This is a genomic window from Micromonospora sp. II (genome assembly GCF_001709195.1).
Classification (GTDB): domain Bacteria; phylum Actinomycetota; class Actinomycetes; order Mycobacteriales; family Micromonosporaceae; genus Micromonospora; species Micromonospora chalcea.
Window position 1 is genome coordinate 402,268 of sequence record NZ_LYXF01000024.1, and the last position, 115,343, is coordinate 517,610.

The window sequence follows — 115,343 nt, forward strand, 5'->3', positions numbered from 1 at the left end:
ACCGCCGCGTACGCCGGGATCGACGAGTCGTCGAAGCTGCCGAGGCTGATGCTGCGGCCCGCGCTCGTGGGGTGCACGCGGATCGCCTCGGTGATGATCAGGCCGACGCCGCCCCGGGCGCGCTCCGCGTGATAGGCCACGTGGCGCCCGGTGGGCACGTTGTTCAGTCCGAAGTTGGTGGTGTGACCGGGGACGAAGACCCGGTTCCGCAGTGTGAGACGACCGAGCCGGGTGGGGGAGAGAAGAGCGAGAAGCTTGTCGTCAGGCATGCCTCGGACTTCCTGTTTCGGGCCGCACTCGGCATGGCCGAGAGCGTTCGGTTGAACCGTACGCCGTTCGATTGAGTGGAACGGTAGGGGTGACGCCGGTCTCCGTCAACAGGCTACTGATCGGTAACTTACCGAACCGTACTGCCTCTGACCTGCTGTTCCACTAGGCGGAACGCAAGCGGGCAAGGTTCGTCGATTCGTGGCTCGATCGTTCGGGCGGCCACGGGAGATGACAGTGCCGCCGCCCGGCGACCGCCCGGCGGTCCGTTTCGATCGTTCGGTCGGCCGGGTCGGCACTGTCCGGTTCGGAGGGACGCTCGCCGCGAGGCGGCCGGGTGGGACGTGCCGGCGGTGGCGGGGGTCAGGCAGCGGCGGGGCGCACGTACGGCGTGAGCAGCTCGCGGGCGAGGCCGGTGGCCGAGGGAAGGTCGAGGCCGTTCTCGATCATGCGGCTGAGGGCGTAGACGATCGACTGGATGACCTCGGCCATCCGGTTCGGGTCGCTCGCCCCGTGGTCGGCGAGAGCGGCGCGCAGCGGCGCCTCGAGGCTGTCGTGCAGGAGGCGGCTGGAGGTCGCGAGCACCTCGCTGTTGCCGACTGTCGCCATCGCCCGGGCCAGCGCGTGGTCGCCCCGGGCAACCAGTTGCAGGTTGGCCTCGACGTACGCCAGGATCCGCGACCCGGGCGTGCGGGCCTCGGCCATCCGGTTCTCGACGAAGGCCGACCACCGCGGAAAGGTGTCGGCGACGAGCACGTCGAACATGTCGGTGCGCGACTTGAAGTAGGAGTACGCGCTGGACCGGGCCAGGCCGGCGTGCCGCGCCACGTCGGCGAGGCTGGGGATCTGGTCCGGGTGTTGCGAGAGCAGGGCGCGGGCGGCGTCGAGCAGCGCCGCCCGCTGGGCGGCCCGGTGCTCGGCGACGGTTGAGGCCTGGATCTTCGGCACGCCAACCTCCAAGTCTCCGGTGCGCGCACCGGGTCCGCGTCGCGCCCTGCCGTCGCGGTCAGCTGCTCGTGGCGAGCTTGCCGTCGATCATCTCGTAGACGGTGTCACAGTACTGCAGCACGTCGTGATCGTGAGTGACCATGACCACCGCCACCGACCGCTCCCGTGCCTCCTGGGCGAGCAGCTGGACGATGTCGTGGCTGCGGGCCCGGTCCAGCGCCGCTGTCGGTTCGTCCACCAGCAGCACGGACGGCTGTGTCATCAGCGCCCGGGCGATGCCGACGCGCTGGCGCTCGCCGCCGGAGAGCTGGTGCGGCCGGCGGTCGGCCTTACCGGCCAGGCCGACGTGCGCGAGCATCTCCAGCGGGTCGCGTCCGGCGCGGTCCCGCCGCCCGCCCAGTCGCAGCGGCAGGCGCAGCTGGTCGGCGGCGGTCAGCGCGGGCAGCAGGTTGCCCGACTGGAACACGAACCCGACGTGCCGGCGGCGAAGCTCGGTGCGCGCCCGGCGGCTGGACACGGTCATGTCGTGGCCGGCCACTGTGACGGCGCCCTGATCGGGGCGGGCCAGCCCGCCGGCGACGGCGAGCAGGCTGGACTTGCCCGCGCCGGACGGCCCGACGATCGCGGCCAGCTCGCCCGGCGCGACGGTCAGGTCCACGTTGTCGAGCGCGTGCACGGTCTCCGCGCCGTCGCCGTGCCGCAGGTGGACGCCGCGCATGACCAGGCCGAGGTCGGCCGGCGCGGTGCCCGTCGTCGAGGGGGATGCTGTGGTCCGGCTGCTCATCGGTTGCCTCCCAGGGCGGTCGCCGGGTCGATGGAGGTGAGGCGGACGACGGCGGCTGCCGCGCCGACCAGGCCGAGCACGAGCAGTCCGGCCGCGGCGGCGGCGATGCTCTGCGGGTGCAGCGCGAACGGCACGTTGCCGCCGGAGATCAGCGCGCCGAGGCCGAGTCCGATCCCCATGCCGACGGCGATGGCGAGGGCCAGCAGGATCAGCGCCTGGGTGAGGGCGTCGCGCAGCACCCAGCCGGTCGAGGCGCCCAGCGCCCGCAGCACGGCGACCTCCTGCTTGCGCTGGATCGCCCAGACCGCGAAGAACGCGCCGGCCACGAGCGCCGAGATCGCGTAGAGGAAGCCCTGGATCAGCTGGAGCGTCGTCGTCTCGGCGGTGTAGCCCGGCGAGGCGCCGTAGGACTCCTCCAGCGTCAGGCTCTCCGTGCCGGCGGCCTTGTCGCCCGCGGCCAGGTCCACCGAGTCGCCGTCGGCCGCGCGGACCGCGACGGCGGTGATCTCCTGGGTGGCCTGCGCCGGCACCTGCGTGCCGGCCGGCGTGCCGGACTTGACCGCCTGCCAGGTGGCCAGCGGTACGTACGCCACGTCGACGTGGCCGAAGGTGTCCTGCTGCTCGGTGACGCCGACGACCCGCAGCTTCGTGCCGAGCCGGTCCACCGTCACGGTGTCGCCGACGCGCAGGCCCGCGTCGATCGCGGTGGGGCTCACCACGATCCCGTCCGCCGGGCCGAGCCGGTCGCCCTCGCTGACCGCGGGCGACAGGAACGAGTCGGTCTCGACGCCGAACAGCGCCAGGTCGACCTCGGTGCCCCGGTCGGTACGCCCGTTGATGAGCGTGTTGCCGAACGGGGTCGCCTCCGCCACCCCGGGCTGCTCGCGCCAGGTGTCCACCGTCGAGGCGTCCACCACGCTGCGCGAGAACGCCGAGTCGTGCTGCACGCCGTGGGCGAACGCGAACGAGGTGACCGGAAGGTTCTGCAGCCCGGAGACGCCGTCGCGGACCAGTCCGACGGACAGGCCGGAGAGCATCACCATCAGCACCGAGATCAGCACGATCACGGCTCCCATCAGGGCGAATCGCAGCCGCGCGAACCCCAGCTCACGAATGGCCAGGAACATCAGCCGCCACCTCTCATGTTTGTCGACACCATGTCGCGATCTTACCAACGCGGTGTCGGCAAAAAGCGGGATCCGGCGCTGTCTACCCGACCACAATCCGTGACGGCTCGGCCGGTCAGCCGGGCGAGGGCAGCGTCCCGCGCTCCCGCGTCAGGTACGCCTCGATGCGGGCGAACGCCCCGGTCCACACCTCGGTGGCGAAGAAGTCGCGCAGCTCCGGGGCCGGGAAGCCGCTCTGCGTCACGGTCATCAGCGTGCCGCCGTCCTTCTCCTCGAAGGTGACCTCGACGCGGGTGGTCATCGTCTCGCCGTCCGGGCTGCTGCCGGAGGATTCGGTGACCAGGCGGTGCGGGCGGTCGATCTCCAGGAACGTCTGGGTCTCGCGGAACAGCATGTCGGGGGAGGGCCCCCAGACGGCTGTCTGCTTCCCGCCGACCCGCAGGTCGACGTCGATCTCCACGATGCCCGGCTCCTCGTCCAGGATGCCGAACCAGATCTTCTGTTTGCCGGCGTCGGTGTAGGCGTCGAACGCCTCCTCAGGCGTGCCCGGAAGCTGTCGGGTCAGGTGGATCTGGAGCGTCATGGTCACGGTCCTCCGTGGTGAGAGTGAGATAGGCGTCGAGGCCGTCCAGGCGGCGTGCCCAGAGGCGCCGGTAGAAGCTGATCCAGGCCATCGCCGTGTCCAGCGGGGCCTCGCTGAGCCGGCACTGCCGGGACCGGCCGACCTTCTGCGTCACCACGAGACCGGCGTCCTCCAGCGCGCGGACGTGCTTGCGCATGCCGGTGAGGCTCATCCCGGTGGGCCCGGTGAGCTCGCTGATGGTGGCCGGACCCGTGCCGAGCCGGATCAGGATGTCGCGTCGGGTGGGGTCGGCCAGGCTGGCGAAGACCCGGTCGAGCGTCTCTTGCTGAACCACATGGTTCACCGTACAACACTGAACCCCTTGGTTCACCATTGCCGCGCATTCGGCGTGCATTTCGCGGTCGAGTGGTCTGACCACTGGGGGTGATCGAGGCGCGGTCCGCCGTTCGGCCCGATCGCCTCGTGCATTCGGCCGGGGCCGGCTCAGTTGCTCGGCCCGCTTGCCGGAGACCGGTCCCGACCTGCGGGAATGTTCCCCGATTCCGGTAACGGAAAGGTCACGAGGTATTCCTGTGCCGTGCTTGCGCTCGGTACGTTCCACGAGGCATGAGGTCAGACCTCACTCCTCATGCCTCTAGCTGACGAGGTGAGTAGACCAGTGCAGGAACCCGCCCCCCGCTACGCCGGATACCGGTCCTTCGACTACCTGGTGCCGCATGTGGACTACAAGGTCTTCGAGCTCGCGCCACAGATCGGCCGGGTGCCGGAACACGACCTTGGCCTGACCGACGACCAGCGTGCCCGCGTCTCCCGGCTGCTGCGCGAGCACATGGCCATCTCGCTGCACGAGCACCCGAAGATCCTGCCGGCCGACGTGACGCAGTTGCGCGACTACAACCGCACCGGCCGCAACTCCTTCGGGTTCGAGGGCCTGGCCCGGTCCGGCATGACCGCGGTCTTCGACAACTTCATGAACGGCACCGGCTGCGTGACCAGCGAGCACGCCTGGAAGTGGGACGACGTCATCTACGACATCGGCCTGCGCTTCGCCGACGTCGCCAAGCAGGACCACGTGGTGGTGGCGACCACGCTCGAACAGATCTTCGAGGCCAAGCGCAACGGGCAGATCGCCCTGGTGGCCGGCCTGGAAGCAGCCACGATGATCGAGAACGAGCTGGACCGGATCGACATCCTCTACGGCTTCGGCGTACGCCAGATGGGCATCGCGTACAGCCAGGCGAACATGCTCGGTTCCGGCCTCTCCGAGGACCGCGACGGCGGGTTGACCCACTTCGGGCGGCGCGCGGTGGACCGGATGAACAAGCTCGGGATCGCCATCGACATCTCGCACTCCGGCGACCAGACGTCGCTGGACGTGATCGAGGCCAGCCGGGTGCCGGTGTTCATCACCCACGCCGGCGCCCGCTCGGTCTGGAACACCCCCCGGATGAAGCCGGACGAGGTGATCCGGGCCTGCGCCGAGCGGGGTGGCGTGATCGGCATCGAGGCCGCTCCGCACACCACCCTCTCCGGCGACCACCCGCACCACTCGATCGAGTCGGTGATGGACCACTTCACCTACTGCGTGGAACTGGTCGGCATCGACCACGTCGCGTTCGGCCCGGACACCAATTTCGGTGACCACGTCGGACTGCACGACAGCTTTACCCAGCACCTGGCGATCGGAAAGGCCCACGGAGTGGTGGACCACCCTCGGGTTCCGTACGTGAGTGGCATGGAGAACCCGGCGGAGTGCTTCAGCAACATCGTCGGGTGGTTGGTCACGCACGGTTACTCCGACGACGAGATCGCCAAGGTCATCGGCGGCAACATCATCCGGGTTCTTCAGGAGGTTTGGTGAACAAGACAGTCAAGGGTCGGTGGCGGCTCGCTGTCGCGCTCGGCGTGGCGGCCACGCTCGGTGTCTCCGGCTGCGGTCTGAACGAGGAGACCTCCTCCTCCAGCGGCTCGTCGTCGGACTCGGTGCTGCGGATCGGCACCACCACCGACGTGAGCAATTTCAACCCGCTCCAGTCGTTGAGCAAGACCGACTCGTGGATCCTCAACGCGATGTACCCGCACCTGCTGCGGATCGACGAGAACGCGAAGAAGTCGCCCGAGCTGGCCAAGGAGTACCGCTACGAGGACGACGGCAAGACCGCCGTCTTCGTGCTGCGCGACGACTTCAAGTGGACCGACGGCAAGCCGGTGGTCGCCGAGGACGTGAAGTTCTCCGCCGAGTCGATCATGAAGTACAAGCTCGGCAACGTCGCGGCGAAGCTGACCTGGGTCGAGTCGGTCGAGGCGCCGGACGCGACCACTGTGAAGTTCAAGCTCTCGCAGCCGTACGCGCCGTTCGCCGAGGGCGTCGGCTTCTGGATGTCGGTCGTGCCGAAGCACGTCTTCGAGCCGGCCGGTGACCTGTCCAAGTTCGCCAACGACTCCAACTGGGTCGGCGCCGGGCCGTTCGTCCTGGACAGCATCACCAAGGGCCAGCGCTACGTCATGAAGCGCAACGAGCACTACCCGCTCGCGCCGGGTGGCAAGGCCGCGGTGAGCCAGGTCGAGTACCGGGTCTACCCGGACGTGAACACCATGATGCTGGCGCTGCGCAACGGCGACATCGACATGATGGGCACCCCGGTGCCGGTCTCGGCGGCGAAGACCTTCGAGAACGACGACAAGATCAAGCTGAAGAAGGTCGGCGCACTCGGCTTCGCGCACCTGACCTACAACATGAAGAACAAGTACCTCGCCGACCAGGACGTCCGGCAGGCGCTGTCGATGGCGGTCGACACCAAGGCGATCATCTCGGCCGTGCTGCAGGGCGACGGCCAGCAGATGGCCGGCCCGATCTCGCCGATCTTCTCCGAGTACGACAACACCGAGCTGCAGCCGTACCCGTTCGACCCGGAGGGCGCGAAGGCCAAGCTGAGCGCGGCCGGCTACAAGGACGCCAACAACGACGGCTTCTTCGACGAGCTGAAGTTCGGCGTGGCGTGCGACCAGTCCAACGCCAACATCACCCGGGTCGTGCAGCTGTTCCGGGAGAGCGCGGCCAAGGCCGGCGTGAAGCTGGAGAACGAGTGCGTGGAGCGGAACACCTTCCTCACCCGCACCAAGAACGGCGAGTACGACATCGACGCCTCGCAGTGGGGTGTCTTCGACAACCCGATGGACCAGCTGCGCAGCACCTACCTGTCCAGCAACCCGGGTGGCATCAACTACAACCTGCTCGAGTCGGCGGAGATGGACGCGCTGATCAACGACGCGGCCGGCACCACCGACGTGGAGGCGTTCAAGACCAAGATCAAGAACATTGACAAGGTCGTGCACGAGCAGGCGTACCTGACCCCGCTGTACGTGGAGAACTTCCAGTTCGCCTACAACGCCAGCAAGTTCACCGGCTTCGTCCCGTCGCCGTCGGACCTGCTCGGCATGGTCACCGCGTACTCGCTGGCCCAGGTCACCCCGGTCAAGTAACCCACCCAACCAGAGGAGAGGAGGGGTCCCCCGTGGCGCGTTTCGTGCTCAGCCGGGCACTGAAGGCCGTCCTGACCGTGTGGATCGCGATCACTTCGACGTTCTTTCTGCTCCGGCTCCTGCCGGGGGACCCCACGACCCTCATGGTCGAGGGCGACATGACACCGGAGATGCAGGCGGCGCTGCTCAAGACGTACGGCCTGGACCGTCCGCTGTGGGAGCAGTACGTGTCGTACCTGCGCGAGCTGGTCCAGGGCAACCTGGGCATCTCGTTCCGTCAGATCCAGCCGGTCACCGACATCATCCTCGACCGGCTTCCCTGGACGTTGCTGCTGGCCGGCAGCGCGTTCGTCCTGACCGTCGCCGTCGGCATCCCGATCGGCGTGGCCGCCGCGGTCAACCGCGGCAAGTGGCTCGACCGCGCGTTGCAGGGCTTCGGGATCAGCGCCAACGCGCTGTTCGTGCCGAGCGTCGCGATCCTGCTGCTGGTCTTCTTCGGCGCCCAGCTCGGCTGGTTTCCGATTGGCGGGGCGATCGACCCGGACACCCGGGGCGCGGCGGCCTACCTGAGCCTGGCACACCACCTGGTGCTGCCGGTGCTCTCCCTGGTCCTGGTGCAGCTCGGCCCGTACGCGCTGACCCTCCGTACCAACATGATCGAGGTCCTCGGTGAGGACTACATCCGCGCCGCGCAGGCGCGTGGTCTCTCGGCCCGGCGTCGGGTGTGGAAGCACGGCCTGCGCAACGCGATCCTGCCGGCACTGACCCTGATGGGCCTGCAACTGGRCACCCTGGTCGGCGGCGCGGTGCTGACCGAGACGGTCTTCGCCTACCCCGGGGTCGGCCGGCTGATCTACGAGGCGGTCGGGCAGCAGGACTACCCGGTGATCCAGGGGGCGTTCATCATGCTCGCCGTCACCGTGGTGATCGCCAACGCCCTGACCGACATGCTCTACGCGGTCCTCAACCCCCGGATCCGGCTGTGAGCGCGCGCCGCGTCCCGGCGCGTCGCCCGGATCCGTTCGCCGCCACCACCGAAGGGAGGGTGCCGTGAGTGCCCCCGTGCTGACCGAGCAGGCGCTCCCGCCGGCCCCGGCCGCGCCCAGGCGGTCCTTCCTCTCCGGCTACCTGCGTCAGCCCGTCGTGGCGCTGTCGGTGCTGGTGCTGCTCGTGATGGCGGTGCTGGCGGTCTTCGCGCCGCTGATCGCCGACGAGCCCGCCGGCGCCGGCGCGGACGTGCTGCAACCGCCCTCCGGGGCGCACTGGTTCGGCACCGACGACCTCGGGCAGGACATCTTCGCCCAGGTGGTCTGGGGCACCCGGACCAGCATGGTGATCGGCCTGGCCGCCTCGCTGCTCGCCATCGTGCTGGGCACCGCGATCGGGCTGGCCGCGGCGTACTTCCGGCCGTTCGACGCGGTCGCCACGGTGATCACCGACGTGATGCTGGCGCTGCCCACCCTGCCGCTGATGATCATGCTGGCGGCGGTGGTGAGCCCGAGCGTCACGACGCTGACCCTGATCATCGGGTTCTTCGCCTGGCCCGAGGTGGCCCGGCTGATCCGGTCACAGGGCCTGGTGATCAGCGCGATGCCCTACATCGACGGCGCGCGGGTGCTCGGCGCCACCGGCTGGCGGATCGTCACCCGGGAGATCCTGCCCGCCGTCGTCTCGCTGATGGTGGTCAGCGTGCTGCTCACCGCCTCCCGGGCGGTGATCTCCGAGGCCGGCCTGAGCTTCCTCGGGCTCGGCGACCCGGACGCCTGGTCCTGGGGACGCATCCTGCTCAACGCCCAGCGCAGCGGCACGATCGCGATCGCCTGGTGGCAGACGCTCTTCCCGTCCCTGGCGATCCTGTTCCTGGTGCTGGCGGCGACCCTCGCCGGAACCCGGTTCAACGACACCCGCGACCCCCGTCGCAACGGAGGCTGACCATGCGACTGCCCGAGAGCTTCTACCACAGCGTCCGTGGCCGGCTCGCCGAGGCGCTCGAACAACGAGGGCTGGACGGGTTCCTGGCCACCTCGCCGGCGGAGGTCGCCTTCCTCAGTGGCTTCTTCTACATCGCCACCGAACGTCCGGTGTACCTCTGGCTGCCGCGGACGGGGGATCCGCTGCTGGTGATCCCGCGCCTCGACGAGGAGTACGCGGCCCAGCAGGGCGTGACGGTCCAGATCGTCACGTACTTCGAGTACCCGGGCGTGGTCACCGCCGAGGAGACGCTCGCCTCGGCGCTGTCCCGTCCGGGCGGTCCGGTCCGCCGTATCGGCGTTGGCGCGGGCCTTTCGGTCGGCGCGTTCCGGGCGCTGTCCCGGGCCATCGGCGGGGCCACGCTGGAGACCACCGACGCGGTCGCCGAGCTGCGGCTGCGCAAGTTCCCCGAGGAGATCCCGTTCCACGAGGCGGCCGCGCGGATCTGCGACGAGATGCTGGCCGCCGGACGGGCCCTGATCGAGGAGGCGCTCGCCGCCGGGCGGCCGCTGCCGCGTGAGGACGAGATCGCCCGGCACGTGATCGGCTTCGGCACCGACCGGATGTACGCCGTGTACGACCTGGTCGTCTACACCACCAAGCTGGCCGGCGGGCTGGTCTACGCCGGCCCGAACTCCGCGCTGCCGCACGGCCTGCCGACCCGTCGGCGGCTCCAGCCGGGCGACACCCTGATCCTCTCCCTCGGCGCGGCGGTGGCCAGCCGGTTCGTGGAGAGCGAGCGGACGTTCGTCATCGGCGAGCCCACCGCCGAGCAGGTGCGCTACTACGAGGCCGACCGGGAGGCGCAGGAGGTGGGCACCCAGGCGATGATCGCCGGGCGTACCTGCGCCGAGGTCAACCGGATCTGCCTGGACGTCCTGCGGGACCGGGGCCTGGGCGACTACATCCGGCACCGGCAGGGCCACGGCATCGGGCTGCAGAACCACGAGGCGCCCTGGGTCGAGGACGGCGACCACACCGTGCTGGCCCCCGGGATGCTGCTGTCCAGCGAGCCCGGCGTCTACGTGCCCGGCCACGCCGGCTACCGCATCTCCGACACGGTCCTGGTACAGGACGACGGCCCGCGCCGGCTCACCCGGTACCCGCGTGACCTGGCGTCCAACATCATCGAGGGGATCCGATGAGAATCAACGGAGCGGAACTGGTCGTCGAGGCGTTCGGCCCGGTCGACGGCCCGGCGATGATCGTGCACCACGGTGCGCCGGGCCTCGGCTCCCGCCAGGAGCCGAAGCGCTCGTTCGGCCCGTTCGCCGACCGCATGCGGGTCATCGTCTTCGACGCCCGCGGCTCCGGCGAGTCCAGCGACGACGAACCGTTCACCCACGAGCAGTGGGTGGCCGACGTGGACGCCATCCGCGCGCACTTCGGCTACGAGACGATCGTCATGGCCGGCGGCTCGTACGGCGGGTTCATCGCCATGGAGTACGCCATCGCCCACCCGGAGCGGGTCTCCGCGCTGGTGCTGCGGGACACCGCCGCGGACACCGCGCACGACCACCTCGCGGTGGAGCGGGCCCGTAACACCGACCGTTCGGTGATCCCGGAGTGGGTCATCGACCGGATCGGCACCGGCCGGTTCGAGAGCAACGAGCAGTTGCGCGAGTACTGGAAAGCGATCCTGCCGCTCTACGACCACCAGCACGACCCGGCAAAGGACGAGGCGCGGCTGGCCGCCACCCGGTTCCACTACCGCACCCACAACGCCGCCTTCGGGCAGAACATGCCCCGCTACGACCTGAAGCCGAAGCTGCCGTCGATCACGTGCCCGACCCTGGTGACGGTGGGCCGGCACGACTGGCGTACCCCGGTGGCCGCCTCGCAGGTCATCGCGGACCTGGTGCCCCGCGGCGAGCTGGTGGTCTTCGAGTCCTCCGGCCACTCGCCGCAACTGGAGGAGCCGGAGCTGTTCCAGCAGGTGGTGCGGGACTTCCTCAGCCGCGCCGGAGTGCTCCGATGAGCCTGCTGGAGATCGCCGACCTGAAGGTCGCGTTCCCCGGCCCGACCGGGCCGGTCAACGCGGTGAACGGGGTGTCGCTGCGGATCGAGTCGGGGCAGACCCTGGCCATCCTCGGTGAGTCCGGCTCCGGCAAGAGCGTCACCGCGCAGGCGGTGACGGGCATCCTCGACGTGCCGCCGGCGACGGTCAGCGGCTCGGTCCAGCTGCGGGGCAGGGAACTGCTGACCCTGTCACGCAAGCAGCGGGAGCGGGTCAGCGGCGAGGAGATCGGGATGGTCTTCCAGGACGCGATGGCCGCGCTCAACCCGGTCTTCACCGTCGGACACCAGATCGTGGAGGTGCTGCGGGTCCGGCGCGGCATGTCCCGGGCCGACGCCCGCCGCCGCGCCGTCGAACTGGTCGACCGGGTGCGGATCCCGGCGGCCAAGGACCGGATGCGGGACTATCCGCACCAGTTCTCCGGGGGCATGCGCCAGCGCATCATGATCGCGCTGGCCATCGCCCTGGAACCGGACCTGCTGATCGCGGACGAGCCCACCACCGCGCTGGACGTGACGGTGCAGGCCCAGGTGATGGAGTTGCTCGCGGAGATCCAGCGGGACAGCGGAATGGGGCTGCTGCTGATCACCCACGACCTGGGGGTGGTCGCCGAGGTCGCCGACGACGTGGCGGTGATGTACGCCGGCCGGATCGTCGAACGGGGCACCGTCGAGCAGATCTTCGCCGGTCCGGCGCACCCCTACACCGAGGGGCTGCTCAACTCGATGCCCCGGGTGGACCGGCGCGACGAGCAGCTCTACGCGATTCCCGGCGCTCCGCCCAACCCGGCTCGGCTCCCTGCCGGCTGCCCGTTCCACCTGCGTTGCCCGCGGGCCACCGACGAGTGCCGGGTCGTCCTGCCGCCGCTGCTGGCGCTGCCGGCCGATCGTGCCAGCGCCTGTCACCACCACGAGGAGGTGCTCGATGCCACCCGGCGATGAGGTCGTGCTGCGGGTCGAGAACCTGGTCAAGCACTTCCCGGTCAAGGGACGGGTCCCGTTCACCTCCGGCGGCGTGGTCAAGGCCGTCGACGGTGTCTCCTTCGACCTGCGCCGGGGCGAGACGCTCGGCGTGGTGGGCGAGTCCGGCTGCGGCAAGAGCACGCTGGCCCGCATGCTCGTCGGGCTGGAGCAGCCCACCTCCGGCGCGGTGCGCTTCGGCACGTCAGTGGTGCACCAGGCCAGGGGACGGGAGCTGCGGGCCCTGCGCCGGCGGATCCAGATCGTGCTCCAGGACCCGTACACGTCGCTGAACCCCCGCCGCACGATCCGGGAGATCCTGCTCCAGCCGTTCGAGATCCATCCGGACGTGCTGGACCGCCGGCGCCGGATCGAGCGGATCAAGGAGCTGCTCGACCTGGTCGGTCTCGACCCCGGCCTGCACCTGGACCGCTACCCGCACCAGTTCTCCGGCGGGCAGCGCCAGCGCATCGGCATCGCCCGGGCGCTCGCGCTCAGCCCCGACGTCATCGTCTGCGACGAGCCCGTCTCCGCGCTGGACGTGTCGGTCCAGGCGCAGGTGGTCAACCTCCTGGAGCGGCTCCAGGAGGAACTCGGCGTGGCGTACGTCTTCATCGCCCACGACCTGTCCGTGGTGCGCCACATCTCCGACCGGGTGGCAGTGATGTACCTGGGCAAGCTCGTGGAGACCGGCCCCGAGGTCAGCCTCTACGAGTCGCCCCGGCACCCGTACACCCGGGCGCTGCTGTCGGCGGTGCCGGTGCCGGACCCGGCCGGCCGGCAGGGGCGGCAGCGGATCCTGCTGGCCGGCGACCCGCCCAGTCCGGTGGATCCGCCCTCGGGCTGCCGGTTCCGGACCCGTTGCTGGCAGGCGGCCGACACCTGTGCCACCACCGAACCACCGCTGGCCGCCGGCGCGCATCCGGTCGCCTGCCACTTCCCGCTGGCCGCGTGACGGCCGGCGATCGCCAAAGGAGAAGCGTCTTGCTGCAAGAACCCGCCCCCCGGTACAAGGGTCACAGGTCGTACTCGTACCTGGAGCCGCACTCGGACTACCGGGTGTTCACGCTGGCCGAGGAGATCGGCCGGGTGCCGGAGCACGACCTCGGCCTGACCGACGCTCAGCGTGCGCGGGTGACGCGGCTGCTCACCGAGCACGCCGCCATCTCGCTGCACGAGCATCCGGTGGTCCTGCCGGCCGACGTCAGCGAGCTGCGGGCCTACAACCGCACCGCCCGCCAGCGCACCGGATACGAGGGGCTGGCGCGCTCCGGCCTGACCGCCGTCTTCGACAACTTCATGGCCGGCGCCTCCTGTGTGACGAGCGAGAACGGCTGGAAGTGGAACGACCTCGTCTACGCCCTCGGGATGCGGATGAGTGACCTCTACAAGCAGGACCACGTCTTCCTGGCCACGTCCCTGGACGACATCCACGCCGCGAAGCGGGACGGCCGGCTGGCCCTGGTCGCGGGCCTGGAGTGCAGCAGCCCGATCGAGAACGAGCTGGACCGGATCGACATCCTCTACGGCTTCGGCGTACGCCAGCTCGGCATCGCGTACAGCCAGGCGAACATGCTCGGCGGGGGCCTGTCGGAGAAGCACGACGGCGGGCTGACGCACTTCGGCCGCCGGGCGGTGGACCGGATGAACAAGCTCGGGATCGCCATCGACATCTCGCACTCCGGCGACCAGACCTGCCTGGATGTCATCGAGGCCAGCCGGGTGCCGGTGTTCATCACCCACGCCGGCGCCCGCTCGGTCTGGGACACCTCCCGGATGAAGCCGGACGAGGTGATCCGGGCCTGCGCCGAGCGGGGTGGCGTGATCGGCATCGAGGCCGCCCCGCACACCACGCTCTCGCAGGCGCACCAGCACCACTCGATCGAGTCGGTGATGGACCACTTCACCTACTGCGTGGACCTGGTCGGCATCGACCACGTCACGTTCGGTCCGGACACCATGTTCGGCGACCACGTGGGGGTGCACGACACCTACGCCGGCAACTACGCCCACGACGCCGGGAACCGTCCGCAGCACCCGCGGGTGGAGTACGTGTCCGGGCTGGAGAATCCGGGCGAGGCGTTCGGGAACATCGTGGGCTGGCTGGTGGCGCACGACTACTCCGACGACGAGATCGCCAAGGTGATCGGCGGCAACACCATCCGGGTACTGGAGCAGGTGTGGTGAGGCCGTGCCGGTGATCGTCCGAGCGGACGTGGACGAACTACACTCCGTACGCCGACGCGGCGGCGGGCAGTGATGAGGTGAGGGCGGATGGCTCGGCGGGAAACCGCGCTACAGGCGGCGCACGGGCGGCTGCGGCAGCTGATCGGCAGCGAGTTCCGGTCGGGTGAGAAGCTGCCCAACGAGCGGGACCTGGCCGATCGTCTGGAGGTCAGCCGCGCGACGGTGCGCGAGGTGCTGGGGCAGCTCGCCGCCGAGGGGGTGGTGACCCGGACCTGGGGGATCGGCACCTTCGTGCACGACGACGCCGAGCGGGTGCCGGTGTCCATCGGTGACGTCACCGCGCTGCGGGACCGGATCACCGCCACGGGTCACCGTCCGACGCTTCAGGACGCGTCGGTCAGCCGGGCGAAGTGCCCGGCCGACTGCGCGCGCGTCCTCGGACTGGAGCCGGGCTCGCCGGTGTGGCGGGTCGACCGGCTCTTCGCCGTGGACGGGGTCCCGGCGGCCTGGATCCGTGATCACCTGCCGCTGCGGTTCGACGGCCGCGACCTCGACCCGTCCGGGCTGCTCAGCATCGACCTGGACATGTTCGAGTTCCTGGCCAGCGCGACCGGCATGCCGGTGCGGCGGGCGGAGATCGAACTCACCGCGGTGCTCGCCGACGACGAGGCCACCGAGCGGCTCGGCGTGGCGGTCGGACATCCGCTGGTCACCGCGACCCAGGTCGGTTACGGGACGGGCGGAGCGGCGCTGTTCCACGGCCACATCACGGTTCGCACCGACGTGTTGACGCTGCGGATCAGCCGCGGCGGGGCTCCGGAACCCGCCCCGCCGGCCGGGTAGCCGGCGGCCCCGCGACGCGGGGTCGCGGGGCCGCCGTCCGGACGTCACCGGGGTCGGGGTACGCCGGTCAGGTGAGCGTGCAGGACTGGCCGTTGAGGGTGAACGAGCTGGGCCGCCCGGCGTTGCCGGTGTGCGTGGCCTGGAAGCCGATGGTGGTCGAGCCGCCGGCCGGGATGGCCGCGTTGTAGGAGACGTTGCGCGCCGTCACCTGGCCCGAGGAGGGGGAGTACGAGGCGTTCCAGCCGGAGGTGATGGTCTGGCCGCCGGGCAGCGTGAACGCCAGCGACCAGCCGTTCACCGCGGTCGAGCCGGTGTTGCTGATGGTGATGTTCTCGGTCAGGCCGTTGTTCCAGGCGTTCAGCTCGATGCGCACCGAGCAGGCGCCGGTGCCGGGCGGCGGCGTGGTCGGTCCCGGCGGCGGGGTGGTGGGGCCGGGCGGGGGCGTGGTCGGCCCCGGCGGCGGAGTGGTCGGTCCCGGCGGGGGCGTGGTCGGCCCGGGCGTGCTGGTCAGGCCGAAGAAGGCGATCGCCGCCGCGGCCATGCCGGACGACGGCAGGCTGTGCCCGGCGCCCTGGATGCTGTACGCCTCGACCTGCACGGTGCCGGTGGAGTCGGCGTAGCGCCGCCGGTTCCAGCCGGACTGCGGCGTGTCGGTGGAGGTGGGGTTCTGGCTGAGCCCGAACACGTTCGTCCACTGCTCGATCGTCTCCTGCAGCAGCGAGTACGGCACGAGCGTGTCGTTGGTGCCGTGCCACAGCTGCACGCGGGGACGCGGCCCGGTGTAGCCGGGGTACGCCTGGCGGACCGCGTCACCCCACTGCTGCGGGGTGCGGTTCATGTTCCCGCCGGTGCACTGGCTGGACCCGGGCGGGTAGTCGGAGGCGCCGGCGAAGCAGTTGAACGGCACCCCCATGAACGCCGCGCCCGCCTTGAAGACGTCCGGGTAGAGCGCCAGCATGTGGTTGGTCATCATGCCGCCGGACGAGCTGCCGGTGGCGTAGACCCGGTCCGGGTCGGCGCCGTACTGCTGCTGCACGTAGCGGACCATCGAGATGAGCGACACCGGGTCACTGCCGCCGCCGCGGCGCTTGGCCGCGTCGGACCAGGTGTCGAAGCAGTTGCCGAACCCGGCCTGCTGGGTCGCGCTGGGATAGATCACGATGAAGCCGTACCGGTCGGCCAGCCCGGCGAACTCGCTGCCGGAGTAGAAGCCGGGGCCGGAACCGCCGCAGCCGTGCATGGCCACCACCGTGGCCGGCCGGGCCGGGCGGTTGTCCGGCACGTAGACGTGCATGCGCATGCGCCCGGGGTTGTCGCCGAAGCTGGTCACCTCGGCCAGTGACGCCGCGTACGCGGGTTGCACGGTGGGGATCACCAGGCCGGCCGCCACCAGCGACGCGGCCAGGGCCACCACCATCTTGGCTCTGATTCTCACGGAGACTCCTTCGATCGCCTGTGTGCAGGCGGGAATGAGCGGTCACGCGCCGCGCCGGCCGCCCGGACGGCAGCGGTGTCGCGCCTCGCTCACGGAATGTGGCTTGCCCGGCCCGGCTCCGCGCTCATATGGCACATAGTGTTCCCGTCGGGCGGTGAACTGTCAATCGAAGCACGCCGATACGCTGCGGCGGCGTTCGTCTAGAGTCGATGCTCCGTCCCTGAGCCGAGCCCGGAGCGCGTGTGCCAAGCCCGTTCGACATCGAGGAGATCTACCCGGACGAGGCGCCCACGCCACGGCTGCCCCGGCGGCAGGCCGGCACCTCGCCGCAGAGCGTGGCGGTGACCCTCCTGGCCGACTACACGCTGCGTACCCGGGCCCCGCTGCCGTCCGCCGCGATCGTCGAGCTGCTCGCCGAGACCGGGGTGACGAGCGCCGGCGCGCGTACCGCGATCAGCCGGCTGGCCCGGCGCGGCGTGCTGGAGGGCAGCCGGCAGGGCCGCAACAGCTTCTACCGGCTCAGTCGTGGCGCCGCCGCCGACCTCTCCGCCGGCGGGAGCTGGATCGTCGCCTCCACCGCCGACACGCAGGCGTGGGACGGGTGCTGGACGGTGGTCGCGTTCTCGCTGCCGCAGGACCGCGGCACGCAGCGCCGCGCCCTGCGCGGGCAACTGCGCTGGCTCGGCTTCGCGCCGCTGTACGACGGGCTGTGGATCTCCCCGTACGAGCTGGCGGAGCCGGCCCGGTCGCGACTGGCGCAGCTCGCGCCCGGCGCGGTCACCGTGTTCCGGGGCCGGCAGGACGCGCTCGACGTGACCGGCCAGCGCGCCCCCGTCGACGCCTGGGACATCGCCGCGATCAGCGCCCAGTACGAGGATTTCCTGCGCCGGTGGACCCCGCTGGCGTCCCGGCTGGAGTCGGTCGACGGTCCGGCGGCGGTGCGGGCCCGCACCGAGGTGATGGACACCTACCGGCGGTTCCCCACGCTCGACCCGCGGCTGCCGCTGGAGCTGCTTCCGGCCGGATGGCTGCGCCGGCCGGCCCGGGACCTGTTCACCGCCGTCTACGACGGACTGGCCGAACCCGCGCAACGGCACGTGCGGGCGGTCGTCGCGCGGTTCGCCGATCCGGTGCCGTCCGGCATCCAGGCGCACACGACCGCCGACATGCTCGCCGGCGTACGCGAGGACGCCTGCGGGGCGGGCCCGGACTGACCGCCGGACGTCCCGTGGACACATCGGCGCCGGTGAGTCTATGGTCACGGGACTGCGGTGACCGCGAGGAGTGGCCATGAGCGTCCGCGTCTCCCTCGACGAGCTGCTCGGCGACGAGGTGCGGCGCGACCCGTACCCCTTCTACGCCCGGCTGCACGAGGCGGGGGAGGCGGCCCGGCTGCGGCCGGGCGACCCGCACGCGCTCGTCGTGCACGGCTACGAAGCGGTCAACCGGGTGCTGCGCGACCCGGTGTTCCGGGTGCTCGGCGCCGACTACCTGGACCGGGCCGGCGTCCGCTGGCGCCAGCACCAGGTGACCCGGATCCTCCAGTCGTCCATGCTCAACGCCGCCGAACGCGACCACCTCCGGGTCCGGCACCTGTTCTCCCAGGCGCTCACCCCGCGCCGGGTCGCCGCGCTGGAACCGGCCATCGGGCGCATCGCCGACGACCTGCTCGACCGGCTCGCCGAGGCGGGCGCGGACGGCCGGCCCGTCGACTTCATGGCGCGCTTCGCGCTGCGGCTGCCCAGCGACGTCATCGGCGAGCTGCTGGGCGTGCCGGAGGAGGACCGGGAGTGGTTCCCGCCCCGGGTCCGCGCGTTCGACGCGGTGCTGGAGATCGGCCGCCGGTCCATGCGCGAGGTCCGGGCCGCCAACGTCGCGGCGGCGGAGCTGACCGCGTACTTCACCGACCTGGTCGCCGCGCGCCGGGCGACCCCGCGTGACGACTTCGTCTCCGCGCTGCTGCGCGGCCTGGACGACGAACCCGGCCGGCTGACCGCCGACGAGCTGCTCGCCAACCTGATCATCATGTACAACGCCGGGTTCCGGACCACCGCGAACCTGCTCGGCAACGGGCTGGTGCTGCTCACCGAACGGCCGGACGCGCGGGCCGCGCTGCGCGCCGACCCGTCGCTGGCGGCGTCCTACGTGGAGGAGATCCTGCGGTACGAGCCGCCGGTGCACTTCGCGGTCCGGTACGCCGCGGTGGACACCGAGGTCGCCGGCCTGCCGGTGCCGGCCGGGCGGACGGTGGTCGTGCTGACCGGCGCGGCGAACCGGGATCCGCGCCGCTTCCCCGACCCGGACCGGTTCGACCCGTCCCGCGCCGACAACCGGCACCTGGCGTTCAGCGCCGGGCCGCACTACTGCTTCGGGGCGACGCTGGCCCGGGCCGAGGGGCGGCTGGTGCTGCCCCGCCTGCTGGACCGCTTCCCGGCGCTGACCGCCGAACCGGGGCCGCGCCGCGCGCTGATGCTGCGCGGGTACGACCGGCTGCCGGTACGGCTGACCGATCGGGTGCCTTGTCAAACCAACCTGATCGAGTAAGGTCGATGCTACGCGGAGTGTCCGCTCCGCGCCTCACAGGTTCCGTCGAGCAGGTCGAGCGCGCCGCCAGGCACCGTGGAAGGGAAACACCGGACATGACCGATGAGATCCGCGCGTTCCTCCTCGCCGCACTGACCGAGATGAAGTACGACGTCGGCGACGTCGACGACGACACCGTCTTCGGCCCGGCCGGGCTCGACGTGGACTCCCTCGGCCTGGCCGAGCTCGCGGTGCGGGTGGAGGACCGGTTCGGGGTCGCGTTCGACGACGACGAGGCGGAGGAGCTGGCGATGATGACAGTCGGCGAGTTCAGCCGCGCGGTCGCGGCGCGGATCGCCCCGGCCTCGGCGCACTGACCGATGCCAGGGCACGGCACCCGGCCGCGTCACGCCCCGGCGCGCCGGTTCCGGTGAGCGTGCGCGAACGGGTCACGGTCACCGGCATCGGGCTCGTCAGCCCGGTCGGCGCGACCGCCGCCGAGGTGTTCGACGCGGTCTGCGACGGTCGCTCCGGGCTCACCCGGCCGCCGCACGACCATCCGCTGCACGGCGTCGTCGACGTCGCCGCGTTCGCCCCGGCGATCGATCCGGCCACCGTGCTGCCCGGCCCGGAGTCCCGCGTCGTGGACCGGTCGATAGTCATGGTGCTGCGCGCGGCCGAGGACGCGCTCGCCGACGCCGGACTGCGGATCGGCCACGACGTCGACAGCTACCGGGTGGCGGTCGTCGTCTCCGGCGTCGGCGGACTGTCCACGCTGGAGGAACAGGTGCTCGCCCGCGCCGGGCGCGGACGGTTCGGGGTCAGCCCGTACATGCTGCCCGGCACGCTGCCCAACATGGGCGCGGCCCGGATCGCGATCAAGTTCGGCATCCACGGCTACACCTCGTCGATCGGCACGGCGTGCGCGGCCGGCGCGCAGTCGATCGGCGAGGCGCTGCGCATCCTGCGCGCCGGCGACGCGGACGTGGTGCTCGCCGGATGCGCCGAGGCGCCGCTGTTCCCGACGTTCGCCGACGCGTTCGGCAACGCCCGGGCGCTCGCCCGCGGCTGGGCCGACCCGGCCGCCGCGAGCCGCCCGTTCGACCGCCGCCGCAACGGGCTCGTCCTCGGCGAGGGCGCCGGGGTGTTCGTGCTGGAACGCGCCGCGCACGCCGCCGCGCGCGGCGCCCGCCGGCACGCCGACGTGCTCGGCTGGGGCGCCACCAACGACGCCCACCATCCGACCACGCCGCGTCCGGACGGCGCCGGCGCGGCCCGGTGCATGCGCCTGGCCGTCCGCGACGCCGGTCTGGAGCCCGCCGACATCGGGTACGTCAACGCGCACGGCACCAGCACCCGGGCCGGGGACGCCGCCGAGCTGGCCGCGCTCGCCGACGTCTACGGCGCGGAAGCGCCGCCGCTGAGTTCGACGAAGGGCGTCACCGGGCACATGCTCGGCGTCTCCGGCGTGATCGAGGCGGCGATCGCGGTCGAGGCGCTGCGCCGCGGCCTGCTGCCGCCCACCCGCAACCTGGACGAGCCGGAGCGCGACGGCGAGGTCGACCACATCCGTGGGCGGGCACGCGCGACGACGGTGGACGCGGTGCTGTCGAACTCGTTCGGCTTCGGCGGCCACAACGTCAGCCTCGTCCTGGCGCGGCCCGCCTGAGCGGCGGGTCAGCGGAGCGTGATCACCGTGGCCGCGTCGTACGCGGCGACGGCGACGCTGAAGTGCGGGCGCAGCATGTCGGCCACGTAGTCCAGGTCGGCGACGAGCGGCACCGGCAGCAGAGCGCGCTGGTCCAGGCCGGTACGGGAGGCGACCAGCTCGATCCGGTCGGCCTTGAGCAGCCCCCGGGTGAGGAACGCCGGCAGGTCCTCGGGGAGCAGGCAGCGCCACATGTCGACGTTGACGATCAGGTCCAGCGCGCCGGCCTTGAACTGCTGGAGCACGGTGCCGAGCAGGTGGGAGTTCGTCCCGCCGACCGGCGCGTCGTGGTCGAACGTGTGCGACCCGGGGCCCAGGTCGAGCGCGGACACGCCGTTGCCGACGACCAGCGCGGCGCTCGTGGCCAGCTCGTCGCGCAGCGACCCGGGCAGCACGTCCGGCCGGCCCAGCCCACCGGAGCGGTACGCCTCGATGGCCGCGCCGTAGAGCCGGATCCGGCCCAGGTGCCGGCCGAACGTGTTGATCCCGTACAGCACCTCGACGTCGTAGCGCAGGTGCTTGCGCAGCAGGTACTTCATGTTGTCCATCGAGGCGATCCCGTTGGACGTCTTGCGGAAGTGCGGGAGGTGGTAGGAGAGCGCGTCGACGTCCAGCCGGAACAGCTCCGGCGGGGCGCCGTGCAGGTGGAACACCCGGTAGAAGAACTCCAGGTCCTCGAAGCCCCACTTGACCATCGCCTCGTCGAAGCCACCGACCCGCCGGAACGACTCGTGGTCCACCGACGCGTTGTGGGTCAGGCCCAGCACCCAGGGCGCGCTCGGGAAGTCGCCCATCCGCTGCGGGAGGGCGATGTCCTCCAGCCGCGGGTCGCCGCGCTCGGCGTCCAGCATCGCCGGCACGACCGGCTCGCCGCGGCGCAGCGCGTCCGCGCCGGCCCAGTCCAGGTCGTACCGCTGGCCGAGCAGCACCCCGGGCCGGCCGGCGCGCCCGGCGTGGAAGTCGCGGTGCCGCTTGAGCAGCGTGGGATGCGCCACCGTGTCGGCGTCCAGGAACATCAGCGTGGCCGCGCGGGCCCGGGCCGCCGCCGCGTTGCGGTTGGCGCTGCGCCCCCGGTTCCGGTCGCTGCGCACGTACTCGATCCGCAGCCGGCCCCGGTACGCGTCCACCACCGGGCCCAGCGCGACGGCCGACCCGTCGTCGCCGACGACGACCTCGAAGTCGGCGGCCGGCAGCGTCTGCCGGGTCAGCGAGCGCAGCGTGGTGTCGAGCGCGGACGGGTTCTCGTGCGCGGGCACCACCACGCTCAGGCTGGGCCGGTCCGCTGTGGGCATGCTCAGCGCGCGGTGGAGTTGGCGGTGATGTAGTCGGCCAGGTCCCCGAGCGTCGCCATCCGGTCCTCGTCCAGCTCCTCGACGTCGATCTGGATCTCCAGCTCGTCCTCCAGCGCCAGCAGCAACTCCAGGCCGAGCGAGGAGCTGAGGCCGAGCTCGTCCATCAGCTGGGTCTGCTCGGTGACCGGCGCGTCCGGCCGCAGCATGCGGGTCAGCAGCACGGTCAGGCGGTCCACGACCTGGTCCCGGGGCGGCGCGTCGTGTTCTAGCACCGGGGCTCCCACGGGTCGATCACGCGCTCCAGCATGGAGTCATCAGAGCAGGGGAGATCGGTGAGTGTCAACGGGTGCGATGGTGGTCACGGGCAGTCACCGAGGTCGGTGCGACACTCGACGGCGTACGGCTCGTCGCCGGCCAGCGCCACCGCCACCGCGTACCCCCGTGGCGCGACCAGGTCGGCGAGCCGGTGCCGGCCGGCCGGGTCGGCGCACTCGACCACGTCGGCCCGGTCCACCGGCATTCCGAGGTTGGGCCACAGCCGGCCCCCGGCCGCCTTGACGGCCGCCTCCTTGCGGGCCCACAGCCGCACGAACCGCCGCGCCCGGGCGGCCTGGTCGGGGCCGGCGGCGACGTGCCGCGCCTCCCGGGGGTGGAAGAAGCGCGCGGACGCCGGCACCGGGTCCCCGCCCGGCACGACGTGCTGGATGTCCACCCCGACCGGGCGGCCGTCGCTGAGCGCCACCGCGACCAGATCGCCGGAGTAGGACAGGCTGGTGTGCAGGCCGCGCCACGGCCCGGTCAGCGCCGGTTTGCCGTACCGGCCGCGACGCCAGGTCAGCGCCGCCGGTGACGCGCCCGTGGCCCGCCCGGCCAGCACGCGCAGCGCGCCGTGCGCCACCGTGAACCGGTCCCGCAGCCCGTCGGCGGCGAGCCGCGCGGCCCGGGCCCGCTCGGCCGGGTCGAGCACCGCCCGGTACCGGGCCAGCACGTCCGGCGGCGCCCCGGCCGCAAGCACCCAGACCCGTACGGTGTCCCGCATGGACGGCAGCGTAACGGTGCGCCGTCGCGTTGACACACACCGATGCCCGTTGCTCTCATTGACCGGTGTTCGCGCAGACGGCCCAGGCCCACGTTCCCGTCGCGTTCGCCGGGCCGGGCGCCGGCGTCGCGCCCCTGACCTGGGGGCAGAAGGCCATCATGCAGGACATGCGGGAGACCGGCTGGACGCACAACGTCAGCGGCGCCCACCCGGTGCCGCCGGGCGTCACGGTCGAGCAGGTGGCGGCCGAGTTCGCCGCGCTGATGGCCCGGCACCCGGCGCTGCGGATGCGGCTGGGCGAGGGCGACGGCGGTCCGTGCCAGGTCGTGTCGGCCACCGGCGAGACGGTCCTGGACGTGGTGGACGTGCCCGACGACGCCGACCCGGCCGACGTGGCCACGTTCGCCTACGACCTGGGCCACGCCCGCCTGCTGAGCCACTACGACCTCTACCGCGACTGGTCGGTGAAGATGGCGGTGATCCGGCACCGGGGCGTCCTGGTGCACCGGGTGCTCACGATCGACCACCTCGTGGTCGACGGCACCGCCACGTCGCTGCTCCTGGCCGATCTGGGCCTCGCCGGCCGCCCGGTCCGCCGGGTCGCCGACCCGCGTACCGTGCAGATCCTCGACCTGGGCCGGCGGGAGGAGACGCCGCCGCTGCGCCGGGTCAGCGACCGGGCCGTGCGGCACTGGGCGGAGCACCTGCGGGACATCCCGCCGCTGACGTTCGGCGAGCCGGCCGCCGGTGGGCGCCGGGGGCACCGGTACTGGCACGGCCGGTTCAGCTCACCGGCGGCGTACCTGGCGGTGCGGGCCATCGCGGCGCGGACCCGCACCGACACCTCGCGCGTGCTGCTGGCGGTCATCGCGGTCGCGATCGGCCGGGCCACCGGCGTCAGTCCGCTCACCGCGAAGCTCATCGTCGGCAACCGGTTCCGGCCGGGTTTCGCCGAGGCCATCGCCCCGCTGAGCCAGAACGGCGTGCTGCGCGTCGACACCGCCGACACCACTGTGGACGAGGTGGTGGCGCGTGCCCGCCGGGCCGCGGTGTCGGCCGGGAAGTACGCCTACTACGACCCGGCGCAGCTCGCGGAGGTGTCCGACCGGCTGGACACCGAACGCGGATACCCGGCCCGGATCAGCTGCCGGATCAACGACCGGCGGGTGACCACGCGGCAGGCGGCCGACGTCGGGCTGCACGACGACCCGGTGACCGCCGAGCGGATCCGCCGCCGCGCCGACGAGACGTTCCTGGTCTGGGACGGCCCGCTGGACCACCTGCCCGAGCAGGTGTTCATCACCGTCGAGGACCAGCCGGAGACGGTCTACCTCCAGGTCATCTTCGACTTCGGCTGCTTCACCGAGGAACAGGCGGAACGGTTGCTGCGCGGCGTGGAGGAGGTGGCGGTGGAGGCGGCCCTCGACCCCGCCGCCCCGACCCGGGTGATCCCGGGATCGGCGGGCGGCTGACCGGTCACAGCGCCGGTCACGCGTCCCAGGTCACCGGCAGCGACTCCAGGCTGCGCACCACCAGACCAGGCCGGAACCGCAGCTGCGACTCGTCGACCGCGAGCCGCAGCCCGGGCAGCCGGCGCAGCAGGCCGCCGAGCGCCTCCTGCAGCTCCATCCGGGCCAGCGCCGCGCCGAGGCAGTGGTGCGGGCCGGCGCCGAAAGCCAGGTGCGGGTTGTGCGCGCGGGTCAGGTCGAGCGTGTCCGCGCCCGGGAACACGGTGGCGTCCCGGTTCGCCGACGCGATCGCCGGCAGCACCGCGGCGCCGGCCGGCAGGCGTACGCCACCCAGCTCCACCTCCTCGGTCGTGACGCGGGGCAGCAGCACCCCGTTGTCGCCGAGCTGGACGAAGCGGGACAGCTCCTCGACCGCCCGGGCCACCGCGACCGGGTCGTCGCCGCGCAGCGCGGCCAGTTGCTCGGGGTGGCGGGCCAGTACGAGCAGGAACAGGTTGAGCTGGTTGGTGGTGGTCTCGTGCCCGCCGACGAAGATGCCGGCGGTGACCGAGACCAGCTCCCGCTCGGTGAGGTCGTCGTGCTCGTCCCAGACCGCGATGAGCGCGCTCATCAGGTCGTCGCCGGGCTCGCGGCGCCGCTGCTCGATCAGCTCGCGGAACGCCTCCAGCGCGGCCCGGGGCGCCTCCGGGTCGGCGTCCCAGTCGCCGACGAGCGCGTCCGACCACTGACGTACCCGCTCCCGGTCCCGCTCGGGGATGCCGAACAGCGTGCTGATCACGGAGATCGGCAGCGGGCCGGAGACGTGCGTGATCAGGTCGGCGGGCGGACCCGCGGCCACCAGGTCGTCGATCATGGCGTCGACGAGCGCCGCGACCCTCGGGCGCAGCTCCTCCACCCGGCGGACGGTGAACGCGTGCGACACGGCCCGGCGCATCGTGGTGTGCCGGGGCGGGTCCATCCCGATCAGCGAGTCCTCGGCGAGCGAGCCCAGCTCCCGGGTCGGGCGGTTCGGGCCGGCCGCGGCGGCCCGGCTGAACCGCTGGTCGGTGAAGACGCGGCGCACGTCGGCGTGCCGGGTGGCCAGGTACGCGCACGCCCCGTCGGGCAGCTCGACCCGGGCCACCGGGCACGTCTCGCGCATCCGGGTGTAGTCCGGCGACGGGTGGTAGATCGTCGGAGCCGGCGCGAGCGGGTAGGGGATGGCCGGCGGGTCCTGCGTCATCTGCGACTCCTCAGATCGGGCCGCCCCGGGCCAGGGCGGCGAGCGTCGGCACCAGGTCGGCGGGGGCGGGCATGGCGTGGACCCGGTCGCGCATCAGCGCCGCCGCGCGCCGCCACGGGCCGTCGGCGATCAGCTCGCGGACGAGGTCCCGCACCGCGGCGGCGGTGGCCTGCTCGCGGGTCAGCCAGGCGCCCGCGCCGGTGGCCGCCAGCCGTTCACCGTTGAAGTGCTGGTCGCTGACCTGCGGCAGGACGAGCTGCGGCACGCCGTACGCGAGCGCGGTCATGGTGGTGCCGGCCCCGCCCTGCTGCACCAGCGCGGCGCAGGTCGGCAGCACCAGCCGCATCGCCAGCGGCCCGTCGGCCAGGCGGACCCCGGCCGGCACCGGCCCCAGCGCCTCGCGCTGGCGCGGCTCGACCACGACGACGACCTCCACGTCCGGCCCGGCCACCGCGTGGATCACCCCGGCCAGGTCGAGCCGGTCGTCCAGGCCCGCGCCGGCCATCATGGTGCCCGCCGTGACGCACACCCGGGGCCGGTCCGCCGGGCGGCGCAGCCAGGGCGGCAGCACGGCCGGGCCGTTGTACGGCACGAACCGCACCGGGCGGCCGGGACGCCGCGTCGGCACCTGCATCGGCGGCGGCACCGGGTCGAGCGTGAGCACTCCGTCCAACGCCACCTCGGCGGCGGCGAGCCCGAACCGGGCGGCGAGCGGCCCGACCACCGACTCCGGGTCGAGGCGCAGCGTGGTCGAGGAGTCCGGCCCCCACAGGTTCAGCACGCCGGGTACGCCGAGCGCGGCGGCGGCCACCGGCGCGGCCAGGTTGAACGGCTCCCAGAGGATCAGGTCCGGCCGCCAGGACCGGCCGAAGGAGACCAGCTCGTCGAGCACGGCGTCGGCGAAGCGGACCACCCCGCCGTCGGCGGTGATCGCCGGCTCCAGGGCGTCCGCCGTGGCGGGCCCGTCGAGCGGCGCCACCGCGCCGATCCGGCCGGCGAACGCGGCGGCGAAGTCGACGTCGGCGCCCAGCGGCACGGCGGCGAGCCCGGCCGAGCTGATCGCGGCGACCATCGAGGGGTGGCTGGCCACCCGCACCTCGTGGCCGGCGGCCTGGAGCGCCCAGCCGAGCGGGACCAGGCTGTAGAAATGCGACCGCCAGCCCCACGTCGACATCAGAATTCGCAGAGCCGCAGTCAAATCCCACCAATCCGCGCGTGAAACGGCAGTCCTGGCCAACCGATGCTAGGTGATGGAAGCGGTACGCGGAAGGTCGCGGACGACCGCAATGGATATTGACGCCGGGCTAACCGATGCTGGAGTCTTAGCCGGTGCCCGAGGTGGACCGCGATCGGCAGGCGGTGGTGCGTTGAGCGTCAATTCCGGGTTGCGTTCCTATCCGTTCGAGCCATTCACCGGCGATCTTCCCGCCGAGCTGCTGGAGATGGTCGTGACCGAGCCGGTCAGCCGGGTGCGGCTGCCCGACGGGCGGGCCGCCTGGCTGGTGCTCGGCTACGAGCAGTGCTGCACCGTGCTGGCCGACCCCCGTTTCTCCCGGCTTCCGCTCGGCGCCACCGCGACGCCGGACGGCGGCGGTCCCCGCGAGTTGAACATGGACGGTCCGCCGCACGCGGCGGTGCGCCGGGTGGCCGCGCGCGCGTTCACCGCCCGCCGCATCGAGACGTTCCGTCCCCGGGTGCAGCGGCTGGTGGACGAGCTGGTCGAGGCGATGCTCGCCGGCCCGCGCCCGGCCGACGTGGTGGCCGGGCTGGTCGCGCCGCTGCCGGTGTTCGTGGTGTGCGACGTGCTCGGCGTGCCGGCCGCCGACCGTCCCCGCTTCTACGCCTGGATCGAGGGGCTGAACTCGGTCACCGCGTACGGCTCGGCCGACGCCGCGACCGCGCAGGCCCAGCTACGGGACTACCTGGCCGGTCAGCTCGCGCGCAAGCGGGCCGAGCCCGGCGACGACCTGCTCTCGGCCTGGGTCCGCGGCACGCACGAGCTGGCCGACGCCGAGCTGGTCGAGCTGGCCATGGGGGTGCTGCTCGGCGGGCTGGAGATCAACTCGACGAGCGCCGGCCTGCTCGCGCTGTTCCGGCACCCGGAGCAGCTGGCCAAGCTGCGCGCGGCGCCGGAGAAGCTCTCCGCGGCCACCGACGAGATCCTGCGCTACACGTCGGTGAGCGCCATGTTCCGGGTGCAGGTGGTCCGGGAGGACCTGGTCCTCGGCGGCGTCGGCATGCGCGCCGGGGACTGCGTGATGGCGGTCCCGTGGGCCGGCAACCGCGACCCCCGGTTCTTCCCCGAGCCGAACGTCTTCGACATCGACCGCAGGCCCGACGCCCCGCATTTGACCTTCGGCTTCGGGCCGCACTTCTGCCTCGGTACGGCGCTGGGCCGGATGCAGGTGGAGCTGTCGCTGGGCGCGCTGCTGACCCGGATGCCGGCGCTCGCGCCGGCGGTGCCGCCGGCCGAGATCCCGTGGCGGCACGACCGGATGAACGGCGGCATCGCCTCGTTCCCGGTGACCTGGTGAGCGGCGGTCAGTAGCTCTCCACCGCGTTGACCCGGCCCGGCCAGTAGCGCTCGCCGGGCGCCGGCGCGTAGTGCTCCCAGCGCGGCGGGTTCCCGGCCGGGTGGTCGCCGAGCACGGTGATCCGCTGCCCGCGGCGCAGCCCCTCGTAGTCGTTGACCGCGTAGTGCTGGGTGACCCGGTTGTCCCAGACCGCGACGTCCCCGGTCCGCCAGCGGTAGCGGCAGGTGAACTGGGGACTCTCGGAGAAGGCGAACAGGTGCTCCAGCAGCGCGTCGCTCTCGTTGCGGGTCAGCTGCGGGATGTGCGAGGTGAACAGCCGGTTGACGTACAGCGAGCGGCGTCCGGTCTCCGGGTGCACCCGGACCACCGGGTGTTCGGCCCGGCTGGTGAACTCGGTGCCGATCCGGATGACGTGGATGGCGGTCAGCCCGTCGAGCAGGTCACGCATCGGCGCGGAGAGCGCCTCGTAGACCCGGCACTGGTTGGTCCACATGGTGTCGCCGCCGACCTCGGGCAGCTGGACCAGGTGCAGGATCGAGGCGATCGGCGGGCTCTGGTGGAACGTCATGTCGGTGTGCCAGACGTCGACCTTGCCGCCGTCGGCGGAGTCGATGACGACGATCTCCGGGTGCCCGTCCAGCCGTGGCAGATAGGGGTGCAGCTCGACCTCGCCGAAGCGGCGGCCGAACGCCACGTGCGCGGCCGGCGTCAGCCCGGTCTGGCCGGCGAGGAAGACCACCTGGTGCTTGAGCAGCAGGTCGTGGATCAGCGCGAAGCCCTCGTCGGTGAGCGTGTTGAGGTCGATGCCGTGAACCTCGGCGCCCAGCGCGCCGGAGACGAGCCGGACCTCGGCCGCGATGGATGTGGTCATCGATGATCCCTCCGGTCTGCGCGCCACGGCTGGTCCGCGAATTGTTCCACGTCCGTGAATGTCCTCACCAGCCGTCGTCGTTGACTCACCCGGCGTACGCCTGGAACCATTCGGTGCCGGCGGGGGCGGCGAGGCCGGCCCGCGACGTGGAGGAGGCGCGGGTGGCGATCGATGCCCCGATCGAGGGTGACGCGGCGGAGCGGCTCGACCGGCTCACCGACCTGGCCACCCCGTTCGCGGTCCGTACGGCGGTGACCCTGCGCGTGCCGGACCTGATCGCCGACGGCGTCACCGGCCTGGCCGAGCTGGCCGGCGCCGCCGGGGCCGACGCCGCCGCGCTGGGCCGCCTGCTGCGCTACCTCGCGCACCGGGGCGTATTCGTCGAGGTGTCGCCGGACGTCTTCGGCCTGACCGACGTCGGCGAGCTGCTCTGCGACCGCGAGGGCGGTGGCCTCGGCGCCTATCTGGACCTCGGCGGCCTCGGCGCGCGGATGGACCTGGCCTGGGCCGGTCTGCCGCACGCGATCCGCACCGGCGGGCCCGGCTACCGCGAGGTGCACGGGCGGGACTTCTGGGCCGACCTGGACGCGCACCCGGACCACCGGGCCTACTTCGACGCGCTGATGCTCAGCCAGCAGCGGTTCACCGCGCCGGAGGTCGCGGCGCTCTACCCCTGGCGCGAGGCGGGCCACGTGGTGGACGTGGCCGGGGGCGCGGGCGGGCTGCTGCGGGAGGTGCTGGGCGCCCATCCGCACCTGCGGGGCACGCTCGTCGACCGCCCCGAGCCGGTGGCCACCGCCGCCGCGACGTTCGCCGAGTGCGGCCTCGCCGACCGGGTCGAGACCGTGGTCGGGGACTTCTTCGCCCCGCTGCCGCCCGGCGCCGACGTGTACGTGGTCTCGCGCGCGCTCACCGACTGGAGCGACGCCCACGCCACGGCGATCCTGCGGCGCTGCGCCGAGGCGGCCGGAGCGGCCGGCCGGGTGCTCGTCATCGAGGTGCTGCCGACGGTGCCGCACGTGCCGCACCTGTCCGCGTACGACCTGCGGATGCTGGTGCTCGTCGGCGGCCGGGAACGCGGGTTGCCCGAGTTCGCCGCGCTGGCCGCCGCCGCGGGCCTGTCGCCCCGGCGCACGTACCACGGCGCCGACGGGCTCACGCTCATGGAGTTCGCCGCCGGCGCCTGAGGGCGCGTCGCACCTGTCCGGTGCCGTCCCGTGCGCCCGATCATTGACGTATATGCATCGACATGGCGGCCCTGGGTGGAAGGGCGGTTTTCTCTGGGCATCGGTCAATGTGCTGAGAAATGCGGTCACGACATTTGCCGCCACCCATATCTGCTCGCATTTATCAATGGTTGTTCGCGGGGAGGGCGGCCGGTAACGTCTCGCGTGGCGACTAGCCGATCCCTCGCGAAAGGGTCGACGCGTCATGACGGTTGCTGGCTCCACGCGATATCCGCCCTTCATCGACGACCTCGCCCGCAGCGAATCGGGACGGCTGCTGCGCGCCGAACTCGGACGGCGGTGGCCCGAGACACCCGACCAGCTCGACGCGATAGTGCGCTACGCGCTGCTGCCGGCGGGCAAGATGCTGCGCCCGATGATGACGCTGCACGCGGCCGAGGCGGTCGGCGGATCTCCCCGCGACGCGCTCGCCGCCGCGCTCGCCACCGAGTACCTGCACGTCGCGACGCTCGTGCACGACGACATCATCGACGCCGACACGCTGCGCCGCGGCCGCCCCGCGGTCCCGGTGGCGTACGGCATCCCCGGCGCCATCGTGGCCGGCGACCACCTGATCTTCCACGCCTTCCGGGCCGTCGTGGAGGGCGGTCCGGACACCCCCGCCGGCCCGGTCGTCGCCGCGGTGGCCGCGCTGGCCGAGGCGGGACAGGACCTGTGCCGCGGGCAGGCGCTGGAGGCGCGGCTCGTCGGCGACCTGGACGCGGGCGCCCGCTGGTATCCGGAGATGATCCGGCTCAAGACCGGCGCGCTGTTCCGCGCCGTGTGCGAGATCGGCGCGCTGCTCGGCGGCGCGGACCAGCCGGTTGCCGCCGCGCTGGCCCGGTACGGCGAGCACCTCGGGATGGCCTTCCAGATCCGCGACGACCTGCTGTCCTATCTGGCCACCCCGGAACAGACCGGCAAACCGGCGTCCAGCGACCTCAACAACGGCCGCCCCACCCTGCCGCTGCTGCTGGCGTACGACGCGGTCACCGACGCGACCCGGGTGGAGCTGCTGGCGGTGCTGCACCGGCGCGGCGCCGGTCCCGGCGACGTCGAGTGGGTCGCCGCGCTGCTGCGCGACGTCGGCGCGGTCGACGGCGCCCGCCAGCGGATGGTGGGGCACGCCGAGCGGGCCCGCGCCGAGCTGGCCGTGCTCACCCCGTCCGCGGGCGCGGACGTGCTCACCGGCATCGCGGCCTGGATGACGAGCGGGACGGCGTGAGCACGGCCGCCGCCGTGCGGGCACTGCGGGCCCACGTCGAGACCTGGCGGCCCTACACCCTCTGGTACGTGGGGCTGGTCGGCCTGGCCGGCGCCGCCGTGGCCGGCGGCCCGCACCATCCGTGGGTGCTGCTGTCGGCCTGGGCCGCGCCGACCGCCGGCTGGCTCGGCGGCCACTATCTCGGCGACTACTTCGACAGGCACCTGGACGCCGGCAGCAAACCGCACCGGCCGATCCCCTCCCGGCGCCTCGGCGCGGGCACCGCGCTCTGGTGCGGCTGGGCCTGTTTCACGCTGCTCGGCGTCCTGGCCGTGCTGGGCGGGTGGGGCACCACCGCGGCGGCGCTGCTGGCCGGGTGCGGCATCGTCGCGTACAGCAGGTGGTTCAAGGCCCGCGGCATCGCCGGAAACCTGGTCCGGGGCGCGCTCGGCGCGGTCGCGCTCGTCTACGGCGCGCTCGCCGCCGGCCTCGCCCCGGACCGCGCCTCGGCGACGCCGGTGCTGCTCGCGCTCGTCGTCGCGTTCTGGTCGCACGACGCGATGTCCAACCTGGTCGGCGCGTTGCGCGACATCGACGGCGACCGCGCGGGCGGTTACCGGACGCTGCCGGTGGGGCGGGGCGTGCCGTTCGCGGTGCGGACCGTGCTGGCGCTCTACGCCGTCGCGATCGCCGCCGCCGTGGCCGCCGGGCTGCTCGCCGGCCGGGACGCGCGGACCGCGTACCTGATCACCGTGCTCGTGGTCCTGCTGACCGGCGTGGTGGCACTGGCCCCACTGGTGCGCCGGCGCGGCGGCATGCCGGTCGTGGTGGCGCTGCGCGCGCACTCGGTCCTGGTGGTGGAGCGGGTCGCGCTGGCCTCCGCGGCGGTCGGGCTGGGCCTCGGCGTCGCCGTGCAGCTCGCGCTCGCGCTGCCGATGGTCGCGCTGACCTGGGTCGCGCAGCGCGCCATGCGTGCCCGGCACGAACTCGGTCCGCCGGTCGCGGGCCTGACCCTCGCCACCCGCAGTCGAGTACCGGTGGAGGACGCGCCATGACCACTGTGACCACGGAGGCCGTCGGGAAGGCCGTCACCGCCGGCGCGGAGGCGCTCCTGCGCCGGCGCCGCCCCGACGGCGCGTTCGGCGACGACCCGCCCGCCTCGGTGCTGGGTACCGCGGGCGCGGTGGCCGCGCTGCACGCCGCCGACCCGTCCGGCTGCGCGGACCTGGTCGGCGCCGGAACCGCGTGGCTGCGCCGGCAGCAGCACGACGACGGCGGCTGGGGCGGCGTGGTGGGCGCCGGCACCGAGGTCGTGCCCACCGCCGTCGCGATCGCGGCGCTGGCCCTGACCGCGCCGGCCGACAGCGCCGGGGCGATCGCGGCGGGCCGGACCCGGCTGGCCGCGCTGGGCGGCGTCGACACCGTCACCGACCCGGCCATCTCCTTGCTCTGCCGCCAGTTGCTCACCATGGCCGGGATGACCGCCGAGGCGGGCCCGCTGCGCCGGCTGCCACTGGAGATCGTCCTGTTCGACCGGGTACGCCGGCAGCGCCTGTCGTTCCGTACCGCGCCGTTCATCGGGCTCGCCCTGATGCAGGCCGACCTGCTGCCCAGCGGCCGCCTGCGCCGGGCCACGCTGGGCCGGGCCCGGCCGGTGGCGCTGCGGCTGCTGCGGTCCATCCACGACCACGAGGGCGGCACCGGCGCGCTCAGCGAGGACCCGTGGCCGGCCGCGCTGGTGCTGCTCGGCCTGGCCCGCAGCGGCGAGGCGCCGGACATCGCCCGCGCCGTCGTCGGCTGGCTGCGCCGGGCGGTACGCCCCGACGGCGCCTGGGACGCGGTCACCAACCTGGACCTGACCCGGACCGGGTACGCGGCGACCGGGCTGATCGCGGCCGGCTACGCCGACGACCCCCGGCTGCGCGCCACCCGGGAGTTCCTCCACGCCGGCCGCAAACCGGAGGCGTTCGAGGTGCTGGACGTGCCGCCGGGCGGATGGAGCTACTCGAACGCGCGCGGCTGGCCGGTGACGCTGGAGTCCGCCGAGATCCTCTCCGCGCTGGCCGGCTTTCCCGGGGCCGACGCCGACCCGGTCCTGCGCGACGGACTGGCGTGGCTGGTCGGCCGCCAGGACAGCCGCGGCTCGTGGAGCCTGTGGGTACGTGACACCCGGCTCGCCAACGACGGTCCGTGCCCGGCCATCACCAGCCAGGCGATCCTCGCGCTGCACGACGCCGGCCACCCGGACGACCATCCGGCGATCGCCCGGGCGGCGGCCTGGCTGCTGACCCGGGCCGCGCCCGACGGCACGTTCGAGAACCTCTGGTACCGCGACCACACCTCCGGCACCGCCGTCGTGGTCGCCGCGCTGTCCCGGGTCGGGCACGCCCGGCACGAGGTGGTGCGCCGGGCGGCCCGGTGGCTGCGCGACACCCAGTTGCCCGACGGCTCGTGGGGGCCGGGCGACGGCACGGCGGGCTCGGTCGAGGAGACGTCCTGGGCCGTCGAGGGCCTGCTCGCCACCGGCGACCCGGACGCCACCGGGGCGGTGGACCGGGGCGTGGCCCGGCTGGTCGCCGCCGCCGGACCGGACGGGAGCTGGCCGGCGGCCCGGGTGTGCAACTACATCCGCCACCACATGCGCTATCCCAACGCCGTGATCACCCAGGCGCTCGCGCTGCGGGCGCTCGGCGAGTACCGCCGGGCCGCCGCCGCGCGGCCGGACGTGGCGCCGCCGGCGGTGACCCGATGACCCCCGACGTGGTGGTGGCCGGCGCGGGCGCCGGCGGCCTGGCCTGCGCCCGCGCGCTCGGCGCGCTCGGCCTGCGGGTGCTGGTGCTGGACCGGCAGCGCACCCCGGCGTCGATCGCCAAGGGCGAGATCCTGCAGCCCGAGACGGTACGCATCCTCGACTCCTGGGGTCTGCTGGACGCGCTGCGGGCCACCGGCGCGCGCCCGGTCGGGCGGCTGGCCATCCGTGACCCGGCCGGCGAGCCGTTGCTCTGCCTGGACTACGCCGGGCTGCCCGGCGCGTACCGGCAGATCCTCTGCGCCGACTACGGCGACCTGCGCCGCGTGCTCACCGACCGGCTGCCCTCCGGAGCGCGCATCCGGTGGGGAGCGCGGGTCACGGGCGTCCTGCGCGACAGCGACGGGCGCATCGGCGGCGTCCGGTTCGTCGCCGACGGCGCCGAGCAGGAGATCCACGCGCCGCTGATGGTCGCCGCCGACGGCATGTCGTCGCCGCTGCGCCGCGGCGCCGGGATCGCGGTGCGGCGCCAGGAGTACCCGCACGGCCTGGTCGCCTTCGACGTGGCCGGCGCCGACGTGGCCGAGGAGGTGTCCGCCTACCGCACCGGCCGGGGACTCTGCCTGGTCTACCCGCTGCCGGGCGGGCGGTGCCGCCTGTACGCGCAGGTGACGCCGGACGAGTTCCGGGGGCGCGTCGACCTGGGCGCGTGGTGCGACCGGCTGCTCGCCGACGTGCCGGCGATCCGGCCGCTGGGCGCGGCGCTGCGCGCGAGCCTGGACCGGCGCCAACTGCTCGCGGTCTACCGGCTGCGCAGCGCGCGCCTGGCCGTGCCGGGGCTCGCGCTCGCCGGCGAGGCCGCCCACGCGGTGCACCCGATGGCGGCGCAGGGCGTCAACAGCTCCCTCGGTGACGCCGAGACGCTCGCCGCCTGCCTGGCGGCCGAGGGCGGCGCGCCGGAACCGGCGGCGGTGGACCGGGCGCTGCTCGCCTTCGAGGCGGCGCGGCGGCCCCGCCTGGACCACGTCGCGACGGTCAGCCACAACGCCTCCCGCATGATCACCGCGGTGTCCGGGCTGCCGAAGCTGCTCGGCGCGCGGATGATGCGCCGCACCGCCGCCAACCCCCGCCTGCTCGGGCTGACCGCCGGCAACCTCTCCGGCACCGACGTCCGGCCGCTGTCCGCGGTCGACCGGCTGTACCAGCTCGGGCTCCTGGCCGACCGGCGAGCGCACACCCCGCCGGTCCCGTCGGAAAGTGAGCGACCATGACGCCTGGCACCGCCGTCGGGACGCACCCGCCGGCCGACCTGTCCATGAACGAGACCCCCTACCCGCCGCTGCCGGGGGTGCGGCGGGTGGTCGCCGACGCCGCCGCGGCGCTGCAGCGCTACCCGGACCGCACGTCGGCGGCGCTCGTGGCCGCGCTGTCGCGGCGGCTCGGCGTGGGACCGGAGGCGATCCTCGTCGGCCCCGGCTCGGCCGGACTGTGCCAGCACCTCGTGCAGTCCCTCGGGCCCCGGCCGGACGTCGTCCACCCGGCCCTGTCGTTCGAGGGCTACCCGCTGATCATCGGCAACGCCGGGGCCCGCGCCGTGCCGGTGCCGATGGACGGGTACGGCCACGACCTGCCGGCGATGGCGGACGCGGTGACCGAGCGGACCCGCTGCGTGCTGCTGTGCAACCCGAACAACCCGACCGGGGCGGCGCTGCGCCGCGACGACGTCGAGGCGTTCCTGGACCGGATCCCGGCCGACGTGCCGGTCATCGTGGACGAGGCGTACCGCGAGTTCGTCACCGACCCGCGCTCGCCGGACGGGATGGACCTGTACCGGGCGTACGGCAACGTCTGCGTGCTGCGCACGTTCTCCAAGGCGTACGGGCTGGCCGCGCTGCGCGTCGGGTACGCCGTCGTGCCGCCCCGGCTCACCCGGGCCGCCGCGCTCACCGGGGCGGTGTTCTTCCCCTCCGCGCTCGCCCAGGCGGCGGCGGTGGCGAGCCTGACGCCGGAGGTGGATGCGGAGCTGACCCGGCGGTGCACGGAGCTGGTGGCGGAGCGTACCCGCCTGGTCGGCGCGCTGCGCGGCCTCGGGCTCACCGTGGCGCCCAGCGAGGCCAACTTCGTGTGGCTACCGCTGGGAGAGCGGGCCGTGCCGTTCGCCGACCGGGCCCGGGAGGCCGGCATCCTGGTCATGGCGCTACCCGGTGCCGGGGTCCGGATCACCGTCGGTTCCCCGGAGGCGAACGAGCGGCTGCTCGCGTTCGTCCGCGCGGCGCTCGCCGACGGGCTCTGACCGGCCGGCCGGCGCCAGCGCGACCACGCTCAGGTAGTTCAGGCCGGGCTCGTAGTCGGCCACCACCACCGGCCGGGGCCGCGCCGCGTCCCCGGCGAGACGGTCCAGCAGCGCCCACCAGACCCCGGTGGACGGCTGCCTGCGCGGCCCGGTCGTCACCGCGGCGCCGCCGTGGCCGGGCCACACGGCGGCCAGGTCCGCGCCGAGCACGACCGCGACATCGGTACGTCCGGCCGTCAGCTCGCCCACCTCGGCCGCCGCGAGCGCGGCCACGTCGCCGGCGTCGACGTCCACGTGCTGGCGCAGCGCGGTCACCCGCGCGCCGCCGCCGAGCCCGATCAGCTCGGGACCGCCGGCCGCACCATCGCTGTCGCCGTCGCGGTGCGCGCCGTCGTCGGCGAGCGCGTCGTAGAGCATGGCCACGGCCCGGTGGCGCGCCGGTACGGGCACCGCCGCGTCGTACGGCAGCACCGCCTGCTCGACGGTGAGCAGCAGGGCGCGGCGGCACCCGTACGCGCGGGCGATCCGCAGCCCGGTGAACGCCGCCGCCGAACCCTGGTCGCAGAGCGCGAACGACATCGGCGTGCCCGGGCAGACGTGACTGAGGTACGCCGCGGTGGCCCGCCCGGGCAGCATGTCGTGCACGGCGAACGCCAGCACGAGCAGGTCCACCGGCTCCTCCGGCGGCACGACGGCGGGGATCAGCTCGGCGGCCATCTCCCCGTACGACTGGCCCAGCGCCGCCGCGGGCGCGTCGAACAGGCCGGCGGGCACACGCAGCCCGTACGGCCGGGTCAGGTCGGCCAGGTAGCCGGCGGCGCGCTCGCGCAGCACGGGGTCGCCGAGCAGCGCGGCCGGACCGGTGAACGTGCGCCGCGCGGCCCGCAGCAGGCGGAGTCCGGTCTCCATGGTGGCCTCCGCCGCTCAGTGCTCGAAGACCATGGCGGCGAACGTCGCGCCGTCCCCGGCGCCCACCGCCGCGACCAGATAGCGGTCACCGGGCCGGAGCAGGTCGCGCTGCCGGGCGGTGCGGTAGTTGACGAACGCGTCGGCGCAGAACACGTGCCCGGTCTCGGTGACGTTGTCCAGCAGCACCCGGTCCAGCGGCAGCCCGATCAGCCGGCACAGCCGCTTCCAGGTCATCAGGTTCACGTTGTGCGGCAGCACCAGCCGCAGCTCGGACAGCGTCGTGCCGGACTGCTCCAGCGCCCGGCCGATCACCTCGGCCAGCGCCGGCCGGTACGCCCGCTGGAACCGCGCCGGGGACTCGCCGCCGGCCACGTCGAACTCGCCCCGCTGGTGGCAGGCGTACGCGAGCAGCCGGTCCCGGCCGCCACCGGCGCTGAGCAGGCAGGCCGAGGCGCCCTCGCTGAACACCGACGTCTCCGGGATGAACTGGGCGTCACGGGTGAACGCCTTCTCGCCGGTCAGCACCAGCGCCAGCGGCGGGCCGTCCGGCGTGTCCGGTTCGGACGTGAGCAGCCACCCGGCCACGTCGATCGCGGCGAGCGCGCTGGCGCAGGACTGCTGGGTGAGCGTGAACGCGAGCGCGTGGCCCAGCCCGAGCGTGCGGCACACCTCGTGCAGCGGGTTGACCGGGTAGGGGGTGACCACCGGGAAGGCCCGCCCGTACACCACGAACCGCACCCGCCGCCGCAGCGTGTGCAGCGCGGTGAGGCCGTGCGCGGCGCGCAGCAGCAGGTCGGTCAGGGACAGCCCGGGGTCGCGGCGGACCTCGGTCAGGCCGTGGAAGCGGCGGAACAGGCGCACCTGCATGTCGCTCAGGCCCAGTGGCGCGGCCAGGCTCTCGACCGGCACCCGGCGCTGCGGCAGGAACACCGAGACGGCCTCGATGGCCGTCATGCGCGAACCGTCACGACACGGATCAGATCAGTGACGCCGATGGATGTCAACGCGCGTGCGATCATATCGACGTGGCTCGCTTCCTGTTCGTCGTCCTGCCGGTGGAGTCCCATCTGAACGCGCCGGTCGCCATCGCCCAGGAACTGGAGGCGGCCGGGCACGAGGTGGCCTGGGTCGGGCCGCGCAGCGATCTGCGCCCGCTGGTCGGCCCGGACGCCACGCTGTTCCCCACCGGCAAGCGCTACTACCGCCCCGACGACGCGGCCGGGATGGCCTCGGTGCGCAGCCTCTGGGAGGGGCACGTGCTGCCCGCGAACCGGTTCATCCGCGACGCCGCCGACGCCGCCGTCGAGCGGTACCGGCCGGACGTGGTGGTGGCCGACCAGTACGCGCTGGCCGGCGCGCTCGCCGCGCACCGCCGCGGGCTGCCGTGGGCGACGTTCTGCGTCGGCATGCTGGAGCTGACACCGCCGACCGAGGAGATGCCCGAGTTCACCGGCTGGGTGGACGCCCAGGTCCGCCGCGTGTGGGCGATGACCGACCTGCCCGTGGACGAGACGATCGACCTGCGCTTCTCGCCGTACCTCGTGATCGGCCTGACCACGACGGCGCTCACCGGCCCGGCGCCGCTGCCGCCGGGCTGCGTGCTCACCGGGCCGGCGCTGGGACGGCGGCCGAACGCGCCCGCGTTCGCCTGGGAGGCATGGGATCCCGGCCGCCGGCACGTGCTGGTCACGGTCGGCACGATGGCCGAGCACCTCGCCGCCGACTTCTACCGGCGGATGACGGCGGCGACCGCGCCGCTCGCCGACCGGGTCCAGGTGATCCTCACCGCCGGCGCCGGACTGGTGCCCGACCCGCCGCCGCACGTGCTCGTCGCGCCCCGGGTGCCGGTGCTCGAGCTGATGCCCCGGCTCGACGCCCTCGTGTCGCACGGCGGGCTGGGCACCGTGTCCGAGGCGCTGGCCCACGGTGTGCCGGTGGTGGTCGCGCCGATCCGGCACGACCATCCGGCGGTGGCGCGGCAGGTGCGCCGGGCCGGCGCCGGACTGGAGGTCTCCTTCGGCTCCGCGACCCCGGCGGAGCTGACCGCCGCGCTGAGCGCGGTGCTCGACGAACCCGCGTACCGGGCGGGAGCGCGCCGGGTGGGGGAGTCGTTCGCGGCGGCCGGCGGCGCCCGCGCGGCGGCGGCACGTCTCGCCGTGTTGGCACGCACGGCTCCCGACACTGACGCATCGACCGTTGTCCAACCGTCGGGGCCGAACTAGCCTGACCTGACGCACCCGCGCCGGCGTCGCGCCGCACGAGGAGGCTCGATGATCGAGGCCACCGGCCTACGCAAGTCCTTCCGGGTCGGACGTGGCCGCGGCGCCACCACTGTCGAGGCGGTACGCGGCGTCGACTTCGCGGTCCGGCGCGGCGAGATCGTCGGATTCCTCGGCCCGAACGGCGCGGGCAAGTCCACCACGCTGCGGATGCTCGCCACGCTGATCCGGCCCAGCGGGGGAGCGGCCACCATCGCCGGGGTCGACCTGCTGCGCGCGCCCGCGCAGGTGCGGCGGCGGATCGGCTTCGTGGCGCAGGCCAGCGGCACCTACGACGACTCGACCGCCCGGCGGGACCTGGTCCTCCAGGCCCGGATGCACGGGCTGTCCAAGTCGGTGGCGCAGGAGCTGGCCGCCGGGGCGATCCGCGCGTTCCAGCTCGACGACTTCGCCGACCGCAAGATCAAGACGTACTCGGGCGGGCAGCGCCGCCGCCTCGACGTCGCGCTCGGCGTCATCCACTCGCCGCAGGTGATGTTCCTGGACGAGCCGACGGCGGGGCTCGACCCGCCCAGCCGGGTCCGGATGTGGCAGGAGGTACGGCGGCTGCGCGAGGAGGGCATGACCATCTTCCTCACCACGCACTACCTGGACGAGGCCGACAGCCTCTGCGACCGCGTCTCGATCATCGACGCCGGGCGGATCGTGGCCGAGGGCACCCCGTCGGCGCTCAAGCGCGAGATCTCCGGCGACGTGGTCGCCGTCGACTTCGCCGCCGCCGACGTCGCGGACGAGACCGGCGGCGACCTGCCGGCCGCGACGAAGCTGCTGGCCGAGGCGCCGTACGTGCACGCGGCCGAGCCGGTCGACGGCACGCTGCGGCTCTACGTCGACAGCGCCGCCACGGCCATCCCGCAGGTCATGCGGGCGCTCTACGACCGGGGCATCGAGCCCGGCGCGATCGAGGCCCGCCGGCCCAGCCTCGACGACGTGTTCCTGGCCAAGACCGGCCGGTCGCTCGCCGAGTGACCGGGCGCCGAGAGGAGTACGGCGTGAAGCTCGTCCGCGACACCTGGCTGATCTTCCAGCAGGAGGCCGGCCTGATGGTGCGCAACCCGGTGATGGTGGCGTTCAGCCTGGCCCAGCCGATCACCTACCTGATCCTCTTCGCGCCGTTCCTCAAGGTGGTGATGGTCGACCGGGGCGCCTCGACCTACGCCGACGCGTACCGCATCTACGTACCCGGCCTGTTCGTGGCGATGGGCCTGTTCGGCGGCCTGTTCGCCGGTTACGGGCTGCTCAGCGCGCTGCGCGCGGGCATCATCGACAGGTGCCGGGTGACGCCGGTGAGCCGGACCGGCCTGCTGCTGGGCCGGGCGCTGATGCACGTGTGCCTCAACGTGGTGCAGGCCATGGTGGTCACGCTCGTGGCGCTGCCGTTCGGCCTGCGGGTGCACCTGGCGAACCTGCTGGTGTCGTACGCGCTGCTGTCGGTGATGGTGCTGCTGAGCACCTCGATCTCGTACGACATCGCGTTGCTGGTCCGCAACGAGAACAGCCTCGGCGTGCTGGTGAACACCGTCGGGCAGCCGGTGTCGCTGCTGGCCGGCGTGCTCATCCCGCTCGTGCTGGCGCCGATGTGGATCCAGCGGGTCGCGGTGTGGAATCCGTTCGCCTGGGCCACCGACGGCATGCGGGCGCTGTTCGCCGGCCAGATCACCCAGAGCGTGGTCTGGCAGGGCGCGCTCATCATGTCCGGGCTGGCCGCGGCGAGCCTGTTCTGGTCGTCGCGGCTGTTCAACCGCGACGTCTCCTGACCGAGCGTACATCGAGCATTGTCTCAGCGTGGCGGGCGCTCTAGCCTGATCGTGTCCCCGCCCGGCGGCCGGTACGCCGCCGGCGCGGCCGTGACGTGTGTCAGCTGAGGAGGCGACTCGTTTGGGTGCCGACAACTTCCGCGCGACGCTGGCGGCCGACATGGAGCTGGGCGCGGGCAACGTGCTGCTCCGGCTGGCCGAGCACGGCGCCGACATGGACATGCCCCGGGTGACGTTCGACGTCGACGTCGACGGCATCCCCGCCTGGACGCCGCTGTCGCTCGCCACCCTGACCGAGCGGGTCGCGGCGCGGGCGGCGTGGTTCCGGGCGCGCGGCGTCCGCCGGGCCGACCCGATCGCGGTGTACGTGACCTCGGCGCCGGACGTGTTCCTCAACTTCCTGGCGCTGACCTGGCTCGGCGCGATCCCGGCGCTGATGAACGGCAACATGCCGATCGAGCTGGCGGCCGAGTTCGTGCGGCGGCTGCGCGCCGCCGGGGTGGTGGTCGACGCCGACCACGCCGCCCTGGCCGGGCACGACCTCGGCGCGCCGGTCCTCGGCGACGCGGCGCAGACCGGCGCGGGCGACCCGGCGCAGGCCCCGCCGCACCACCGGCACCACCCGCAGGACCCGGTGGTCATCACCCACTCCTCGGGCACCACCCGGGTGCCGGCGGCGATCGTCCACTCGCACCACGGCCTGTTCGCCGCGATCCGCGCGGTCCGGCTCACCGAGTCCCGGCCGTACGGCGAGGTGCGGGAGATGTCCGCGCTGCCGGCCGCGCACGCCGCCGGCATCATCACGCTCAACCAGGCGCTCTGCAACGGCTACCAGCTGCTGTGCCTGTCCGCGCAGGGCGGCCCGTTCGCGCGCAGCGCCGAGACGATCCTCTCCGCGATCGAACGGTGGCGCCCCACCGGCGTCTTCGGCTTCGCGGTGACCTGGTCCGAGCTGGCCCGGGTCGACCTCACCACCCGCGACCTCAGCTCGGTGCGCAACTGGTTCAACACCGGAGACTGCGCGCACGAGTCGCACGTACGCCGGCTGGTCGCGGTCGGCAGCCATCCCACGTACACCCGCGACGGCATGGTGGACGCCCCCGGCTCGAAGTTCGTCGACATGCTCGGCTCCACCGAGATGGGGCACGGCGCGTTCCGGATCACCCACCGGCTGGGCAGCGACCGGTACGACCGCTGTGTCGGCAAGCCGTACCCGTTCGCCGAGATCGTGCTGCTCGACGTGGAGACCGGTGAGGAGGTAGCGCCGGGGCAGGTGGGGCACGTCGGCCTGAAGTCGCCGACGCTGGCGCTCGGGTACTGGAACGACTCGGTCACCACGTACCGCACCCGGCTGGGCGGTTACTACCTCACCGGCGACCTGATGTACCGCGACGAGGCCGGCGACTACCACCACGTCGACCGGGCCAGCGACGCGGTCGACCTGGGCGGCGGGACCTGGCTGTACACCGCGCTGTCCGAGGAGCGCGTCCTGCGGCACTGCCCGGACGTCCGTGACTGCACTGTGGTCGCGGCGGCGGCCGAGGACGGCACGACCGTCACCGACGTGCTGCTCCTGCTCGCCGAGGACGCGGATCCGGCGCGTGACCGCACCGACCGGGTCCGGGCCGCGCTGGGCCCCGCGGTGGCCGCGACGCTGCGCCGGGTGGTGACCATCCCGGACGACGACGTGGTCATGGGACCCACCGGCAAGGTCCGCAAGTTCCTGATGCGACAGCGCCTGCTCGCCGGCGCCGCGGCGCCCGGCGCCGGCTGAGCGGGGGAGATCGACACCTGGCGCGGCCGTGCCAGAATCTGGCCGTGTCCTACCTCCCCTCGCAGCCGTACCCGCCGATGCACGGCGTCGTCCCGCTGATCGCCTACCCGCACCCGATCGCCCCGCCGCCGGGCTGCGGAGTGCTCGTGGTCTCGGTGAACCGGGGGCCGTACATGATTCCCGCGCCGGTCACCAGCCGCTTCAAGATCGACCGCCAGGTGGTCGCGATCCCGGGCGAGGGCACGTGGCACGTCGCCGTCCCGGCCGGCGGGCACGACGTCCGCTACACCGACTTCATGGGCGTCCCGCTGATGACCACGTCGCTCATGGTCCAGCCGGGAGCCGCCCACCACCTGGTGTTCCGCTTCGGCGGTTGGCGCAACCGGGTGCACGACGGGTACGGCACCGACGTGACGCGGTTCGGCCTGTGGTCGAACTACTCGGTCGCCCTCGTCACGCTCGTCGTCGGCGGGCTGGCCTGCTGCGGCGTGTTCGGGGTGATGCTGGGCTCGACCGGGTAGCGGTGCCCGGCGCGGGCCCGGCCTTGATCCGGAAAGCCGCCGAAACTTCCGGTCACCATCGCTTACTCGGCTCGTTCAAGAGACCTCCGGCAGGGCTGCGACAGCCTCACCCGGCAGCGCTAAGCCCTATTTGTGCTACTTCGGGTTTCCACAACATTTCCGGAACTTGTTGACACGGAGAAATGAGCCTCCAATACTGTGGCCATCGGCGTATCTCGATTGACGTCGATGTCCGTCCACCGCCGTGGCGCGCAGTCGCCCGTCCCGCCGTCCACCAGCGGACGGCCACATGCGGCTCGTGCCACCCGGCTGGCCGCGCCAGCCGGTCACAGGGAGGAAACCCGTCCATGAACGACGCCCCCGTCCGCACGGGCAACCGCAGGCGCGGACGCCTCCGGATGCTCTTCGGCGGCGCCTGTGCCGTGGCGCTGATCGCCGCCGGGACGACGGCGGTCACGTCCGGCCCGGCCTACGCCGACACCACCGTCACGTCGAACTCGACCGGCACCAACAACGGCTACTTCTATTCCTTCTGGAAAGACAGTGGCAACGTCTCCATGACCATGGGCAACGGTGGTCAGTACAGCACCCAGTGGAGCAACATCAACAACTTCGTCGCCGGCAAGGGCTGGAACCCGGGCGGCCGCCGCACGGTCAGCTACTCCGGCAGCTTCAACCCGTCCGGCAACGCGTACCTGACGCTCTACGGGTGGACCCGCAACCCGCTCGTCGAGTACTACATCGTCGACAGCTGGGGCAGCTGGCGCCCGCCGGGCAGCGGCTACATGGGCTCGGTGTCCTCCGACGGCGGCACGTACGACATCTACCGCACCCAGCGGGTCAACGCCCCCTCGATCGAGGGCACGCGGACGTTCTACCAGTACTGGAGCGTCCGGCAGTCGAAGCGCGTGGGCGGCACCATCACCGCCGGCAACCACTTCGACGCCTGGTCCCGCTACGGCATGAACCTCGGTTCGCACGACTACCAGATCCTCGCCACCGAGGGCTACCAGAGCAGCGGCAACTCCAACATCACGATCGGCGGGACCAGCGGTAACCCGACCACCCCGCCGCCGAACAACGGCGGCTGCACGGTCAGCGTCAGCCGGGCCGAGGAGTGGGGCGACCGGTTCAACGTGACCTTCTCGGTCAGCGGCACCAGCAACTGGGTCGTCAGCATCCAGACCCAGGGCGGCCAGAGCCTGCAGAACAGCTGGAACGCCTCGGTCAGCGGCACCAGCGGCACGCTCACCGCGCGTCCCAACGGCAACGGCAACAACTTCGGCATCACGCTCTACAAGAACGGCAACAGCAACACGCCCACCGCGAGTTGCTCAGCCGCCTGAGCCCTCTTCCGGGGAGGGGGTGCCGCGCCTGGCGCGGCACCCCCGTTTTCGTGTGCGCGGACGGCCGCGGTGGCGGCCGACACACCTGGGCAGAAACTTGATTCATTCCAAAAGACCGGGCTAAGGTCGTCGCATGACGGCCGACTTCGAGACGCAGCTCCGGGCGGTCTCGTTGCGGGTGACCCGGCCCCGGCTGGCGGTGCTCGCGGCGTTGCGCGACCACCCGCACGTCGACACCGACACCGTGATCGCGCTGGTCCGCGCGGAGCAGCCCACCGTGTCCCACCAGGCGGTCTACGATGTGCTGCGGGCCCTCACCGACGCCGGGCTGATCCGGCGCATCCAGCCGGCCGGCGCCACGGCCCGCTACGAGTCTCGGGTGGGAGACAACCACCATCACGTCGTGTGCCGTTCCTGCGGCGCCATCGCCGACGTCGAGTGTGCCGTCGGCAGCGCCCCCTGTCTCACCGCCTCCGACGACCACGGTTTCGTGGTGGACGAGGCGGAGGTCGTCTACTGGGGCGCCTGCCCCGGCTGCGCGGCCGACCGCACCGCCCAGTGATCCGCCAGTTCGGAAGGAAACAGATGAGCGACACCCAGGACAACCGGCCCGTCAGCCCGCAGGGCGTGGACGCGAAGGAGGCGGCCGGCTGCCCGGTCGCGCACGACTCCGTTACCGCGCACGGCAGCGAGAGCGAGAACCCTGCGATCGACTCGCCGACCCCGAAGACCGGCGGTCGTCCGCGCAGCAACCGTGACTGGTGGCCCAACCAGCTCGACCTGTCGGTGCTGCACGCCCACTCGGACAAGGGCAACCCGCTCGGCCCGGAGTTCAGCTACGCCCGGGAGTTCGCCAAGCTCGACGTCGAGGCGCTCAAGCGGGACATCACCGAGGTCCTCACCACCTCGCAGGACTGGTGGCCGGCCGACTTCGGCCACTACGGCGGCCTGATGATCCGGATGAGCTGGCACGCCGCGGGCACCTACCGCATCGAGGACGGCCGCGGTGGCGCCGGCGACGGCGGCCAGCGGTTCGCCCCGCTGAACAGCTGGCCGGACAACGCCAACCTGGACAAGGCCCGCCGGCTGCTCTGGCCGGTCAAGCAGAAGTACGGCCAGAAGATCTCCTGGGCCGACCTGCTGGTGCTCGCCGGCAACGTCGCGCTGGAGTCGATGGGCTTCAAGACCTTCGGCTTCGGCTTCGGCCGTGAGGACGTCTGGGAGCCGGAGGAGATCTTCTGGGGCCCCGAGGACGCCTGGCTCGGCGACGAGCGCTACGCCTCCGAGAAGGAGATGGTGGCCGGCGTCGGCGCGACCGAGATGGGTCTGATCTACGTCAACCCGGAGGGCCCGCGCGGCAACGCCGACCCGCTCGCGGCGGCGCACTTCATCCGCGAGACGTTCCGCCGAATGGCGATGAACGACGAGGAGACCGTCGCGCTGATCGCCGGCGGCCACACCTTCGGCAAGACCCACGGCGCGGGCCCCGCCGACCAGCACGTCGGCCCCGAGCCGGAGGCCGCGCCGCTGGAGGCGCAGGGTCTGGGCTGGCTCAGCACGTACGGCGAGGGCAAGGGCGGCGACACGATCACCAGCGGTCTCGAGGTGACGTGGACCGACAAGCCGACGCAGTGGTCCAACCGGTTCTTCGAGATCCTCTTCGGCTACGAGTGGGAGCTGACCACCAGCCCGGGTGGCGCCAAGCAGTGGGTCGCCAAGGACGCCGAGGCGATCATCCCGGACGCACACGACCCGTCGAAGAAGCACAAGCCGACGATGCTGACGACCGACCTGTCGCTGCGCGTCGACCCGGCGTACGAGAAGATCTCCCGCCGGTTCCTGGAGAACCCGGACGAGTTCGCGCTGGCGTTCGCCAAGGCCTGGTACAAGCTGCTGCACCGTGACATGGGCCCGGTCAGCCGCTTCCTCGGCCCGTGGGTGCCGGAGGCCCAGCTCTGGCAGGACCCGGTGCCGGCCGTCGCGCACGAGCTGGTGAACGACGCCGACGTCGCCGCGCTCAAGGCGAAGGTGCTGGAGTCCGGTCTCACCACCGCCCAGCTGGTCTCCACCGCCTGGGCCTCGGCCGCGAGCTACCGCTCCACCGACAAGCGCGGTGGCGCCAACGGCGCGCGGATCCGCCTGGAGCCGCAGCGCAACTGGGAGGTCAACCAGCCCGAGCAGCTCGCCACCGTGCTGGCGACGCTGGAGGGCATCCAGCAGGAGTTCAACGCCGCCGGCGGCGCCCAGATCTCCCTCGCCGACCTGATCGTGCTGGCCGGCTCGGCCGCTGTCGAGCAGGCGGCGCGCGACGCGGGCGTCGAGCTGACCGTGCCGTTCCACCCGGGGCGTACCGACGCCACCCAGGAGCAGACCGACGTCGAGTCGTTCCGGGTGATGGAGCCGCGCGCCGACGGGTTCCGCAACTACCTGCGGCCGGGCGAGAAGACCCAGCCGGAGGTGCTGCTCGTCGACCGGGCGTACATGCTGAACCTGACCGCGCCGGAGATGACCGTGCTGGTCGGCGGTCTGCGCGCGCTCGGCAACAACGTCGGCGGCGCGTCGCACGGCGTGCTCACCGAACGGCCCGGCGTGCTCACCAACGACTTCTTCGTCAACCTGCTCTCCCCGGGCACCCGGTGGAAGGCGTCGGAGTCCGAGGAGCACGTGTACGAGATCCGGGACCTGGCCACCGACCAGGTCAAGTGGACCGCCACCGCGGTCGACCTGATCTTCGGCTCCAACTCGCAGCTGCGGGCCCTCGCCGAGGTCTACGCCAGCGACGACGCGCGGGAGAAGTTCGTGCGTGACTTCGTCGCCGCCTGGACGAAGGTCATGGAGCTGGACCGCTTCGACCTGGCCTGATCCGCCGTCTCCGAGCGAGCCCCGGTCCGTCGCGCCGCGACGGACCGGGGCTCGTCCCGTGTCCGGCGGGTGTCGGGGATCAGCGGCGCACACCCGGCCCGCAAACGTTGGAAAATCTGCTCAGAAGTTGCGGTCGTCCCGCGAAGCGGTTTGTTTCGTCCCGAGCGTCGGGATCTCGGTCGAGCGCCGGATTGCTCGGTCCAGCGTGGATCGCCGCTGGTGGTCGGGGATCTGATCCCACTCGTGTTGCCTGCGGGTTTCGAAAACTTTGCCGCAAGCTCTTGCAAAGACTTTCATGGATGGCGCATCGTGTTCGCTACCCGGGACGGCCGCCCCACCCCCCGCTCACCCTTTCGAACCCACGGAAGAGGTCCCCCAACCATGCTTTCCGTCAGGCCACACCCCCGTGGCCGTGCCGGTCGCCTGCTGCTCGCCGCCGCGCTCGTCGCGGCGGCCGGCACGGTTGCCGTCGCGGCTGCCACCACCACCGCCGCACCCGCCCGCGCCGCCGTCGTACTCAACGACAGCGAGGTGACCGCCAACCTCTGGGAATGGAACTGGACCTCGGTCGCCGCCGCCTGCACCGACCACCTCGGACCGGCCGGCTACGGCGCGGTGCAGGTGGCACCGCCGCAGGAGTCGGTGAAGCTGCCCGCCAGCGCCGACGGCGCCTACCCGTGGTACGAGGTGTACCAGCCGGTGTCGTACAAGCTGGACAGCCGGTTCGGCAACCGCCAGCAGTTCGCCGCGATGGTCACCGCCTGCCACAACGCCGGTGTGCGCGTCTACGTCGACGCGGTGGTCAACCACATGGCCGGCACCAACAACCCGGCCGGTACGCGCGGCTACGCCGGCACCGAGTTCTCCGGCTACAGCTACCCGGCCGTGCCGTACGGCGACGGCGACTTCCACCGTCCCGGCGACAACTGCCCGACCGGCGGCGCCATCAACGACTGGAACAACGAGGCCCAGGTGACCAGCTGCGAGCTGCTGTCGCTGTCGGACCTGTACACCGAGAAGGAAGCGGTCCGGAACAAGATCGCCGCGTACCTCAACGACCTGATCGGGCTCGGCGTCGACGGCTTCCGGGTCGACGCGGTCAAGCACATCCGCAAGGACGACTTCGCGGCCATCCTCGGCAAGCTGAACAACACGGTCGTCGAGGGCCGGCGTCCGTACGTCGCGCAGGAGATCTTCGACGGGGCGAGCAACTCCGCGCTGCAGGCCCGCGCGTACATCGCCAACGGCGACGTGCTCGACTTCGCGTACGCCAAGGGCATCCGCTCGGCCTTCCAGGGCTCCATCTCGGCGCTGGCCAACGTGCCGAACTGGAACCTCGACGCGCCCGGCGCCAACGTCTTCGCCATGGTCACCAACCACGACCTGGAGCGCGACGGCGTGGTGCTGTCGTACAAGAACGGCACCGACTACGTGCTGGCCAACTACTTCGCGCTGGCCTACCCGCACGGCAAGCCGTCGGTCTACGACAGCTTCACCTGGTCCAACCGCAACCAGTCCCCGCCGCACGACGGCACCGGACGGGTCACCGACACGGTCTGCGGCGCCGCCTGGACCTGCCTGAGCCGCACCACCGGCGTCAAGGGCATGGTCGGCTGGGCCAACGCCGCCCGCCCGGTGAAGACCGTCTCGGACTTCACCACGGTGAACAGCAACGTGATCGGCTTCCACCGGGGCGACCGGGCGTGGATCGGCATCAACGACTCCGGCTCCGCCACCACCGCCACCTTCACCACCGGGCTCGCCGATGGCCGGTACTGCGACGTCATCTCCGGCGTCGCCACCGGCAGCGGCTGCACCGGCTCCACGGTGACCGTGTCCGGCGGCCGGGCCACCGTGACCCTCCCGGCCAACGACGCGGTCGCGATCCACGTGAACGCCCGGCCGGGCGCGAGCCCGTCCCCGTCGGCCTCCCCGACCGTGTCGCCCACCGTGTCGCCCTCGCCGACCGTGTCCCCCACGGTGAGCCCGGGTGACCGGATCGCCACCACGTTCACCGTCACCGCGAACCTGGCCGCCGGGCAGGACGTCCGCGTCGTCGGCAGCATCTCCGCGCTCGGGTCGTGGACGCCCGCGAGCGGCGTCAAGCTCACCGCGCAGGGCGGCGGCGTCTACCGTGCCACCGTCGACCTGCCCCGGTCCACCGCGGTGGAGTACAAGTTCGTCAAGCTGACCGCCGCCGGCGCGGTCACCTGGGAGTCCGGCGCCAACCGGACGCTCACCACGCCGGCCACCGGCACGTACGCGGTGACCGAGACGTTCCGCGGTGACACGGTCTCCACGGCTGTGGCCACCACGTTCTCCGTCACCGTGACCACCGCCTACGGGCAGAACGTGTTCGTCGTCGGCAACATACCGGCGCTCGGCGGCTGGAACCCGGCCGCCGCCGTCGCGCTCTCCTCGGCCGCGTACCCGGTCTGGCGGGCCACCGTCGACCTGCCCGCGAACACCGCTGTCGAGTACAAGTACGTCAAGAAGAACCCGGACGGGACGGTGACCTGGGAGTCCGGCGCGAACCGGACGCTCACCACGCCGGCCGGCGGCACCCGGGCCGTCACCGACACCTGGCGCTGACGATCGTGCGGCCCGTCCCCCTCACCCCTGGGGACGGGCCGCATCCGCGCCGGTCAGACCGCCGCGAACGACCAGACCTGGGCCGGGTTGCCGAACCCGGTGCAGCGGTAGATCTGGACCGTCGCGCCGTCGGCGTCCGATCCACTCCGCACGTCCATGCACCGGCCACCGACCTGCGACTTGATCTGGTGCACCCCCGCGAACGAGTTCGGGTCGACCGTCCACTTCATGCTCGACGTGCCGGTGCAGGCCCACTGCTGCAACGGCGTGCCGTCGGCGTTCACCCCGTTGCGGACGTCCACGCACATGCCGCTGAACTGGTTGACGAACGTGTAGGTGTCCCTGCCCACCGGCGACCAGCGCTGCACGGCCTGGCCGTCGCAGGTGCGCTGCACGACCCGGCCGCCGAGCGACGACGGGGCGCCGGACCGGTCCACCTCCAGGCACTTGCCGCTGCCGTAGTTGACGATGGCGTAGTGGCCGCTGGCGGCCTGTGCCGGCGGGCCGTACGCCACCCCGAACCCGGCGGCGAGCAGTCCCGCCGCCAGCACCCCGGCCGCTCTCTTCCCGATCATGGTGTCTCCCCTCGGAGTCGTGTCGTCGTCCCGGATCCGCCGGTGGTCACCGGCCGGACGACTGGGGAAGACGCTAGGGAGCCACGACGGCACCCGGATCCGGGTTCCTCCTAGTCGACGAGGCCGCGCGGGCACCCTGTCGGGTTCGCGTCGCGCCCGCCCGGACGGACCACACCGGCGGCTAGCGTGCGGTCATGGGCAGCGGTCCGGCGCCGGCCGGTGCCGTCGGCACGGCCACGGACACCGGTGATGACGCCCTGCTCGGGCGCGCCGACGAGTGCCGGCGGCTCGGCGCGCTGCTGGCCGACGCGGTCGACGGTCACGGCGGCGCCCTGGTGCTGCGCGGTGCGGCAGGCGTGGGCAAGACGGCGCTGCTGCAGCACTGTGCCGCCCGGTCCACCGGGATGCGGGTGCTGCACGCCACCGGCGCGCCGTTCGAGGCGGACCTGCCGTTCTCCGCGCTGCACCAACTGGCGCGGCCACTGCTGCACCGGCTCGGCGATCTGCCCGCGCAGCAGGCCGACGCGCTGCGTACCGTATTCGCCATCGACGGCAGTTCCCGTCCGGTCAACCGGCTCGCCGCGTACGTGGCGACGCTGAGCCTGCTCACGACGGCGGCCGAGGACACGCCGGTGCTCTGCCTGGTCGACGACGCGCACTGGATCGACCCGGCCTCCGCCGAGGCGTTGCTGTTCACCGCCCGGCGGCTGCTCGCGGACCGGGTCGCCGTCGTCTTCGCGGCCCGCGACGCCCCCGCGTTCCCCGCGCCCGGCCTGCCGGAGCTGCCGCTGACCGGTCTGGCACGCGACGACGCGATCCGGCTCGCCATGCGCGCCGGCCTGGACCGCCGGGTCGCCGCCGACCTGGCGGCGGCCACCGCCGGCAACCCGCTCGCGCTGACCGAGCTGCCGGCGACGCTGTCCGAGGAGCACCGCAACGGGTGGCTGCCGCTGCGGGAGCCTCTCGTGCTCGTCGAACGCATCGAGACGACCGTCCTGGCGCACGCCCGCGGGCTGCCCGACGACACCTGGCGTGCGCTCGTCGCCTGCGCGGTCACCGAGGTCACCACCCCGGCGCTGCTGGAGCGGATCCTGATGGCGGACGGGCTGCGCCTGGGCGTGCTGGACCCGGCGGTCGACGCCGGGCTGATCCGGGTGACCGACCGTGAGGTGACGTTCCGCCACCCGCTGACCCGCGCCGCGGTGCACTCGGTCGCCGGCCCCGGCCGGCGGCGGGCCGCCCACCTGGCGGTGGCCGCCGCGCTCACCGGCGACGACACCGCCGACCGCCGGGCCTGGCATCTCGCGGCCGCCACCACCGTGCCCGACGAGGGCGTCGCCGCGTTGCTGGCCGACTCCGCCGAGCGGGCGCAACGCCGGGGCGGCGTGGTGGCCGAGGCCCGCGCCTACGAACGGTCCGCCCGTCTCACCCCGGACCCGGACGTACGCGCGTCCCGGCTCGCCGCCGCGTCGCGCGCCTGGGCCAACGCCGGCGCGAGCCGGCACGCGATCACGCTGGGGGAGGAGGCGATCGGACTGACCCGGCGCGTCGACCTGCGCTGCCGGGTCAAGCCGTTGCTCGCCCACCTGGCGCAGCAGCACGGTGACACGGCGGGCGCCGAGGCGTACCTGGCCGACGCGCAGGCGTACGCGCAAGCGGATCCGCTCGGCGCGGCCCGGCTGATGAGCGCCCGCGTCAACCAGTTCTGGGCGCGGCTGGACGTCACCGGCATGGTGCCGCTGTGCGCGCGGGTGGCCGAGCTGGCCGCCGCGGACGCGGGCGCGACCTGGCCGAAGGGCCCGATCCGGCTGGCCGCGGCACAGGTGCTGGCCGGGCTGCCCGAAGGGGTCGCGTCGGCCCGTGCCCTGGTCGCCGCCTGCGCCGGCCACGCCGACGGCTCGGCGGCGGAGCTGGCCGAGGTGTTCTGCTGGCTCGGGGACCACGACACCGCGCGGGCGCTGCTGGAACCGGAGATCGACCGGGCCCGCGCCGCCGACGACGTGTTCCTGCTGGCGTACGCCCTGCCCCGGCTCGCCGGGCTGGAGTGGCGCACCGGCCGGCTGCACGCGGCGTACCAGGCCGCCGCCGAGGCGGTCCGGATCGCCGAGCAGGTGGCGCTTCCGGTGCTGCGGGCGGAGGCGCTGGCCGCGCTGGCCCTGGTGGAGGCGCTGCTCGGCGAGGAGCCGGAGGCGCTCGCGCACGTCGAGGACGCCCGCCGGCTCCTGCCGGGCGAGTTCCGGGAGATCGAGGTCCGGCTCCGCTACGCCACCGGAATCGCGGCGGCGGTGGGGGCGCGCTGGCAGGACGCCGTGACCGAGCTGGAACGGGTCCGCCGGGCCCAGCGCGACGGCGGCATCGCCGAACCGGGGTGGCTGCCCGTCGCGGCCGAGCTGGCCGAGGCGTACGCGCACCTGTCCGACCCGCAGCGGTCGGCGCGGCGGCTGCGCGACCTGGCCGGGGCCGGCGGTGCCGCCGCCCGCGCCGCCGCCGCGCGCGTCGAGGGCCTGCTCGCCGGCGAACCGGACCTGGACGAGGTCTTCGCGGCGGCGCTGGCCCGGTGCGATCCCGCCGTCGTCCCGCTGGAACGGGCCCGGACGCTGCTCAGCTACGGGCAGCGGCTGCGCCGGGCCCGGCGCCGCCGGGACGCGCGGGTCCAGTTGCACGCCGCGCTGCGGTTGTTCGAGGCGCTCGGCGCGCAGGGCTGGGCGCGGCGGTGCCGCACCGAGATCGACGCCACCGGCCGGCGGCCGCCCGAGCCCGGCGACCGGACCGTCGACCGGCTGACCGGCCAGGAACGCCTGATCGCCCTGCACGTGGCGGAGGGCCTGACGAACCGGGAGATCGCGGCCCGGGTCTTCCTGTCGCCGAAGACCGTCGAGTACCACCTCGGCAACGTCTACCGGAAGCTTCGGCTGCGCTCCCGGCCGGAGCTGATCCGCCACCTGTCCGGCCCGCCGGCCGCGGGCTGACGACCCGGCCGGGCGGCCGCCATTGCCGCGGCCAGGCACGCCACGGCGGCGAGTACCAGCGGCGGCCGGCCGCCGACCGCGACCGCCGCCGACCCGAGCGGGATGGCCAGCGTGATCGGGCCGAACATCACCGTGTTCGCAGTCCCGGCGACCCGCCCGAGCATCTCCCGCGGCGTGTACGTCTGCACGGCGGTGACCGCCGCGACGAGCGTCCACGGCAGACCGACGCCGATCACCACCGAGGCGGCGACCGTGCCCGGCCACCACGGCAGGCAGCGTCCCAGACAGCCGGCCGCGAACAGGACCGCGCCGGCGACCCCCACCGTGATCTCGCCGTGTCGGCGGACGAGCCGGCCGACGACCAGCCCGGCGAGCAGCGATCCGCCACCCTGCGCGCCGGCCAGCACGCCGAGGAAGGTGGACGGCAGCCCGAGGCCGGTCACCACCACGTCGTACAGCGCCGCGGTGGTGAAGCCGGACATCGCGATGGACGCCGCCGCGAGCGCCACCGGCACGCGTACCGCCCGCCGGGCCAGGAGCGCGGTCAGCCCGGCCCGCAGCCCCACCGCGGGTGCGGTCGGGGGAGCGGACGCCGCCCGGGCCAGGCGTAACGCGCCGTACAGGGCGGCCACGAGCACCGGTACGACGGCGGCGAGCACCGCGACGACGTGCCCGCCCCGCCACGCGTACAGGCCCGCCCCGGCCAGCGGCGCCACCAGCTTCACGCCCTCCTGCGCGCTCGACCGCCAACCGTTGACGTCGGCCAGCCGGGCCGGGGGGAGCGCGGCGGGCAGCAGCGCGGTCTCGCCGGCGTCGACGAGCACGTATCCGATCCCGTAGGCGAGCGAGACGGCGTAGATCAGCCACGCCTGGCCGGGCCCGCGCACCGCCAGCAGGCTCAGCAGCGTGCCGGCGAGAGCGAGGTTGACGCCGACCACCAGGGGACGCCGGGGGACCCGGTCGAGCAGGCCGCCGAGCCAAGGGCCGGCCAGCGTCGGGGCGTAGACGCAGAGCCCGGCGAGCGCGGCGAGCCCCGTCGAGCCGGTCAGGTCCAGGAGCCAGATGCCGCACACCAGGGCCATGGCGCTGCCGCCGAGGCCGGACAGCAGCGAGACGGCCACGAACAGGACGGCGTTGCGGCGCATGGGTCCCCCGAGAGTTGAGCCTGGAGGACTCATCCTCGGGACCTGAGCCGGGGCGTGGCAACACTTCGGGGCTACGTCAATGTGTTGTTGACAGTGTCGCCGTGATGCGCCCGGCGGCGTCGCGTACCGGAGGCGGCAGCCGGAGTCCGGCCCCGGCGAGATCGTCGGCGAGGTGCGCGGCCAGCGCGTACAGCGGCCCGGCGGGGGCGTCGAGCGCGAGCGCGCAGGTGCGGCGCGTCAACGCCGCGCGGGGGAAGCGCCCGTCCCACGCGCGGTCCGTCTCGATCCAGCGGCGCAGGTCGGCGACCGCCGCCCGCAGCACGGGCAGGTCGGGGGAGCCGGCCGGGTCGAGCCGGGTCACGCGGGCCCGCCGGGCCGCCGCGAGACGCTGCCGGCGCTGCTCGGCGGCCTGCCGGCTGCCCAGGCCCAGCGCCCGCGCGATGTCGGCCCAGGTGGCGCCGTCGTGCCGGGCCCGGTCGATCAGGTCCAGCTCGCGGTCGTCCAGCCGGACCCGGGTCGCGGCGATCTCGGACAGGCCGGCCAGGCTCACTCGTCAACGCTACATTGACACGGGCCCGAGAAGGTCAGCCCTCCGGCCGTCGCGCGGCAAACCGGGCCGGTGTCTCAGCGCGGCGGCGAGACGTACAGGCCCGTCCGGCAGCCGGTCTCGCCCGGCTCCAGCCAGATCCGGTCGTACCCGGGGGATTCGATCTTCCCGGCCGGGGTGCGGACGAGCAGGAGGCAGTCCCGTTCGGCCGGTACGCCGACGGCGGCGACGAGCGCGCCCTCGTGCACCGTCGTGTCGACGGTGATCCAGTCCTGCGGGAACGCCGCCCGCACCGCGCCGGCAAGGGTGTCCGGGGTGGCGGTACGCAGCACGGCGGTGAGCCGCTGCCGCCCGTCCTCGGGCACCTTCGGCACCGGCGCGGCGGTGGGTGGCGAGGGCGCGGCCCCGCTCGGACAGTCGATCTCGTGGTACGTCGTGTAGCGGTAGAGCTGGAACTCGTACCGGTAGCAGCGGGTGGCGTCGCCGGCGCTGTTGCTCGCGCCGCCGACCGACACCGGCGGTCGTTCCGGCACCGTCACCACGAACCGCACGTCGACGGTGGCCCGCTCGTCTCTGGCGGTGCGGCCGGACCAGGCCAGGGCCTCCCGCCGGACGGTCTCGTCATCGCTCAACGCGGTGCCCTGCGGCTGCTGGACGATCTCGGCCGCCGCGATCGACCCGGCGTCGCGGACCCGGTTGCGGTGCCCGAGCTCCATGTTGAGCTGCTTCGCCTCCGCCGCCGCGACGTCGCGCGCCAGTTCGTCGCCGCTCTCCTCGCCGAATCCCCTTCCGCATCCGACCGACGCGAGCAGGAGCACCGCGAGCGCCCAGCGGACCGGCCGGTGACGGGACGGGGGTGTCGGGCCGGCGGCGCTGCGTGTCCGGTTCACCGCACGGACGTTACCGACGAGTCGGACGCCGCGCTGCCCCGTACCGCGGGGGCCGTTGGTCCCGGGTCCGACAGGCCCTCGGCCCTGCGAGCCGCGCCCGCGCACCCGGCATGCTGGGAGTGCCCGGCGCGGGCGGTGACGACATGGAGGGCAATGTGGTGATCAACGGCGGGCAGGGCACGGTGACGCCCACCGAGATCTCTCCGGCCCCCGCGACCGGGCTCGGCTCGGCCGAGGCGGCCGCCCGGCTGCGCGCCGACGGGCCGAACACGGTGGCCGCGCCACGCAAGCGCGGGCTGGCCGGCCGGATCTTCCGTCAGCTCACCGATCCGCTGGTGGCGCTGCTGCTGGCCGCCGCCGTGGTGACCACGCTGCTGCGCGACTACCCCGACACCGCGGTGATCGTGCTGGTCGTCCTGATCAACACGGCGATCGGCGTGGTGCAGGAGGTACGCGCCGACCGGGCGGTGGCGGCGCTGGACCGGCTCGCGGCGCCGACCGCGCGGGTGGTCCGCGACGGCCGTGACCTCGTGCTCCCCGCCGCCGACCTGGTCCGGGGCGATCTGGTCCGGCTGGAGGCCGGCGACGTGGTGCCCGCCGACCTGGACCTCACCGACGCGGTACGGCTCAGCCTGGACGAGTCGGCGCTCACCGGTGAGTCGGTGGCGGTGACCCGGGTCGCGGGGGAGGAGGCGAGCGCCGGCACGGTGGTCACCACCGGCCGCGCCACCGGGACCGTGGTACGCACCGGCGCGGCGAGCGCGCTGGGCCGCATCAGCGCCCTGGTCGCGGCGACCCGCCCGGCGCCCACCCCGCTGCAACGCCGCCTGTCCTCGCTCGGCCGGGTGCTCGGGCTGACCGCCGTGGTGCTCTCCGGGCTGGTCTTCGCACTCGGCGTGTTCGACGGACGCCCGGTCACGCAGATGGCGGTCACCGCGGTGAGCCTCGTGGTGGCGGCCGTACCGGAGTCGCTGCCCGCCGTCGTCACGCTCGCGCTCGCCCTGGGCGCACGCCGGATGGCCGGCAGCCGGGCCATTCCCCGGCGGCTGCACGCGGTGGAGACCCTCGGGTCGGTCACCGTGATCGCCTCCGACAAGACCGGCACGCTCACCGAGGGCCGGATGGCGGTGCAGCACGCGGTCGTGCCCGGCCGCGACCGCTACGCCGTGACCGGCACCGGCTACGCGCCCGACGGCGAGGTGCGCCACCGGGGCGAGCCGGTGAGCGCCCCGGACGAGCTGCGCGCCCTCGCCCGCGCCGGGCTGCTCTGCAACGACGCCACGCTGACCCCGCCGACCGGCGAACGGCCGGAGTGGACAGCGATCGGCGACCCGCTGGAGGCCGCGCTCGTCACGTTCGCGGCCCGCTGCGGTCTGGACCCGGAGACCACCCGCGAGGCCTGGCCCCGGGTCGCGGAGGCCCCGTTCGACCAGGACCTGCGCCGGATGACCACCGTGCACCGCCGCTGCGACGGGCGCTACCTCGTGGTCTGCAAGGGCGCGCCGGAGAACCTGCTGGCCCCGCCGCTGATGGACGCCGGCGCCGAGGAGCTGGCCGAGCTGACCGATGCCGCGCACCGGCTCGCCGCCGAAGGGCTGCGGGTGCTGGCGGTGGCCTCGGCCGTGGTCGACACGCTGCCGGACCCGGCCCGGCCGACCGGCCTGCGCCCGCTGGGCCTGGTCGCGGTCGGCGACCCGCTGCGCACGGCGGCACCCGGCATCGCGGCGGGCTTCGAGCAGGCCGGCATCCGGCTGGTCCTGATCACCGGCGACCACCCGGCGACGGCCGCCGCCATCGGCGGCCGGCTCGGGCTCTGGCGCGACGGCGACCCGCTCGCCAACGGCGACGACGGCGACCCGGGCGGCGCCCACCCCGACACCCGGGTGTACGCGCGGACCCAGCCGGAGCAGAAGCTCGACATCATCGCCGGCCTTCAGGACCGGGGACACGTCGTGGCGATGACCGGCGACGGCGTCAACGACGCCCCGGCGCTGCGCCGGGCGGACATCGGCGTGGCGATGGGCGGCGGCACCGAGGTAGCCCGGCAGGCCGCCGACCTGGTGCTCGTCGACGACGACCTGACCACCGTGGCGACCGCCATCGGCGAGGGCCGCCGGATCTACGACAACATCCGCCGGTTCCTGCGCTACGCGCTCGCCGGCGGGGTCGCCGAGATCGCGGTGATGCTGCTCGGACCGCTGGTCGGCCTGCCGGTGCCGCTGCTGCCGGCGCAGATCCTCTGGATCAACCTGCTTACCCACGGCGTACCCGGGGTGGCGCTGGGCGCGGAGCCGGCCGAGCCGGGCACGCTGCGCCGCCGTCCCCGCTCGCCGCAGGAGTCCGTGCTCGGCGGCGGCCTCGGCCGGGACGTGCTGGTCACCGGCGCGCTCATCGCCGCGGCGACGCTCGGTGCCGGCGTGTGGGCCGCCGCGGCGGACCGGCCGTGGCAGTCGGTGGTCTTCGTGGTGCTCGGCCTCGCCCAGCTCGGCGTGGCGCTGGCCGTCCGCGCGACCCGGGCGCCCGGCTCGCGGGAGCACAACCGCGCCCTGCCGGTGGCGGTCGCGATCTCCGCGGTCCTCCAGGTCGCCGGCGTGCTGCTGCCGCCGCTGCGCGAGCTGCTCGGCACGTCCCCGCTGAGCGCGCTCGACCTGCTCGCCTGCGCCGCGATCGGCGTCCTGCCCGGGCTGGTGCTGCGGCTGACCCGCCGCTCCGGCACGGCCGACGGGACCGACGGCCCTCGCGCCGGGACCCAGGACCCTGCCCGGCCGGCCGCCGGACGGGCAGGCTGAGGACAGTGAAGGAGGCGTCATGACAATCCACTCGCAGGCCCCCGTCGTGGTGGGCGTGGACGGATCGGCCACCGCCCTGGACGCGGTCCGGGTCGCCGCCCGCGAGGCCGCCGACCGGAACCGGCCGCTGCAGGTGGTGCACGCGTTCATCTGGCCGCTGACCCGCGCGCCGCTCACCCCGGCCCCGGGCGCGCCCGCCGGCGCCGGCCTGCGCAACCAGGCCGAACGGTGCGTCGCCGAGGCGGTCGCCGAGGCCGGCAAGGTCGCGCCGGACGTACCGGTCACCGGCGTGGTGGTCGACGGCGCGCCGGCCGCGGTGCTGGTCGCCGAGTCCCGCGACGCCGCGCTGATCGTGCTCGGACACCGCGGCCTGGGCGGATTCGCCGGCCTGCTCATCGGCTCGGTCACGCTCCAGGTGTCCGCCCGCGCCCACTGCCCGGTGCTGGTGACGCGCGGCGAGGCACGCGCCGACGGCCCGGTCGTGGTCGGCGTGGACGGCTCCGAGCTGTCCACCGCGGCGGTCGGGTTCGCGTACGAGGAAGCCGCCCGCCGGGGCGCCTCGCTGATCGTGGTGCACGCCTGGCTGTACCCCACCCCGATGGGTCCCGGCGACATCCTGCCCCTGGTGTACGACCCGGAGGCGCTCGCCGAGGAGTCCCGGCGCGTCGTCGCCGAGTCTGTCGCCGGCTGGTCGCAGCGTTACCCCGACGTGCCGGTGCGGCAGCGGTCGATCCGCGGTGCCCCGGCCCGGGTGCTGGTCGAGGAGTCGAAGGACGCCCAGCTGGTGGTGGTCGGGGCGCACGGCCGTGGCGCGTTGGGCGGGCTGCTGCTCGGCTCGGTCAGCCACGCGGTGCTGCACCACGCCCACTCGCCGCTGGTGATCGTCCGCGACGCCGCCTGACTCCGCGACAGCGCCTGACGCCGCGACGGCGTCAGGCGCGGCGGACCGTGGTGAGGTCGGCCAGCCCGGAGATGGTCAGCAGCGGCTCCAGCAGCGGACCGGCGACCAGCGCGATCCGGTCGGCGTGCGGGAACAGCGCGGCCAGCCCGGCGCTGTCCAGGTACTCGACCTTCGTGAGGTCCACGACCAGGGGTTCGCCCTCGGGCCGTACCCCCTCGGCCAGCGCGTCGGCGAACGAGGACGCGTTGCTCATGTCGATCTCGCCGACGGCGGTCAGCACGCGGACGCCGTCGGGACGGTCGCTCGTGGTGAGAGTCAGGGACGCGCTCATGCGGTGATCCTCGCCTGCATGTCGACGGTGGTGCCGGTCGCTCCCGGGGTGACGCTGATGCTGTCCATCAGCGCGCGCATGAGCACGAGCCCCCGGCCGCGGTGCGGATCGGGGGGTTGCTCGCGCTCCCGCCAGTGACCGCTGTCGGTCACGCTCAGGCGCAGGTTGTTCGCGGTGGCGGCGGCGCGCAGCCGGATCCGCCCGCCGGGGTTGTCGCGGTGCCCGTGCTCGATCGCGTTGGCGCACGCCTCGCCGGCCGCCACCAGGATGTTGTAGGCGTGGGCCGGGGCCAGCCCGCAACGGTCCAGCCATCCTCGCAGCGCGGTACGCACCTCGGCCAGCCGCGTCGACTCGGCCGGGAACTCCAGCTCCAGCGGCCCGGGATGGCGGTAGAGCAGCAGCGCCACGTCGTCGTGGTAGCCGCCGTCGGGCGTGAGCCGATCCATGATCTCGGTGGCGAGCACCTCCACCGGCGCGTGGTGGCCCTGCTGGATGGCGTCGGTGGCGCGGGCGATGCCGACGGTGATCGGCTGGCGGCGGCGTTCCACCAGGCCGTCGGTGTAGAGCATCAGGGTGGCGCGCGGCGGCACGGTGGCCTCCGCCTCCGGTCGTTCCTCACCCGCGCGGACGGCCAGCGGCCGGGACCGGCCGTGCTGCAGGAGCTGGGGAGTGCCGTCGGCGCCGACCACGATGGCCGGCGGGTGACCGGCGCTGGAGTAGCGCATCAGGCCGGTGACCGGGTCGAGGACGCCGCAGAAGACGGTGGCGCAGGACGCGCCGGGAAGCAGCGCGGCGAACCGGTCCAGCGCCGCCAGCGTCCGGGCCGGGCTGGGGTCCTGCAACAGCAGGGCGCGGCACGCGCTGCGCAGCTGCCCCATCACGGTGGCGGCCCGCAGCCCGTGTCCCACGCAGTCGCCGACGACGATGCCGATGCGCCCGTCCGGCAGCTCCACCGTGTCGTACCAGTCGCCGCCGACCTTCAGCGGCACCGCGGCGGGGGCGTACCGCACGGCGAAGCCGGCGGGCAGTTGCGCCGGGCCGAGGATCGCGCGTTGCAGGGCCAGCGCGGTCTCCCGCTGCTGGTCGATCTGGTGCACCCGGTGCAGCCCCTGACCGATGTGGCCGGCCAGCAGCGCCAGCAGGGTCTGGTCCTGCTCGGTGAAGGGCCGCTTCTCGCCCAGGTCGATCCAGAGCGCCATGGTGCCGTGCGGGTGCTCGACTGCGATGCCGGCGCCGTGCCGGCGTGTCGCCACCGGCGTCAGCAGCGGGGTGTCGCGCAGCGCGAGCAACGCCTGCCGGCGTTTGGCGGGCAGCGTCGCCCACCGGGCCGCCGGGTCGGTGCCGGTCACGTCGGGGGTGGGCAGGTCACCGAAGACGGCGGTGAGCACGCCCGCGGCCCGCCACAGCTTGCGCAGCTCGTCCAGCACGCCGTGCAGCGCGTCGGCGAGGTCGTCGGCCCGGGACAGGCGCATGCCGAGCCCGGCCAGGGCGGTCTCCCGCTGGACCGCGTAGTGCTCGGCGGTGACGTCACGGAACGTGCCCACGATCATCCGCCGGCCGCTGTCCGGGTCGTCCACCTGGTTGAACGCGGCAGAGATCCAGATCCGGTGCCCGTCGCGATGGGTCACCGGTACGGTGTAGGTGCCGCGGGACTGGCCGACCAGCCTCGAGAACGCGGCGGCCACCTGACGGTGCGCGTCCGGTTCGGCCTCCTGGTCCGGCCACCACGGCTGTACCGGCGGATAGGGCAGGCCCTCGGTCCCGTAGCCGAGGACGTCGGTGAACGCCGCGTTGATCTCGACCACGGCGCCGTCCTCGTCGCAGACGAAGAACGCCTCCTGCAGCGAGTCGACGAGCGCGGTGCGCCAGCGCGCGTGGTGGTTGCGCAGCCGCGCCAGCTCCACGTTGGCGCGTACGCGGGCCAGCAGCTCGGCGGCCGGGAACGGCTTGACCAGGTAGTCGTCGGCGCCGGCCTCCAGCCCTTCGATCGAGGCCTCCTGGCCGGCGCGGGCGGACAGCAGCAGCACCGGCGTGCCGGCCGTACGGGGATCGGCGCGCAGCGCGGCCACCAGTTGCAGGCCGTCGAGCCGGGGCATCATCACGTCGCTGACCACCAGGTCGGGCGTCTGCGCGCGGGCGGCGTCCAGCGCGGCACGCCCGTCGGCGACCGTGTGCACCTCGTGTCCGGCCGAGCGCAGCAGCCGGGTGAGGTACTCCCGCATGTCGGCGTTGTCGTCGGCCACCAGGACGCGGGCCGGCGCGCCGCCGGGCAGCGGATGCACCGGGCCGTCCGTGGCGGCGGGCCCGTCCTCGCCGACGACGGCGCCCGGGTCGGCGGGCAGCCAGCGCAGCGCCTCCTGCACGAACGGCTCGGCCGACCCGGGCGCCCGGCCGGCGCCGGCCGGGGTGAGCGCGTCGGCGGGCAGGTGGGCGGCGCCGAACGGCAACCGGACGGTGAAGGTGGTGCCGCGGCCCACAGTGCTGTCCGCGTCGATGTCGCCGCCGTGCAGCGAGACCAGTTCCTTGACCAGGGCGAGGCCGATGCCGCTGCCCTCGCCGGAGCGGGACCGGGCGTTCTCGATGCGGTGGAACCGCTCGAACAGGCGCGGCATCTCCTCGGCCGGGACGCCGATGCCGGTGTCGGAGATCCGCAGCACGGCCATCCCGTGCTCGGCGTCCATCCGCACCCGCACCGTCCCGTCGAAGGTGAACTTCAGCGCGTTGCTGAGCAGGTTGAGCACCACCTTCTCCCACATGCCCCGATCCACGTGCACCGGCTCGGGCAGGGGCGCGCAGTCGACCTCGAAGGAGAGGCCGGCGCGCTCGATCGCCGACCGGAAGACGCTGGCCAGGTCGGAGGTCACCGCGGCCAGATCCACCGGCTCGTAGCGGGCCTGCATCCGGCCCGCCTCGATGCGGGAGAAGTCGAGCAGGCTGTTTACCAGCTTGCCCAGGCGCAGCCCGTTGCGGCGGATGACGTCCAGCTCCGTGCGGACCCGCTCGTCGGCGTCGTGCAGCCGGCCGCGCAGCTCGTCCACCGGCCCCATGATCAACGTGAGCGGGGTGCGGAACTCGTGACTGATGTTGGAGAAGAAGGCGGTCTTGGCGCGGTCCAGCTCGGCGAGCTCCTCGGCCCGCCGCTGCTGCGCCTGGTAGCTGCGGGCGCTCGCGATTCCGGTCGCCAGGTGCCCGGCGGTCAGCTCCACGAAGCCGCGGTAGCCGTCGTCCAGCGCCCGGTAGCGGTTGAGTCCCGCCACCAGGAACCCGTACGGCGCGCCGCCCTGCTGCCGTAGCGGCACCAGCAGGGCCTCGGCCGGCGGGGCGGGCCATACACCCGCGGGCAGGTCCGCGAAGGCCGGGCCGTCGAGCGTCACCCGTACCGGGTCGCCCTCGGTGAGGGCGCCGGCCGGCCACGGGGCGGCGGGGTCGGTGAGGGACAGCGTGGCCGGGGCCGCCGGGTGACCGGCCGGCAGCCCGGTCGCCTCCGCCAGCCGGGCGTCGCCGTCCTGGTCGTACAGGTAGGTGAGCGTGAACGGCAGGTCCTGCGGGTTGCGGGCCAGCTGGCGGCTGACGAACGTGAGCGTCTCCTGCTCGGTGCGGATGACGCTCGGGTCCGAGCCGAGGTCGCGCAGCGTGGCCATCCGCCGCTCGCCGATGACCCGCTCGGTGTCCTCGCTGACCACGCAGAGCATCCCGACGAGGCTGCCGTCGTCGTCGCGCAGCGGGCTGTAGGAGAACGTGTGGTACGTCTCCTCCCGGTAGCCGGCCCGCTCCAGGAACAGCAGCAGCCCCTCGTCCCAGGTCGCCTCGCCGGTGCGCAGCACGGTGTCGACGCGGGGACCGATGTCGTCCCAGATCTCGGTCCACACCTCGTTCGCCGGGCGGCCCAGCGCCCAGGGGTACTTGCGGCCGAGCGTGTCCCGCCGGTAGGCGGCGTTGCAGAAGAACGTGAGCTGCGGTCCCCAGGCCATCCACATCGGGAACCGGGAGGACAGCAGGATCCGCACCGAGGTCCGCAGGCTCTGCGGCCAGGTGTCCGGCGGCCCGAGCGGGTGCGCGGACCAGTCGACGCGCGCCAGGTCCGGCCCGATCTCGCCGTCGACGGCGAAGACGTCGGCGCGCGTATGCGGGTCGGTGTCAGCGCCGCTCATCGCCCGAGTCTCCCCCACCCCGTCCGATCCCGCTCGTCCGGGCCGCGTCGCGGCCTCGTGATCGCTTCTTGCCCCGTCGCGCCCCCGGCACTCCACCCGGGGCGGGGAGATCTGACTCACGTGACGGCAGCGGGTCAGGGCAGGGGTTCGTGGTGCGGCAAAACGAAAGGCTGCGGCATAACGAAAGGCAAGGAGACAGATCTCCTTGCCACTATCAATGTATATCGCACCCCCGGTCTTGCCGCAAGGCCCCGGTGATGCCGCAGAATCATCGGCCGATGCGGGTTGAGCTGCGAAAACGGGGGCACGGCATGACCGGACGGTACGTGTGGCAACTGCACGAGGTGGACGAGGCGCGGATCGCCGCGGTCGGCGGCAAGGGCGCGCACCTGGGGGCGCTGACGCGGATCGACGGGGTGCGCGTACCCAGGGGTTTCTGTGTGACGACGGACGCCTTCCGGCTGGTGGCGCGGACGCCGGCGCTGGCCGGCCCGCTGGACCGGCTGGCCCGCGCGGACGCGGACGACCCGGCGGCGCTGCGCACGGCCGCCGCCGAGGTCCGTCGCGCCGTCGAGCGGACCGCCCTGCCCGGCGACGTCGCGGCGGCGGTCACCGCCGCGCTGGCCGCGCTCGGGGCGGACGCCGCGTACGCGGTGCGCTCCAGCGCTACCGCGGAGGACCTGCCGGATGCCTCGTTCGCCGGCCAGCAGGACACCTACCTCAACGTGGTCGGCGCGGCCGAGGTGCTGCGGCACGTCAGCCGCTGCTGGGCCTCGCTGTTCACCGACCGGGCGGTGACCTACCGTCGGCGCCACGGCATCGACGACCGCGCCGTGGACATGGCGGTGGTGGTGCAGCGGATGGTCTTCCCGGACGCCGCCGGGGTTCTGTTCACCGCCGACCCGGTCACCGGCGACCGGCGGGTGGTCTCGGTGGAGGCGGGCTTCGGGCTGGGCGAGGCCCTGGTCTCCGGCCTGGTGAACCCGGACGTGTTCACGGTGCGCGACGGCGCTGTCGTCGGCCGGCGGATCGGCGCGAAGTCACGGGCCGTGCACGCGGCGCCCGGCGGCGGCACCCGGCAGGCGCCCGTCGACCCGGCGCGGCAGGCCCAGCCGGCGCTGACCGACGCGCAGGCGGTACGCCTCGCCGCGCTGGGCCGGCGGATCGAGGCGTACTTCGGCTGCCCGCAGGACGTCGAGTGGGCGGTGACCGGGGACGACGTCCACATCCTGCAGAGCCGGCCGATCACCACGCTGTTCCCGGTGCCGGCTGCCGCCGCCGACGGGACGTTCCACGTCTACCTGTCGGTCGGCCACCAGCAGATGATGACCGACGCGATGAAGCCGCTGGGCCTGTCGATGTGGCGGCTGACCGCCATGGCGCCGATGCACGAGGCGGGCGGCCGGCTGTTCGTCGACGCCACACCGCACCTGGCCACCCCGGCGGGCCGTACCGCGTTCCTGGGCATGATCGGCCGGGCCGACCCGCTCACCCGGGACGCGCTGGAGACGGTCCTCGCCCGCGACGTCGTACCGGCCGCGCCGGACCCGGCCCCGGCCGGCCCGCCCGCGGATGGGCCGCCACCGCCGATCGACACCGATCCGGCGATCGTCACCGGCCTCGTCGCGCGCAGCCGGGAGTCCCTCGCCGCCCTGCGCCGCGACATCGAGGGCCGCAGCGGACCGGAGCTGTTCGACTTCCTGATCGAGGCGTTCGCCGAGCACAAGCGGGTGCTCACCGATCCGGTGAGCGCCCAGGTGATCATGGCCGGGATGCAGGCCGCCTGGTGGCTCAACGACAAGCTGGGGGAGTGGCTCGGCGAACGCGACGCCGCCGACACGCTCACGCTGTCCGCGCCCGGCAACGTCACCGCCGAGATGGGGCTGGCGCTGCTCGACGTGGCCGACGTGATCCGGCCGTACCCCGAGGTGGTGGCGTTCCTGCGCGACCACGCCGACGACGGGTTCCTGGACGAGCTGCCGAAACTCCCCGGCGGCGCGCAGGCGCGGGCGGCCGTCGAGGGCTACCTGGACCGGTACGGCATGCGCTGCGTCGGCGAGATCGACATCACCCGGCCACGGTGGAGCGAGCGCCCGGCCACGCTCGTGCCGCTGATCCTGGACAACGTCCGCACCTTCACCCCGGGCGCGGCCGCGCGCCGCTTCGCCCAGGGCCGGGAGCGGGCCGAGGCGAAGGCCCGGGAGGTGCTGGACCGCCTGCGCGCGCTGCCCGACGGTGAGCGCAAGGCCGCCGAGACGCAACGCATGATCGACCGGGTACGCACGTTCGCCGGCTACCGCGAGTACCCCAAGTACGACATCGTGAGCCGCTACGCCGTCTACAAGCAGGCGCTCATGGCCGAGGCGGACCGGCTGGCGCGCGCCGGTGTGCTCGCCGGTCCGGAGGACGTCTTCTACCTCACCTTCGACGAGTTCCGCGAGGTCGCGGCCACCGGGCGGGCCGACGCCGGGCTGATCCGGCGGCGCCGCGAGGAGTTCCGGGCGCACCAGGCGCTCACCCCGCCCCGGGTGCTCACCTCCGACGGGGAGGCCCTCGACGGCTCGTACCGGCGCGACGACGTGCCCCCGGGCGCCCTGGCCGGGCTGGCGGTCTCGGCCGGCGTGGTCGAGGGGCGGGCGCGGGTCGTGACGGACCTGACCCGGGCCGACGTGGAGCCGGGCGACATCCTCGTCACCGCGTACACCGACCCGAGCTGGACGCCGCTGTTCGTCGCAGTCGCCGGACTGGTGACGGAGATCGGCGGCCTGATGACCCACGGCGCGGTGATCGCCCGCGAGTACGGCCTGCCCGCGGTGGTGGCGGTGCCGGACGCGACCCGGCTGATCCCCGACGGCGGGCGGATCCGGGTGCACGGCACCGACGGGTACGTCGAGCTGCTGTCCTGACCGGCGCGGCATGCTCGATGATGGAGGTCCGGCGAGCGGGGAGGCGCGATGCGGATCGGGGAGCTGTCGGCGCGTACCGGGGTCAGCGCCCGGTCCATCCGGTACTACGAGCAGCAGGGCCTGCTCGCCGCCCTGCGCACACCGAGCGGCCAGCGGGTCTTCGCCGAGTCGGCGGTGGACCGGGTCCGGCTCATCCAGCGGCTGTTCGACGCCGGGCTGAGCAGCCGCCGGATGGCCGAGCTGCTGCCCTGCGTGACCGATCCGGAGATCCGCACCTCGTGGCTGACCGACCGGCTGCGCGAGGAACGGGCCCGGATGACCGCCGAGATGGCACGGCTCGCGCACGCCGTCGCGGTGCTCGACGACGTGGTGGCCGACATGACGGTGACCGAGGACACCCGGGATCCGGCCGCCTGAGCGCTTGCAGTTGACACCGGTGTCAACTCCTAGCGTCGGGGCATGAACGCGACACTGGACACCGCATCGCCGGTGACGCCGCTGCTGGAGCCGGTCACCGTCGCCGGCCTGTCGTTGCCGTCCCGCTTCGTGATGGCGCCGATGACCCGCAACCGCGCGCCGGGCGGCGTGCCGACGCCGGAGATGGCCGAGTACTACCGGCGCCGCGCCGCGGCGGGTGTCGGCCTGATCGTCACCGAGGGCGTGCTGGTGGACCATCCCAGCGCCGGCCACGAGGACACCGTGCCACGGATGACTCCCGGCGCGGCCGAGGCCGGCTGGCGCGGCGTGGTCGAGGCGGTGCACGCCGCCGGCGGCCGGATCGCCGCGCAGCTGTGGCACCTGGGCAGCCTGCGCGAGCCGGTGGACGGCGCTTCGGCGTGGACCCCCTCGGGGGTACGCGAGCCGGGCCGCCCCGCGCCGCACGCGATGACCGCCGCCGACGCGGACGTCCTGCTGGCGGCGTACGCGGACGCGGCAGGGGTGGCGGTCCGGGCCGGGTTCGACGCGGTCGAGATCCACGCCGCGCACGGTTACCTGCTGGACGAGTTCCTGTGGCCGTACACGAACCGCCGGACCGACGCGTTCGGTGGCTCCCCGGCGCGGCGGGCGGCGTTCCCGGCGGCCGTGGTCCGCGCGGTGCGCGAGCAGGTCCCGGCACACCGGCCGGTGATCGTGCGGTTCTCCCAGTTCAAGGAGCGGGCGTTCGACGCGCGGATCGCCGAGACCCCGGCCGAGCTGGCGCGGATCCTCGGCGCGTTCGCCGAGGCCGGCGCGGACGTGCTGCACGCCTCGCAGCGTCGCTTCTGGGAGCCGGCGTTCCCCGGCTCGCCGCTGAACCTGGCCGGCTGGGCGAAGCGTCTCACCGGTCTGCCGTCGATCACCGTCGGCTCGGTCGGGCTGCGCCGGGACTTCCTGCGCGCGGGCGGCCCGGAGTCGGTGGCGGGCCTGGCCGCGCGGCTGGCGGACGGGGAGTTCGACCTGGTCGCGCTGGGCCGCGCGCTGCTCGGCAACCCGGCCTGGGTGACGCACGCCGCGGCCGGCCGGCTGGACGAGATCGTCGACTACCGCAAGGCGCACGAGGACGTCTATCCGTAGGCGCCAGGGGTTGACGCCGGGGGATGTTATCGCTCACAGTCGATGGCAGGGCATGAGCGCCGCAAGGCTCACCGGGCGAGCCGCGCTGGTCGTACCCCGACACCGTCACCGGACGCGGAGTCGGGGGAGTCGCACCACCACCATCGCGTAACCCCCGGAAGAGGAATCCGCATGAGACGAAAGAGAGCCTTGCTGACCACCGGCATCCTGGCCGGCGCGCTCGCCGCCGGCATGGCGGTGGCCCTGGCGCCGGCCGCGAGCGCCGGCACCACGCTGCGCGCGGCGGCGGCCGAGAAGGGCCGTTACTTCGGCGCCGCGGTCGCCACCAACAAGCTGTCCGACAACACGTACGCCACGGTGCTGAACCGCGAGTTCAACTCCGTGGTGGCCGAGAACGAGATGAAGTGGGACGCCACCGAGCCCCAGCAGGGGCGGTTCAACTACAGCGGTGGCGACCGGCTGGTCAGCCACGCCCGCGCGAACGGGATGTCGGTGCGCGGGCACGCGCTGCTCTGGCACCAGCAGCAGCCGTCGTGGGCGCAGGGCCTGTCCGGCAGCGCGCTGCGCAACGCCGCGATCAACCACGTCACCCAGGTCGCCACCCACTTCCGGGGGCAGATCTACGCCTGGGACGTGGTGAACGAGGCGTTCGCCGACGGCGGCAGCGGCGGGCGCCGTGACTCGAACCTGCAGCGCACCGGCAACGACTGGATCGAGGCCGCGTTCCGGGCCGCCCGCGCCGCCGACCCGGGCGCGAAGCTCTGCTACAACGACTACAACACCGACGGCATCAACGCGAAGTCGACCGGCATCTACAACATGGTGCGCGACTTCAAGTCGCGTGGCGTGCCGATCGACTGCGTCGGCTTCCAGTCGCACCTGGGCACCACGATCCCCGGTGACTACCAGGCCAACCTCCAGCGGTTCGCGGACCTGGGCGTGGAGGTCCAGATCACCGAGCTGGACGTGATGACCGGCGGCAACCAGGCGAACATCTACGCCGCCGTCACCCGGGCCTGCCTGGCGGTGTCGCGCTGCGCCGGCATCACGGTGTGGGGCGTGCGGGACTGCGACTCGTGGCGCGGCTCGGACAACGCGCTGCTGTTCGACTGTTCCGGCAACAAGAAGGCGGCGTACAACGCGGTGCTCGACGCGCTGAACTCCGGCACCAACAACCCGCCGCCGACCACCACCCCGCCGCCGAACAACCCGACCACCCCGCCGCCCAACAATCCGACCACGCCACCGCCGGGTCAGGGCGGGTGTACGGCCTCGGTGACGCTGAACTCCTGGACCGGTGGCTTCGTCGCCAACGTGAAGGTGACAGCGGGCTCGTCGGGCACCCGGGGATGGACCGTCACCATGACGCTGCCGGGCGGCGCGAGCGTCACAAACACCTGGAGCGCCACCGCGAGCGGTAACAGCGGCACGGTGCGGTTCACGAACGTCGACTACAACGGCCAGCTCGGCGCCGGCCAGAGTGCCGAGTTCGGGTTCCAGGGCAACGGAAGCGGATCGGGCATGACGCCCACCTGCTCCGCCTCCTGAGCTCAGGCGTCGCGGGGGCGGTACGACGTGCCGCCCCGCGACGTCCGGTCGCGTCCTACCTGGAGCGCCGTCTCTGTTACAAGAAAGAGACATGCACATTTCGCGCGATTGGTTGACGGGGCAACTTGTGAGCGTTAACACTCGCCGTGACGGTTACCTGTGTCACAGGGGCCCACGGAGGGGAGAGGACGCTCGTGCGCAGACGAATCCTGGCCGCAGTCAGCGGCGCCGCGCTCGCGATCAGCCTGGCCGCGTGCAGCGGCGAGGGCGCCGGAGGCGGCTCGGACACCAGCTCCGCCAAGCCCGGCGACCTGACGATCGGCGTCTCGATGCCGACCCAGACCTCGGAACGGTGGATCGCCGACGGCAACTCGGTGAAGGAGAAGTTGCAGGCCAAGGGCTACAAGGTCGACCTGCAGTACGCCGGGGACGACATCCCCACCCAGTCGCAGCAGATCGACCAGATGATCACCCAGGGCGCGGACGTGCTGGTCATCGCCCCGATCGACGGCACCGCGCTCAGCGGCCAGCTCCAGGCCGCCGCGGCCGCGAAGATCCCGGTCATCTCCTACGACCGGCTCATCCGTAACAGCCCCAACGTCAGCTTCTACGTCAGCTTCGACAACTACAAGGTGGGCGTGGCGCAGGCCAACGCGCTCCTGGTCGGCCTCGGCCTGCTGAACAAGGACGGCTCCAAGGGCACCGCGACCGGCCCGTTCAACGTGGAGCTGTTCGCCGGCTCGCTCGACGACAACAACGCCGGCTTCTTCTTCAACGGCGCGATGGACACGCTCAAGCCGTACTTCGACGCCGGGACGCTGAAGGTCAAGTCGGGGCAGACCAAGATCGAGCAGGCCGCGATCCTGCGCTGGCAGCAGGAGACCGCGCAGAAGCGGATGGAGGACCTGCTCACCTCCAGCTACAACGACGGCAGCAAGGTCGACGGCGTGCTGTCGCCGTTCGACGGCCTCTCCCGGGGCATCATCACCGCCCTGCAGAACGCCGGTTACCGCGGCGGCGCCAAGAAGATGCCGGTGGTGACCGGGCAGGACGCCGAGGTCGCGTCCGTCAAGCTCATCAACGACGGCGTGCAGAGCTCCACCGTGTTCAAGGACACCCGCCTGCTGGCCGAGCAGGCGGTGATCGCCGCCGAGGCGTTCCTGCGCAAGGAGGAGCCGAAGGCCAACGAGACCAAGGCGTACAACAACGGCGTCAAGGTCGTGCCCGCGTTCCTGCTGCCGGTCCAGACGGTCTACAAGGAGGACATCAAGTCCGTCCTGATCGACTCCGGTTACCTGACCGAGCAGGAGGTCGCCGCCGGCCGAGCCGGCTGATCCGGCCGGCGGGCCCGGTGGCGCGGTACGCCACCGGGCCCGCCCCGCTCCGGACACCACGACCACGAGCAGGACGGATACCCATGAGCGACCACATCCTCGAGATGCGTGGCATCACGAAGACCTTCCCCGGGGTCACCGCGCTGCAGGACGTCTCGCTCGCCGTACGGCGCGGCGAGATCCACGCGATCTGCGGCGAGAACGGCGCCGGCAAGTCCACCCTGATGAAGGTGCTGTCCGGGGTCTACCCGGCGGGCAGCTACGACGGCCAGATCGTCTTGGACGGCGAGCAGGTCGGCTTCCGGGGCATCCAGGACAGCGAAGCGCGCGGCATCGTCATCATCCACCAGGAACTCGCGTTGGTGCCGTACCTGTCGATCGCCGAGAACATCTTCCTCGGTAACGAGCGCCGGGGCCGCAGCGGGCTCATCGACTGGCACCGCACCAACGCCGAGGCCGCGGCGCTGCTGCGGTCGGTCGGGCTGCACGAGAACCCGGTCACCCCGGTCATCCAGCTGGGCGTCGGCAAGCAGCAGCTGGTGGAGATCGCCAAGGCGCTGTCCAAGAAGGTGCGGCTGCTGATCCTCGACGAGCCCACAGCGGCGCTCAACGACGTCGACTCGGCGCACCTGCTCGACCTGATGCGCAGCCTCCGCGACCAGGGCATCACCTGCATCATGATCTCGCACAAGCTGGGTGAGATCACGGCGATCGCCGACTCGACCACCGTCATCCGCGACGGCCGTACCGTCGAGACGCTCGACATGGCCGACGGCGCTGCGACCCAGGACCGGATCATCCGCGGCATGGTCGGGCGCGACCTGGCCACCTTCTACCCGACCCGCGACGTCACCCCCGGCGAGGAGGTGCTGCGGATCGAGGACTGGACGGTGCGGCACCCGACACAGGACCGCCTGGTGGTCGACCGGGCCTCGCTGCACGTGCGCGCCGGTGAGGTCGTCGGCATCRCCGGCCTGATGGGCGCCGGGCGCACCGAGCTGGCCATGAGCGTGTTCGGCCGCGCCTACGGCCGCGACATCAGCGGCCGCCTGTACGTCAAGGGCCGCGAGGTACGGGCGCGCACGGTGGCCGAGGCGATCGCCAACGGCATCGCGTACGCCACCGAGGACCGCAAGCACTACGGCCTCAACCTCATCGACGACGTCCGGGGCAACATCTCGGCCGCCGCGCTCGACAAGCTCGCCCGCAACGGCTGGATCGACGGCAACCGGGAGATCCAGGTCGCCGAGCGGGGACGGCGCGACATGAACATCAAGGCCCCGACCGTGATGTCGGTGGTGGGCAAGCTCTCCGGCGGCAACCAGCAGAAGGTCGTGCTGGCGAAGTGGCTGTTCACCGACCCGGACGTGCTGATCCTCGACGAGCCGACCCGGGGCATCGACGTCGGCGCGAAGTTCGAGATCTACACGATCGTCAACCGGCTGGTGGCCGAGGGCAAGGCGGTGGTCCTCATCTCCTCCGAACTGCCCGAGCTGCTCGGCATGTGCGACCGCGTCTACACCCTCGCGGCCGGCCGGATCACCGGGGAGATGCCGGTGCGCGAGGCCACCCAGGAGAACCTGATGGAACTCATGACCAAGGACAGGGATCTCGTCCGATGACCAGCACGAAGCCCACGCCCCAGAAGGTCGCCGCGCCCGACACCGGCGCGGCCGCGAGCCTGCACACCGGCACCAGCGACCCGCGCACGCTGATCCTCGGCAACCTGCGGCAGAGCGGCATCTACATCGCCCTGGTGGTGATCGTCGCGCTGTTCGCGGTGCTCACCGACGGTGTCTCGCTCAGCCCCGGCAACCTGACCAACATCGTGCTCCAGTACTCCTACATCCTGGTGCTCGCGATCGGCATGGTCATCGTGATCATCGGCGGCCACATCGACCTGTCCGTGGGATCGGTGGTGGCGCTCACCGGAGCGGTCTCCGCGGTGCTCGTCATCCGGGAGGGCATGCCCTGGTGGGCCGGCGTGCTGGCCGCGCTCGCGGTGGGCGTCGCGGTCGGCGCGTGGCACGGGCTCTGGGTCGCGTACGCCGGGATCCCGGCCTTCATCGTCACCCTGGCCGGCATGCTCCTGTTCCGCGGCCTCACGCTGCGGGTGCTGGACAACATCTCGCTGTCGCCGTTCCCCGAGGAGTACCAGCGGGTCGCCGCCGGCTTCCTCAACGGACTGCTGGGCGGCGAGGGCTACGACGCCTTCACGCTGTTCATCGGCGCGTTCGCCGTCGTCGGGTACGCGGTGGCCGTGTTCCGGACCCGGATCGCCCGGGTGCGCCACGAGCAGCCGGTGGAGTCGTTCCCGCTGTTCGTCCTGCGGATCGTGGTGGTCGGCGCCGTGGTCATGTGGTTCGCCTGGCAGCTCGCCAACGCCCGCGGCCTGCCGATCGTGCTCATCGTGCTGGCCGTGCTGGTGCTGATCTACGGCCTGCTCACCCGCCGTACCGTGTTCGGCCGGCAGGTGTACGCGATCGGCGGCAACCTGCCCGCGGCGATGCTGTCCGGCGTCCGGGTGAAGCGGGTCAACTTCTGGATCTTCGTCAACATGGGCTTCCTGTCCGCCGTGGCGGGCGTGATCTACTCGTCCCGGTCCAACGGCGCCCAGCCGGCCGCCGGCAACATGTTCGAGCTGGACGCGATCGCGGCGGCCTTCATCGGCGGCGCGGCGGTCACCGGCGGGGTCGGCACCGTGGTCGGCGCCATGGTGGGTGGCCTGATCATGGCGGTGATGAGCAACGGGATGCAGCTCATGGGCGTCGACCAGTCCGTCCAGTCGGTGGTGAAGGGTCTCGTCCTGCTCGTGGCGGTGGCGTTCGACATCTGGAACAAGCGCCGGGCGGCCGGCGCCCGGTGACGGCCGGCCGGACGCTCGCCCCTTCGTCCGGCCGACCGCCGTTCACCGGCCGCAGCCGCTCACGCCCGGCTCCACCGTTGGTTGGTGTTGCCGTGGCAGGTCCAGACGATCACCCGGGTGCCGTTGGCGGTGCCCGCGTTGTCGACGTCCAGGCACAGCGACGGGAAGCGTCCGTTGCTCACCGTGCCGTTGCCGTTGATGGTCCACTGCTGGTTGGTCCCGCCGTTGCAGTCCCAGATCTGCACCCGGGTGCCGGCGGTCGCGTTCGTCGGCACGTCCAGGCACTTGCCGAGCACCTGCAACGCCTGCCCGTTGGCCGTGAACTGCTGGTTGGCGTTGTTGTGGCAGTCCCAGATCAGCGTGCCGGTGCCGTTGGCGGTGCCGGCGTTGTCGACGTCCAGGCACCGGCCGGACGACTCGCTGCGCAGCCGGAACGTGGTCGGGACCGGTGGCGGGGTCGTGGTGCCGCCGCCGCTGACCCGGTAGACCACGGTGCCGTGGGCCGGGACGCTGGCGGAGATCGTGCCGCTGGTGCTGGAGGTGGCGTCGGTCCAGGCGTCGCGCAGCGTGAACGAGCTGCCGCTCTTGCCGATCGCCGCCGCCGTGGTGGAGACGGTGGTGGTCGAGCTGCCCTGGTTGAACAGGGCGACCGCCACGTCGCCGTTCGCCAGCGGCTTGGCCAGCACCCGCCGGGTGCCGTCGAAGGACACCTGGACCGCCTGACGGCCGAGCGTGTCCTGGTTGATCGCGACCAGGTTGGCGTTGCGCAGGATCGCCAGTGTGGCCGCGTTCGCCGAGCGGACGTCGTTGCCCATCATCAGCGGCGCCGCCAGCATCGACCAGAGCGCGAAGTGGCTGCGCATCTCGGTGTCGTTCATGCCCCCTCGGCCGACCTCCAGCATGTCCGGGTCGTTGAAACCGCCGGGGGCGGCGTACCCGGCCAGGGGCACCGTGACGTCGACGATGTTCTGGATGCCCATCGGGTAGCCGTTGGTCTGGCCGGTGTTCCACGCGTTGGTGATGTCCTCGGTGGTCCGCCAGAGGTTCGCCACGTCGCTCCAGTTGCGCTGCGGCCCGGTCTTGGCGTGGTAGCTGTTGGGGTTGATGCTGTAGACGATCGGCCGGCCGGTGGAGGCCAGCGCGTCGCGCATGATGCCGAACCGCGCCACCTGGTCGTTTATCGTCCCGGTGCCGGAGCACCAGTCGTACTTGAGGTAGTCCACGCCCCACGCGGCGAACTGCCGCGCGTCCTGGTACTCGTGGTTGAGGCTGCCGGTGGCGCCGGGGAACGCGCCGCCGACCTGGGCGCAGGTCTTGTCCAGCGGCACCTGGTAGATGCCGAACAGCAGGCCACGGGCGTGCAGGTAGTCACCGAGCGCCTTCATCCCGCTGGGAAACCGCTGCGGGTGCGCCTGGAGGTTGCCCTGCGCGTCCCGGTTCGGGTTGAACCAGCAGTCGTCCACGACGACGTACTTGTACCCGAGGTCGCGCAGTCCGTTGGCGACGATCGCGTCGGCGGTCTGCTGGATGAGGGTCTCGTTGATGTTGCAGCCGAACGTGTTCCAGGTGTTCCACCCCATCGGCGGCGTACGGGCGACGCCGTTGTCCAGCGCCCGGGCCGGGCGTGGGGCGACTGCCCCGTCGGTGACGGTGGCTGCGAGCGCCACCGCCGCGACACCCAGGACGGCGAGCGTCCGTCGGGTCCATCTGCGCACTGGGTCCTCCTCGGTGGCCGGGCGCCGTCCGTGCCGGTACCCGGAAGGGAGCGGCCCGCCGGTTGCACGGCGTCGCCCGTGGTCCACGGGGACGGACGCGGCACGGCAGTTCCACCAGGGCCGGTCGGTGCCGGCGGGCGCTCGTGGGTGGTGGGGTTCCGGCGGTCGACGGGGTCGCCGTCCGTCGCCGCCCGGCTGCGGCGCCGGGGTTTCCCGGACAGCGGCGCCACAGTGTGTGGGGATGGCGAAATGTTATCGCTGACATCAAACACTGTAAATAGCCTGGCGACCCTCGGGCGGCTTGCGGCGGCCTGCTGCCGAGGGTGCCGCGGCGAGAAAAAGAGCCGCTGAGCGGCCTTCTGGGCGGCCCCGCGGCGGCATCTGGGCCCTCGGGCCGGGGGAGTCGGGAGCGCCGAGAGAATTTCCGGAAGTTCCATCGATTGTTGTCGCTAACAGGCCGTCTGCCCGAGGTTCGACCGCGCCGTCGGCGTGGATCTCCCGGCCGGCGGCCGGGCCGGTCCGCGCGGGGCGGAGGCCGCCGGTTCCGGGCGCCGCCGCTCGTTACGTAGCTGTTGCCCGGACGTGTCTTGACGGATGTGTATGTGAGCGCTAACACTAACTCCGTGACACGGCGGAGGTGCAAATGAGCGAAGTGGACGCGACCGACCGGTACGTGATCGGGGTCGACTTCGGCACGTTGTCCGGCCGGGCGCTGGTGGTCCGGGTCCGCGACGGCGCTGAACTCGGCACCGCGGTGCACGACTACCGGCACGGGGTCATCGAGACCGCGCTGCCCGACGACGGCCCGGCGTTGCCGCCGGACTGGGCGCTGCAGGACCCCGACGACTACCGCGACGTGCTGCGCCACGCCGTACCGGCAGCGCTCTCGGCGGCCGGCGTGGACCCGGCACTGGTGGTCGGGATCGGCATCGACTTCACCGCCTGCACGGTCCTGCCGACGCTCGCCGACGGCACGCCGCTGTGCGAGATCCCGGAGCTGCGCCACCGGCCGCACGCCTGGGTCAAGCTCTGGAAGCACCACGCCGCGCAGCCGCACGCCGACCGGATCAACGCGCTGGCGCACGAACGCGGCGAACCGTGGATCGGCCGCTACGGCGGCAAGATCTCCGCGGAGTGGCAGTTCGCCAAGGGGCTGCAGATCCTGGACGAGGACCCGGAGATCTACCGGCGCGCTGAGCGCTTCATCGAGGCGGCCGACTGGATCGTCTGGCAGCTGTGCGGCGTCGAGACGCGCAACGTCTGCACCGCCGGCTACAAGGGCATCCGGCAGGACGGCCGCTACCCGTCCCCGGACTACCTGGCCGCGCTCGACCCGGACTTCACCGACTTCGTCACCAAGCTGGACGGTCCGCTGCTGCCGCTGGGCGCGCGGGCCGGCGCGCTCGACGCCCGCGCCGCCGCCTGGACCGGCCTGCCCGAGGGCATCGCGGTCGCGGTCGGCAACGTCGACGCGCACGTCACCGCCGCCGCCGCCCAGGCGCTGCGGCCCGGCCGGCTGGTGGCCATCATGGGCACCTCCACCTGCCACGTGCTCAACGGCACCCACCCGGCCGAGGTGCCGGGCATGTGCGGCGTGGTCGACGGCGGCATCAGCCCCGGCGCCTGGGGCTTCGAGGCCGGGCAGAGCGGCGTGGGGGACATCTTCGGCTGGTTCGTGCGCCACGGCGCCCCGGCCGGATTCGACTCGCACGAGCGGCTCACCGAGGCCGCCGCGGCCCAGCCGGTCGGCGCGCACGGCCTGGTGGCGCTGGACTGGTGGAACGGCAACCGGTCGCTGCTGGTCAACCACGACCTGAGCGGGCTGATCGTCGGGCTGACGCTGGCCACCCGGCCGCCGGACGTCTACCGGGCGCTGCTGGAGGCCACCGCGTACGGCACCCGGATGATCGTCGAGGCGTTCGCGCAGGCCGGAGTGCCGGTCGACGACCTGGTGGTGGCCGGCGGGCTCACCTCCAACCGGCTGCTGATGCAGATCTACGCCGACGTCACGAACCGGCCGCTGAGCATCATCGGCTCCGCCCAGGGGCCGGCGCTCGGCTCGGCCATCCACGCCGCGGTCGCGGCCGGCGAGTACCAGTCGATCCACGAGGCGTCCGCCGCGATGGGACGGATCGAGGAGGCGGTCTACCGGCCCGTACCGGAGAACGTCCGGGCGTACGACGCGCTCTACGCCGAGTACCGCGCGCTGCACGACCACTTCGGCCGCGGCGCGAACGACGTCATGCTGCGCCTGCGGGCGATCCGCAACGCGGCGGTCGACGCCCGCGCCGCCGCGCCCTTGGAGGTGGTCGGATGAACAGCCAGGTCGCCGAACTGCGCGAGACGGTGGCCCGCCTGCACCGTGAGCTGACCCGCTACGGGCTGGTGGCCTGGACCGCCGGCAACGTCTCGGCCCGCGTACCCGGTCAGGACCTGATGGTCATCAAGCCCAGCGGCGTCGACTACGACGACCTGACCGCCGAGTCCATGGTGGTCTGCGACCTGAGCGGCACTGTCGTCGACGGCGGCGGCTCGCCGTCCAGCGACACCGCCGCGCACGCCTACGTCTACCGCGCGATGCCCGAGGTCGGCGGCGTGGTGCACACCCACAGCGGCTACGCCACCGCCTGGGCGGCCCGGGGCGAGGCGATCCCGTGCTGGCTGACCGCGCAGGCCGACGAGTTCGGCGGGGAGATCCCGGTCGGGCCGTTCGCGCTGATCGGCGGCGACGACATCGGCAAGGGGATCGTCAGCACGCTGTCCGGGCACCGCTCGCCCGCGGTGCTCATGCGCAACCACGGCGTGTTCACCATCGGCCGGGACGCCCGGGCGGCGGTCAAGGCCGCCGTGATGTGCGAGGACGTCGCCCGCACCGCGCACCTGGCCCGAGCGCTCGGGCAGCCGCTGCCGATCGCGCCGGCCGACATCGACTCGCTCTACGACCGTTACCAGAACGTCTACGGCCAACGCCCGTCGGCGCCCTGACCCCGGACCGGGCGCCGCGCACCCACCCCACCACCACACCCGGACGCACCGGCTCCCCGCCGCGCGTCCGGAACATCCAACCCCGGAGGAGAACCGATGAGTACCAGGAGCACGGCCCGCAGGGTCATCGCCGCGCTCGCCGGCGTGCTGCTCGCCGGCAGCATGGCGGCCTGCGGCAACAGCGACACCGGTGGCGATTCCGGTGACGGCAACGACAAGATCGTCCTGGGTTTCTCCCAGGTGGGCGCCGAGAGCGGCTGGCGCACCGCGAACACCACCTCGATCAAGGAAGCGGCCGCCGAGGCCGGCATCGAGCTGAAGTTCGACGACGCGCAGCAGAAGCAGGAGAACCAGATCAAGGCGATCCGCAACTTCATCCAGCAGAAGGTCGACGTGATCGCCTTCTCGCCGGTGGTGGAGTCGGGCTGGGACACCGTGCTCAAGGAGGCCAAGGACGCGAAGATCCCGGTCATCCTGACCGACCGCGCGGTCGACTCGGCCGACAAGTCGCTCTACAAGACGTTCCTCGGCTCGGACTTCGTCAAGGAGGGCCGCCTCGCCGGCGAGTGGCTGGTGGAGCAGAAGAAGGCGGCGTCCGGCCCGGTCAACATCGTCGAGCTGCAGGGCACCACCGGCTCGGCCCCGGCCAACGACCGCAAGAAGGGCTTCGCCGAGGCGATCGCCGCCAACCCCAACCTGAAGATCGTCGCGTCGCAGTCGGGTGACTTCACCCGGGCCGGCGGCAAGCAGGTCATGGAGCAGTTCCTCAAGGCCAACCCGAAGATCGACGTGCTCTTCGCGCACAACGACGACATGGGCCTGGGCGCGCTCGAGGCGATCAGCGCGGCGGGCAAGACGCCCGGCAAGGACATCACCATCATCACCGTCGACGCGGTGAAGGACGGCATGCAGGCCCTCGCGGACGGCAAGTTCAACTTCATCGCCGAGTGCAGCCCGCTGCTCGGCCCGCAGCTGATGGAGCTGGTCAAGAAGGTCAAGGCCGGCGAGGAGGTCCCTGCCCGGATCGAGACCGAGGAGACCACCTTCACCCAGGAGCAGGCCAAGGAGGCACTGCCCAACCGCAAGTACTGACCCACCCCGGGGGTCGCCGTCGCGAGACGGCGGCCCCCGTGCCACCACCGTCTAGAAGAGGTCCGATGGGATGACGGGTAACCGTCCGGTCCTGACCATGACCGGCATCAGCAAGACCTTCCCCGGGGTCCGCGCGCTGCACGACGTCGACTTTCGGTTGTTCCCGGGCGAGGTCCACGCCCTGATGGGTGAGAACGGCGCCGGCAAGTCCACCCTGATCAAGGTGCTGACCGGCGTCTACGGGACCGATGCGGGAGTCATCACCCTCGACGGCGAGCAGGTCTCGTTCAGCGGGCCGATGCAGGCCGCCGCGGCCGGCGTCAGCACCGTCTACCAGGAGGTCAACCTCTGCACCAACCTGTCGGTGGCGGAGAACGTCTTCATCGGCCGCGAGCCGCGCCGGCTCGGCGCGGTGCGCTGGGGCGAGATGCGCCGGCGGGCGCGCGACCTGCTGGCCCGGCTCGACCTCGACCTCGACGTCTCCGCGCCGCTGGGCACGTACTCGCTCGCGGTGCAGCAGATGGTCGCCATCGCCCGGGCGATCGACGTGCAGGCCCGGGTGCTGATCCTGGACGAGCCGACGTCCAGCCTGGACGCCGGCGAGGTGGCGCAGCTGTTCCGGATCATGCGCCAGCTCCGTGACGAGGGCATCGCGATCCTGTTCGTCACGCACTTCCTCGACCAGGTCTACGGCATCGCGGACCGCATCACGGTGTTGCGCAACGGCACGCTGGTGGGGGAGTACCGCACCGAGGAGCTGCCGCAGTTCAGCCTGGTCGAGAAGATGATCGGGCAGGAGCTGGACGTGCTGGAGCGGCTCGACGAGCAGCAGAAACGCGCCACCGTCGACACCGCTGACGAGGCCCCGCTGGTGGACGCCGACGGGCTGGGCCGGCGTGGCGCGGTCGCCCCGTTCAGCCTGCGCATCCACGCCGGTGAGGTGGTCGGCCTGGCCGGACTGCTCGGCTCCGGCCGTACCGAGGTGGCGCGGCTGATCTTCGGCGCGGACCGGGCCGACCACGGCCAGGTCCGGCTCGACGGCGGCCGGGCGCCGGTGCGCAACCCGATCCAGGCCATCGGCCAGGGCGTCGGCTTCTGCTCGGAGAACCGGCGGGCCGAGGGCATCGTCCCGGAGCTGACGGTCCGGGAGAACATGATCCTGGCGATGCAGGCCGCGCGCGGCTGGCTGCGTCCGATCCCGCGCCGCCGCCAGGACGAGCTGGTCCGCAGGTACGTCGAGGCGCTGAGCATCCGCCCGGCCAACCCGGAACTGCCGGTGCGCAACCTGTCCGGCGGCAACCAGCAGAAGGTGCTGCTGGCCCGCTGGCTCATCACCGAGCCGCGCCTGCTCATCCTGGACGAGCCGACCCGCGGCATCGACGTCGGCGCGAAGGCCGAGATCCAGAAGCTGGTGGTGCAGCTCTCCGACGGCGGCATGGCGGTGCTGTTCATCTCCGCCGAGCTGGAGGAGGTGCTGCGCCTGAGCCACCGGGTCGCGGTCATGCGCGACCGCGAGATGGTCGCCCAGCTCGACAACGACGACACGCTCGACGCCGACCGCGTCATGCGCACCATCGCCAGCGGCACCACGCGGAAGGAGGTGACCCGATGACCGCCGTCGCCGCCCGCCTCCGCCCGCTCACCGGCCACCGCCTGTTCTGGCCGGCGCTGGTGCTCGTGGTGATGCTCGCCGCGAACACCGTCTACCGTCCCGGCTTCCTCGCCGTCGAGGTCAAGAACGGCCACCTGTACGGCACGCCCATCGACATCCTGCGGCTGAGCGCGCCGCTGATCCTGGTCGCGCTCGGGATGACGCTCGTCATCGCCACCGGCGGCATCGACCTGTCCGTCGGGTCGCTCTGCGCCATCAGCGGCGCGATCGCCTGCCTGCACATCAGCGGGGCGGCCGACCAGAACAGCCCGGCCACGGTGGCCACCGCGCTGGCGCTGGCCTTCGGCGCCGCGCTGGTGCTCGGCGCGTGGAACGGCGTGCTCGTGGCGGTCATCGGCATCCAGCCGATCATCGCCACGCTGATCCTCATGGTGGCCGGCCGGGGCATCGCCCAGCTGGTCACCGAGGGGCAGATCATCACGATCAACTCCGGGCCGTACCGGGCGATCGGGCTCGGGCACTTCCTGACGCTGCCGCTGGCCATCCTGATCGCGCTCGCCGCCGCGCTGCTGGTGGCCGCGTTCACCCGGCGTACCGCGCTCGGCCTGATCGTCGAGTCGGTCGGCGGTAACGCCGAGGCCAGCCGGCTGGCCGGCATCCGGTCGCGGCGCATCGTCTTCCTCGTCTACGTGATCAGCGCCGCCTGCGCCGCGCTCGCCGGCTTCATGGTCACCGCGAACGTGTCCAGCGCCGACGGCAACGCCGCCGGCCTGTGGATCGAGCTCGACGCGATCCTGGCGGTCGTGATCGGCGGCACGTCGCTCGCCGGGGGCCGGTTCTCCCTCGGCGGCACCGTCCTCGGCGCGCTGATCATCCAGACCCTGACCACCACCGTGTACGCCATGAACATCTCGCCGCAGACGTCGCTGCTGTTCAAGGCGGTCGTCGTCATCGCCGTCTGCCTCGTGCAGGCCCCGGCGTTCCGCGCCCGGCTGCGCCGGCGGCGGCGCGGGACCGAGCCCGGGCCGGCGGCGCCGCAGCGGGAGAAGGAGCAGGTGCCGGCATGAGCAGCACGTCGTTGACCACCGGCCGCTCCTGGCGGCCCAGCCTGCCCCGGCGGCACGTCCCGGTGCTGGCGACGCTCGCCCTGCTGCTCGTCATGTACGGCATCGGCGTGTCCCAGTACCGCGCGTTCTCCAACATCCAGGTCGTCTTCAACGTCTTCATCGACAACGGCTTCCTGCTCGTGGTCGCGGTCGGCATGACGTTCGTGATCCTCACCGGCGGCATCGACCTGTCCGTCGGCTCGGTGGTCGCGATGACCGCGATGGTGTCGGCGTCGCTGCTGCGCGACGGCCTGCCCGCGGCGCTGGTGCTGGTCATCGCGCTGCTGATCGGCCCGACGCTGGGCTTCCTGATGGGCTGCGCGATCCACTTCTTCGAGATCCAGCCGTTCATCGTCACACTCGCCGGGATGTTCTTCGCCCGCGGCATGTGCACGTTCATCAGCGACTCCTCGATCTCCATCACCGACGGCTTCTGGACGTCGATGTCGCAGCAGCGCATCGGCGACCCGGCCGGCAACTTCGTCTCGATCAGTGTGCTCATCGCGTTCGCGGTGGTGCTGATCGCGGCGTACGTGCTGGCGTACACCCGGTTCGGCCGCAACGTGTACGCGGTCGGCGGCAACGCGCAGTCGGCGCTGCTGATGGGCCTGCCGGTGGCGCGGACCCGGATCGCCGTCTACACGATCAGCGGGCTCTGCTCGGCCATCGGCGGCATCCTGCTGTCGTTCTACACGCTCTCCGGCGCGCCGCTGATCGCCGTCGGGATGGAGCTGGACGTGATCGCGGCTGTGGTGATCGGCGGCACCGTGCTCACCGGCGGTTCCGGGTACGTCTTCGGCACCGTGCTCGGCGTGCTGGTGCTCGGCGTGATCCAGACCCTGATCACGTTCGACGGCAGCCTCAACTCCTGGTGGACCAAGATCGTGATCGGCGGGCTGCTCTTCGCGTTCATCCTCCTCCAGCGCCTCATCGGCATCCGGTTCAAGTGACGGTTCCTAGCGCGGAAGGCAACAACATGGCAACTCACCCCCAGCCCGAGGTCTGGTTCCTCACCGGCAGCCAGGGCCTCTACGGCGAGGACACCCTGCGGCAGGTCGCCGAGCAGTCCCGGCAGATCGCCGCGCGCCTGGACTCCTCGCCGGACATCCCCGTCCGCGTGGTCTGGAAGCCGGTCCTCACCTCCAGCGCGGACATCCTGGCGGTGTGCCGGGACGCGGCCGTGCAGGGCGCGGTCGGGGTGATCGCCTGGATGCACACGTTCTCCCCGGCCAAGATGTGGATCGCCGGGCTGGACGCGCTACGGACGCCGCTGCTGCACCTGCACACGCAGGCGAACGTGGCGCTGCCGTGGGACGAGATCGACATGGACTTCATGAACCTCAACCAGGCCGCCCACGGCGACCGGGAGTTCGGGTTCGTCCAGACCCGGCTCGGGGTGGCCCGCAAGACCGTCGCGGGCCACGTCACCGACCCGCGCGTCGTCGGCCGGGTCGCGGCCTGGGCCCGGGCCGCCGTCGGCTGGTCGGCGCTGCGGACGCTGCGGCTGGCGCGCTTCGGCGACAACATGCGCGACGTCGCGGTCACCGAGGGGGACAAGGTCGAGGCGGAGCTGCGCTTCGGCGTATCGGTGAACACCTACGGCGTCAACGACCTCGTCGCGGCCGTCGACCAGGTGGCGGACGCGCAGGTGGACGACCTGGTCAAGGAGTACGACGACACCTTCCGGGTGGCGCCGGAGCTGCGGCCCGGCGGGGACCGGCACGACTCGCTGCGGTACGCGGCGCGCCAGGAGCTGGGCCTGCGCGCGTTCCTGGAGGCCGGCGGGTTCCGGGCGTTCACCACGAACTTCGAGGACCTCGGCGGGCTGCGCCAGCTTCCCGGGATCGCGGTGCAGCGCCTGATGGCCGACGGCTACGGCTTCGGCGGCGAGGGCGACTGGAAGACCTCGGTGCTGGTGCACACGCTCAAGGCGATGGCCGTCGGGGTGCCGGGCGGCACCTCGTTCATGGAGGACTACACCTACGACCTGACGTTCGGCCAGGAGCTGATCCTCGGCGCGCACATGCTGGAGGTGTGCCCGAGCATCGCCGCCGACGTGCCGAGCGCGCAGGTGCATCCGCTGAGCATCGGCGGGCGGGAGGACCCGGTGCGCCTGGTCTTCGACGCCGCGCCCGGCCCGGCCGTGGTGCTGGGCATGGCGGACATGGGGGAGCGGTTCCGGCTGGTGGCCAACGCGGTGGACGTGGTGCCGCCGCCGCACCCGCTGCGCCGGCTGCCGGTGGCGCGCGCGGTCTGGCGTCCGCAGCCCGACCTGGCCGGCTCGGCGGAGGCGTGGATCACCGCGGGCGCGCCGCACCACACCGTGCTCTCCCAGGCCGTCGGCGTGGAGGAGCTGCGTGACCTGGCGGCGATGGCGCGGACCGAGCTGGTGGTCATCGACGCGGAGACGCGCCCGCACCGCTTCGCCGACGAGCTGCGCTGGAACCAGGCGTACTACCGGCTCGCCCGGGGCTTCTGAACCCCCTCGCCGCCCGCCGCGCCGACCCCGCGTGGCGGGCGGCGTGTTACGCCTTGACGAACGCCATGTTATCGCTCACAGTCGATGGATAGGGTCACCGGCACCGCTCGCGGGCCGTTCCGGGCGCGATCTGCGCCGCAGTTGCCAGGGATCCGACTCCCGCCTGGGTGGGCATCGCTGTTAGCGATAACGCCGACGTCGTCGGCGCGCGTCGCCGTGCCCGGGCTCCGGTCGACGAAGGAGGATCATGGTGACGGCTCGACTGTCCCGTGGACGTGGACGCCTGTCCCGGCTGCTGGCCGGGGTGGTGGCGCTGCTTGTCGGTGGCGTGGTGGTGGGCGCCGTGCCCGCGCCCGTCTCCGCGGCCACCGTGGACACCAGCGCGTACTACGTGCTGGTGAACCGCAACAGCGGCAAGGCGCTGGACCTGTACAACCAGGCGACGAACGACGGCGCACGGATCACCCAGTGGACGCGCAACGACGGCGCCTGGCAGCAGTGGCAGTTCGTGGACTCCGGCGGTGGCTACTACCGGCTGCGCTCCCGGCACTCGGGCAAGGTGCTGGACGTGACCGGCGCGTCCACCGCCAACGGCGCCGCGGTGGTCCAGTGGACCGACCACGGCGGCACCAACCAGCAGTTCCGGCTGGCCGACTCCGACAGCGGGTACGTCCGGCTGATCAACCGGAACTCGAACAAGGTGATGGAGGTGCAGAACGCCTCCACCGCCGACGGCGGCAACATCGTCCAGTACGACGACTGGAACGGCGCGAACCAGCAGTGGCAGCTGGTGCGGGTCGGCGGCAACCCGGGTGACCCGGGCACGCCGAGCGGCAACTTCACCAACCCGGCGGTCTGGCAGGACTTCGCCGACGTCGACATCATCCGGGTCGGCGACGTCTACTACATGTCCGCCTCCACCATGCACTACTCGCCCGGCGCGCCGGTGCTGCGCTCCTGGGACCTGGTGAACTGGGAGTTCGCCGGGCACTCGGTGCCGCGGCTGGAGTTCGGCACCAAGTACGACCTGAGCGCCAGCGAGCAGGCGTACGTGGACGGCATCTGGGCGTCGACGCTGAACTACCGGCCGAGCAACCGCACGTTCTACTGGGCCGGGTGCATCGATTTCGCGCAGACCCACATCTACACCGCCACCGCCGTGGACGGCGCGTGGAGCCGCCTCGCCACCATCCCCAACTGCTACTACGACGCCGGCATGCTGATCGACGACAACGACACCATGTACGTCGCGTACGGCAACGGCACGATCAGCGTGGCCCAGCTCTCCGCCGACGGGCGCAGCCAGGTGCGGGCGCAGCAGGTCTACCAGACGCCGTCGAGCATCGGCACGCTGGAGGGGGCGCGCTTCTACAAGCGCAACGGCGCGTACTACATCTGGCTGACCCGGCCGGCCAACGGCCAGTACGTGCTGAAGTCCACGAACGGCCCGTTCGGCCCGTACGAGCAGCGGCAGGTGCTGCTGAACCTGCCCGGCCCGATCTCCGGTGGCGGCGTGCCGCACCAGGGCGGGCTGGTGCAGACGCAGACCGGCGCCTGGTACTACATGGCGTTCACCGACGCCTACCCGGGCGGCCGGATGCCGACGCTGGCGCCGATCACCTGGACCTCCGACGGCTGGCCGCAGCTGCAGACCGTCAACGGGGCCTGGGGCGCGAGCTACCCCAACCCGCTGCCGACCCGCCCGGTCAAGCCGCTCACCGGCACCGACACGTTCTCCGGCACCACGCTCGGCCCGCAGTACGAGTGGAACCACAACCCGGACAACAGCAGGTGGTCGGTGAACAACGGCCTGCGCCTGCAGACCGCCACCGTCACCAACGACCTGTACCGGGCCCGCAACACGCTCACCCACCGCATCCAGGGTCCGACCTCGACCGGCACCATCGAGCTGGACTACTCGACCATGCGCGACGGTGACCGGGCCGGCCTGGCGATGCTGCGGGACAGTTCGGCCTGGATCGGCGTACGGCGGGACAACGGCGCGACCCGGGTGGTGATGACAAACGGTCTGACCATGGGCTCGAACTGGAACACCACGAGCACCGGGACGGAGATCGCCGGCGCGGCGGTGTCCGGCGGGCGGATCTGGTTGCGGGCCAACGCCGACATCCGCCCCGGCTCCGGACGGCAGGCGCGGTTCTCCTACAGCACCGACGGGGTGAACTTCGTGTCGCTGGGCAACGCGCTGACGCTCAACAACGCGTGGCAGTTCTTCATGGGCTACCGGTTCGGCTTCTTCAACTACGCCACGCAATCGCTTGGCGGTGCGGTGACGGTGCGGCAGTTCTCGCTGACGACACCGTGACAACGGTCACCATTCGCGGCCGTTGACACATCTTCCATAGCCCGGGGTGCGGCTCCGGCAATCGCCGGAAATGCCGCACCCCGGGCCCAATTCCACCCGCTCCGAGCTGCCTGTTCGTGCCGCTGCGCAACGGAAGGGAATGAGCCGCCTGTCGATTCCGCGATAATCGGCGCGCCACGGTGGGAACGGTCGATCTGCGGTAGCGATACCGATGGGACCGCTGGCGTAGACTGTCGCCACCCGGGACGGTCCGGTCGAGATCGACCGGGTGTGGCCGCCGCGGGCAGTGGCGAAAGTGAGGTGGCCGTGCGCGGTCCTGCGATGACGGACGTGGCTCGCCTCGCCGGGGTTTCGCACCAGACGGTCTCCCGGGTGCTCAACGGGCATCCCAACGTGCGTGAACAGACCCGGCTGCGGGTCCAGGCCGCCATCACCGAGCTCGGCTACCGGCCCAACCGCGCGGCCCGCGCGCTGGTGACCGGCCGTTCCCAGGTGATCGGCGTGGTCGCGCAGAACACCACGCTGTACGGCCCGGCGTCGCTGCTGGCCGCGCTGGAGCAGACCGCCGCCGAGGCGGGTTTCGCGGTGAGCGTCGGCAGCGTCCGCGACCTCGACCACCGTTCCATCTCGGCGGCGGTGGAGCGGCACCTGGCGCACCGGGTGGCCGGCATAGTGGTGATCGCGCCCGTCGAGTCGGCCGGGGAGGCGCTGGAACGGCTGCCCCACGACGTGCCGCTGGTGACAGTCGACGGCGACCCCCGGCGGCCGATCCCGCTGGTCACCGTCGACCAGGTCGCCGGCGCCCGGGCCGCCACCGAGCACCTTCTCGCCGCCGGGCACCGCACCGTCTGGCACGTGTCCGGCCCGTCGGACTGGTTCGACAGCGCCGGCCGGATCGAGGGGTGGCGCGAGGCGTTGCGGCAGGCGGGCGCCGAGGTTCCGCCGCTGGTCCCGGCGGACTGGTCCGCTGCCGCGGGTTACCGGTGCGGGCAGATGCTGGCCCGGATGCCGGAGGTCACCGCGGTCTTCACGGCGAACGACCACCTGGCGCTGGGCGTGCTGCGCGCGCTGCACGAGCACGGCCGCCGCGTACCGGACGACATCAGCGTCGTCGGGTTCGACGACGTGCCCGAGGCGGCGTACTTCATTCCGCCGCTGACCACGGTGCGGCCCGACTTCACGGCGGTGGCCGCGGCGAGCCTGGACCTCCTGCTGGCCCAGATCGAGTCGGAGTCGGCAGGCCCGCTGCGCCAGACCATCGCCCCGACGCTGGTCCCGCGCCGAAGCGTGGGCCCACCCCCCACCCGCTGACCCACCCGGCGCCCCACCCGCCCTCGCCGATCTTGCACTTCGCGCCCGCAGGATGTCCGGTTGGCGAACTTCGCGGGGGCCGAGAGTGCAAGATCGGCGAGCTGGGGCGGCGGGGGTGGGTGGGTCAGAGGAAGCGCCAGCGCTGGTGGGCGGCGCCGGTGTCGTCGGCGAGGACCGCCTGCGCGCCCTGGGCGCCGGAACCGCCGCTGAGACCGAGGACGCGGCCCCCGTTCGCGCACTGGATCCGGAACCAGCCGCCGCCGCCGTGCCGCAGCCGCCACCTGTGGTCGGCGGCGCCGTTGTCGGCCCACTGGACGATCCGGGCGCCGGCCGCTGTCGAGGCGCCCTCGACGCCCAGCACCTTGCCGCTGTTGCCGTTGCGCAGCCGCAGGTAGCCACCGGTGTCCACGAGCGCGGTCCAGAGGTGGTCGGCGGTCCCGGTGTCGCCCCACTGGATGACCAGCCCGCCGTCGGCGGTGGACATGTTCTGCACGCCGAGCACCAGCCCGCTGCCGAGGTTCTGGATCCGCCGCGCCCCGTTGGGCAGGAACCGCCACTGGTTGTCGAGGCTGCCGTTGTCCGGGTCCTGCACGGCGAACGCGCCCTGGGCGGTCGAGCCGCCGGAGATGCCGAGCAGCTTGCCGGTGTGCACGTTGCGCAGCTTGTGGCTGCCGTCGCCGACGTCGACGACGGTCCAGAGATGGTCGGCGGTGCCGTTGTCCGCCCACTGCAGGATCCGGGCGCCGTCGGCGGTGGACATGTTCTCCACGCCGAGCACCTTGCCGCTGTTGACGTTGCGCAGCCGTAGCGCCGACCCGTCGACCACGAGCTGCCAGTCGTGGTCGGCGGTGCCGGTGTCACCCCACTGCAGCGCGAGCCCGCCGTCTGCGGTGGACATGTTCTGGATCCCGAGCACCAGCCCGCTCGCCGCGTTCGCCAGCCGGAAACTCGCCTCGCCGCCGCCACCACTGCCCGTGCCGACCCGCCAGTAGACCGTGTAGTTGTGCCCGTGGGCGTCGTAGAACGGGCCGAGGTCGACGGTGGCGCCGTCGGCCCGGGCGGTGAACGCGAGACTGCCCGTGCCGGTACGGGTGACCGAGGCCGGGTCCAGCGTCGGCAGCGCGCTCAGCGTGGTGTTGCCGTAGTTGCCGGAGAGCACCACCGGCCCGTACGTGATCGCCGCGACCGCGGCGTCGTCGTTGGCGGCCACCGTCGCCACCCGCATCGGCAGCCGGACCGTGACCGTGTCGCCGGAGGTCCAGTCGCGGGTCAGGGCGGCGTAGCTGCCGGGCGTGGTGGCGATGCCGGCCGCGACGCCGTTGACGCTGACGCTCGCCCCGCTGGTCCACGCCGGGATCCGGATCCGCATCGTCCACGAGCCGCTCACCGAGCCGGTGACGGTCAGCGTCGTGGTGTCGCCGACCGGGTACGAGGTGGCCTGGGTGACGGTGATGCCGCGCTGGCTCCAGGTGAGCACCGAGGGCATGAACAGGTTGACGGTCAGCGTGGTGCCGTTGTGGAAGTAGATCGCGTCCGCGAGCGTGGTGTTGGTCTCCAGCCCGGTGCCCTGACAGCACCAGAAGGAGTTGTAGTCGGTGCTCCAGGTGCCGCCGCCCCACGCCGGGCCGACACCGCGCCGCCCGCCCGGGTTGAGCGGGGTGAAGTACGTGACGTGGCCGTGCGCGTCGGCCGGGTTCTGCTGGCCGATCATGTGGTTGAGCAGCGCGCGCTCGTAGAAGTCGACGTACGCGACCCGGTCCGGCTCGAGCTGCCACAGCTCCCGGGTCAGCTTGAGCATGTTGTACGTGTTGCACGCCTCGCACGTGTCGTTGCGCAGGTAGCCGGCGATCGCGTTCGGGGCGCGGAAGTGCTCGGCCTGGCTGTTGCCGCCGATGGCGTACGTGTGCGCGCCGACGGTGATGGCCCACGCGTTGGTGGCGATGTCCCGGTAGCGGGTGACGCCGGTGGCCTTGTACTCCCGGGCCGCGCCGATCCACTTGGGCACCTGCGTGTTGGCGTGCAGCCCGTTGAGCTGGTCGGAGTTGGCGGCGAGCGGGTTGAACACGGCGGCGTGGTCGAACCGCTGCGCGACGGTGAGCCACCGCCCGTCGCCGGTCTGCTGGTAGAGGTCGGTCAGCACCGCGTTCATGCCGCCGAACTCGGTGCCGAGCATGGCCTGCATCTGGGCCGAGGTGAGCCGGCCGGTGCGCTGGTCGACCCAGCCGGCCAGCGCCAGCAGCACGTCCCGGGCCTGGGTGCTGCCGATCAGCCGCCACACGTCCAGCAGCCCGGCCAGCGTCTTGTGGATGCAGTAGTAGGGGACGTTGCCGTTGCTGAGCGTCCGGGCCTCCAGCGCGGTGAAGTCGGACTCCGGGAAGCCGGACAGGTAGCCGGCGCTGAACCCGGCCGCGCCGTTGTTGGCCTGGCAGCGGGCCAGCTCGGCGACCATGGTGAGCGCCTTGTCCCGGCAGGTGGTGTCGCCGAGCACCGCCCACGCCTGCGCCCAGGCGGTCAGGAAGTGACCCTGCATGTGGGTGCGGAACGGGAAGTTCGGCGCGTCCCAGCCACCGTTGGCGGCGGCGCCGCCGGTGGACAGGCGGTGGTTGGCCCGGAAGTTGTAGAGCAGCCGGTTGACGTCCACGAAGCGCAGGTACGCCACTGTGCGGTTCTCGTTGTCCTGCCACCGGCTCGCGGTCAGCCGGACCTGGCCCGGGTCGAACGCGTACGCGGACACGCCGATGTCGGGGCGGGCCGGTGGCAGCGCGGCGTGCGCCGTACCGCCTGCGGTGACAGACCCGGCAGCGGCGCCGGCGGTCGCCGCGACGGCGGTGGCGCCGGTGGCGCGGAGCAGGAATCGGCGGTTCACCAGGGGAGCGGGCATGGACGGCCTCCGTGGCGGGGGACGGTGGTGGCGGGGACGGTGGTGGTGGGGAACGGCTACGCGGTGACCCGGAAGGTGGCGTCCTGCCGGTCGACCGCGGGGGAGCCGGCGCCGAGCGGATCGATGCGCAGCCGGTAGTCGTAGTGCCGCAGGTAACGGGTGGGGTAGTTGTACGAGCGGAACGACGACCAGGTGGCGTCGGCCAGGCCGGCGGTGCGGTGGAAGGTGGCGTCGGCGCGGAACGTGGCGGTGCCGTCGTTCGGGTCCAGCCGGACCGCGTAGTCGTAGTGCCGCAGGTAGTTGCCGGGGTAGTTGACCGACTCGAACGAGACGCCGGCGGCGTCGGCCAGGCCGGGGACCATCCGCCACATCTGGTCCTGGTACGGGTCGAACGGGTACGCGTCGACGCGGGCGATCCGGTCGGCGTGCCGCACGTAGCGGTCGGGGAAGTTCGACGACTTGAGCCGGACCCAGTTCGGCGTGCCCCAGCGGTTGACCAGCCCGGCGTACTCGGCGTCGGTGATGCCGATCATCGAGCCGTGTTTGGAGTTCAGCGGCGGTGTGTAGTCGCGCTGGTTCAGCGGCGTCCACGAGTTGCCGGAGATGGTCGTCGTGGACCAGGCGTAGTAGTCGTTGTTGACCGGGCTGAACGAGTCGCCCCACAGCCGCCAGCCGCCCTCGTTGGTGCGCAGCAGCAGCGGCGCCTCGATCGCGTTGCCCTGCCGCAGCCCGCTGGTGTACGTGGTGAAGCTGTTCGGCGCGGCGGTGGTGGAGCGGGCGCCGTAGAGATATCCGTCGTCGAGGTTCTTGTAGTAGAGGTACGTGGTGCCACCGTCGACCACCACGTCGCCGTCGAGCACGCCGAAGGCGGGGCTGAAGTAGACCTGCGACGCGCTGACGGTGCGGAAGTCGCTCGTGTAGTTGACGAACAGTACGTCCCGGCCGTTGTTGGCGGAGTAGACGATGGCGTACTGCCCACGGGCGGCGTCCCAGAACGCGGTCGGCGCCCAGGTGTGGGTGTCGAGCGTGTGCATCCGGATGCGCCGGTAGCCGGTGAACGCGGTCAGGTCGGCCGAGTCCCACACGTGCAGGTACTGGCTGGTCAGCCCCCAGTTGGTGCCCTTGAGGTCGGTGGCCAGCACCACGAAGGTGCCGTCGGTCCTGCGCAGCACGAACGGGTCGCGCAGGCCGAGCTGCCCGGCGGTCGGGGTGACCACCGGGTTGTTCTGGTTCAGCGGAGTCCAGTTCAGCCCGTCCCGGCTGACGGCCAGGTGCAGGCCGTAGTCGGCGCCGAGGCCGTTCGGCGTCTCGGTGAAGTAGGCCATCGCGTAGGCGGTGTTCGCCGCCGCGAACGCGCCGCGGGGCAGGCTGAGCGCGCCGGAGGCGGCGGCAGCCGCGGACAGGGCGCCGACTGTGAACGCGCGTCGGGTCAGGGGCACGACGGGGGCCTTTCTCTGCGGTGGAGATGACGGCCGCGTTAACGCTAACAATCCCCCTTAGCCTGGCGTTCATATAGCTGACTGTCAATTGATTCGCAGCGCTGACGCGAACGCCGCAGGGCGGGCCGCTCGTTCTCGCGGCCCGCCCTGCGGCGGCTGTCCGGCGCCCGGCCGGCGAAAGATCAGCGGTTGCGGTAGTGGTCGACGGCGAGCGTCCCACCGCTCAGCAGCGCCAGCGCGCCGAAGGCGGAACCGGCCCACGGGTTGCCGACGACGCTCGACAGCACCACGTTCGCGGCCACGCTCACGATGAGCACCAGCCAGAGCAGCGGGCGCATCCGGGTGACTGACGTCGGGGCGGCGGCGGTCTCGGCGGTACGGTCCAGGTCGTTCACGGCTGCCTCCTCGATGATTTCTGCTACCACCGACAGTAGGGACGGGAGCGGCCGGTAACGATCCCGCCAGCACGACAGTCGTGGTACAGCAGGCTGTACTTTCCGCGCCCGGGCCTGCCGGGCGGCGACAGCGGTGACCTATCGTTTCGCCCGGGGGTGGGCCGGGATGGAGTACGTGCGGCGGCGGTTCCGCGTGGCGGTGGCCGCTCTGGAGCACCTCGTCGGCGGGCTGGGCACCGCAGTGCTGGCCCTGGGCACGCTGCTCGGGACGCTCGTCGTCGCGGCGGCGTGCGTCGGCGGGGTCGGGCTGCTGCTCGTACCCGGACTGCTGCAGGCCGTGCGGTCGGTGGCCGACCGCGAGCGCACCCGGCTGTCCCGGTGGGGGACGCCGATACCGGCGCCCGGCCCGGTCCCGGCCGGGGTGCGCGCGGCGCTGCGCGACCCGGTGGTACGGCGGGAGCTGCGCTGGGTGGCCGTCCACGGGACGCTCGGCTTCGGGGCCGGGCTGCTCGCGCTGGTGCTGCCGATCTACGCCGTGCAGGACATGACGTTCCCGCTCTGGTACCGGCTGGTGCCGCCGGAGGCCGGCGCGCCCGGCATCGGCTGGTGGCACATCGACGGGCTCGGCGACGCGCTCGCGGTCGCCGTGCTCGGGGTCGGCTGGCTGCTTCTCGCGGTCACGACCGGCCCGGCGCTCGCGCGGATCCAGGCCCGGTCGGGCCGGCGGCTGCTGCCCCCGCCGCCCGGGTTCGACCTGTCGCTGCGCGTCGCCGAACTCACCGCCACCCGGGCCGCGGCGCTCGACGCGCACGCGGTGGAGCTGCGCCGGATCGAGCGTTCGCTGCACGACGGCACCCAGAACCGGCTGGTCGCGGTGAACGTGCTGCTCGGCGCCGCCCGGCGGGCGGTGCGCCGCGATCCGGACCGCGCCGACGAGATCCTGGAACGCGCGCAGGACGCGGCCGAGCAGGCGCTCGGCGAGCTGCGTACGGTGGTGCGCGGCATCCTGCCGCCGGTGCTCGGCGACCGAGGGCTGGCCGGTGCGCTCGCCGGACTCGCGGCGGAGTGCGCGGTGCCGTGCCGCCTGTCGGTGGACGTCGACGTGCGCTGCGCGGCCTCGGTGGAGGCCACCGCGTACTTCGTGGTGGCCGAGGCGCTCACGAACGTGGTCCGGCACAGCGGCGCGGACGGCGTCGAGGTCGTCGTGCGCCGGGAACGGGACCGGCTGCTGGTGACGATCACCGACGACGGGCGCGGGGACGCCGACGAGACGCGCGGCTCGGGGCTGACCGGCATCCGCCGCCGGGTCGAGGCGTACGACGGGCGGATGACACTGACGAGCCCACCGGGAGGACCGACGAGGATGCACGTGGAGCTGCCATGCGGATCGTGATCGCCGAGGACGACGCGCTGCTGCGTGAAGGGCTGGCGCTGCTGCTGCGCGCCGAGGACCTGGACGTGGTCGCCACCGCCGGCACGCCGGGGGAGTTCCTGACCGCTGTCGACGAGCACCGGCCGGACGTGGCGATCGTCGACGTGCGGATGCCACCCACCCACACCGACGAGGGCATCGTCGCCGCGGTCGAGGCCCGCCGCCGCCGCCCCGGCCTCGCGGTGCTGGTCCTGTCGGCGTACGTCGAGCAGGCGTTCGCCACCGAGCTGTTCGCGGTCGGCGCCTCCGGGCTCGGCTACCTGCTCAAGGAGCGGGTGGGCCGGGTCGAGGAGTTCCTCGCCGCGCTGCACCGCGTCGCGGGCGGCGGCAGCGTGATCGACCCCGAGGTGGTCGGGCAACTGCTCGCCCGCAACCGGCGGCCGGACACCGCGCTGGCCGAGCTGTCGCCGCGTGAGCACGAGGTGCTGGCGCTGATGGCCGAAGGGCTGGGCAACGGCGCGATCGCCGAGCGGTTGTTCGTCACCGAGGGCGCTGTGCACAAGCACATCCGCAGCATCTTCGCCAAGCTGAGCCTGCCGCCGGACGACCGCGCCGACCGCCGGGTCACCGCCGTGCTGCGCTACCTCGACGACGGCCGCCGGTAGCGCACACGCACGCGCGCCGCCTCGCGGTGAGGCGGCGCGCGGACGGGTCGGCCGGATCAGCGGCGGGTGCCGCACAGGGCCGCGTCGACGGTGCTGGTGACCGCCTCCAGCATCTCCAGGCTGGTCGGCAGCGCGGTCACCGCGACCACGGCGCTGCGCCCGTCGGTGGTGGACAGGTTGCGCGTCTCGAAGCCCTGGATGTCGCCGCCGTGTCCCCAGGCTTGGCCGCCGCAGGGCAGCTCGTGCCGGGCGATGCCCAGGCCGTACTCCCACACCCCGTTGGGCTCGAAGTCGGGCGCCGGCACCGTGCGCGTCAGCGCCGCCTGCTGGGCCGGCTTGAGCAGCTTGCCCGCCAGCAGCGCCTCGAAGAACGTGCGCAGGTCCGACGGCGTGGAGACGAGCTGACCGGCGGCCCAGCCCAGCGACGGGTCCATCCGGGTCACGTCGACCCACGGCGCGCCCGGCTCCACCGCGACGTATCCGCGCGGCAGACGGCCCGGCAGGTCCTGCTCGCCGGTCTGCGGCCAGTACGTGTCACGCAGCCGCAGCGGCTCGATGATCCGCCGGGTGATCTCCTCACCCACCGGACGCTTGGTGACCCGCTCGATGATCAGCCCGGCCAGCACGAAGTTGGTGTTGCTGTACTCCCACTTCTGACCCGGCGGGAAGCGCCGCGACTGGGTGAGCGCCTCGTCCAGCAGCCGGCGCGGGTCGAAGTAGTCGCTGCGGCGGTCCACCAGATCCTGCGCCTCGCTGAACACGACCTCGTCGTAGTCGGGCAGGCCGCTGGTCTGCTGCAGCAGCTGGCGTACGGTGATCCGCCGCCCGTCGTTGCCGTTGGCGCGCACCATCCCGGGCAGGTAGCGCTCGACGGTGGCGTCGAGGTCGATGCGGCCCTCGCCGACGAGCTGGAGGACGACCACCGCGGTGAACGTCTTGGTGTTGCTGCCCACGCGCACCCGGGCGTCGCGGGGGATCGCGGCGCCGGTGCGCAGGTCACCCACGCCCGCGGTGTAGTCGCGCACCCGGCCGTCGCGGCGTACGGAGGCCAGCACTCCGGGGAATCCTTGCTCGGCGACCAGGCCGTCCAGTCGCGTCTGGACGGCGTCGGCGGCGGGACGCCGTGCGGCGGTGGTCGCGGCGGACGCGGCGGGCACACCGAGCGCGGTGACGGTCAGCATGGCCGTGGCGCCGACGGCGATCGGGAAGGTACGGCGGGTCATGGGAACTCCTCGACGGAGGTGAACGGGTACGGCCTCAAGCCTCGCCAGAACCGGTCCCGCGTTCCATCCCGCCAGCTACCGAGCCGGGGTAGCGCTGGCACTACTTGATCGCTCCCGGCGTCGCCGGTTAGGCTCCGCGCAGCGTCGCGTGCCGGTGGCAGACCGTGTCAGGCATGGAGGCGCCGGATCGAAGGGAGCACGACGATGACACTCGTCGTCCCTTCGCCCTCGCCACGTGGCTGAGGGCGAACAGACCAGGCTGGTGGCCTGGAGCCGGGAGATGCGCGCCGTCCACGAGCGGCTGCGCGAGGCGCTTGAGGTGACCCGGCTGGCGCTCGCCGCCGGTGAGCCGGCACGGCCCGCGACACGGGACCTGCTGCTGTTCTGCCACGGGTTCTGCGCGGCGCTGACCGCGCATCACGAGGGCGAGGACCGCAGTCTCTTCCCGGCGATCGCGACGCGCCATCCGGAGCTGCGCGAGACGCTGGACCGGCTGCGACAGGACCACTCGATGATCGGGTACCTGCTGGCCGGGCTGGGTGCGGCGGTGGCTCGCGACGCCCCGCCCGACGAGCTGGCCCGGCACCTGGAGGGCGTGTCGGCGATCATGGAGTCGCACTTCCGGTACGAGGAGCGGCAGCTTCTTTCGGTGCTGGAGACGCTGGCGCTGGACGCCGACCCGGCCGACGTCCTCGGACCGCTGTGACCCCGGGTCGCGGCCCGGCGGGATGCGCGCCGCCGGGCCGCGACCGGGCGTTCAGTTCAGGCCGCAGGTGGCCAGCGCGTCCAGGTTCGGGCGCTGCGCGCCGACCCGGTTGAACGCGATCTCGATGCGGTCGAGCGCCGCGACGCGCTTGCTGCGCAGCGGCCCGAGGATCGCGTTGTCGATGAAGGCCGGTCCGCCCTCGGGGCGCACCGCGAGCTGGGCGAGGCGGGCGTTCGCCTCGGCGATCTGCTTGTCCAGCGTGGCCAGTTCGGCCTGCACCTGGCCGGCGGCCGCAGCCGGGACGGCGGGCAGCGCGACACGCGGGCAGTTGACCGTCCGGGCCGGTCCGGCCGCGTTGCCGTTCTGGCCGCCGGCGTTCCCGTTCTGGCCCCCGGCGTTGCCGTTCTGACCGCCCGCGTTGCCGTTCTGGCCGCCGGCGTTCTGGCCGGCGCCGCCGTTGACGGCGCTCGGCACGCCCGGGGCGTTGAGCGAGCAGGCCGCCAGCGCGTCCAGGTCCGGGCGCGGCGCGCCGATCCGGTTGAACGCGATCTCGATGCGGTCGAGCACGGCGACGCGCTTGCTGCGCAGCGGGCCGAGGATCGCGTTGTCGATGAACGCCGGTCCGCCCTCGGGGCGTACCGCCTGCCGGGCCAGCCGCTCGTTCTGCCGGGCGATCTCCTGGTCCAGGTTGGCCAGTTCCCGCTCCACCTGGGCCGCTGCCGCCGCCGGTACGGCCGGCAGCTTGTCGCGTACCGTCGGGCAGTTCACGGTCTGCGCGGCGGCGGTGGTGGCCGGGCGGTTGTTCTCGCCCGCCGACGCCAGTTGCAGCCCACCGGCGAACAACAGCGCCGCGAGGGCGCCCACCCCGCCGAGCTTCAGGACCGCGGTCTTGCGCGTACCCCTGGCCATGCACCTCTCCTCTGGTTGACCGGGAGGGTGCGGCGGCTGCCGCGCCGTCTCCACGGTGCGAAGTGACGACTGGAGGAATCGTGCTCGTGCCCGCTCCGGCATCGCGGTTCCGGCCGATGTTCCCGTCGGCAGTGGATACGGACGGCGGCGCGAGATCGTTCAGCGCACCCCCGGATGTTTGACCGCATCGACGTCCGTCGTTAGGCTGCGCTGAAAGCGCTTACTGCGCGGGAGACGTGAGCGTTCGGCATGACACGGACGTCCGGGCGACAAGGCCCGCCCCTGACACCGACCGGGCATCGGTGCCGGTAGCGGCGTGGGCACCGCACCACCACCCGGAGGAGACCATCATGATCAACCGACACCGTCGTACGGTGTTGTGGACATCGGCCGCGGCGACGGCGGCGCTCGCCGCGTCCGGCCTGGCCGTCGGCGCGACCGCCGCCCAGGCGGCCGCCGGCTGCCGCGTCGACTACGCCGTCACCGCGCAGTGGGGCGGCGGCTTCACCGCCAACGTCAACCTGACCAACCTCGGCGACCCGCTCAACGGATGGGCCGTCACCTGGACGTTCGCCGCCGGGCAGACCGTCGCCCAGGCCTGGGGCGCCGAGATCACCGCCAGCGGCGCGTCGGTGCGGGCCGCCAACGTCAGCTACAACGGCAGCCTCGGCACCAACGCGAGCACGTCGTTCGGCTTCAACGGCACCTGGAACGACAGCAGCAACCCGGTCCCGGCCGCGTTCGCCGTCAACGGCGTCACCTGCACCGGTGGCGTCACGCCCACCACCGGCACGCCACCGACCAGCGCCCCGCCGAGCAGCCCGCCCCCGAGCACCCCGCCGCCGACGACGCCGCCACCGACCACGCCGCCGCCGGCCGGCGGCGCGATCTACGCCGCGCCGAACGGCACCGCCGGGGCGGCCGGCACCCAGGCCAGCCCCACCACCATCGCCGCGGCGATCACCCGCGTCGGCGCCGGCGGCACGATCTACCTGCGCGGCGGCACCTACAACCTGTCCCAGACGGTCACCGTCGCCGCCGGCAACAACGGCACGTCGAGCGCCCGCAAGAACCTGTACGCCTACCCGGGCGAGACGCCGATCCTGAACTTCTCGGCGATGAGCGAGGACCCGGCCAACCGGGGGCTGGCGCTGAACGCCTCGTACTGGCACGTGCGCGGGCTCGTGGTGGAGCGGGCCGGTGACAACGGCATCTTCGTCGGCGGCAGCAACAACATCATCGAGCGGACGGTGACCCGGTTCAACCGCGACACCGGGCTGCAACTGTCCCGGATCGCCTCCAGCACGCCCCGCGACCAGTGGCCGGCCAACAACCTGATGGTCAGCGTGGAGTCGCACGACAACGCCGACTCCGACGGCGAAGACGCCGACGGCTTCGCGGCCAAGCTCACAGTGGGCGGTGGCAACGTCTTCCGGTACGCGGTGTCGCATCACAACATCGACGACGGGTGGGACCTCTACACCAAGTCCGACACCGGTGCGATCGGCACGGTGACCATCGAGGACTCCCTCGCGTACAGCAACGGCACGCTCAGCAACGGCACCCAGAACGGCAACGGCGACCGCAACGGCTTCAAGCTCGGCGGTGAGGACATCGCCGTCAACCACACCGTGCGGCGCACCATCGCGTACCGCAACGGCAAGCACGGCTTCACGTACAACCGGAATCCGGGCACGATGACGATCTCGAACAACCTGAGCATCGACAGCACCGAACGGAACTTCTCGTTCGACGCCGGCACCTCGGTGTTCCGGAGCAACACGTCCTGCCGCTTCGCCGGCGGCGGCTCCAACGACAAGACGGTCGGCAACGTGGACGGCTCGAACCAGTTCTGGTCCGGCTCCAACGGTTCCCGCTGCGCCACGTACTCCGGTGCCCTGGCCTGGTCCTTCGCCGGCGACGGCCGCCTCACGGTGACCCTCGGCGGCCGCCAGGTCTCGCTCTGACCCCGGCACCCCACCGGGTTGATCATGAGGTTGGCGGCCGGATCGGAGATCGACAACGCCGTCAACCTCATGATCGACCGGGTGAAGGGATGGTGGGGGAGAGGAGATCGGGCCGAAGGACCGGCTTGACAGGATGATCGAGTCTTAGGTTAGCCTAACCTGCGTGACGAGCGAAGTTGCGCGGGCCGACGGCCTGACGGGCAGTGAGCTGCGGCTGGGCTACCACGGCAAGACGGTGGTGCACGACGCCGCCATCACGCTGCGCCCCGCGGCGGTGACCGCGCTGGTCGGCCCGAACGGCAGCGGCAAGTCGACGCTGCTGCGCGGGCTGGCCCGCCTGCACCCGCTGGAACACGGCGAGGTCGTGCTCGCCGACGGCACCCCGGCCCGGGCGCTGTCCCCCCGGGACTTCGCCCGCCGGGTCACGCTGCTGGCGCAGAGCCGCCCCACCCCGAGCGGGGTCACGGTGCGGGACGTGGTCGGCTACGGCCGGCACCCCTACCGGCAGCGGTGGCGCGCCGGCGACCCCGACGGGCCCGCCGCGATCGACCGGGCCATGACCGTGACAGGTGTCGACGGCATGGCCGGCCGGCCGGTCGACGAGCTGTCCGGCGGCGAGCTGCAACGCGTCTGGCTGGCCACCTGCCTGGCCCAGGACACCGCGATCCTGCTGCTGGACGAGCCCACCACGTTCCTGGACCTGCGCTACCAGGTGGAAATCCTCGACCTGATGCGCGACCTCGCCGACACCGCCGGCGTCGCCGTCGGCGTGGTGCTGCACGACCTCAACCAGGCCGCCGCCGTCGCCGACCAGGTCGTGCTCCTGCACGAGGGCCGGGTCCGCGGCACCGGCACGCCGCACGAGGTGTTCACCGAGGCGGCGCTCACCGAGGCGTACGGCATCCGCGTCGAGGTGATCGTCGACCCGGTCACCAACCTGCTCTCCACACGTCCCGTCGGCCGGCACACGACCCGTATCCCCGCCTGACCGATCCCTGCACACAGAAGAGAAACCGATGCTGCGTACCCGCCTGACCCTGCTCGCCGCCGCCGCGGCGAGCGCGCTGCTGATCGCCGGCTGCGGCACCACCGAGGAGCCCGCCGCCGCACCGTCCTCCTCCGACGCCGCGCCCACCGGCCCGGTCACCGTCACCGACAGCCGGGGCAAGACCATCACGCTCAAGAGCCCCGCCACCAAGGTCGTCGGCCTGGAGTGGGGCGAGGTCGAGATGCTCGTCGGCCTCGGCGTGATGCCGGTCGGCGTGGCCGACCCCAAGGGGTACGCCACCTGGGTGACCGCCGCCCCGCTCGACCCGAGCGTCAAGGACGTCGGCACCCGGGGTGAGCCGAGCGTCGACTCCATCGTCGCCCTCCAGCCGGACCTCGTGGTGATGGAGGCCGAGCGCGGCTCCGCCGTCGTCACCCAGCTGGAGAAGTACGTCCCGGTGCTGGTCACCAAGGGCAGCGACGCCTCCGACAACATCGGCCGGATGCGCTCGGACCTGAAGATGATCGCCACCGCGACCGGGCGCACCGCGCAGGCGGACAAGCTGCTCGCCGACTTCGACGCCGCGCTCGCCGACGGCAAGAAGAAGATCGCCGACGCCGGTGCGGCCGGCAAGCAGTTCGCGATCGCCGACGGCTGGAAGGAAGGCAGCACCGTCTCGATCCGGATGTTCGGCGAGGGCGCGCTCGTCTCCCAGCTCGGCATCCAGCTCGGCCTCAAGAACGCCTGGACCGGCAAGACCGACGAGATGTGGGGCCTGGGCCAGACCGACGTCGAGGGCATGACCGTCCTCAAGAGCCAGGACCTGCACTTCTTCTACAACGCCTCGGACGGCACCGACGTGTTCGCCGACGGCCTCGCCGGCAACGCGATCTGGCGTTCCCTGCCGTTCGTCCAGCAGAACAAGCTGCACAAGATGCCCAACGGCATCTGGACCTTCGGCGGCACGCTCTCCGCCAAGCAGTACATCGACGAGCTGGTCAAGGTCTACACGGCTTGAGCGCGATGACCGCCCCCGCCCCACCGGGGCCGGCCACCCGGCCGGCCCCGGCCGGGCCGCCGCCCGCCCGGCGCAGCCGGGTCGCCGGCGCGTTCGCCCTCGCCGCCGCGCTGCTCGTCGCGATCACCGCGGTGCACCTCACCCAGGGCACCTCCTCGGTCGGGGCGCTGGACCTGCTCCGGCTGCTCACCGGCGGCGACGACGAGACCGCCCGGGTGCTCGTCGCCTCCCGCCTGCCCCGGCTGCTCACCGGCCTGGCCGTCGGCGTCGCGCTCGGCTTCGCCGGCGCGGCGTTGCAGTCGACCACCCGCAACCCGCTCGCCTCGCCGGACACGCTCGCCGTCAACGCGGGCGCGCACCTGGCGATCGTCTCCACCGCCGCGTTCGGGATCGCGCTGCCCGCGCTGCCCGCGGGCGGGCTGGCGTTCTGCGGCGGACTCGCCGCCGCCTCCCTGGTCATGCTGCTCTCGGCCGGCGGCCAGGCCGCCACCACCCGGCTCATCCTCGCCGGCTCGGCCACCGCGATGGCGCTGTCCTCGCTGACCATGCTGCTCATGCTGCTGTTCGAGCAGGCCACCATCGGCCTGTTCGCCTGGGGCAACGGCTCGCTCGTGCAGGGCGACCTGGTCGCGTTCACCCAGCTCGCCCCCGTGATCGCTGTCGCCGCACTGGTGCTCGTGGCACTCGGGCACCGGCTGGACCTGCTCGCCCTCGGCGACGACACCGCCACCGTGCTCGGGCTCAACGTGCGTCGTACCCGGCTCACGGTCGTGCTGCTGGCGGTGCTGCTCTCCGCCGCGGCGGTCACCCTGGCCGGCCCGATCGGCTTCGTCGGTCTCGGCGCGCCGGTGATCGTCCGGCTGCTCGGCAAGTGGGTGCCCGAGGTGCACCGGCACCGCGTCCTGATGCCGCTGTCCGGCATCGTCGGCGTGGTCATCGTGCTCGGCTCCGACGTGCTGCTGCGCGCCGTGCTCGGCGGCCAGGCCGGTGTCGACGTGCCGACCGGCGTGGTGACCACGCTCTTCGGCGCGGTGCTGCTGGTGTGGCTGGCCCGCCGCCACCGCGACGCCGGACCGACCCGGCAGGCGCCGGGCGGCCACGCCGCCGTGCGCTCCCGGGGCTTCGTCGCCGCCGTCGTCGCGGTCTGCGCGGTCGTCGTCACCGCCGCGCTGGTGCTCGGCATGCTCGCCGGTGACACCTGGGTGCTGCTGGGCGACATCGTCAACTGGGTGCAGGGCCGCACCGGACCGGCGTACACCTTCGTGCTGGACGCCCGCTGGCCGCGCGTCGCCGCGGCGCTGCTGGCCGGCGCCGCGCTGGCCCTGGCCGGCACCACAGTGCAGGCGGTCTGCCGCAACCCGCTGGCCGAGCCGGGCATCCTCGGCATCACCGGCGGCGCCGGCATCGGCGCGGTGTCGCTGCTGACGTTCGCGCCGATGGCCGGCGTGCTCGCCCTGTCCGGCGCCGCCGGTCTCGGCGCGGTCGTCGCGTTCGCGCTGGTCTACGGCCTGGCCCGGCGGCGGGGACTCAACTCCGACCGGCTGGTGCTGATCGGGTTCGCGGTCTGGCAGGGCGGTACCGCGATCATCACGTTCATCGTGGTGTCCTCCGACCCGTGGAACACCGGCAAGGCCCTGACCTGGCTGTCCGGCTCCACCTACGGGCGCACCGCCCCGCAGGTGCTGCCGGTGGCGATCGCGCTGCTGGTCGCGCTGCCGGTGGTGGCCGCCGTGCGCCGCGAGCTGGACCTGCTCGCGCTCGACGACGACACGCCCCGGGTGCTCGGCGTCCGGCTGGAACGCGCCCGGCTGGTCGCGCTCGGCCTGGCGGCGCTGCTCACCGCCACCGCCGTGTCGGCGGTCGGCGTGATCGGCTTCGTCGGCCTGGTCGCGCCGCACGCGGCCCGGGCGCTCGTCGGCGGGCGGCACACCCGCGTCCTGCCGGTCGCGGTGCTGCTCGGCGCCACCCTGGTCAGCCTCGCCGACACGCTCGGCCGCAGCGTCATCGCCCCCGCCCAGGTCCCCGCCGGTCTGGTCACCGCCATGATCGGCACCCCGTACTTCGTCTGGCTGCTGTGGCGTTCCCGCGCCGCCGCGGCCGCCCGTTGACCCGTTCGCCGACGAACCACCCCCCGCACGTGAGAGGAATGACGCATGACCAGCACCCTGGCCGTCGCGCCCTGGCGAGTCTTCACCGTCGAGGTCCGCGCGCTACGCCGGCTCGGCCCGTCGTTCCTGCGCGTGACGCTCACCGGTCCGGATTTGGACCGGTTCGCCGACAACGGGTACGACCAGCGGATCAAGCTGGCCCTGCCGCCGGTCGACGGCGCGTCGGGGGAGCTGCCCGACGGGCCGGACTGGTTCCCGCGGTGGCGTGAGCTGCCGGACGCGCTGCGCAGCCCGATCCGCACCTACACCGTCCGCGCGGTCCGGCCGGAGGCGTACGAGGTGGACGTGGACATGGCGCTGCACGGCGACGGCGGCCCGGCCACCCGCTGGGCCCGGCGGGCCCGCCTCGGCGACCGGATCGCCGTGGTCGGCCCGGACGCCGGCTGGGACGGCCCGCACGGCGGTGTCGAGTTCCAGCCGCCCGCCGGGGCGACGCTGCTGCTGGCCGGCGACGAGACCGCAGCGCCGGCGATCTGCGCGATCCTGGAGCGGCTGCCCGCCGACGCGCGCGGGCACGCGCTGGTGGAGGTGCCGGAGACCGGCGACGAGCTGCCCTGCCGGCCCCCGGCCGGCGTCACGGTGACCTGGCTGCCCCGCGACGGCGCCCCGCACGGCAGCCGGCTCACCCCGGCCGTGACGAGCCTGGCCGACCGGCTGGTGCCGGTACCTGTCGCGGCGGGCGCCGCACCGCTGGCCGAGGTGGACGTGGACCGGGACATCCTCTGGGAGGTGCCGGAGCGGCCCGACGGCGCGGCGCTCTACGCCTGGCTGGCCGGGGAGGCGGCGGTGATCCGCGGCCTGCGGCGGCACCTGGTCACCGAGCGGGGCATGGACCGGCGCGCGGTGGCGTTCATGGGCTACTGGCGGGCCGGTCGCGCGGAGAACTGATCGTCTCGCGGGAGCGGGCCGGCGCACGACGCGCCGGCCCGCTTCGTCATCCGCGCGGCGCGTACGGGGCGAGCGGGTTGACCAGCGTGCCGGCGAACTGCAACGCGGCCGACGGGTCGGACAGGTCCACCATCTGCTGGTTGTTGCGCAGCTGGAGCCGGTTGAGGCAGGACAGCGTGAACTCCGGCGCGAACAGGTCGTGCCGGCGCATCCGGTCGGCCAGGTGCGGCACCGTGGCGGCGTAGTCGGCGGCGCACGCGGCGACGGTGCGCCAGAACTCGGCCTGGTCGAGCACGCCCCGGGTGTGCAGGGTGGCGCTGAGGTGCCGCAGGAAGCAGTCGAAGACGTCGGTGAAGATGGACAGGATCTTCTCGTCCTCGGGTACGGCGGCCCGGATCCGCCGGACCCGCTCCGGCAGGTCCGCGTCCGGGTCCATCACCACGATCTCCTCGGCGATGTCCTTGAACACGACCCGCTCGACGACGCCGTCGCGCAGCACCAGGATGACGTTCTCGCCGTGCGGCATGAACGCCAGGTCGTGGGCGTACAGGCTGTGCAGCAGCGGCACCAGGTAGGCGTCCAGGTAGCGGCGCAGCCAGTCGGCCGGGGCCAGCCCGGACTCGTCGATCAGCGCCGCGGCCAGCGACCGGCCGTCGCGGTCCAGGTGCAGCAGCGAGGCCATGGTGGCCAGCCGCCGCCCGGGTTCCAGCCCGGGCACCGGGCTCTCCCGCCACAGCGCCGCCAGCATCTTCCGGTACGGGGAGTAGCGATCGGTGGCCGCCTCGTACTGCCGGTGCCGGTAACCGATCGCGGCGCGCTCCCGGATGATCGACAGGCCGGTGCGCTTGAGCACCGGGTCGCCCTCGATCAGCCCGGCCAGCCAGTCGTTGATCGCCGGCGTCGCCTCCATGTACGCGGCGGACAGCCCGCGCATGAAGCCCATGTTCAGCACCGACAGCGCGGTCTTCACGTAGTGCTTCGCCGGGTCGCTGACGTTGAAGAAGGTGCGGATGGACTGCTGCGCCAGGTATTCGTCCGGCCCCTCGCCGAGGCAGACCAGCCGGCGCGCGGCCACCTCACCGGCGAACGTGACGGCGAGCTTGTTCCACCACTGCCACGGGTGCACGGGGACGAACAGGTAGTCTGCCGGGTCCAGGCCCAGCCCGGTGAGCGTGCCGGTGAACCCGGCCAGCGTCGCCTCGCCCAGCTCGGCCCGCATCAGCGTGTCGTAGTCCAGGTCGTCGGCGCAGGTGAACGTGGTGTGGTCGCGGTGCGCGGCGAGCCAGAGCAGCCGTACCGGCGCGGCGGCCTCCGGGGCGTACGCGCGGTACTCGTGCACGCCGAAGCCGAGGCGGCCGTTGTTGGCCACGAAGCAGGGGTGGCCCTCGGTCATGCCGGTCTCGATCGCCTGGAACCCGGCGGCGGCCAGCTCGGCGGCGCTCACCGCGGGCTTGGCCAGCTTGTACGCGGTCCCGGCCAGCGTGGAGGTGATCTCCTCCAGGTAGACCGGCAGGATCGCGTCGGTGAGGCCGAGCGCGCCGCGCAGCTCCACGCACAGATCCACGGCGTCCGGCGGCAGGTCCGCGCCGTCGCGGCGGCGCACGATGCTGTCCGCGTCGACCTCCCAGTGGTCCAGCGCCAGCCGCCGCGCGGCGAACCGGTACTCGACGGCGGCGTCGTCGCTGCGGACCAGCCACTGCCCGGGGCCGGTGGGCTCGGGGGTGATCAGGCGCTCGTGGGCGAACTCGGCGAGCGCCTTGCGCACCAGCAGCCGGTTGGCGGTCGCCCACGCCTCGGGGGTCAGGTGGTCCACTGCTGCGCTGGCGTTCACGCCGGTGCCCCTTCCTTGCCTGCGGGCGCGCCGGTGGCGGCCCGGAACTGGTCCCGGGTGCAGACGCTGAGCAGCGCCTCCTTCTCGGGCTTGCGGATCGGGCCGACGACGGTGAAGCCGACGGCCGCGTTGAGCGCGTGCACCGCCGTGTTGCGCACGTCGGGTTCCACCACCACGCGGCGGGTCGCCGGGTCGGCGAACAGCCAGGCCATCACCGTGGTGATGACGGCGCGGGTGAAGCCGTGCACCGGCGTGTCGGCGGGCGCGCAGAGGAAGTGCATGCCCACGTCGCCGGGCTCCGGGTCGTACAGGCCGACCAGCTCGACGTGCGCCGGGTCGTACCGTTCGGCCAGGAACGCCGGGGTGCCGCGCCACGACCCGAGGTACGCGTCGTGGTGCGGGTGGTCGGCGATGCGCCGGTACTCGGCGGCGACCGCGGCCAGGTCGGCGTCCTGCATCAGCCAGAACGCGGACTTGGGATGGGTGACCCAGCGGTGCAGCAGCGCGGCGTCGGCGTCCGGGTCCAGCGGGCGCAGCGTGAACTCGCCCAGCGCGTCGTCGACGCGGGTGAACGCGCTCACGCCGGCGCTCCGAACTCCTGGAAGGCGATGCTCTTCTCCACCGGGTAGTGCTCGCGGCCGGTCATCTCCCGGATCAGCCACGAGTTGCGGTACGGGCCCATGCCCAGGTCCGGCGAGGTGATGCTGTGCGTGTGCGTGCCCCCGTTCTGCAGGAACACCCGGCGGCCGGTGTGGTCGACGCTGTAGTTGCGGGCCACGTCGAAGCGGCCGTGCGCGTCGAAGCGCAGCCGGTCGCGTACCGGCGCGAGGAACTCCGGCACCCGGTAGTGGTAGCCGGTGGCCAGCACCAGTCCTGCGGTGTCCAGCGTGAACGCGCGGTCCTGCTCGGTGTGGCGCAGCCCGAGGCGGTAGCGGCCGTCGGCGTACGCCGCCTCGACCAGTTCGGTGTTCGTCAGCAGGCGGGTGGGCGCCGGTCCGTGCAGGCTCTTGGCGTACAGCAGGTCGTAGATGTCGTTGATCAGGTCGGCGTTGATGCCCTTGAACAGCGGCTTCTGCGCGGCCTCCAGCGCGTAGCGGGTCGGCTCGGGCAGCGCGTGGAAGTAGTCCACGTAGTCCGGCGAGGTCATCTCCAGCGTGAGCTTGGTGTACTCCAGCGGGAAGAACCGGGGCGAGCGGGTCACCCAGGTGAGCTGGTAGCCGTACGTGTCGATGTCGCCGAGCAGGTCGTGGAAGATCTCGGCGGCGCTCTGGCCGCTGCCGACGATCGTGATGCTGTCCTTGGCCCGCAGCGCCTCCCGGTGTTCCAGGTAGCGCGAGTTGTGGATCATGTCACCGCCCAGCCCGGCGCAGGCCGGCGGCAGGTACGGCGGGGTGCCGGTGCCGAGCACGAGGTGCCGGGCCCGGTGGGTGACCGGCCCGTCCGGCGTGTCGGCGCGCACCACGTACCGGTCGTCGGTCGCGTCGTACTCGACGGCGGTGACGGCGTGCCGGAAGCGCAGGTTCGGCAGCTTGGCGGCGGCCCAGCGGCAGTAGTCGTTGTACTCGGCGCGCAGCGGGAAGAAGCTCTCCCGGATGTAGAACGGGTAGAGCCGCCCGGTCTCCTTCAGGTAGCTCAGGAACGAGTACGGCGAGGTGGGGTCCGCGAGCGTGACCAGGTCGGCGATGAACGGCGTCTGGAGCCGGGTCGATTCGAGCAGCATGCCGGGATGCCAGTCGAAGCTGTCGCGGGCCTCCAGGAACAGCCCGTCGAGGTCGTCGATCGGTGCGGTGAGGCAGGCCAGGCCGAGGTTGTAGGGGCCCAGCCCGACGGCGATGAAGTCGTGGGTCGACATGGGGTTCTCGTTCTCCTCGACGGGGGTCAGCCGACCGGGCAGGACAGCTCGGCGGCAGCGGTCCGGGCGTACCAGGCGGCGTGGTCGGCGATGAGGTCCAGCACGTGGGCGATGTCGTCCACTGTGGTCTCGGGGTTGAGCAGCGTGAGCTTCAGGTGGTGCGCGCCGTCGACCTTCGTGCCGGCGACCAGGGCGGCGCCGGAGGCGGCCAGCGCGTCGCGGGCGTGCAGGTTGGCCTCGTCGGCCAGGTCGGGTGCGAGGCCGGACGGCCGGTAGCGGAAGACCACTGTGCTCAGCTGCGACGGTGCGGCCACCTCGAAGCGCGGGTCGGCGTCGAGCCGCTGCCACGCCTGCGCCGCGAGGTCGACGACCTGGTCGAACAGCTCGCCGACCGCGTCCGGCCCCATGATCCGCAGGGTCAGCCAGAGCTTGCAGGCGTCGAACCGCCGCGTCGTCTGGATGCTCTTGTCGACCTGGTTCGGGATGCCCTGCTCGACCGCGCGGGCCGGGTTGAGGTAGTCGGCGTGCCAGGTGGCGTGACGCAGCGCCCTTCCGTCGCGGACCAGCAGCGCGCTGGAGCTGACCGGCTGGAAGAACGACTTGTGGTAGTCGACTGTCACCGAGGTGGCCCGCTCGATGCCGTCGAGCAGGTGGCGGCGGGTGGGGGAGACGAGCAGCCCGCAGCCGTACGCGGCGTCGACGTGCATCCAGACGCCCGCGTCGGCGCAGATGTCGGCGATCTCGGGCAGCGGGTCGATGCTGCCGAAGTCGGTGGTGCCGGCGGTGGCGACCACTGCCATCACCACCTGACCGTCGCGGTGGCAGTTGTCGATAGTGCGGGCCAGCTCGTCGGCGCGCATCCGGCGGGCCGCGTCGGTGGGTACGGTGAGCACCGCGTCGGCGGCGAGGCCGAGCAGCTTGGCGGCCTTCTGCACGCTGAAGTGCCCGGCCGCGGAGGTGATGACGCGCAGCCGGGACAGCACCTGCGGCCGGTCCGGCCGGGTGGCCGCGCCACCCACCGCCCGGCGGTACGCCTCCTCCCGGGCCAGCAGCATGGCCTGGAGGTTCGACTGGGTGCCGCCGCTGGTGAACACCCCGTCGGCGGTCGGACCCAGCCCGATCCGCCCGGCCGTCCACTCGATCAGGCGCCGCTCCATCAGGGTGGCCCCGGTGCTCTGGTCCCAGGTGTCCAGTGAGGAGTTCACCGCGCTGAGCACCGCCTCGCCGAGCAGCGCCGGGATGACCACCGGGCAGTTGAGGTGGGCGAGGTAGCGCGGGTGGTGGAACCACACCGCGTCGCGTAGCCACACGTCGTGCAGCTCGTCCAGGGCGGCGTCGGTGTCGCCGAGCGGCCGGTCGAGGTCGATGCCGCCGATGAGCGGCGCCAGCTGGTCGGGCGTGACGCCGGTGAACGGCGTGTCCACCTCGCCGACCCGCCGGGCGACCCGGTCGACGCCGCGCGCCAGCACGTCCCGGTACCGCCCGAGCGAGCCGGCGTTGAACAGGTGGTCGCGGGCCGTGGCGGCGGCGCGGCCGGTGTCGGTGGGCGCGGCGCCGGTCGGGCTCCCGATCGAACTCATGCGACTTCCCAGCGGTCGTACGGACAGGACGTGCGGCCACAGCCGCGGCGATCAGGTTAGGTTAGGCTCGCCTAACTAGCAAGCGCGACTCGGTGCGCTTTGTCCTGGAACTACCGCCGGTTGGCGCCTGCCGCGTGTCGCGGTAAGGTCGCCCTCGGTTAGGGGAGGTTATCCTAAGTTGACTGTGGAACGGAACCGCCGCCCGGCGCGCCGAGGCGGGCCGAGACGGTGACGCGCGTCGATCGCGATCAGTGGGGCGTGCCGCAACTGTGGGCCGGTGACGCCGACGCGCTGGCCCGTCTGCAGGGGCGTGTCGCCGCGACCGACCGGGCGTGGCAGATCAGCGTCGAACGATGGCGTGCCGAGGGCCGCCTCGCCGCCCACGTCGGACCGTCCGAGCTGGCGTGGGACCGGTTCGCCCGCCGCGTACGGCTGGACGACACCGCCCGGCGCTGCTACGAACGGCTGGACCCGGACACCCGGCGGTGGGTCGAGGCGTACGTGGACGGGGTCAACGCCGGACTCGCCGAGGGCGCCGCCGCCGCACCCGAGTTCGCCGCCACCGGCGCCGCGCCCGAACCCTGGCGCCCCTGGTCGCCGCTCGGCGTGTTCCTCGTCCAGCACGTGCTGTTCTCCACCTTCCCGAACAAGCTCTGGCACGCGCACGTGGCCCGCACGCTCGGCCCCGATGCGGCCGGACTGTTCGCCGTGGAAGGACCGGCGTCGTCGGGCAGCAACGCCTGGGCGCTGCCCGCCGACCCGGCCACCGGGCGCGGCCCGCTGATCGCCGGCGACCCGCACCGGCTGCTCGAACTGCCCGGCGTCTACCAGCAGGTCCGGCTGGCCTGCCCGGAGTTCGACGTGGTCGGCCTCGCCTTCCCCGGCGTGCCGGGCCTGCCGCACTTCGGCCACACCGGGCACGTGGCCTGGGCCGTCACCAACGCGATGGCCGACTACCAGGACCTCTACCGCGAGCGGCTGCGCCGCGACGGCGACCGGGTGCTGGCGCGCGACGCCGACGGCTGGACCCCGGTCGCGCGTCACGTCGAGGAGATCGAGGTCCGCGGCGGCGACCCGGAGACGGTCGAGGTGATCGAGACGCCGCGCGGGCCGGTGATCGACCACGACCGGGTCACCGGCGAGGCCATCGCGCTGCGCGCCCCGAGCCGGGTGGAGGCCCGGCTCGGCTTCGAGGCGCTGCTGCCGCTGCTGCGCGCCCGGCGCGCCGCCGACGTCGCCGACGCGCTGCGCCACTGGGTCGAGCCGGTCAACAGCGTGCTCACCGCCGACACCGAGGGCGGCGTCCGCCGTCTGGTCGCCGGCCTGGTCCCGGTACGCGACGAACGGTGCCGCCGGGAGCCGGTGCCGGCCTGGGAGCCGGCCTACCGGTGGCGGGGCGACTACGTGCCGCCGGTGGACGAGCGGGTCGACGGCGTGGCGGTGTGCGCCAACGACCGCCGCGACGACGTCGCAGCGCACGGTGTCGACTTCGCCCCGCCGCACCGGGCGCGCCGGATCCGCGCGCTGCTCGCCGAGGGCGCCGAGGCGTCCACAGTGCACACCGACGACCGGCTCCCGGCCGGCCCGCTGTACCGGCTGCTCGACCGGCTCGACCCGGGCCGGCTCGACGAACCCGCCCGCGCGCTGCTGCGGCGGCTGCGCCGATGGGACCGGGCGATGGCGGGCGGGTCGGCCGAGGCGGGCGCGTACGCGGCCTGGCGGGCGGCGCTGGCCCGGCGGCTGCGCGTACACCCGGGGTTGCGTGCGCTCGACGAGCCGTGCGGGTTCGACGAGTTGTTCGCCCCCTGGACCGACCCGGCGGCGCGGATCGGCCTGGCGCTGGATCACCTCGCGGCCGGGTTCGACCTCGCGGAACCGGCGGCCGAGGCGTTGGCCGAGGTGGCCGCCGGCCCGCCGCCCGGTGAGTGGGGCAGCCGGCACCTGCTGCACCCGGTGCACCTGGGCGTCGCCCCGGCGGTCACCGACGCGGTGACCGCGATGCGGGAGCGGGTGGCGCTGGCCGGTGACACCGACTGCGTGCTGGCCACCTCCAGCGTGCCGGGCGTCTCCGACGCCTGCTGGCGCGGCCCGGTGGCCCGCTACGTGTGGGACCTGACCGACCGGGCGGCCAGCCGCTGGATCGTCCCGTTCGGCGTGTCCGGGCGCCCCGGCGATCCGCACTTCGCCGACCAGCTGACCCACTGGGCCGCCGGGACGCTGATCCCGGTGCCCGCCGGCCCACTGACGGGAGACGAGACGACGTGATCCACCTGGAGTCGATTTCCGGCCTCGGCGCGCTGGCGCTGGAGCCGCTCCGCCCCGAGCGGGACGCCGGCCTGCTGCACGGCTGGGTGATCCGGCCCCGCAACCGGTTCTGGGGCATGGGCTCGCACACCGTCGACCAGGTACGCGACATCTACGCGTTCGTCGACGGGCTGGAGACCCACCACGCGTACCTGATCCGGCTCGACGGCGAGCCGATCGGGCTGTTCCAGACGTACCAGCCGGAGGCGGACCCGGTCGGCGAGCGTTACCCGGTGCAGCCCGGCGACGTGGGGATGCACCTGCTGCTCGACCCGCCCCGGCGGTACCCGCGCGGCGTGACCGGCGCGGTCTTCCCGGCCCTGATGCGGTTCCTGCTGCGTGACCCGGCCGCGCGTCGCGTGGTGGCCGAGCCGGACGTGCGCAACGACGCCATGCTGCGCCGCCTGCGCATCGAGGGCTTCACGCTCGGTGAGGAGATCGACATGCCGGACAAGCGGGCGAGGCTGGCGTTCCTCACCCGGGAGCGGTTCGAGGCGGAGCACCCGCCCGCGTGAAGCCATGCCCGCGTCACGGCTCGGCGGCGCGCAGCCGCCCGGCCAGGTCCCGCACCGTCTCGGCGTACGCCGGGTCGTCCTCCGACGGGAGGTGACCCTTGATCGGCGGGGGGACGCTGTCCCAGGGCGGGGCGACCAGGCTCTCCGGATCCCGGAGGCGACGGTCCACAGTTGCCTCCGGGCCGGTGACGCGGGCCGGCTCGTCCGGGCGGTGCGGGGAGAAGATCCATCCGCCCAGCGCGTCGGTGTCCCGCCACAGGTTGCGCCAGCGCCAGCCGATCCGGCCGCCGATCCCGCGCAGCATCTCGCCGCCGACGTAGGCGGGGAACAGGCGGGCGTAGAGCCGGCGCAGCGGCGAGCTGTAGGTGAGCAGGGCGACCCGCGCGCTGACCTCCGCCGGTAGCTGCAGGACGGTCGCGGCGACGAGCACCGAGCCGTGGCTGTAGCCGGACAGCAGCACCCCGTTGCCGCTGTGCACCAGGTACGTGATGCGCCGGGCCAGCTCCGGCACGGCCCGCTCGGCGTAGCAGGGCGGTGCGAACGGGTGTGCCGCCCGGGGCCAGAACGTGGCCAGGTCGAAGAGCACGCCGACGTGGTGCCGGAACCCGGGACTGCGGTAGGCGAAGATCCCGGCGAGGATGAGGGCCAGCACCGCCGCCGAGATCGCCACCCCGCCCACCTCGATGCCGAACATGACCAGCTCCGCCGGGACGTGCGTGCGGTGCTCCAGCGTCTC

92 protein-coding genes (2 of these 92 only partly in view) are annotated in these 115,343 nt (G+C 73.0%); 60 read left to right on the forward strand and 32 right to left on the reverse strand.

From position 1 onward, the window contains the following. The 6 genes from A8711_RS13565 to A8711_RS13590 form a co-directional block, all read right to left on the reverse strand. Positions 1 to 269, reverse strand: the beginning of a protein-coding gene (locus A8711_RS13565; RefSeq protein WP_069088407.1) for an FAD-dependent oxidoreductase. The gene continues 1,759 nt to the left of window position 1, outside the view; only the first 269 of its 2,028 coding nucleotides appear in the window; its start codon is at positions 267 to 269; its stop codon lies beyond the left edge, outside the window. Between the two features lie 361 nt (positions 270 to 630). Continuing rightward, positions 631 to 1,215 carry a TetR/AcrR family transcriptional regulator gene (locus A8711_RS13570; RefSeq protein WP_043323222.1) on the reverse strand — a complete coding sequence of 195 codons (585 nt, stop codon included), beginning with the start codon at positions 1,213 to 1,215 and terminating at the stop codon, positions 631 to 633. Positions 1,216 to 1,273: 58 nt separating this feature from the next. After that, positions 1,274 to 1,999 (reverse strand): ABC transporter ATP-binding protein, encoded by a 726-nt coding sequence (locus A8711_RS13575; RefSeq protein ID WP_069088408.1) that lies wholly within the window; start codon positions 1,997 to 1,999, stop codon positions 1,274 to 1,276. Beyond that, complete coding sequence (locus A8711_RS13580; RefSeq protein WP_069088409.1) at positions 1,996 to 3,126, reverse strand: ABC transporter permease; 1,131 nt, start codon at positions 3,124 to 3,126, stop codon at positions 1,996 to 1,998. The genes A8711_RS13575 and A8711_RS13580 overlap by 4 nt, the downstream gene beginning before the upstream one ends. Positions 3,127 to 3,241: 115 nt before the next feature. Continuing rightward, positions 3,242 to 3,709 carry an SRPBCC domain-containing protein gene (locus A8711_RS13585; RefSeq protein ID WP_069088410.1) on the reverse strand — a complete coding sequence of 156 codons (468 nt, stop codon included), beginning with the start codon at positions 3,707 to 3,709 and terminating at the stop codon, positions 3,242 to 3,244. Continuing rightward, a complete protein-coding gene (locus A8711_RS13590; RefSeq protein ID WP_176722809.1) occupies positions 3,663 to 4,043 on the reverse strand; it encodes a metalloregulator ArsR/SmtB family transcription factor in 381 nt (126 codons plus the stop codon). The genes A8711_RS13585 and A8711_RS13590 overlap by 47 nt, the downstream gene beginning before the upstream one ends. 324 nt (positions 4,044 to 4,367) lie before the next feature. On the opposite strand from A8711_RS13590, the gene A8711_RS13595 reads away from it, so the two are divergent. From A8711_RS13595 to A8711_RS13640, 10 genes are all read left to right on the forward strand, one after another. Then, on the forward strand, positions 4,368 to 5,570 hold the full coding sequence (locus A8711_RS13595; protein ID WP_043323232.1) for a dipeptidase: 1,203 nt from the start codon (positions 4,368 to 4,370) through the stop codon (positions 5,568 to 5,570). Next, positions 5,567 to 7,192, forward strand: coding sequence for an ABC transporter substrate-binding protein (locus tag A8711_RS13600; protein WP_069088411.1), 1,626 nt, complete (start codon positions 5,567 to 5,569; stop codon positions 7,190 to 7,192). The genes A8711_RS13595 and A8711_RS13600 overlap by 4 nt, the downstream gene beginning before the upstream one ends. 32 nt (positions 7,193 to 7,224) lie before the next feature. Continuing rightward, positions 7,225 to 8,178 carry an ABC transporter permease gene (locus tag A8711_RS13605; RefSeq protein WP_069088412.1) on the forward strand — a complete coding sequence of 318 codons (954 nt, stop codon included), beginning with the start codon at positions 7,225 to 7,227 and terminating at the stop codon, positions 8,176 to 8,178. Positions 8,179 to 8,242: 64 nt separating this feature from the next. Beyond that, positions 8,243 to 9,124, forward strand: coding sequence for an ABC transporter permease (locus A8711_RS13610; RefSeq protein ID WP_223200978.1), 882 nt, complete (start codon positions 8,243 to 8,245; stop codon positions 9,122 to 9,124). Between the two features lie 2 nt (positions 9,125 to 9,126). Continuing rightward, positions 9,127 to 10,308 (forward strand): Xaa-Pro peptidase family protein, encoded by a 1,182-nt coding sequence (locus A8711_RS13615; RefSeq protein ID WP_069088413.1) that lies wholly within the window; start codon positions 9,127 to 9,129, stop codon positions 10,306 to 10,308. Continuing rightward, positions 10,305 to 11,141: an alpha/beta fold hydrolase gene (locus tag A8711_RS13620; RefSeq protein WP_043323247.1), complete on the forward strand. Its 837-nt coding sequence runs from the start codon at positions 10,305 to 10,307 to the stop codon at positions 11,139 to 11,141. Before A8711_RS13615 ends, A8711_RS13620 begins: the two co-directional genes overlap by 4 nt. Beyond that, positions 11,138 to 12,121 (forward strand): ABC transporter ATP-binding protein, encoded by a 984-nt coding sequence (locus tag A8711_RS13625; RefSeq protein ID WP_043323248.1) that lies wholly within the window; start codon positions 11,138 to 11,140, stop codon positions 12,119 to 12,121. Before A8711_RS13620 ends, A8711_RS13625 begins: the two co-directional genes overlap by 4 nt. Beyond that, positions 12,105 to 13,094 (forward strand): ABC transporter ATP-binding protein, encoded by a 990-nt coding sequence (locus tag A8711_RS13630; RefSeq protein ID WP_043323250.1) that lies wholly within the window; start codon positions 12,105 to 12,107, stop codon positions 13,092 to 13,094. The genes A8711_RS13625 and A8711_RS13630 overlap by 17 nt, the downstream gene beginning before the upstream one ends. 29 nt (positions 13,095 to 13,123) lie before the next feature. After that, entirely contained in the window at positions 13,124 to 14,326 is a 1,203-nt protein-coding gene (locus A8711_RS13635) for a dipeptidase (RefSeq protein WP_198033260.1), read from the forward strand. A gap of 87 nt (positions 14,327 to 14,413) precedes the next feature. After that, positions 14,414 to 15,169 (forward strand): GntR family transcriptional regulator, encoded by a 756-nt coding sequence (locus A8711_RS13640; protein ID WP_064445588.1) that lies wholly within the window; start codon positions 14,414 to 14,416, stop codon positions 15,167 to 15,169. A gap of 67 nt (positions 15,170 to 15,236) precedes the next feature. Here the strand turns inward: A8711_RS13640 and A8711_RS13645 are convergent, their stop codons facing one another. Beyond that, the gene (locus A8711_RS13645) at positions 15,237 to 16,604 is read right to left on the reverse strand and encodes a PHB depolymerase family esterase (RefSeq protein ID WP_176722810.1); all 1,368 of its coding nucleotides are present in this window, start codon (positions 16,602 to 16,604) and stop codon (positions 15,237 to 15,239) included. Between the two features lie 242 nt (positions 16,605 to 16,846). Between A8711_RS13645 and A8711_RS13650 the strand changes: the two genes are divergently transcribed. From A8711_RS13650 to A8711_RS13665, 4 genes are all read left to right on the forward strand, one after another. After that, positions 16,847 to 17,818: a PaaX family transcriptional regulator C-terminal domain-containing protein gene (locus A8711_RS13650; RefSeq protein WP_069088415.1), complete on the forward strand. Its 972-nt coding sequence runs from the start codon at positions 16,847 to 16,849 to the stop codon at positions 17,816 to 17,818. A 76-nt stretch (positions 17,819 to 17,894) separates the two neighbouring features. Continuing rightward, positions 17,895 to 19,148, forward strand: coding sequence for a cytochrome P450 (locus tag A8711_RS13655; protein WP_069088416.1), 1,254 nt, complete (start codon positions 17,895 to 17,897; stop codon positions 19,146 to 19,148). A 95-nt stretch (positions 19,149 to 19,243) separates the two neighbouring features. After that, complete coding sequence (locus A8711_RS13660; RefSeq protein WP_030499102.1) at positions 19,244 to 19,504, forward strand: acyl carrier protein; 261 nt, start codon at positions 19,244 to 19,246, stop codon at positions 19,502 to 19,504. Between the two features lie 53 nt (positions 19,505 to 19,557). Continuing rightward, the gene (locus tag A8711_RS13665; RefSeq protein ID WP_043323254.1) at positions 19,558 to 20,796 is read left to right on the forward strand and encodes a beta-ketoacyl synthase; all 1,239 of its coding nucleotides are present in this window, start codon (positions 19,558 to 19,560) and stop codon (positions 20,794 to 20,796) included. 8 nt (positions 20,797 to 20,804) lie between these two features. Here the strand turns inward: A8711_RS13665 and A8711_RS13670 are convergent, their stop codons facing one another. The 3 genes from A8711_RS13670 to A8711_RS13680 form a co-directional block, all read right to left on the reverse strand. Continuing rightward, the gene (locus A8711_RS13670; protein WP_069088417.1) at positions 20,805 to 22,127 is read right to left on the reverse strand and encodes a glycosyltransferase family 2 protein; all 1,323 of its coding nucleotides are present in this window, start codon (positions 22,125 to 22,127) and stop codon (positions 20,805 to 20,807) included. 2 nt (positions 22,128 to 22,129) lie between these two features. Continuing rightward, positions 22,130 to 22,399, reverse strand: a complete 270-nt coding sequence (locus A8711_RS13675; RefSeq protein WP_030499105.1) for a phosphopantetheine-binding protein — start codon at positions 22,397 to 22,399, stop codon at positions 22,130 to 22,132. 86 nt (positions 22,400 to 22,485) lie between these two features. After that, positions 22,486 to 23,166, reverse strand: coding sequence for a 4'-phosphopantetheinyl transferase superfamily protein (locus A8711_RS13680; RefSeq protein ID WP_069088418.1), 681 nt, complete (start codon positions 23,164 to 23,166; stop codon positions 22,486 to 22,488). Positions 23,167 to 23,231: 65 nt separating this feature from the next. Between A8711_RS13680 and A8711_RS13685 the strand changes: the two genes are divergently transcribed. Further along, positions 23,232 to 24,638, forward strand: a complete 1,407-nt coding sequence (locus A8711_RS13685; RefSeq protein ID WP_069088419.1) for a condensation domain-containing protein — start codon at positions 23,232 to 23,234, stop codon at positions 24,636 to 24,638. A 16-nt stretch (positions 24,639 to 24,654) separates the two neighbouring features. Here the strand turns inward: A8711_RS13685 and A8711_RS13690 are convergent, their stop codons facing one another. Together A8711_RS13690 and A8711_RS13695 are read right to left on the reverse strand one after the other, a co-directional pair. Further along, positions 24,655 to 25,857, reverse strand: a complete 1,203-nt coding sequence (locus A8711_RS13690; RefSeq protein ID WP_069088420.1) for a cytochrome P450 — start codon at positions 25,855 to 25,857, stop codon at positions 24,655 to 24,657. A 10-nt stretch (positions 25,858 to 25,867) separates the two neighbouring features. Further along, positions 25,868 to 27,031 carry a nucleotide disphospho-sugar-binding domain-containing protein gene (locus tag A8711_RS13695; RefSeq protein ID WP_064445595.1) on the reverse strand — a complete coding sequence of 388 codons (1,164 nt, stop codon included), beginning with the start codon at positions 27,029 to 27,031 and terminating at the stop codon, positions 25,868 to 25,870. A 193-nt stretch (positions 27,032 to 27,224) separates the two neighbouring features. Between A8711_RS13695 and A8711_RS13700 the strand changes: the two genes are divergently transcribed. Then, positions 27,225 to 28,391 (forward strand): cytochrome P450, encoded by a 1,167-nt coding sequence (locus A8711_RS13700; protein ID WP_064445596.1) that lies wholly within the window; start codon positions 27,225 to 27,227, stop codon positions 28,389 to 28,391. A 7-nt stretch (positions 28,392 to 28,398) separates the two neighbouring features. Here the strand turns inward: A8711_RS13700 and A8711_RS13705 are convergent, their stop codons facing one another. Continuing rightward, a complete protein-coding gene (locus A8711_RS13705) occupies positions 28,399 to 29,262 on the reverse strand; it encodes a TauD/TfdA family dioxygenase (protein ID WP_069088421.1) in 864 nt (287 codons plus the stop codon). A gap of 161 nt (positions 29,263 to 29,423) precedes the next feature. Here A8711_RS13705 and A8711_RS13710 point away from each other — a divergent pair, with 161 nt between their 5' ends. The 6 genes from A8711_RS13710 to A8711_RS13735 all read left to right on the forward strand — a co-directional run bounded on the left by A8711_RS13710 (position 29,424) and on the right by A8711_RS13735 (position 36,734). Then, on the forward strand, positions 29,424 to 30,449 hold the full coding sequence (locus tag A8711_RS13710; protein ID WP_043330014.1) for a methyltransferase: 1,026 nt from the start codon (positions 29,424 to 29,426) through the stop codon (positions 30,447 to 30,449). Positions 30,450 to 30,693: 244 nt separating this feature from the next. Then, complete coding sequence (locus tag A8711_RS13715; RefSeq protein WP_069088422.1) at positions 30,694 to 31,713, forward strand: polyprenyl synthetase family protein; 1,020 nt, start codon at positions 30,694 to 30,696, stop codon at positions 31,711 to 31,713. Continuing rightward, positions 31,710 to 32,747 carry a UbiA family prenyltransferase gene (locus A8711_RS13720; protein WP_064445599.1) on the forward strand — a complete coding sequence of 346 codons (1,038 nt, stop codon included), beginning with the start codon at positions 31,710 to 31,712 and terminating at the stop codon, positions 32,745 to 32,747. Before A8711_RS13715 ends, A8711_RS13720 begins: the two co-directional genes overlap by 4 nt. Next, a complete protein-coding gene (locus A8711_RS13725) occupies positions 32,744 to 34,444 on the forward strand; it encodes a prenyltransferase/squalene oxidase repeat-containing protein (RefSeq protein WP_069088423.1) in 1,701 nt (566 codons plus the stop codon). Before A8711_RS13720 ends, A8711_RS13725 begins: the two co-directional genes overlap by 4 nt. Continuing rightward, positions 34,441 to 35,712 carry an NAD(P)/FAD-dependent oxidoreductase gene (locus tag A8711_RS13730; protein ID WP_069088424.1) on the forward strand — a complete coding sequence of 424 codons (1,272 nt, stop codon included), beginning with the start codon at positions 34,441 to 34,443 and terminating at the stop codon, positions 35,710 to 35,712. The genes A8711_RS13725 and A8711_RS13730 overlap by 4 nt, the downstream gene beginning before the upstream one ends. Then, entirely contained in the window at positions 35,709 to 36,734 is a 1,026-nt protein-coding gene (locus tag A8711_RS13735) for a histidinol-phosphate transaminase (protein ID WP_064445602.1), read from the forward strand. The genes A8711_RS13730 and A8711_RS13735 overlap by 4 nt, the downstream gene beginning before the upstream one ends. Here A8711_RS13735 and A8711_RS13740 read toward each other — a convergent pair. Further along, positions 36,639 to 37,643 (reverse strand): 2-hydroxy-acid oxidase, encoded by a 1,005-nt coding sequence (locus A8711_RS13740; RefSeq protein WP_069088425.1) that lies wholly within the window; start codon positions 37,641 to 37,643, stop codon positions 36,639 to 36,641. The two genes, A8711_RS13735 and A8711_RS13740, sit on opposite strands and share 96 nt — an antisense overlap. A 15-nt stretch (positions 37,644 to 37,658) precedes the next feature. Further along, positions 37,659 to 38,597, reverse strand: a complete 939-nt coding sequence (locus tag A8711_RS13745; protein ID WP_069088426.1) for a 3-oxoacyl-[acyl-carrier-protein] synthase III C-terminal domain-containing protein — start codon at positions 38,595 to 38,597, stop codon at positions 37,659 to 37,661. Positions 38,598 to 38,668: 71 nt separating this feature from the next. Between A8711_RS13745 and A8711_RS13750 the strand changes: the two genes are divergently transcribed. From A8711_RS13750 to A8711_RS13790, 9 genes are all read left to right on the forward strand, one after another. Further along, entirely contained in the window at positions 38,669 to 39,865 is a 1,197-nt protein-coding gene (locus A8711_RS13750) for a glycosyltransferase (protein WP_069088427.1), read from the forward strand. Positions 39,866 to 39,913: 48 nt separating this feature from the next. Continuing rightward, positions 39,914 to 40,891 carry a daunorubicin resistance protein DrrA family ABC transporter ATP-binding protein gene (locus tag A8711_RS13755; protein ID WP_043323273.1) on the forward strand — a complete coding sequence of 326 codons (978 nt, stop codon included), beginning with the start codon at positions 39,914 to 39,916 and terminating at the stop codon, positions 40,889 to 40,891. Between the two features lie 23 nt (positions 40,892 to 40,914). Next, complete coding sequence (locus A8711_RS13760) at positions 40,915 to 41,679, forward strand: ABC transporter permease (protein WP_030499122.1); 765 nt, start codon at positions 40,915 to 40,917, stop codon at positions 41,677 to 41,679. A gap of 121 nt (positions 41,680 to 41,800) precedes the next feature. Beyond that, positions 41,801 to 43,453, forward strand: coding sequence for a class I adenylate-forming enzyme family protein (locus A8711_RS13765; protein WP_083297009.1), 1,653 nt, complete (start codon positions 41,801 to 41,803; stop codon positions 43,451 to 43,453). A 44-nt stretch (positions 43,454 to 43,497) separates the two neighbouring features. Beyond that, positions 43,498 to 43,974: a hypothetical protein gene (locus A8711_RS13770; RefSeq protein ID WP_069088428.1), complete on the forward strand. Its 477-nt coding sequence runs from the start codon at positions 43,498 to 43,500 to the stop codon at positions 43,972 to 43,974. A gap of 347 nt (positions 43,975 to 44,321) precedes the next feature. Beyond that, on the forward strand, positions 44,322 to 45,320 hold the full coding sequence (locus tag A8711_RS13775; protein WP_064445607.1) for a glycoside hydrolase family 11 protein: 999 nt from the start codon (positions 44,322 to 44,324) through the stop codon (positions 45,318 to 45,320). A gap of 133 nt (positions 45,321 to 45,453) precedes the next feature. Further along, a complete protein-coding gene (locus A8711_RS13780) occupies positions 45,454 to 45,882 on the forward strand; it encodes a Fur family transcriptional regulator (RefSeq protein WP_030499126.1) in 429 nt (142 codons plus the stop codon). A 23-nt stretch (positions 45,883 to 45,905) separates the two neighbouring features. After that, positions 45,906 to 48,182 (forward strand): catalase/peroxidase HPI, encoded by a 2,277-nt coding sequence (gene katG / locus A8711_RS13785; protein WP_069088429.1) that lies wholly within the window; start codon positions 45,906 to 45,908, stop codon positions 48,180 to 48,182. Positions 48,183 to 48,563: 381 nt separating this feature from the next. Continuing rightward, positions 48,564 to 50,774 carry a carbohydrate-binding module family 20 domain-containing protein gene (locus A8711_RS13790; RefSeq protein ID WP_069088430.1) on the forward strand — a complete coding sequence of 737 codons (2,211 nt, stop codon included), beginning with the start codon at positions 48,564 to 48,566 and terminating at the stop codon, positions 50,772 to 50,774. 53 nt (positions 50,775 to 50,827) lie between these two features. On the opposite strand, the gene A8711_RS13795 is transcribed toward A8711_RS13790, so the two are convergent. Beyond that, entirely contained in the window at positions 50,828 to 51,349 is a 522-nt protein-coding gene (locus A8711_RS13795) for an RICIN domain-containing protein (RefSeq protein ID WP_043323284.1), read from the reverse strand. Positions 51,350 to 51,543: 194 nt separating this feature from the next. On the opposite strand from A8711_RS13795, the gene A8711_RS13800 reads away from it, so the two are divergent. Continuing rightward, positions 51,544 to 54,318 carry a helix-turn-helix transcriptional regulator gene (locus A8711_RS13800; protein ID WP_069088431.1) on the forward strand — a complete coding sequence of 925 codons (2,775 nt, stop codon included), beginning with the start codon at positions 51,544 to 51,546 and terminating at the stop codon, positions 54,316 to 54,318. Here the strand turns inward: A8711_RS13800 and A8711_RS13805 are convergent. The 3 genes from A8711_RS13805 to A8711_RS13815 all read right to left on the reverse strand — a co-directional run bounded on the left by A8711_RS13805 (position 54,246) and on the right by A8711_RS13815 (position 56,900). After that, entirely contained in the window at positions 54,246 to 55,463 is a 1,218-nt protein-coding gene (locus A8711_RS13805; RefSeq protein ID WP_069088432.1) for an MFS transporter, read from the reverse strand. The genes A8711_RS13800 and A8711_RS13805 overlap by 73 nt on opposite strands. Before the next feature lie 76 nt (positions 55,464 to 55,539). Continuing rightward, positions 55,540 to 56,013, reverse strand: a complete 474-nt coding sequence (locus A8711_RS13810; protein ID WP_083297010.1) for a hypothetical protein — start codon at positions 56,011 to 56,013, stop codon at positions 55,540 to 55,542. 74 nt (positions 56,014 to 56,087) lie between these two features. Then, complete coding sequence (locus tag A8711_RS13815; protein ID WP_233607899.1) at positions 56,088 to 56,900, reverse strand: hypothetical protein; 813 nt, start codon at positions 56,898 to 56,900, stop codon at positions 56,088 to 56,090. 143 nt (positions 56,901 to 57,043) lie between these two features. On the opposite strand from A8711_RS13815, the gene A8711_RS13820 reads away from it, so the two are divergent. Further along, the gene (locus A8711_RS13820) at positions 57,044 to 59,689 is read left to right on the forward strand and encodes a cation-translocating P-type ATPase (RefSeq protein WP_369830111.1); all 2,646 of its coding nucleotides are present in this window, start codon (positions 57,044 to 57,046) and stop codon (positions 59,687 to 59,689) included. Positions 59,690 to 59,708: 19 nt separating this feature from the next. Beyond that, positions 59,709 to 60,590, forward strand: coding sequence for a universal stress protein (locus A8711_RS13825; RefSeq protein WP_064445613.1), 882 nt, complete (start codon positions 59,709 to 59,711; stop codon positions 60,588 to 60,590). 31 nt (positions 60,591 to 60,621) lie between these two features. Here A8711_RS13825 and A8711_RS13830 read toward each other — a convergent pair whose 3' ends face one another. Together A8711_RS13830 and A8711_RS13835 are read right to left on the reverse strand one after the other, a co-directional pair. Beyond that, positions 60,622 to 60,921, reverse strand: coding sequence for an STAS domain-containing protein (locus A8711_RS13830; RefSeq protein WP_043323291.1), 300 nt, complete (start codon positions 60,919 to 60,921; stop codon positions 60,622 to 60,624). Then, positions 60,918 to 65,072, reverse strand: a complete 4,155-nt coding sequence (locus A8711_RS13835; protein ID WP_069088434.1) for a SpoIIE family protein phosphatase — start codon at positions 65,070 to 65,072, stop codon at positions 60,918 to 60,920. The genes A8711_RS13830 and A8711_RS13835 overlap by 4 nt, the downstream gene beginning before the upstream one ends. A 311-nt stretch (positions 65,073 to 65,383) precedes the next feature. On the opposite strand from A8711_RS13835, the gene rph reads away from it, so the two are divergent. The 7 genes from rph to mmsB all read left to right on the forward strand — a co-directional run bounded on the left by rph (position 65,384) and on the right by mmsB (position 75,280). Beyond that, on the forward strand, positions 65,384 to 67,978 hold the full coding sequence (rph, locus tag A8711_RS13840) for a rifamycin-inactivating phosphotransferase (RefSeq protein WP_069088435.1): 2,595 nt from the start codon (positions 65,384 to 65,386) through the stop codon (positions 67,976 to 67,978). Between the two features lie 48 nt (positions 67,979 to 68,026). Next, positions 68,027 to 68,395 (forward strand): MerR family transcriptional regulator, encoded by a 369-nt coding sequence (locus tag A8711_RS13845; protein ID WP_069088436.1) that lies wholly within the window; start codon positions 68,027 to 68,029, stop codon positions 68,393 to 68,395. A 42-nt stretch (positions 68,396 to 68,437) separates the two neighbouring features. Then, positions 68,438 to 69,532, forward strand: a complete 1,095-nt coding sequence (locus A8711_RS13850; protein WP_069088437.1) for a 12-oxophytodienoate reductase — start codon at positions 68,438 to 68,440, stop codon at positions 69,530 to 69,532. A 171-nt stretch (positions 69,533 to 69,703) separates the two neighbouring features. Continuing rightward, on the forward strand, positions 69,704 to 71,080 hold the full coding sequence (locus tag A8711_RS13855) for an endo-1,4-beta-xylanase (RefSeq protein WP_043323298.1): 1,377 nt from the start codon (positions 69,704 to 69,706) through the stop codon (positions 71,078 to 71,080). 194 nt (positions 71,081 to 71,274) lie between these two features. Continuing rightward, positions 71,275 to 72,414 carry a multiple monosaccharide ABC transporter substrate-binding protein gene (gene chvE, locus A8711_RS13860; protein ID WP_069088438.1) on the forward strand — a complete coding sequence of 380 codons (1,140 nt, stop codon included), beginning with the start codon at positions 71,275 to 71,277 and terminating at the stop codon, positions 72,412 to 72,414. 83 nt (positions 72,415 to 72,497) lie between these two features. Next, the gene (gene mmsA, locus A8711_RS13865) at positions 72,498 to 74,036 is read left to right on the forward strand and encodes a multiple monosaccharide ABC transporter ATP-binding protein (RefSeq protein ID WP_069088439.1); all 1,539 of its coding nucleotides are present in this window, start codon (positions 72,498 to 72,500) and stop codon (positions 74,034 to 74,036) included. Beyond that, a complete protein-coding gene (mmsB, locus tag A8711_RS13870; RefSeq protein WP_064445618.1) occupies positions 74,033 to 75,280 on the forward strand; it encodes a multiple monosaccharide ABC transporter permease in 1,248 nt (415 codons plus the stop codon). The genes mmsA and mmsB overlap by 4 nt, the downstream gene beginning before the upstream one ends. A 59-nt stretch (positions 75,281 to 75,339) precedes the next feature. On the opposite strand, the gene A8711_RS13875 is transcribed toward mmsB, so the two are convergent. Next, a complete protein-coding gene (locus tag A8711_RS13875; RefSeq protein ID WP_064445619.1) occupies positions 75,340 to 76,995 on the reverse strand; it encodes a glycoside hydrolase family 27 protein in 1,656 nt (551 codons plus the stop codon). A 643-nt stretch (positions 76,996 to 77,638) separates the two neighbouring features. Between A8711_RS13875 and araB the strand changes: the two genes are divergently transcribed. From araB to A8711_RS13920, 9 genes are all read left to right on the forward strand, one after another. Further along, positions 77,639 to 79,312: a ribulokinase gene (gene araB, locus A8711_RS13880; protein WP_043323306.1), complete on the forward strand. Its 1,674-nt coding sequence runs from the start codon at positions 77,639 to 77,641 to the stop codon at positions 79,310 to 79,312. Continuing rightward, positions 79,309 to 79,980, forward strand: coding sequence for an L-ribulose-5-phosphate 4-epimerase (locus tag A8711_RS13885; protein WP_069088440.1), 672 nt, complete (start codon positions 79,309 to 79,311; stop codon positions 79,978 to 79,980). Before araB ends, A8711_RS13885 begins: the two co-directional genes overlap by 4 nt. A gap of 96 nt (positions 79,981 to 80,076) precedes the next feature. Continuing rightward, positions 80,077 to 81,072 carry an ABC transporter substrate-binding protein gene (locus A8711_RS13890; protein WP_043323310.1) on the forward strand — a complete coding sequence of 332 codons (996 nt, stop codon included), beginning with the start codon at positions 80,077 to 80,079 and terminating at the stop codon, positions 81,070 to 81,072. Positions 81,073 to 81,142: 70 nt separating this feature from the next. Then, the gene (locus A8711_RS13895) at positions 81,143 to 82,684 is read left to right on the forward strand and encodes a sugar ABC transporter ATP-binding protein (protein ID WP_043323312.1); all 1,542 of its coding nucleotides are present in this window, start codon (positions 81,143 to 81,145) and stop codon (positions 82,682 to 82,684) included. Then, positions 82,681 to 83,751 (forward strand): ABC transporter permease, encoded by a 1,071-nt coding sequence (locus A8711_RS13900; protein ID WP_043323315.1) that lies wholly within the window; start codon positions 82,681 to 82,683, stop codon positions 83,749 to 83,751. The genes A8711_RS13895 and A8711_RS13900 overlap by 4 nt, the downstream gene beginning before the upstream one ends. Then, a complete protein-coding gene (yjfF, locus tag A8711_RS13905) occupies positions 83,748 to 84,740 on the forward strand; it encodes a galactofuranose ABC transporter, permease protein YjfF (protein ID WP_043323316.1) in 993 nt (330 codons plus the stop codon). Before A8711_RS13900 ends, yjfF begins: the two co-directional genes overlap by 4 nt. Positions 84,741 to 84,766: 26 nt before the next feature. Next, a complete protein-coding gene (gene araA / locus A8711_RS13910; protein WP_064445621.1) occupies positions 84,767 to 86,269 on the forward strand; it encodes an L-arabinose isomerase in 1,503 nt (500 codons plus the stop codon). A 247-nt stretch (positions 86,270 to 86,516) separates the two neighbouring features. Beyond that, positions 86,517 to 88,595, forward strand: coding sequence for an RICIN domain-containing protein (locus A8711_RS13915; RefSeq protein WP_231915421.1), 2,079 nt, complete (start codon positions 86,517 to 86,519; stop codon positions 88,593 to 88,595). A 321-nt stretch (positions 88,596 to 88,916) separates the two neighbouring features. Beyond that, entirely contained in the window at positions 88,917 to 89,906 is a 990-nt protein-coding gene (locus A8711_RS13920) for a LacI family DNA-binding transcriptional regulator (protein ID WP_176722811.1), read from the forward strand. Positions 89,907 to 90,030: 124 nt separating this feature from the next. Here the strand turns inward: A8711_RS13920 and A8711_RS13925 are convergent, their stop codons facing one another. From A8711_RS13925 to A8711_RS13935, 3 genes are all read right to left on the reverse strand, one after another. Then, positions 90,031 to 92,787 carry a beta-L-arabinofuranosidase domain-containing protein gene (locus A8711_RS13925; protein ID WP_069088441.1) on the reverse strand — a complete coding sequence of 919 codons (2,757 nt, stop codon included), beginning with the start codon at positions 92,785 to 92,787 and terminating at the stop codon, positions 90,031 to 90,033. A 56-nt stretch (positions 92,788 to 92,843) separates the two neighbouring features. Continuing rightward, entirely contained in the window at positions 92,844 to 94,226 is a 1,383-nt protein-coding gene (locus A8711_RS13930; protein ID WP_069088442.1) for a glycoside hydrolase family 43 protein, read from the reverse strand. 182 nt (positions 94,227 to 94,408) lie between these two features. After that, a complete protein-coding gene (locus tag A8711_RS13935; protein WP_069088443.1) occupies positions 94,409 to 94,621 on the reverse strand; it encodes a hypothetical protein in 213 nt (70 codons plus the stop codon). 166 nt (positions 94,622 to 94,787) lie between these two features. Between A8711_RS13935 and A8711_RS13940 the strand changes: the two genes are divergently transcribed. Both A8711_RS13940 and A8711_RS13945 read left to right on the forward strand, forming a co-directional pair. Beyond that, positions 94,788 to 96,014 (forward strand): sensor domain-containing protein, encoded by a 1,227-nt coding sequence (locus tag A8711_RS13940; protein WP_069088444.1) that lies wholly within the window; start codon positions 94,788 to 94,790, stop codon positions 96,012 to 96,014. After that, the gene (locus tag A8711_RS13945) at positions 96,002 to 96,658 is read left to right on the forward strand and encodes a response regulator transcription factor (RefSeq protein ID WP_030499160.1); all 657 of its coding nucleotides are present in this window, start codon (positions 96,002 to 96,004) and stop codon (positions 96,656 to 96,658) included. Before A8711_RS13940 ends, A8711_RS13945 begins: the two co-directional genes overlap by 13 nt. Positions 96,659 to 96,714: 56 nt before the next feature. Here the strand turns inward: A8711_RS13945 and A8711_RS13950 are convergent, their stop codons facing one another. Beyond that, a complete protein-coding gene (locus A8711_RS13950; RefSeq protein WP_069088445.1) occupies positions 96,715 to 97,881 on the reverse strand; it encodes a serine hydrolase in 1,167 nt (388 codons plus the stop codon). A 235-nt stretch (positions 97,882 to 98,116) separates the two neighbouring features. On the opposite strand from A8711_RS13950, the gene A8711_RS13955 reads away from it, so the two are divergent. Next, positions 98,117 to 98,587 (forward strand): hemerythrin domain-containing protein, encoded by a 471-nt coding sequence (locus A8711_RS13955; protein ID WP_043323332.1) that lies wholly within the window; start codon positions 98,117 to 98,119, stop codon positions 98,585 to 98,587. Positions 98,588 to 98,638: 51 nt separating this feature from the next. Here A8711_RS13955 and A8711_RS13960 read toward each other — a convergent pair whose 3' ends face one another. After that, positions 98,639 to 99,496 (reverse strand): hypothetical protein, encoded by an 858-nt coding sequence (locus tag A8711_RS13960; protein WP_069088446.1) that lies wholly within the window; start codon positions 99,494 to 99,496, stop codon positions 98,639 to 98,641. 350 nt (positions 99,497 to 99,846) lie between these two features. Here A8711_RS13960 and A8711_RS13965 point away from each other — a divergent pair, with 350 nt between their 5' ends. From A8711_RS13965 to A8711_RS13985, 5 genes are all read left to right on the forward strand, one after another. Then, on the forward strand, positions 99,847 to 101,463 hold the full coding sequence (locus tag A8711_RS13965) for a cellulose-binding domain-containing protein (RefSeq protein WP_069088674.1): 1,617 nt from the start codon (positions 99,847 to 99,849) through the stop codon (positions 101,461 to 101,463). A gap of 163 nt (positions 101,464 to 101,626) precedes the next feature. Further along, positions 101,627 to 102,451, forward strand: a complete 825-nt coding sequence (locus A8711_RS13970) for an ABC transporter ATP-binding protein (protein WP_043323336.1) — start codon at positions 101,627 to 101,629, stop codon at positions 102,449 to 102,451. A gap of 28 nt (positions 102,452 to 102,479) precedes the next feature. Beyond that, the gene (locus tag A8711_RS13975; protein ID WP_043323338.1) at positions 102,480 to 103,469 is read left to right on the forward strand and encodes an iron-siderophore ABC transporter substrate-binding protein; all 990 of its coding nucleotides are present in this window, start codon (positions 102,480 to 102,482) and stop codon (positions 103,467 to 103,469) included. A gap of 5 nt (positions 103,470 to 103,474) precedes the next feature. Next, complete coding sequence (locus A8711_RS13980) at positions 103,475 to 105,577, forward strand: iron ABC transporter permease (protein WP_069088447.1); 2,103 nt, start codon at positions 103,475 to 103,477, stop codon at positions 105,575 to 105,577. A gap of 45 nt (positions 105,578 to 105,622) precedes the next feature. Then, positions 105,623 to 106,525, forward strand: coding sequence for a siderophore-interacting protein (locus A8711_RS13985; protein ID WP_069088448.1), 903 nt, complete (start codon positions 105,623 to 105,625; stop codon positions 106,523 to 106,525). A gap of 46 nt (positions 106,526 to 106,571) precedes the next feature. Here A8711_RS13985 and A8711_RS13990 read toward each other — a convergent pair whose 3' ends face one another. Genes A8711_RS13990 through A8711_RS14005 form a run of 4 tightly spaced genes read right to left on the reverse strand, consistent with a single transcriptional unit; the run spans position 106,572 to position 111,788 of the window. After that, positions 106,572 to 108,356 (reverse strand): IucA/IucC family siderophore biosynthesis protein, encoded by a 1,785-nt coding sequence (locus A8711_RS13990; RefSeq protein WP_064445629.1) that lies wholly within the window; start codon positions 108,354 to 108,356, stop codon positions 106,572 to 106,574. After that, positions 108,353 to 108,937 (reverse strand): GNAT family N-acetyltransferase, encoded by a 585-nt coding sequence (locus tag A8711_RS13995; protein WP_069088449.1) that lies wholly within the window; start codon positions 108,935 to 108,937, stop codon positions 108,353 to 108,355. Before A8711_RS13995 ends, A8711_RS13990 begins: the two co-directional genes overlap by 4 nt. Then, positions 108,934 to 110,208: a lysine N(6)-hydroxylase/L-ornithine N(5)-oxygenase family protein gene (locus tag A8711_RS14000; RefSeq protein ID WP_043323345.1), complete on the reverse strand. Its 1,275-nt coding sequence runs from the start codon at positions 110,206 to 110,208 to the stop codon at positions 108,934 to 108,936. Before A8711_RS14000 ends, A8711_RS13995 begins: the two co-directional genes overlap by 4 nt. A gap of 26 nt (positions 110,209 to 110,234) precedes the next feature. Beyond that, complete coding sequence (locus A8711_RS14005) at positions 110,235 to 111,788, reverse strand: aspartate aminotransferase family protein (protein WP_069088450.1); 1,554 nt, start codon at positions 111,786 to 111,788, stop codon at positions 110,235 to 110,237. 228 nt (positions 111,789 to 112,016) lie between these two features. On the opposite strand from A8711_RS14005, the gene A8711_RS14010 reads away from it, so the two are divergent. After that, the gene (locus tag A8711_RS14010; protein WP_069088451.1) at positions 112,017 to 114,053 is read left to right on the forward strand and encodes a penicillin acylase family protein; all 2,037 of its coding nucleotides are present in this window, start codon (positions 112,017 to 112,019) and stop codon (positions 114,051 to 114,053) included. Further along, on the forward strand, positions 114,050 to 114,607 hold the full coding sequence (locus A8711_RS14015; protein WP_069088452.1) for a GNAT family N-acetyltransferase: 558 nt from the start codon (positions 114,050 to 114,052) through the stop codon (positions 114,605 to 114,607). Before A8711_RS14010 ends, A8711_RS14015 begins: the two co-directional genes overlap by 4 nt. Before the next feature lie 13 nt (positions 114,608 to 114,620). Here the strand turns inward: A8711_RS14015 and A8711_RS14020 are convergent, their stop codons facing one another. Beyond that, a protein-coding gene (locus A8711_RS14020; RefSeq protein WP_043323352.1) for a hypothetical protein crosses the window boundary here: on the reverse strand, positions 114,621 to 115,343 show its 3' end. It continues 1,503 nt past the right edge of the window; 723 of the gene's 2,226 nt are visible here — the last part of the coding sequence; its start codon lies beyond the right edge, outside the window; it ends in the stop codon at positions 114,621 to 114,623.

What these genes read in the sequence shown, in the direction of transcription:
- A8711_RS13575 (WP_069088408.1), bottom strand. Translation starts at nt 1,999, where the DNA reads ATGAGCAGCCGGACCACAGCATCCCCCTCGACGACGGGCACCGCGCCG.
- A8711_RS13580 (WP_069088409.1), bottom strand. Translation starts at nt 3,126, where the DNA reads ATGTTCCTGGCCATTCGTGAGCTGGGGTTCGCGCGGCTGCGATTCGCC.
- A8711_RS13585 (WP_069088410.1), bottom strand. Translation starts at nt 3,709, where the DNA reads ATGACGCTCCAGATCCACCTGACCCGACAGCTTCCGGGCACGCCTGAG.
- A8711_RS13615 (WP_069088413.1), top strand. Translation starts at nt 9,127, where the DNA reads ATGCGACTGCCCGAGAGCTTCTACCACAGCGTCCGTGGCCGGCTCGCC.
- A8711_RS13620 (WP_043323247.1), top strand. Translation starts at nt 10,305, where the DNA reads ATGAGAATCAACGGAGCGGAACTGGTCGTCGAGGCGTTCGGCCCGGTC.
- A8711_RS13625 (WP_043323248.1), top strand. Translation starts at nt 11,138, where the DNA reads ATGAGCCTGCTGGAGATCGCCGACCTGAAGGTCGCGTTCCCCGGCCCG.
- A8711_RS13630 (WP_043323250.1), top strand. Translation starts at nt 12,105, where the DNA reads ATGCCACCCGGCGATGAGGTCGTGCTGCGGGTCGAGAACCTGGTCAAG.
- A8711_RS13640 (WP_064445588.1), top strand. Translation starts at nt 14,414, where the DNA reads ATGGCTCGGCGGGAAACCGCGCTACAGGCGGCGCACGGGCGGCTGCGG.
- A8711_RS13655 (WP_069088416.1), top strand. Translation starts at nt 17,895, where the DNA reads ATGAGCGTCCGCGTCTCCCTCGACGAGCTGCTCGGCGACGAGGTGCGG.
- A8711_RS13660 (WP_030499102.1), top strand. Translation starts at nt 19,244, where the DNA reads ATGACCGATGAGATCCGCGCGTTCCTCCTCGCCGCACTGACCGAGATG.
- A8711_RS13670 (WP_069088417.1), bottom strand. Translation starts at nt 22,127, where the DNA reads ATGCCCACAGCGGACCGGCCCAGCCTGAGCGTGGTGGTGCCCGCGCAC.
- A8711_RS13680 (WP_069088418.1), bottom strand. Translation starts at nt 23,166, where the DNA reads ATGCGGGACACCGTACGGGTCTGGGTGCTTGCGGCCGGGGCGCCGCCG.
- A8711_RS13690 (WP_069088420.1), bottom strand. Translation starts at nt 25,857, where the DNA reads ATGACGCAGGACCCGCCGGCCATCCCCTACCCGCTCGCGCCGGCTCCG.
- A8711_RS13695 (WP_064445595.1), bottom strand. Translation starts at nt 27,031, where the DNA reads ATGTCGACGTGGGGCTGGCGGTCGCATTTCTACAGCCTGGTCCCGCTC.
- A8711_RS13705 (WP_069088421.1), bottom strand. Translation starts at nt 29,262, where the DNA reads ATGACCACATCCATCGCGGCCGAGGTCCGGCTCGTCTCCGGCGCGCTG.
- A8711_RS13715 (WP_069088422.1), top strand. Translation starts at nt 30,694, where the DNA reads ATGACGGTTGCTGGCTCCACGCGATATCCGCCCTTCATCGACGACCTC.
- A8711_RS13725 (WP_069088423.1), top strand. Translation starts at nt 32,744, where the DNA reads ATGACCACTGTGACCACGGAGGCCGTCGGGAAGGCCGTCACCGCCGGC.
- A8711_RS13730 (WP_069088424.1), top strand. Translation starts at nt 34,441, where the DNA reads ATGACCCCCGACGTGGTGGTGGCCGGCGCGGGCGCCGGCGGCCTGGCC.
- A8711_RS13735 (WP_064445602.1), top strand. Translation starts at nt 35,709, where the DNA reads ATGACGCCTGGCACCGCCGTCGGGACGCACCCGCCGGCCGACCTGTCC.
- A8711_RS13740 (WP_069088425.1), bottom strand. Translation starts at nt 37,643, where the DNA reads ATGGAGACCGGACTCCGCCTGCTGCGGGCCGCGCGGCGCACGTTCACC.
- A8711_RS13745 (WP_069088426.1), bottom strand. Translation starts at nt 38,597, where the DNA reads ATGACGGCCATCGAGGCCGTCTCGGTGTTCCTGCCGCAGCGCCGGGTG.
- A8711_RS13755 (WP_043323273.1), top strand. Translation starts at nt 39,914, where the DNA reads ATGATCGAGGCCACCGGCCTACGCAAGTCCTTCCGGGTCGGACGTGGC.
- A8711_RS13775 (WP_064445607.1), top strand. Translation starts at nt 44,322, where the DNA reads ATGAACGACGCCCCCGTCCGCACGGGCAACCGCAGGCGCGGACGCCTC.
- A8711_RS13780 (WP_030499126.1), top strand. Translation starts at nt 45,454, where the DNA reads ATGACGGCCGACTTCGAGACGCAGCTCCGGGCGGTCTCGTTGCGGGTG.
- katG (WP_069088429.1), top strand. Translation starts at nt 45,906, where the DNA reads ATGAGCGACACCCAGGACAACCGGCCCGTCAGCCCGCAGGGCGTGGAC.
- A8711_RS13790 (WP_069088430.1), top strand. Translation starts at nt 48,564, where the DNA reads ATGCTTTCCGTCAGGCCACACCCCCGTGGCCGTGCCGGTCGCCTGCTG.
- A8711_RS13795 (WP_043323284.1), bottom strand. Translation starts at nt 51,349, where the DNA reads ATGATCGGGAAGAGAGCGGCCGGGGTGCTGGCGGCGGGACTGCTCGCC.
- A8711_RS13800 (WP_069088431.1), top strand. Translation starts at nt 51,544, where the DNA reads ATGGGCAGCGGTCCGGCGCCGGCCGGTGCCGTCGGCACGGCCACGGAC.
- A8711_RS13805 (WP_069088432.1), bottom strand. Translation starts at nt 55,463, where the DNA reads ATGCGCCGCAACGCCGTCCTGTTCGTGGCCGTCTCGCTGCTGTCCGGC.
- A8711_RS13820 (WP_369830111.1), top strand. Translation starts at nt 57,044, where the DNA reads ATGGAGGGCAATGTGGTGATCAACGGCGGGCAGGGCACGGTGACGCCC.
- A8711_RS13825 (WP_064445613.1), top strand. Translation starts at nt 59,709, where the DNA reads ATGACAATCCACTCGCAGGCCCCCGTCGTGGTGGGCGTGGACGGATCG.
- A8711_RS13830 (WP_043323291.1), bottom strand. Translation starts at nt 60,921, where the DNA reads ATGAGCGCGTCCCTGACTCTCACCACGAGCGACCGTCCCGACGGCGTC.
- A8711_RS13835 (WP_069088434.1), bottom strand. Translation starts at nt 65,072, where the DNA reads ATGAGCGGCGCTGACACCGACCCGCATACGCGCGCCGACGTCTTCGCC.
- rph (WP_069088435.1), top strand. Translation starts at nt 65,384, where the DNA reads ATGACCGGACGGTACGTGTGGCAACTGCACGAGGTGGACGAGGCGCGG.
- A8711_RS13845 (WP_069088436.1), top strand. Translation starts at nt 68,027, where the DNA reads ATGCGGATCGGGGAGCTGTCGGCGCGTACCGGGGTCAGCGCCCGGTCC.
- A8711_RS13850 (WP_069088437.1), top strand. Translation starts at nt 68,438, where the DNA reads ATGAACGCGACACTGGACACCGCATCGCCGGTGACGCCGCTGCTGGAG.
- A8711_RS13855 (WP_043323298.1), top strand. Translation starts at nt 69,704, where the DNA reads ATGAGACGAAAGAGAGCCTTGCTGACCACCGGCATCCTGGCCGGCGCG.
- mmsB (WP_064445618.1), top strand. Translation starts at nt 74,033, where the DNA reads ATGACCAGCACGAAGCCCACGCCCCAGAAGGTCGCCGCGCCCGACACC.
- araB (WP_043323306.1), top strand. Translation starts at nt 77,639, where the DNA reads ATGAGCGAAGTGGACGCGACCGACCGGTACGTGATCGGGGTCGACTTC.
- A8711_RS13885 (WP_069088440.1), top strand. Translation starts at nt 79,309, where the DNA reads ATGAACAGCCAGGTCGCCGAACTGCGCGAGACGGTGGCCCGCCTGCAC.
- A8711_RS13890 (WP_043323310.1), top strand. Translation starts at nt 80,077, where the DNA reads ATGAGTACCAGGAGCACGGCCCGCAGGGTCATCGCCGCGCTCGCCGGC.
- A8711_RS13895 (WP_043323312.1), top strand. Translation starts at nt 81,143, where the DNA reads ATGACGGGTAACCGTCCGGTCCTGACCATGACCGGCATCAGCAAGACC.
- A8711_RS13900 (WP_043323315.1), top strand. Translation starts at nt 82,681, where the DNA reads ATGACCGCCGTCGCCGCCCGCCTCCGCCCGCTCACCGGCCACCGCCTG.
- yjfF (WP_043323316.1), top strand. Translation starts at nt 83,748, where the DNA reads ATGAGCAGCACGTCGTTGACCACCGGCCGCTCCTGGCGGCCCAGCCTG.
- araA (WP_064445621.1), top strand. Translation starts at nt 84,767, where the DNA reads ATGGCAACTCACCCCCAGCCCGAGGTCTGGTTCCTCACCGGCAGCCAG.
- A8711_RS13915 (WP_231915421.1), top strand. Translation starts at nt 86,517, where the DNA reads ATGGTGACGGCTCGACTGTCCCGTGGACGTGGACGCCTGTCCCGGCTG.
- A8711_RS13920 (WP_176722811.1), top strand. Translation starts at nt 88,917, where the DNA reads ATGACGGACGTGGCTCGCCTCGCCGGGGTTTCGCACCAGACGGTCTCC.
- A8711_RS13925 (WP_069088441.1), bottom strand. Translation starts at nt 92,787, where the DNA reads ATGCCCGCTCCCCTGGTGAACCGCCGATTCCTGCTCCGCGCCACCGGC.
- A8711_RS13940 (WP_069088444.1), top strand. Translation starts at nt 94,788, where the DNA reads ATGGAGTACGTGCGGCGGCGGTTCCGCGTGGCGGTGGCCGCTCTGGAG.
- A8711_RS13945 (WP_030499160.1), top strand. Translation starts at nt 96,002, where the DNA reads ATGCGGATCGTGATCGCCGAGGACGACGCGCTGCTGCGTGAAGGGCTG.
- A8711_RS13950 (WP_069088445.1), bottom strand. Translation starts at nt 97,881, where the DNA reads ATGACCCGCCGTACCTTCCCGATCGCCGTCGGCGCCACGGCCATGCTG.
- A8711_RS13960 (WP_069088446.1), bottom strand. Translation starts at nt 99,496, where the DNA reads ATGGCCAGGGGTACGCGCAAGACCGCGGTCCTGAAGCTCGGCGGGGTG.
- A8711_RS13965 (WP_069088674.1), top strand. Translation starts at nt 99,847, where the DNA reads ATGATCAACCGACACCGTCGTACGGTGTTGTGGACATCGGCCGCGGCG.
- A8711_RS13975 (WP_043323338.1), top strand. Translation starts at nt 102,480, where the DNA reads ATGCTGCGTACCCGCCTGACCCTGCTCGCCGCCGCCGCGGCGAGCGCG.
- A8711_RS13980 (WP_069088447.1), top strand. Translation starts at nt 103,475, where the DNA reads ATGACCGCCCCCGCCCCACCGGGGCCGGCCACCCGGCCGGCCCCGGCC.
- A8711_RS13985 (WP_069088448.1), top strand. Translation starts at nt 105,623, where the DNA reads ATGACCAGCACCCTGGCCGTCGCGCCCTGGCGAGTCTTCACCGTCGAG.
- A8711_RS14000 (WP_043323345.1), bottom strand. Translation starts at nt 110,208, where the DNA reads ATGTCGACCCACGACTTCATCGCCGTCGGGCTGGGCCCCTACAACCTC.
- A8711_RS14005 (WP_069088450.1), bottom strand. Translation starts at nt 111,788, where the DNA reads ATGAGTTCGATCGGGAGCCCGACCGGCGCCGCGCCCACCGACACCGGC.